97 protein-coding genes, 1 tRNA gene and 2 pseudogenes (1 of these 100 running past the window's edge) are annotated in these 115343 nt (G+C 52.3%); 45 read left to right on the top strand and 55 right to left on the bottom strand.

The annotated features are described in order from the left end of the window. Both FDW97_RS00495 and FDW97_RS00490 read right to left on the bottom strand, forming a co-directional pair. Positions 1-442, bottom strand: partial view of a protein-disulfide reductase DsbD gene (locus tag FDW97_RS00495; RefSeq protein WP_137350482.1) — the beginning only. It extends 1439 nt beyond the left edge of the window; 442 of the gene's 1881 nt are visible here — the first part of the coding sequence; it begins with the start codon at positions 440-442; its stop codon lies off the left edge, out of view. Between the two features lie 48 nt (positions 443-490). Continuing rightward, a complete protein-coding gene (locus FDW97_RS00490; protein ID WP_038639515.1) occupies positions 491-853 on the bottom strand; it encodes a hypothetical protein in 363 nt (120 codons plus the stop codon). Positions 854-1273: 420 nt separating this feature from the next. On the opposite strand from FDW97_RS00490, the gene dsbA reads away from it, so the two are divergent. From dsbA to cbpM, 3 genes are all read left to right on the top strand, one after another. After that, the gene (dsbA, locus tag FDW97_RS00485; protein WP_110498837.1) at positions 1274-1897 is read left to right on the top strand and encodes a thiol:disulfide interchange protein DsbA; all 624 of its coding nucleotides are present in this window, start codon (positions 1274-1276) and stop codon (positions 1895-1897) included. A gap of 206 nt (positions 1898-2103) precedes the next feature. Continuing rightward, positions 2104-3024 (top strand): curved DNA-binding protein, encoded by a 921-nt coding sequence (gene cbpA, locus FDW97_RS00480; RefSeq protein ID WP_137350481.1) that lies wholly within the window; start codon positions 2104-2106, stop codon positions 3022-3024. Beyond that, the gene (gene cbpM, locus FDW97_RS00475; RefSeq protein ID WP_085048560.1) at positions 3024-3317 is read left to right on the top strand and encodes a chaperone modulator CbpM; all 294 of its coding nucleotides are present in this window, start codon (positions 3024-3026) and stop codon (positions 3315-3317) included. Before cbpA ends, cbpM begins: the two co-directional genes overlap by 1 nt. Before the next feature lie 122 nt (positions 3318-3439). Here cbpM and FDW97_RS00470 read toward each other — a convergent pair whose 3' ends face one another. The 5 genes from FDW97_RS00470 to FDW97_RS00450 form a co-directional block, all read right to left on the bottom strand. Further along, on the bottom strand, positions 3440-4717 hold the full coding sequence (locus FDW97_RS00470) for a cytochrome c (protein WP_137350480.1): 1278 nt from the start codon (positions 4715-4717) through the stop codon (positions 3440-3442). A gap of 13 nt (positions 4718-4730) precedes the next feature. Further along, a complete protein-coding gene (locus FDW97_RS00465; protein ID WP_137350479.1) occupies positions 4731-6506 on the bottom strand; it encodes a GMC family oxidoreductase in 1776 nt (591 codons plus the stop codon). Positions 6507-6508: 2 nt separating this feature from the next. Next, entirely contained in the window at positions 6509-7234 is a 726-nt protein-coding gene (locus tag FDW97_RS00460) for a gluconate 2-dehydrogenase subunit 3 family protein (RefSeq protein WP_137350478.1), read from the bottom strand. A gap of 412 nt (positions 7235-7646) precedes the next feature. After that, positions 7647-7734 (bottom strand) — tRNA-Ser (locus FDW97_RS00455). Positions 7735-7876: 142 nt separating this feature from the next. Continuing rightward, entirely contained in the window at positions 7877-9505 is a 1629-nt protein-coding gene (locus FDW97_RS00450; RefSeq protein ID WP_137350477.1) for an ABC transporter substrate-binding protein, read from the bottom strand. A gap of 269 nt (positions 9506-9774) precedes the next feature. Here FDW97_RS00450 and yccA point away from each other — a divergent pair, with 269 nt between their 5' ends. Next, positions 9775-10434 carry an FtsH protease modulator YccA gene (yccA, locus tag FDW97_RS00445; RefSeq protein ID WP_003035917.1) on the top strand — a complete coding sequence of 220 codons (660 nt, stop codon included), beginning with the start codon at positions 9775-9777 and terminating at the stop codon, positions 10432-10434. A 56-nt stretch (positions 10435-10490) separates the two neighbouring features. On the opposite strand, the gene FDW97_RS00440 is transcribed toward yccA, so the two are convergent. Then, positions 10491-10967 carry a hypothetical protein gene (locus tag FDW97_RS00440; RefSeq protein ID WP_038639481.1) on the bottom strand — a complete coding sequence of 159 codons (477 nt, stop codon included), beginning with the start codon at positions 10965-10967 and terminating at the stop codon, positions 10491-10493. Further along, positions 10964-11719, bottom strand: a complete 756-nt coding sequence (locus FDW97_RS00435; RefSeq protein ID WP_069323276.1) for a winged helix-turn-helix domain-containing protein — start codon at positions 11717-11719, stop codon at positions 10964-10966. Before FDW97_RS00435 ends, FDW97_RS00440 begins: the two co-directional genes overlap by 4 nt. A gap of 308 nt (positions 11720-12027) precedes the next feature. Here FDW97_RS00435 and FDW97_RS00430 point away from each other — a divergent pair, with 308 nt between their 5' ends. From FDW97_RS00430 to tusE, 6 genes are all read left to right on the top strand, one after another. After that, positions 12028-12771 (top strand): fimbrial protein, encoded by a 744-nt coding sequence (locus tag FDW97_RS00430; RefSeq protein WP_069323275.1) that lies wholly within the window; start codon positions 12028-12030, stop codon positions 12769-12771. A 74-nt stretch (positions 12772-12845) separates the two neighbouring features. Then, positions 12846-13352 carry a CS1 type fimbrial major subunit gene (locus FDW97_RS00425; RefSeq protein ID WP_069323274.1) on the top strand — a complete coding sequence of 169 codons (507 nt, stop codon included), beginning with the start codon at positions 12846-12848 and terminating at the stop codon, positions 13350-13352. Between the two features lie 72 nt (positions 13353-13424). Continuing rightward, complete coding sequence (locus FDW97_RS00420; protein WP_137350476.1) at positions 13425-16142, top strand: TcfC E-set like domain-containing protein; 2718 nt, start codon at positions 13425-13427, stop codon at positions 16140-16142. Position 16143: 1 nt separating this feature from the next. After that, positions 16144-17301, top strand: coding sequence for a CfaE/CblD family pilus tip adhesin (locus tag FDW97_RS00415; RefSeq protein ID WP_137350475.1), 1158 nt, complete (start codon positions 16144-16146; stop codon positions 17299-17301). Positions 17302-17311: 10 nt separating this feature from the next. After that, positions 17312-17863 (top strand): LuxR C-terminal-related transcriptional regulator, encoded by a 552-nt coding sequence (locus tag FDW97_RS00410; protein WP_137350474.1) that lies wholly within the window; start codon positions 17312-17314, stop codon positions 17861-17863. Between the two features lie 69 nt (positions 17864-17932). Further along, positions 17933-18262, top strand: a complete 330-nt coding sequence (gene tusE / locus FDW97_RS00405) for a sulfurtransferase TusE (RefSeq protein ID WP_038639458.1) — start codon at positions 17933-17935, stop codon at positions 18260-18262. Here the strand turns inward: tusE and yccX are convergent. Genes yccX through FDW97_RS00390 form a run of 3 tightly spaced genes read right to left on the bottom strand, consistent with a single transcriptional unit; the run spans position 18259 to position 19939 of the window. After that, a complete protein-coding gene (gene yccX / locus FDW97_RS00400) occupies positions 18259-18540 on the bottom strand; it encodes an acylphosphatase (RefSeq protein WP_038643100.1) in 282 nt (93 codons plus the stop codon). The genes tusE and yccX overlap by 4 nt on opposite strands. 45 nt (positions 18541-18585) lie before the next feature. After that, positions 18586-19374 (bottom strand): AraC family transcriptional regulator, encoded by a 789-nt coding sequence (locus FDW97_RS00395; protein WP_038639456.1) that lies wholly within the window; start codon positions 19372-19374, stop codon positions 18586-18588. 13 nt (positions 19375-19387) lie between these two features. Beyond that, positions 19388-19939, bottom strand: coding sequence for a YbhB/YbcL family Raf kinase inhibitor-like protein (locus FDW97_RS00390; protein ID WP_085048592.1), 552 nt, complete (start codon positions 19937-19939; stop codon positions 19388-19390). Positions 19940-20153: 214 nt separating this feature from the next. Here FDW97_RS00390 and rlmI point away from each other — a divergent pair, with 214 nt between their 5' ends. Beyond that, positions 20154-21365 carry a 23S rRNA (cytosine(1962)-C(5))-methyltransferase RlmI gene (gene rlmI, locus FDW97_RS00385; protein ID WP_087857541.1) on the top strand — a complete coding sequence of 404 codons (1212 nt, stop codon included), beginning with the start codon at positions 20154-20156 and terminating at the stop codon, positions 21363-21365. A 57-nt stretch (positions 21366-21422) separates the two neighbouring features. Continuing rightward, positions 21423-21740 carry a heat shock protein HspQ gene (gene hspQ / locus FDW97_RS00380; protein ID WP_038639447.1) on the top strand — a complete coding sequence of 106 codons (318 nt, stop codon included), beginning with the start codon at positions 21423-21425 and terminating at the stop codon, positions 21738-21740. A gap of 103 nt (positions 21741-21843) precedes the next feature. Here the strand turns inward: hspQ and FDW97_RS00375 are convergent, their stop codons facing one another. Next, complete coding sequence (locus FDW97_RS00375) at positions 21844-22257, bottom strand: CoA-binding protein (RefSeq protein WP_006685217.1); 414 nt, start codon at positions 22255-22257, stop codon at positions 21844-21846. 172 nt (positions 22258-22429) lie between these two features. Here FDW97_RS00375 and FDW97_RS00370 point away from each other — a divergent pair, with 172 nt between their 5' ends. Continuing rightward, positions 22430-23092: a DUF2057 family protein gene (locus tag FDW97_RS00370; protein WP_137350473.1), complete on the top strand. Its 663-nt coding sequence runs from the start codon at positions 22430-22432 to the stop codon at positions 23090-23092. Between the two features lie 93 nt (positions 23093-23185). After that, positions 23186-23644 carry a methylglyoxal synthase gene (gene mgsA / locus FDW97_RS00365; protein ID WP_038639442.1) on the top strand — a complete coding sequence of 153 codons (459 nt, stop codon included), beginning with the start codon at positions 23186-23188 and terminating at the stop codon, positions 23642-23644. 32 nt (positions 23645-23676) lie between these two features. Here mgsA and helD read toward each other — a convergent pair whose 3' ends face one another. Then, the gene (gene helD / locus FDW97_RS00360; RefSeq protein ID WP_137350472.1) at positions 23677-25731 is read right to left on the bottom strand and encodes a DNA helicase IV; all 2055 of its coding nucleotides are present in this window, start codon (positions 25729-25731) and stop codon (positions 23677-23679) included. 125 nt (positions 25732-25856) lie between these two features. Between helD and FDW97_RS00355 the strand changes: the two genes are divergently transcribed. Continuing rightward, positions 25857-26303, top strand: coding sequence for a YccF domain-containing protein (locus FDW97_RS00355; RefSeq protein ID WP_085048594.1), 447 nt, complete (start codon positions 25857-25859; stop codon positions 26301-26303). An 18-nt stretch (positions 26304-26321) separates the two neighbouring features. Then, positions 26322-28484: a YccS family putative transporter gene (gene yccS / locus FDW97_RS00350; RefSeq protein WP_085048614.1), complete on the top strand. Its 2163-nt coding sequence runs from the start codon at positions 26322-26324 to the stop codon at positions 28482-28484. On the opposite strand, the gene FDW97_RS00345 is transcribed toward yccS, so the two are convergent. Then, positions 28453-29067 carry a TfoX/Sxy family DNA transformation protein gene (locus FDW97_RS00345; protein WP_085048595.1) on the bottom strand — a complete coding sequence of 205 codons (615 nt, stop codon included), beginning with the start codon at positions 29065-29067 and terminating at the stop codon, positions 28453-28455. The two genes, yccS and FDW97_RS00345, sit on opposite strands and share 32 nt — an antisense overlap. Before the next feature lie 216 nt (positions 29068-29283). Here FDW97_RS00345 and sulA point away from each other — a divergent pair, with 216 nt between their 5' ends. Together sulA and ompA are read left to right on the top strand one after the other, a co-directional pair. Further along, positions 29284-29793 carry an SOS-induced cell division inhibitor SulA gene (sulA, locus tag FDW97_RS00340; RefSeq protein ID WP_038639432.1) on the top strand — a complete coding sequence of 170 codons (510 nt, stop codon included), beginning with the start codon at positions 29284-29286 and terminating at the stop codon, positions 29791-29793. A gap of 357 nt (positions 29794-30150) precedes the next feature. After that, complete coding sequence (gene ompA, locus FDW97_RS00335; RefSeq protein ID WP_085048596.1) at positions 30151-31197, top strand: porin OmpA; 1047 nt, start codon at positions 30151-30153, stop codon at positions 31195-31197. Between the two features lie 98 nt (positions 31198-31295). On the opposite strand, the gene matP is transcribed toward ompA, so the two are convergent. Next, entirely contained in the window at positions 31296-31748 is a 453-nt protein-coding gene (gene matP, locus FDW97_RS00330) for a macrodomain Ter protein MatP (RefSeq protein WP_042314187.1), read from the bottom strand. A gap of 185 nt (positions 31749-31933) precedes the next feature. Here matP and FDW97_RS00325 point away from each other — a divergent pair, with 185 nt between their 5' ends. Then, positions 31934-33694, top strand: a complete 1761-nt coding sequence (locus tag FDW97_RS00325) for a Lon protease family protein (RefSeq protein WP_085048597.1) — start codon at positions 31934-31936, stop codon at positions 33692-33694. Between the two features lie 68 nt (positions 33695-33762). Next, complete coding sequence (fabA, locus tag FDW97_RS00320; protein WP_003035875.1) at positions 33763-34281, top strand: bifunctional 3-hydroxydecanoyl-ACP dehydratase/trans-2-decenoyl-ACP isomerase; 519 nt, start codon at positions 33763-33765, stop codon at positions 34279-34281. Between the two features lie 114 nt (positions 34282-34395). Here fabA and rmf read toward each other — a convergent pair whose 3' ends face one another. The 6 genes from rmf to rlmKL all read right to left on the bottom strand — a co-directional run bounded on the left by rmf (position 34396) and on the right by rlmKL (position 42321). After that, a complete protein-coding gene (gene rmf / locus FDW97_RS00315; RefSeq protein ID WP_071888121.1) occupies positions 34396-34563 on the bottom strand; it encodes a ribosome modulation factor in 168 nt (55 codons plus the stop codon). A gap of 255 nt (positions 34564-34818) precedes the next feature. Further along, a complete protein-coding gene (pqiC, locus tag FDW97_RS00310; RefSeq protein WP_085048598.1) occupies positions 34819-35382 on the bottom strand; it encodes a membrane integrity-associated transporter subunit PqiC in 564 nt (187 codons plus the stop codon). After that, positions 35379-37019, bottom strand: coding sequence for an intermembrane transport protein PqiB (gene pqiB / locus FDW97_RS00305; RefSeq protein ID WP_038639416.1), 1641 nt, complete (start codon positions 37017-37019; stop codon positions 35379-35381). The genes pqiC and pqiB overlap by 4 nt, the downstream gene beginning before the upstream one ends. 4 nt (positions 37020-37023) lie before the next feature. Further along, on the bottom strand, positions 37024-38277 hold the full coding sequence (pqiA, locus tag FDW97_RS00300; RefSeq protein WP_038639412.1) for a membrane integrity-associated transporter subunit PqiA: 1254 nt from the start codon (positions 38275-38277) through the stop codon (positions 37024-37026). 15 nt (positions 38278-38292) lie between these two features. Beyond that, a complete protein-coding gene (locus FDW97_RS00295) occupies positions 38293-40200 on the bottom strand; it encodes an ABC transporter ATP-binding protein (RefSeq protein WP_121528844.1) in 1908 nt (635 codons plus the stop codon). 12 nt (positions 40201-40212) lie between these two features. Beyond that, entirely contained in the window at positions 40213-42321 is a 2109-nt protein-coding gene (rlmKL, locus tag FDW97_RS00290) for a bifunctional 23S rRNA (guanine(2069)-N(7))-methyltransferase RlmK/23S rRNA (guanine(2445)-N(2))-methyltransferase RlmL (protein ID WP_137350471.1), read from the bottom strand. A gap of 98 nt (positions 42322-42419) precedes the next feature. Between rlmKL and FDW97_RS00285 the strand changes: the two genes are divergently transcribed. Beyond that, complete coding sequence (locus FDW97_RS00285) at positions 42420-43526, top strand: YcbX family protein (RefSeq protein ID WP_137350470.1); 1107 nt, start codon at positions 42420-42422, stop codon at positions 43524-43526. Here the strand turns inward: FDW97_RS00285 and zapC are convergent. Both zapC and pyrD read right to left on the bottom strand, forming a co-directional pair. After that, positions 43523-44065 (bottom strand): cell division protein ZapC, encoded by a 543-nt coding sequence (gene zapC / locus FDW97_RS00280; protein ID WP_038639397.1) that lies wholly within the window; start codon positions 44063-44065, stop codon positions 43523-43525. The genes FDW97_RS00285 and zapC overlap by 4 nt on opposite strands. 165 nt (positions 44066-44230) lie before the next feature. Then, the gene (pyrD, locus tag FDW97_RS00275; protein ID WP_038639394.1) at positions 44231-45241 is read right to left on the bottom strand and encodes a quinone-dependent dihydroorotate dehydrogenase; all 1011 of its coding nucleotides are present in this window, start codon (positions 45239-45241) and stop codon (positions 44231-44233) included. Positions 45242-45483: 242 nt separating this feature from the next. On the opposite strand from pyrD, the gene ssuE reads away from it, so the two are divergent. From ssuE to ssuB, 5 genes are read left to right on the top strand one after another with little or no spacing between them, the layout of a single operon-like run. After that, the gene (gene ssuE / locus FDW97_RS00270; RefSeq protein ID WP_061381850.1) at positions 45484-46059 is read left to right on the top strand and encodes an NADPH-dependent FMN reductase; all 576 of its coding nucleotides are present in this window, start codon (positions 45484-45486) and stop codon (positions 46057-46059) included. Further along, positions 46052-47026, top strand: a complete 975-nt coding sequence (locus FDW97_RS00265) for a sulfonate ABC transporter substrate-binding protein (protein WP_087857549.1) — start codon at positions 46052-46054, stop codon at positions 47024-47026. The genes ssuE and FDW97_RS00265 overlap by 8 nt, the downstream gene beginning before the upstream one ends. Beyond that, entirely contained in the window at positions 47023-48168 is a 1146-nt protein-coding gene (ssuD, locus tag FDW97_RS00260) for an FMNH2-dependent alkanesulfonate monooxygenase (protein WP_087857550.1), read from the top strand. Before FDW97_RS00265 ends, ssuD begins: the two co-directional genes overlap by 4 nt. Positions 48169-48179: 11 nt before the next feature. After that, a complete protein-coding gene (gene ssuC, locus FDW97_RS00255) occupies positions 48180-48971 on the top strand; it encodes an aliphatic sulfonate ABC transporter permease SsuC (RefSeq protein WP_038639375.1) in 792 nt (263 codons plus the stop codon). Continuing rightward, a complete protein-coding gene (gene ssuB / locus FDW97_RS00250) occupies positions 48968-49735 on the top strand; it encodes an aliphatic sulfonates ABC transporter ATP-binding protein (protein ID WP_087857551.1) in 768 nt (255 codons plus the stop codon). The genes ssuC and ssuB overlap by 4 nt, the downstream gene beginning before the upstream one ends. Before the next feature lie 96 nt (positions 49736-49831). On the opposite strand, the gene pepN is transcribed toward ssuB, so the two are convergent. Next, on the bottom strand, positions 49832-52444 hold the full coding sequence (pepN, locus tag FDW97_RS00245; RefSeq protein ID WP_137347932.1) for an aminopeptidase N: 2613 nt from the start codon (positions 52442-52444) through the stop codon (positions 49832-49834). A gap of 266 nt (positions 52445-52710) precedes the next feature. On the opposite strand from pepN, the gene pncB reads away from it, so the two are divergent. From pncB to aspC, 4 genes are all read left to right on the top strand, one after another. Then, positions 52711-53913, top strand: a complete 1203-nt coding sequence (gene pncB / locus FDW97_RS00240) for a nicotinate phosphoribosyltransferase (RefSeq protein ID WP_069323257.1) — start codon at positions 52711-52713, stop codon at positions 53911-53913. 166 nt (positions 53914-54079) lie between these two features. Then, on the top strand, positions 54080-55480 hold the full coding sequence (gene asnS / locus FDW97_RS00235; RefSeq protein WP_038639361.1) for an asparagine--tRNA ligase: 1401 nt from the start codon (positions 54080-54082) through the stop codon (positions 55478-55480). A gap of 605 nt (positions 55481-56085) precedes the next feature. Then, complete coding sequence (gene ompF / locus FDW97_RS00230) at positions 56086-57162, top strand: porin OmpF (protein WP_121528839.1); 1077 nt, start codon at positions 56086-56088, stop codon at positions 57160-57162. A 183-nt stretch (positions 57163-57345) separates the two neighbouring features. Then, a complete protein-coding gene (aspC, locus tag FDW97_RS00225) occupies positions 57346-58536 on the top strand; it encodes an aspartate transaminase (protein WP_085049199.1) in 1191 nt (396 codons plus the stop codon). Positions 58537-58590: 54 nt separating this feature from the next. Here aspC and FDW97_RS00220 read toward each other — a convergent pair whose 3' ends face one another. The 7 genes from FDW97_RS00220 to cmoM all read right to left on the bottom strand — a co-directional run bounded on the left by FDW97_RS00220 (position 58591) and on the right by cmoM (position 69268). Continuing rightward, positions 58591-59238, bottom strand: a complete 648-nt coding sequence (locus FDW97_RS00220; protein ID WP_038639351.1) for an MBL fold metallo-hydrolase — start codon at positions 59236-59238, stop codon at positions 58591-58593. Positions 59239-59266: 28 nt separating this feature from the next. Next, positions 59267-59815, bottom strand: a complete 549-nt coding sequence (locus FDW97_RS00215) for a YcbK family protein (protein WP_003831948.1) — start codon at positions 59813-59815, stop codon at positions 59267-59269. 177 nt (positions 59816-59992) lie between these two features. Next, the gene (ldtD, locus tag FDW97_RS00210; RefSeq protein WP_085049198.1) at positions 59993-61744 is read right to left on the bottom strand and encodes a L,D-transpeptidase; all 1752 of its coding nucleotides are present in this window, start codon (positions 61742-61744) and stop codon (positions 59993-59995) included. Positions 61745-62004: 260 nt separating this feature from the next. Next, positions 62005-66465, bottom strand: coding sequence for a chromosome partition protein MukB (mukB, locus tag FDW97_RS00205; RefSeq protein ID WP_038639346.1), 4461 nt, complete (start codon positions 66463-66465; stop codon positions 62005-62007). Beyond that, positions 66465-67169: a chromosome partition protein MukE gene (gene mukE / locus FDW97_RS00200; RefSeq protein WP_038639343.1), complete on the bottom strand. Its 705-nt coding sequence runs from the start codon at positions 67167-67169 to the stop codon at positions 66465-66467. The genes mukB and mukE overlap by 1 nt, the downstream gene beginning before the upstream one ends. Further along, complete coding sequence (mukF, locus tag FDW97_RS00195; protein WP_038639340.1) at positions 67150-68472, bottom strand: chromosome partition protein MukF; 1323 nt, start codon at positions 68470-68472, stop codon at positions 67150-67152. The genes mukE and mukF overlap by 20 nt, the downstream gene beginning before the upstream one ends. Continuing rightward, the gene (gene cmoM, locus FDW97_RS00190) at positions 68465-69268 is read right to left on the bottom strand and encodes a tRNA uridine 5-oxyacetic acid(34) methyltransferase CmoM (protein ID WP_069323253.1); all 804 of its coding nucleotides are present in this window, start codon (positions 69266-69268) and stop codon (positions 68465-68467) included. Before cmoM ends, mukF begins: the two co-directional genes overlap by 8 nt. 135 nt (positions 69269-69403) lie before the next feature. Between cmoM and elyC the strand changes: the two genes are divergently transcribed. Then, complete coding sequence (gene elyC / locus FDW97_RS00185; protein WP_087857557.1) at positions 69404-70168, top strand: envelope biogenesis factor ElyC; 765 nt, start codon at positions 69404-69406, stop codon at positions 70166-70168. 92 nt (positions 70169-70260) lie between these two features. Here elyC and FDW97_RS00180 read toward each other — a convergent pair whose 3' ends face one another. The 13 genes from FDW97_RS00180 to FDW97_RS00120 form a co-directional block, all read right to left on the bottom strand. Further along, on the bottom strand, positions 70261-71154 hold the full coding sequence (locus FDW97_RS00180; RefSeq protein ID WP_038639330.1) for a YcbJ family phosphotransferase: 894 nt from the start codon (positions 71152-71154) through the stop codon (positions 70261-70263). A gap of 165 nt (positions 71155-71319) precedes the next feature. Further along, the gene (gene kdsB / locus FDW97_RS00175) at positions 71320-72066 is read right to left on the bottom strand and encodes a 3-deoxy-manno-octulosonate cytidylyltransferase (RefSeq protein ID WP_137350469.1); all 747 of its coding nucleotides are present in this window, start codon (positions 72064-72066) and stop codon (positions 71320-71322) included. Further along, positions 72063-72245, bottom strand: a complete 183-nt coding sequence (gene ycaR, locus FDW97_RS00170; protein WP_038639323.1) for a protein YcaR — start codon at positions 72243-72245, stop codon at positions 72063-72065. The genes kdsB and ycaR overlap by 4 nt, the downstream gene beginning before the upstream one ends. A gap of 51 nt (positions 72246-72296) precedes the next feature. Continuing rightward, positions 72297-73529, bottom strand: coding sequence for a winged helix-turn-helix domain-containing protein (locus FDW97_RS00165; protein ID WP_085049197.1), 1233 nt, complete (start codon positions 73527-73529; stop codon positions 72297-72299). 41 nt (positions 73530-73570) lie between these two features. Beyond that, on the bottom strand, positions 73571-74548 hold the full coding sequence (gene lpxK, locus FDW97_RS00160; protein WP_137350468.1) for a tetraacyldisaccharide 4'-kinase: 978 nt from the start codon (positions 74546-74548) through the stop codon (positions 73571-73573). Then, positions 74545-76293, bottom strand: coding sequence for a lipid A ABC transporter ATP-binding protein/permease MsbA (gene msbA, locus FDW97_RS00155; RefSeq protein WP_038639312.1), 1749 nt, complete (start codon positions 76291-76293; stop codon positions 74545-74547). Before msbA ends, lpxK begins: the two co-directional genes overlap by 4 nt. Positions 76294-76329: 36 nt before the next feature. After that, positions 76330-78594 (bottom strand): ComEC family protein, encoded by a 2265-nt coding sequence (locus FDW97_RS00150; protein WP_137350467.1) that lies wholly within the window; start codon positions 78592-78594, stop codon positions 76330-76332. 205 nt (positions 78595-78799) lie between these two features. Next, a complete protein-coding gene (gene ihfB, locus FDW97_RS00145; protein ID WP_003035780.1) occupies positions 78800-79084 on the bottom strand; it encodes an integration host factor subunit beta in 285 nt (94 codons plus the stop codon). Positions 79085-79243: 159 nt separating this feature from the next. Next, on the bottom strand, positions 79244-80917 hold the full coding sequence (gene rpsA / locus FDW97_RS00140) for a 30S ribosomal protein S1 (RefSeq protein ID WP_003035776.1): 1674 nt from the start codon (positions 80915-80917) through the stop codon (positions 79244-79246). Positions 80918-81030: 113 nt separating this feature from the next. Then, a complete protein-coding gene (gene cmk / locus FDW97_RS00135) occupies positions 81031-81714 on the bottom strand; it encodes a (d)CMP kinase (RefSeq protein WP_032939922.1) in 684 nt (227 codons plus the stop codon). 171 nt (positions 81715-81885) lie between these two features. After that, the gene (gene aroA / locus FDW97_RS00130) at positions 81886-83169 is read right to left on the bottom strand and encodes a 3-phosphoshikimate 1-carboxyvinyltransferase (protein WP_085049195.1); all 1284 of its coding nucleotides are present in this window, start codon (positions 83167-83169) and stop codon (positions 81886-81888) included. A 67-nt stretch (positions 83170-83236) separates the two neighbouring features. Continuing rightward, complete coding sequence (gene serC / locus FDW97_RS00125; protein ID WP_061381866.1) at positions 83237-84325, bottom strand: 3-phosphoserine/phosphohydroxythreonine transaminase; 1089 nt, start codon at positions 84323-84325, stop codon at positions 83237-83239. A gap of 213 nt (positions 84326-84538) precedes the next feature. Beyond that, positions 84539-85231, bottom strand: a complete 693-nt coding sequence (locus FDW97_RS00120; protein ID WP_038639302.1) for a DUF421 domain-containing protein — start codon at positions 85229-85231, stop codon at positions 84539-84541. 135 nt (positions 85232-85366) lie between these two features. Between FDW97_RS00120 and ycaO the strand changes: the two genes are divergently transcribed. From ycaO to pflA, 4 genes are all read left to right on the top strand, one after another. Then, a complete protein-coding gene (gene ycaO / locus FDW97_RS00115; RefSeq protein WP_137350466.1) occupies positions 85367-87127 on the top strand; it encodes a 30S ribosomal protein S12 methylthiotransferase accessory factor YcaO in 1761 nt (586 codons plus the stop codon). Positions 87128-87531: 404 nt separating this feature from the next. Continuing rightward, on the top strand, positions 87532-88389 hold the full coding sequence (gene focA, locus FDW97_RS00110; protein WP_032939923.1) for a formate transporter FocA: 858 nt from the start codon (positions 87532-87534) through the stop codon (positions 88387-88389). Positions 88390-88448: 59 nt separating this feature from the next. After that, entirely contained in the window at positions 88449-90731 is a 2283-nt protein-coding gene (gene pflB, locus FDW97_RS00105; RefSeq protein ID WP_006685273.1) for a formate C-acetyltransferase, read from the top strand. A 185-nt stretch (positions 90732-90916) separates the two neighbouring features. Continuing rightward, complete coding sequence (gene pflA / locus FDW97_RS00100; RefSeq protein ID WP_003035751.1) at positions 90917-91657, top strand: pyruvate formate lyase 1-activating protein; 741 nt, start codon at positions 90917-90919, stop codon at positions 91655-91657. Positions 91658-91780: 123 nt separating this feature from the next. On the opposite strand, the gene FDW97_RS00095 is transcribed toward pflA, so the two are convergent. Further along, positions 91781-92929 (bottom strand): MFS transporter, encoded by a 1149-nt coding sequence (locus FDW97_RS00095; protein ID WP_085049194.1) that lies wholly within the window; start codon positions 92927-92929, stop codon positions 91781-91783. A gap of 385 nt (positions 92930-93314) precedes the next feature. On the opposite strand from FDW97_RS00095, the gene ycaC reads away from it, so the two are divergent. Beyond that, a complete protein-coding gene (ycaC, locus tag FDW97_RS00090; RefSeq protein WP_016152433.1) occupies positions 93315-93941 on the top strand; it encodes an isochorismate family cysteine hydrolase YcaC in 627 nt (208 codons plus the stop codon). 108 nt (positions 93942-94049) lie between these two features. On the opposite strand, the gene FDW97_RS00085 is transcribed toward ycaC, so the two are convergent. From FDW97_RS00085 to lrp, 8 genes are all read right to left on the bottom strand, one after another. Beyond that, positions 94050-94913 (bottom strand): dimethyl sulfoxide reductase anchor subunit family protein, encoded by an 864-nt coding sequence (locus FDW97_RS00085; RefSeq protein WP_038639293.1) that lies wholly within the window; start codon positions 94911-94913, stop codon positions 94050-94052. Between the two features lies 1 nt (position 94914). Next, on the bottom strand, positions 94915-95532 hold the full coding sequence (locus FDW97_RS00080; protein ID WP_038639290.1) for a DMSO/selenate family reductase complex B subunit: 618 nt from the start codon (positions 95530-95532) through the stop codon (positions 94915-94917). A gap of 10 nt (positions 95533-95542) precedes the next feature. Continuing rightward, on the bottom strand, positions 95543-97987 hold the full coding sequence (gene dmsA, locus FDW97_RS00075; RefSeq protein ID WP_137350465.1) for a dimethylsulfoxide reductase subunit A: 2445 nt from the start codon (positions 97985-97987) through the stop codon (positions 95543-95545). 206 nt (positions 97988-98193) lie between these two features. Then, positions 98194-99486 carry a serine--tRNA ligase gene (gene serS, locus FDW97_RS00070; protein ID WP_003836908.1) on the bottom strand — a complete coding sequence of 431 codons (1293 nt, stop codon included), beginning with the start codon at positions 99484-99486 and terminating at the stop codon, positions 98194-98196. Between the two features lie 91 nt (positions 99487-99577). After that, on the bottom strand, positions 99578-100921 hold the full coding sequence (gene rarA / locus FDW97_RS00065) for a replication-associated recombination protein RarA (RefSeq protein WP_137350464.1): 1344 nt from the start codon (positions 100919-100921) through the stop codon (positions 99578-99580). A 10-nt stretch (positions 100922-100931) separates the two neighbouring features. Further along, positions 100932-101543, bottom strand: coding sequence for an outer membrane lipoprotein chaperone LolA (gene lolA / locus FDW97_RS00060; RefSeq protein ID WP_085049191.1), 612 nt, complete (start codon positions 101541-101543; stop codon positions 100932-100934). 111 nt (positions 101544-101654) lie between these two features. After that, positions 101655-105515, bottom strand: coding sequence for a DNA translocase FtsK (locus FDW97_RS00055; protein ID WP_137350463.1), 3861 nt, complete (start codon positions 105513-105515; stop codon positions 101655-101657). 134 nt (positions 105516-105649) lie between these two features. Beyond that, complete coding sequence (gene lrp / locus FDW97_RS00050) at positions 105650-106144, bottom strand: leucine-responsive transcriptional regulator Lrp (protein ID WP_002439523.1); 495 nt, start codon at positions 106142-106144, stop codon at positions 105650-105652. Between the two features lie 547 nt (positions 106145-106691). Here lrp and trxB point away from each other — a divergent pair. The 7 genes and pseudogenes from trxB (at position 106692) to infA (ending at position 112516) form a co-directional block, all read left to right on the top strand. Next, positions 106692-107660, top strand: a complete 969-nt coding sequence (gene trxB, locus FDW97_RS00045; protein ID WP_003831889.1) for a thioredoxin-disulfide reductase — start codon at positions 106692-106694, stop codon at positions 107658-107660. 114 nt (positions 107661-107774) lie between these two features. Next, on the top strand, positions 107775-109541 hold the full coding sequence (gene cydD / locus FDW97_RS00040) for a cysteine/glutathione ABC transporter permease/ATP-binding protein CydD (RefSeq protein WP_085049189.1): 1767 nt from the start codon (positions 107775-107777) through the stop codon (positions 109539-109541). Next, positions 109542-111263, top strand: coding sequence for a cysteine/glutathione ABC transporter ATP-binding protein/permease CydC (gene cydC / locus FDW97_RS00035; protein ID WP_085049188.1), 1722 nt, complete (start codon positions 109542-109544; stop codon positions 111261-111263). A gap of 44 nt (positions 111264-111307) precedes the next feature. Beyond that, entirely contained in the window at positions 111308-112012 is a 705-nt protein-coding gene (aat, locus tag FDW97_RS00030) for a leucyl/phenylalanyl-tRNA--protein transferase (protein WP_038639268.1), read from the top strand. After that, positions 112013-112153 (top strand): annotated as a pseudogene (locus tag FDW97_RS23745) (hypothetical protein); the annotation flags it as partial. A 40-nt stretch (positions 112154-112193) separates the two neighbouring features. Continuing rightward, positions 112194-112370: pseudogene (locus FDW97_RS23740) on the top strand (hypothetical protein); the annotation flags it as partial. Continuing rightward, a complete protein-coding gene (gene infA, locus FDW97_RS00020; RefSeq protein ID WP_002211347.1) occupies positions 112298-112516 on the top strand; it encodes a translation initiation factor IF-1 in 219 nt (72 codons plus the stop codon). The pseudogene FDW97_RS23740 and the gene infA, both read left to right, overlap by 73 nt. Positions 112517-112597: 81 nt before the next feature. Here infA and FDW97_RS00015 read toward each other — a convergent pair whose 3' ends face one another. Beyond that, positions 112598-113509, bottom strand: coding sequence for a LysR family transcriptional regulator (locus FDW97_RS00015; RefSeq protein WP_069323241.1), 912 nt, complete (start codon positions 113507-113509; stop codon positions 112598-112600). Positions 113510-113617: 108 nt separating this feature from the next. Here FDW97_RS00015 and FDW97_RS00010 point away from each other — a divergent pair, with 108 nt between their 5' ends. After that, on the top strand, positions 113618-114478 hold the full coding sequence (locus tag FDW97_RS00010) for a pirin family protein (RefSeq protein ID WP_085049187.1): 861 nt from the start codon (positions 113618-113620) through the stop codon (positions 114476-114478). Positions 114479-114494: 16 nt separating this feature from the next. Then, positions 114495-115172: an isochorismatase family protein gene (locus FDW97_RS00005; RefSeq protein ID WP_032939929.1), complete on the top strand. Its 678-nt coding sequence runs from the start codon at positions 114495-114497 to the stop codon at positions 115170-115172. Positions 115173-115343 lie beyond the last annotated feature (171 nt).

Genomic DNA, 115343 nt, shown 5'->3' with positions numbered 1-115343 from the left:
TCACGGAAAAAGAAAAATCCGTCAACAGGCAAACGTTGCTACAGGTGGATAGTGTCAACACGCCGCTAAGCGTGGCGGGCGATCTGCCGCGCACCATCATCGGGAACGTCACCCGATCGTGATACCCCTGGGTGGTGATATTGGCGACCTCAAAACGCGCAGGGGTTGGCCAGAACCAGTCGACCGTCGGCATTTCGCCCTTCCAGGCGATAGACGGCGCAACGCCCCCCTCCCCCGGCGAACGCCAGTAGGTTTTCCAGCCATCTTCCAGTTTAACATCCAGCAGCAGACGGGTTTCACCGGCGGCTGAGGTATCGGCGCGTAATCGCACGCTGGCGTGATCGTTATCGGGTGAACGTAGCCAGCCGGGGTCAGCCGCCCAGGATACGGGCAGCCAGAGTAATAACAGACAGAGCAGCGCCTGCCTGAAAACAGTCATCATAGTTTTTCTCCGTGAATAATTATCTAACAGTCAGCAACGGCTGTTCTGTCATTCACGGAAGACGCAAAATCGGAGATGTACCCTGAGAGTGGGCGGCGAGATGGCTCGCGGTGGGAAAAAAGGTAAACGAAACGCCCGCACTGGCGCCAGTAGCGACAGCAGCAGACACAGCGCCAGAATAATGCCCTCAAACAGTACCGGCGGCGCAGCCAGTAACGACTTCGCGCTCAGTTCACAAGGGGTAACCGGGGCAGCCTCATCAGGTTGCGCTTGTTCGCTTGTGACAACGCTGGTGGCAACGGTGTTCATCTGCAACGCGTGCAGGCCCGCCATGCGTTGCGCGGTGCAAACCATCACCACAACACATGCCAGACAGAGGAACCACCATCCCAGCCGTTGACGTTTCGCCATTCTACCCTCACTGATTGATGCGGGTTATCTTAACCACTCGCCAGGTTTTAGCAACCTTTGCGCTGTAAAGTTATGTCCTGTTATTTGAAGGTCATACACGCCCTCGCGCAATAAAAACACTATATGTGAAATGATTATTCATCATATTTTCAGCATTACTTATTACAATATAACATTGCGGATTAAATACCCCCTTAAAATGTTACGCCAGTTATTATTCATTATTTATAAAGGGTACCCGATAATATTTAACACCAGCAGAAAAAAGACACTTCGAATGTACTGCCATGTATTGATGCGTAAATGAAAGTAAGGTTCAGCACATTTTCAATGTGAGTATCGTATTATAGCGTAACGTAATGGACACCCGTTCATTTCAAGAACAACATGTTTAATAAATGTTATTTAGAGTATATGGAAATGAAAAAATATTTATTACCCCTGATTGGATTACTTTTCACAGTTAGCGCTCAGGCGGCAACATTTACCGACGGCAAAGAATTTATTTCACTGGAAAAACCCGTCGCTACAGCACCGGCGGCGCTGAAGTTTTTCTCGTTTTACTGCCCTTCATGCTATCAATATGATGAAGTGTTTAAAGTGACTGATAACGTGAAAAAAGTTCTGCCTGCTGATGTCAAACTCACCGAGTATCACGTCGATTTTTTAGGCCCTTTGGGGCAAGACATGACGCATGCCTGGTCCGTCGCCATCCTCCTGAACGTGGAGGACAAAGTGAAACCATTGCTTTTTGATGCCGTGCAGAAAAAACAAACGATTAAGACAGCAGACGATATTCGTAACGTATTTATCAACGCCGGCGTCAGCGCCAGCGATTATGATGCTGCGTGGAATAGCTTTGCCGTGAAATCACTCACCGCCAAACAACAGGAAATGGCTAAAGCTGTGGATTTAAAAGGTGTACCTGCCATTTTTATTAACGGTAAATATATGATCAATCCGAAGGGACTGAAATCAGATGACCTTAATTCTTTCGTACAGAACTATGCAGACACGGTCCGCTTCCTGATGACCAAATCCTGATATTTCGCTAATCCGACTATTCGCACCACACAACAGACGCCACCACCTTGCAACGCGCTGTTGGTGGTGCGACGCCAGCATCGTTTATACCGATATCCTTTCTTCCCGGTTGGCATTCGCCGTTATCAGGATTACCCTAAACTTAGCGGTGACACCTTTTGTCAGGGTTCACCTTCTGCAAGTGTTGATTTACACGAGAGAACGCTATGGAATTAAAGGATTATTACGCCATTATGGGCGTGAAACCGACAGACGATCTCAAGACAATCAAGACCGCCTATCGTCGACTCGCCCGTAAATACCATCCTGATGTCAGCAAAGAGCCTGACGCAGAGGCCCGGTTCAAAGAGGTCGCTGAAGCCTGGGAAGTACTGAGTGATGAACAGCGACGCACCGAGTACGACCAGTTGTGGCAGCACCGCAACGACCCTCAGTTCAACCGTCAATTCCAGCAAGGAGAGAATCAAAACTACAGCGCCGAAGATTTCGACGATATTTTCTCCTCCATTTTTGGTCAGCATGCACACCACACGCGACAGCGCCATGCCAGCCGCGGACACGATATTGAAATTGAAGTTGCCGTATTCCTTGAAGAAACGCTCACTGAGCACAGCCGCACTATCAGTTACAACCTGCCGGTTTACAATGCCTTCGGCATGGTTGAACGGGAAATTCCCAAAACGCTCAACGTGAAAATCCCGGCAGGCGTGGGCAACGGTCAGCGTATCCGTTTGAAAGGCCAGGGTACCCCTGGTGAAAACGGAGGGCCGAATGGTGATTTGTGGTTGGTGATTCATATCGCACCGCACCCACTGTTTGATATCGTCAATCAGGATCTGGAAGTTGTCGTTCCCGTAGCACCGTGGGAAGCTGCTTTGGGCGCGAAAGTGACCGTACCTACGCTGAAAGAAAGCATCCTGTTAACCATCCCTGCGGGCAGTCAGGCCGGGCAGCGGTTACGCATTAAAGGCAAAGGTCTGGTGAGTAAAAAACATACCGGCGATTTGTACGCGGTGATCAAAATCGTGATGCCGCCGAAACCTGACGACAACACAGCCACCCTGTGGCAACAGCTGGCAGATGCACAAAAGACCTTTGATCCGCGCAAAGAGTGGGGGAAAGCATAATGGCTAACGTCACTGTCACCTTTAGCATTACCGAATTTTGTCTGTACACCGGTGTATCAGAAGAGGAACTGCATGAGATTGTCGGCTTAGGGGTGATTGAACCCCATGAAGACGAGACCTTTGACGATCATGCCCTGACCGTAATGCGACGCGCAATGCGCCTGCGCCAGGAGCTGGAGCTTGACTGGCCGGGAATCGCCGTTGCGCTGACATTGTTAGAAGAGAACGCGCAGTTGCGTCAGGAAAACCGTGTGTTGCGCCAACGCCTGTCTCGCTTTATCGCGTATTCATGATAAGACCCGGTTGACCGGGACTGCCTGAAATAGCTATCGCCGCAGGTCACAAACCACATCGGATAGTAGACGTTGACCCAGAATGCATGGCGGTTCCTGATTGCACCAGGAACCGCCATCTGTTACTGCTGTTTTGTTTCTTGCAGATCCTTACGCAATTTCTTCACGTCGTCTGCCGTTACCGCTGGCGCGTTGTTACCCCAACTGCTGCGCACAAAGGTCAGCAGTGAGGCCACCTGTTTGTCATCCAGACGCCAGGCGAAATCCGGCATGGTTAGCCCGGTGGGCGCATCCTGCGTGACCGCCATTTGCCCTCCCCGCAGCACCACGCTGATTAACGATGACGGATCGTCGCTCAGCACCGCGGAGTTATGCGCCAGCGCCGGGAAGGTTTTCGCATATCCCTGACCATCAATACGGTGACAGGCCGAACAGTTATCCATATATTCCTGCGCGCCGGGTTTACTCATGTCGCCCTTAATCAGCGCCAGTGACGTTTCAGTATCGGCTTTTGGCGCCACGGCCTGCGGATCGGAAGATTTCAGCGACTTCAGATACACGGCCACCGCGGCAAGATCGTCATCGCTCAGATGCTGAGTACTGTGCGCCACTACGTCAGTCATGGAACCAAATGCCGCGCTGTTATCGGTGCGACCGGTCTTCAGGAATTCGGTAATTTCCTGCGCCGACCAGCGACCCAGCCCGCTTTTCACGTTTCCGGTGAGATCTGGTGCATGCCAGCCCTCCAGCGTACCGCCGGTCAGATAAGCAGCCCCATTCTGATCCAGTGCTTTTTCCTGAAAACCGATCCCGCGCGGCGTATGACAGGTTCCGCAGTGCGCCAGCCCCTGCACCAGATAAGCGCCACGATTCCACTGCGCGCTCTGAGCACCATCCGGCATAAAGACCGCATCATCATGAAATATTCCATTCCAGATGGACAACGGCCAGCGCATACTTAGCGGCCAGGGAATATCGCTATCGCGATTCTGCTGTTTTACCGCGGGCACCTGCTGCATAAAAAAGTCATACAGGATATGCATGTCCCGATCGGTAATTTTGGCATAGGAGGTATACGGCATAGCGGGATAGAGATTGCGCCCATCCTTCGCCACCCCTTCACGTACCGCTTTGACAAAATCTTCGTAGCGATAGTTACCGATGCCGGTCTCTTTATCCGGCGTAATATTGGTTGAGTAGACCGCTCCGATTGGCGTACTCATTTTAAGGCCGCCAGCGTAAGCCTTGCCGCCCGCAGCGGTATGACAGGCGACGCAATCGCCAGCCGCCGCCAGCTGTTCTCCCTGGCTAAAACTCTGGCTGGTGGTTCCGGCCTGAACGGCGGAGGCCAGTAAAGCCAGCGGCAGTACCGGGAGCAACGCTTTCCATTGAATCGTCATGTTAATCCCTCCCTTATGCCTGAACCAACGGACCTGGGTTTGCCAGATACTGTGTACGAATCGCATGCGCGGCAAACAGCGCCGTCGCGCCAACGATCCCCGTCGGGTTATAGGCCAGGTTTTGCGGGAAGCAACAGGCCCCCAGGACAAAGACGTTGGGCACATCCCAGCTCTGCATGTATTTATTCACCACGCTCGTTTTAGGGTTATCACCCATGAGTGCGCCGCCGGTGGTATGGGTCGACTGATAGGGACGCACGTCATAATGCGCATCCATCTTTTTGAAGCCCATTTCATAATGTGGAGGGTTGATTTTCTTAACGATCTGTTCCGCTTTCGTACCGATAAAATGCGTCATTTTCAGCTCATTCGGCTGCCAGTCGAAGGTCATACGCAACAGCGGCTGCCCATGCAGATCTTTATAGGTTGGATCGAGATCCAGATAGCACTGTTTGTAGGGCATCACCGAACCGGATGACCCTACGTTCATCGTGTGCAGGTAGCTCTCTTTAATGGCTTTCTTCCAGCCGCTGCCCCACTTCGGCGCATCTTTTGGCGTAGACATCTGCTGGATTGGGCGTCCACCTGTGATGGTGGCGGAAATTGTCGCGCCACCGACAAATCCCAGTTTGCTGTGATCAAAGTTCTCAGCATTAAAATCATCTATAAACATTCCGGTAGTCCCGGTCGCGGCAAACGGATTAAAATCATGATCCTCATTAAAAAACAATGAGATGCCGCCATTCATCTGGTAGGCATAATTGCGCCCGACCACGCCTTCTCCGGTTACCGGATCATAAGGCTTACCGATTTTCGATAGCAGCAGTAGCCGCACGTTGTGCAATTGGAAAGCGCTCAACACAACCAGGCTGGCCGGTTGCTCCACCTCTTGTCCATTGGCGTCAATATAGGTGACCCCTGTCGCCTTCTTCCCCGTCGAGTCGGTGTTAACCCGCAATACCTGAGATTCAGTACGCAGCTCGAAGTTGTTATATTGCTTCAGCGCAGGCAACACGCAGGATTGCGGAGAGGCTTTAGAGTAGTTAAAGCAGCCAAAACGTTCGCAAAATCCACAGTAGTTACACACGCCGAGCTGGACGCCATAAGGGTTGGTAAACGGTTCGCTACAGTTGGCAGCCGGAACCGGAAACGGGTGGTACCCCAGCTCTTTAGCCGCCTTGCTGAACAGTATTCCAGAGTATTGTTGTTTCAGCGCTTTCGTCGGATAGGGGTTCCGCCGTTCAGCCTCGAAGGGGTTACCACCTTCCATAATCTGGCCTTGCACATTGCCCGCCTGTCCGGCGGTACCGCAAATTTTCTCGTACTTATCGAAGAATGGCTCCATCTCCTGATACGTAAACGGATAGTCCTGCACCGTCATATCTGCCGGAATAAAATCTGCGCCATATTTTTCGATGACCGTACTGCGCATCTTGAGATCGGCTTCCAGCGGGCGCCAGAGCATCCCGTTCCAGTGCACGCCAGCGCCGCCAACACCGTCTCCCGGCAGGAAGGAACCAAATCGACGATACGGTAAGGCGATATCTGACTGCGTATGGCGCACGGTTACCGTCTCTTTCGACGCATTCTGGAACAGCTTCAGCCGTATACCGTAGGTAAGTTCATCCGCGATACGCGGATAGGCAAAATCAGGATATGTGTCGCGCGCTTCACCGCGCTCAAGCGCCAGAATCTTCAGCCCGCTCTCCGCGAGTTCCATCGCCATTAGCGAACCGGTCCAGCCAAAGCCCACGATAACCACATCTACAGGTTCTTTTTTAATTGTCATGGTTATACGCTCCTCTTCCCTGAAATGCTTACCGGTCCCAGTGGATACGGCTTACCAGGGTTATCCATCACCTGCTGATAGTCAGCACGCGCCCCCGGGAATCCGATCAGTTTCCACGATGCCATTGTCTTATTGCCTCCGTGCAGCGGATCGGCCAGGTATCCCTCTTTGGTGTTTTCCAGCATCTGAGTGAAGAAGATTTTCCCCGGCACGTTTTCAAAAGTCAGCGTTCCGCTTTCCAGTTGGCGCAGAACCTCTTCCTGCTGGGGATGGGTCAGTTCGGCAAAGTGTTTCTGCTGCTTCTCCAGGCACCACTGATTCACGGCCTTTATGCCACGGCGCCAGGTTTCGCGAGGAACCAAATGAGACTGATAGCCAAGCTCCGGAACGGCGTCAGCAAAGGGCCCCTGCATATACCACAGATGCCCGTAGCCATAAGGCAACTCCATCTGTTTATCAATAAATACCGGTACGCCCTCGCTCACCGCCCCGGGGCCGTACTCATCTGCGGGGATCAGTCGATCGACCGCCGCCAGGACAAACATCCACTCATCGTTATTAAAAAAACGCGGAACATACTGGGCTGATACGCCTTCAGAAGATGCGGATGCTGCGGAGGTGCTCAGGGTAACCAGACTGCCGCCCATGGCAGTCAGAGGGATAATTGCCAACGTTTGCTGTAAAAAACGCCGCCTCGAGGGAACGCCCTCATTTTCGTTATTGCTCATAAAACATTCCTGTATTTGCTTTATTAATAAGTCAAATCAATCAACAGTTATCTGGCTAATAATTCCCATGTTTATCAATTAAAGTAAAAATAATCGCCTTATTTTGTTAACGCAAGGATAGGAAATGTTGCTTTTTATGAGAAAAACAGAGGGTTACTGGTAACAAAATGGAGATAGTATAATTTAATATGTTGATTTAAAGAGGGAAATGCATTCATCAAATCAATTTAACCCAGCAGAAAGGATGCTAAAGATTATCCAGATAAAATTGATATAGATCAGTTCAGAAGAATAGACAGGGCTACCAATGCAATAGGTAGCCCAAGTTGTCCGGAAAGCTACCGCTTGTATGACCGCTGATGAGGTGTTGATGTAATATGCACCCAGAATTTCGGCAACCCCTTTTCATGTTTGGCGGAAGCGTAGAGATTCGAACTCTAGAACCCTTTCGGGTCGCCGGTTTTCAAGACCGGTGCCTTCAACCGCTCGGCCACGCTTCCAATGAGGCGCACTATAAACATCCCGAACGGACCTGTAAAGTACCAATGTGTTCGTTTGCCTGAAAAACAGCCAAAATAGTGTTAATCGACTGAAATAAAAACAAATTGGCCATTTATTCAGCACAAATAGCGGCTACCACGCTTAATGTTTTTTGATGTACATATCTTTGGTGTAGTAATTTCCGCGGTTATCCGGCGCAAATCCTCCTACCCACGGCTTCACCAGATGAGTGCGAACATAGTGATAAATCGGAATAGCAGGTACATCCTCACCTAACAGATCTTCAGCCTGCTGGTAGTCTTTACCTCGCTCTTCCAGTGAACTTGCTTTCGCTGCATTATGCATCGCTTCATCAAAGGCGGGGCTACTGTACCCGGTGGTATTCTCACTGTCCCCGGTGCGGAAAATATTGAGGAAACTAGAGGCATCGTCATAGTCGGCTATCCACGCATAGCGCACAATGTCAAAATTACCGGTGTGCATAGTATCCAGCATGGTTTTCCATTCCTGATTTTGCAGCTTCACCTCAACGCCAAGATTTTTCTTCCACATTGACGATGCGGCAATCGCAATACGCTGGTGCGTTTCGAAGGTGTTGTAGAGCAGATTTAAGCTCAGCGGATGGTCAGGACCATACCCGGCCTCCGTGAGCAGTTTTTTAGCTTCAGCAATGCGTTTGTCGAGTGGCCACGACGCATACTCTGGCGCATGCAGTTGTACCCCACCTATTTCAGGCTGGCTGATAACCCACGCCGCACGTTGCCCCTGGCCCATCACCTTTTGCGCAATGATGTCTTTATCCAACGCCATATTCAGCGCCCGACGCACGCGCGGGTCATTAAAGGGCGCTCTGGTCGTATTGAACTGATAGTAATAGGTTGAAAGCTGAGGCGAGACATGGAGTTCATCGCCCATGGTCTTTTTCAACTGTGCAAACTGATTGACCGGTACGCTATACACAATGTCAATCTCACCCGCCTTATAGCGGTTCACGTCAGCAGACTCTGAACTAATGGGCAGGTAAGTGACTTTATTAATGACCGTGTGCCGATCGTCCCAGTAATGCGGGTTACGCTCGGCAACGATGCGCTCATTGACCACCCACTGCGATAATTTGTACGCTCCGCTGCTGACAATATGCTCTGGGCGGGTCCACTTATCGCCAAAACGGCCAATCAGCACTTTATCGAGCGGGACCAACGACGGGTGCGCCAGCATCGCCAAAAATGCCGCTGTCGGTTGCGTTAAGGTAATTTCCAGCGTGGTATCATCCAGGGCCTTGACCCCTAGCGTAGCGGGATCTTTGTTACCCTGAGCAATATCGACCGCGTTCGCCACGTGCATATTGCCCAGATACGAGGCATATGGTGAAGCCGTTTGCGGCGAGACCAGGCGCTGCCAGCTCCAGACGACATCCTGTGCGGTGATAGCCGATCCATCCGACCAGGTTATGCCCGGACGTAAATGAAAGGTCCAGACGGTGTTACCTTTATTCTCCCAGGAGGCGGCAAGACGGGGTTCAATAGACCCATCCGGCTTAACCGCTACCAGTCCGTCGAACATATCGCTGATTAAATTAAACTCCACGTTGCTTTCGACTTTATGCGGATCCAACGACGCCGGTTCGCTGCCGTTGTTTCTGACCAGTTCCTGTTTTTCTGCAAGTACTGTTCCTGCCGGAACATTTGCAGCCCTCGCCGCGCCGTTTACCGACATCAAACAGACAGTCAACAGCGTAAATGTAAATCTCTTCGTTTTATCTTGAGTCATTCCCTTTACCTTATTGCTCTGTTTATGATGACACCGCTGTCACTGTCAGAGAGAAACGGGAATTACGCAATATTTTTCAGTAACCTGGCCGATATCTAACAGGCATTTTTACACATACAGTGCTAACATCTGATTCGGGAGCTTTTGCTGAAATAATATGCTTAAGCCTGGCGGGTTAAACTGCGTAAAGATGGGTAAAACCGCTGTGTCATTCCCCTTGATTTCATTATCCTTCATCATTAATTACATCTGTCATAAGAGAGTGACTCATGGATCGTATTATTAGTTCTTCGCGCGATCGTACATCGCTACTCAGCACACATAAGGTGCTGCGTAACACCTATTTCCTGCTCAGCCTGACGCTGGCGTTTTCGGCGATCACCGCGACCGCCAGTACGGTGCTGATGCTGCCTTCTCCGGGACTGATCCTGACGCTGGTGGGTATGTATGGTCTGATGTTCCTGACCTATAAAACGGCGGATAAACCCGTTGGTATTCTGTCAGCTTTCGCTTTTACCGGCTTCCTGGGCTACATTCTGGGGCCAATTCTGAATACCTACCTGTCTGCAGGTATGGGTGACGTTATCGGCATGGCGCTGGGTGGTACGGCGCTGGTCTTCTTCAGTTGCTCTGCGTATGTGCTGACCACACGGAAAGATATGTCCTTCCTCGGCGGGATGCTGATGGCAGGTATCGTGGTTGTGCTGATCGGTATGGTTGCGAATATCTTCCTGCAACTGCCGGCACTGCATCTGGCGATCAGCGCGGTGTTTATTCTGATTTCTTCAGGCGCAATCCTGTTTGAAACCAGCAATATCATCCGTGGCGGTGAAACCAACTACATCCGCGCCACTGTTAGCCTGTACGTTTCGCTGTACAATATCTTCGTCAGCCTGCTGAGCATTCTGGGCTTCGCCAGCCGCGATTAAGCAGCATCACTGATACGAAAAAAGAGAATGCCAATGGCATTCTCTTTTTTTATACCTTATTCACTCCGGCAGATATAGGTAGGATAACGCCGGTCCTGAATCAGCCACACGGCGGGTGAAAGTTCAGAAATCGTCAGGTAGTAGCGAGCGGTCGGCCAGGCGAAGCTTCCCCACTGGGCATCGGGGGTATTGTCATTGTGTCGACGCCAGGTTTTGGTGTAACTCAATACAATGACGTTGTCATCGTCCCGCCGCTCCCACGTAAAGTCTACATCCCTGTCAATAATCAAATTTTGCCCCCCAGCTCTTGCCGCACCTTTGTAGGTGGTCAAGCCTGTACCGTCCCGATGAAAATAGAACTGGGCAATGGTATTGACCTTCACTTCACTTGTTTTTCCCTCATTGCGCGTAAAGTTAAATTCAGTGCTGCAGGCCAGCACATCACTTTTGCCGACCGCGCCGCAATAGTAAAACAGCGCCAGCGCGCCGCCAACCACAGCACCGCCCAATCCAAAAAGAAGCCTTATTTTCATTTTTCGGCCCCACTTTTATAGCGAATAGTCTTGCACAGGCTGGTTTTACTGACCGGGCAGGCACCAATGAACATTTCATCGGCAGTGGCGAGCGAAAAACGAGCGCTGAAATAATAAATATCGTACTCCTCGCGCTCACAAGCCACGTTATTGGCCTCCAGTCGCTCGGCTAATTTCGAGAGCACTAACGGTCGTCCATGATCGTTGATAATCCAGACACTACAACGTGCGATTTTTTCCTCGACCGGCTTTAATTTCGCCGGAACGGTTATCTCCTGCGGGCGGCTAAGGTAAATGCCCGCCCCCAACGCTGCGACGATCAATGTCGCTATAATCAACCACCTTTTCAGGTAAGTGCGCCGGGGCTGTATGTCTGGTTGCATGGAAGGGGATTGCGGCTCAGCGGTTTGAATGTTCTCATCAGGCTGAAAAATCACATCGGCATCAAAACGGAATCCATAGCGCGGGACAGTGACAATAAATTCGTGCCCCTCTCCCAGAGACTGGAAGCTTTTACGCAGTTCGCTTACCGCTTTATTAAGATTATTTCCGGATGGCGTAAAGCCAAACTCTTCCCATACGCGAGTGATCAATTCCTCCCGGCTCAGGTCGCGTCCTCGGTGTTTAATAAATTCCTGTAAAAGACGAACGGCTGGCGCCGAAAGTGTTAATACAGTCTCAGGTTGTCCAACAAGGCTTATTGCATGTGCTTCAGGATCAAATAACAACGAATTATTGCATATAAAAAACATCTTTTATTCTCGGCTGTAACCGCATGCTTTTTATTCCCTGGTACATCGACATGAAAACCACCTCCTGATCTGCTTGTTTTTTCATCAGAAGGAATTTTCTTCCCATCCTTGGTCGCGGTATTTTCGCTTAACTATACAACCTTAAAGCCAAAAAAGCAGGATAAAAAACTGTATATAACGAGTTAACTAATACAAATTTTCACAAACCGCTGTTCTGGTTAAAGTTTCCCTGCCCTGAAGCGATACGAAAGCAGACGGTGTCCTGGTGTTAACGCGCCGCCTTTAAACTCAGAGCAGGCAGACTGATTGTGAAACAGAAAAAAAGAGTGAGCATGACAACCGCCTTTTATGTCGCCGCGCTGTCATTGCCATTTTTCTCAGAAATGACAATGGCCAATATGAGCGTGTATCCCATGGAACTGAATGTAGACAGTTCCGGTGCGGCGCAAATTAAGGTGGCTTCAAAAACGGATGATATTCAGTTCATTCGGGTGAGGCAAAAGAAAATTCTTAATCCCGGCACAGCTCAGGAAAAAGAAATTGACGTGGCGTCATGGAAAGAAGATGGCGTGGTGGTTACGCCCGAAAAATTTGCCCTCGCGGCCGGCGCGATGCGCGTAGTTCGTCTGGTATCACTTATGCCTCCGAAAAAAGAGACCACCTGGCGCGTCTATTTTGAAGGGGTAAAACAACCAGACAGCATTATTCCGGGCAAGGCAGAAAGCCCTGCCGCGATGGCGACATTGGGCGTCAACGTGATTTGGGGCGCACTGGTCCATATTGCTCCAGAAGAAAACGTAATTTCACTGTCGTTCGACCCTCGCCGCGGGACGTTAAAAAACAATGGCACGCTGCGTGTACCGCTCAGAGAGATTGGTATTTGTGATGCAAATTCATCGTGTAAATGGATAAAAGAAGACGCGACGATTTATCCGGATACTGAACGGAAATTAAAAACACTCACAATGAGCCATGGCCAGAAATATAAATTCCGCTACTTCAACTGGGTAAATAAAACCGCTGAAGAAGCTGACTTACCCGTCGTGCAATAACACGACATCACAGTAAAAACCCACGTAGTTCGTTGAAAGAGCCAAGGTGCTCATTTGTAAATATGGAGATATCAATGCGTAAGTATATTAAACCTCTGATGATCGTTGCCGCGATGACCTCGTCCTTTAGCGCGCTGGCAATTCAAAAAGATATTACCGTTAACGCCAGCGTTGACTCACAGTTGGATATGACCCAGGCCGATAACACGCCGCTGCCGGCCAGCATCGACATGCAGTACCTGCCTGGTCGTGGTCTGGAAAGCTACCGTCTTAACACCAAGGTGTGGTCTAACTCCGCCACCAGCAACGTCAAAGTGCGCCTCGTTAGTGCGGCAAAACTCACCAACACGGATGGTGACCAGATTGTACCGATGACGGTCATTCTGGGTGATAAAACACTGTCTACCACCGATGCTGAATTTACCGGAACTGAACTGTTCCCTGGCAGCATTGAAAACGGTTCCGCAGTACTGCCGCTGACCATTTCGCAAACCACCAAAGGCATTCTGAAAACCGGTCAGTACAGCGGCGTTGTCAGCCTGATGCTGACGCAGGCGACAACCACGGAAGGCGGTGCGTAACACCACAGTACCTAAGGAATAACGTCAGAGGGTGCCCACCCTCTGACGTCAGGATGATGTCGAGGCTCGGTCATGGCGTTTCACAGAAATACTCTCCTCTTAGTTGCTTTGTTACCCGCATCCATCCAACTCGCCTGCGCAGAGATGGCCGTCCCGGCAGGTTTTGAAGATCTGGCGAAAACACAGCGCCTGTGGACAGAAGTCAATCTCTATGGCGAGTCGCTTGGCCTTTTTGAAACGGATATCACGCTTGAAACAGTAAGTTTTGTCGCGCCTGAAACCGTGGTCACGGCCATCAAACGGCAGTTTAATGACGATCCTGCCCTCATTGCCACCGTGTCTGCAGCCCTGGCCGTTCCACTGGCCCGTAACGGCAATCTGGCATGCAGCAGCAATGGCTCCGCAACGGGGTGCGATTACCTTGATACCCAGCGCGCGGCCATTATCTATGATGAAAATAACGCCCGCATTAATCTTTTTTTCGACAAGAAATTTCTGCCTAAACAAACCACTGAAAGCCAGTGGTATCAGCCCACGCAGGACACCGAGAATGCGTTAATCCATCAGCAGAATATCAATTTTGTTGCCGACAGGGATTACCAGTCAGCCACCGTTCAGGGCAATGGCGCGCTGGCACTCACCCAGGACGGCTACTTTAACCTCGACTGGACCTGGATGGGGCAACGTTCGAAGCACCAGCAGCAACAGGAGATAACCGTCAACAATGCCTGGTTTCGTCAGGATATCTGGCGCCAATACTATGTTCAGTTGGGCGAGATGGACACTCGCGATCTGTTCAGCAATGCCGGCGGGAATATCAATCTCAGCCAACTGCCGCTGGGTAAAATTCGCGGCTTGCGCACAGGCTCAACAAGGGCATGGATCAATCCGGTTCAGCAGTCAAAGGGTACGCCTATCACCGTATTGCTTTCTCATGATGCGCGTATCGACGCCCGCCGGGGTAATCAACTGCTGGCCAGTTTTTATCTGAATGCCGGGGCGCAAACCCTGGACACCCGTTCGTTCCCGGACGGGAGCTATACCGTGACGTTGTCCGTCTATGAAAATAACCGGCTGACGCGCACCGAGCAGGTACCGTTTACCCGAACCGGCATTACACCTTTCGATCGCGTCGAGTGGTTCCTGCAGGCAGGCGAAACTGACAATAACGATCAAAACGACGAACGCAGCGCGGTCGCGCAAGCGGGCATCCGCCTGCCTGTCACTCCGACGCTGGCGCTGACCAGCGGCGCAACAATAAAAAAAAACCAGCGTTTTCTGGAAAATGCGCTCGACTGGAGCCGTGGTTTCAACACCGGCCCGATCGATGGCGTGCTAAGTACCCGCTTTAGCTACCTATACGGCAGCAAAGGTCAACGCGGCAATATTCAGCAAATTAGCTATAACGACGGTTTTTCACTGAGCTTCTATCGCAACGCGTTATCAGCAGAAAACTGCAATACCCGAAGCGCAGGGTTTGACGCCGTGAATGGCTGTTACCGAAGCCTGTCGGTCATGTTCTCCGTCCCTGTCGGCACCTGGTACGCGAGTCTGGGGTATTCAGATAACCGCAACGAAGGACGTTACGTTGCTCGTCGGGAACTCCCGGACAGTGACGATCGCCACGATGCGGGCTTGCCATGGGAGCCGGTTTATATGACCCGCTCGCGCACGCGGGCCTGGCAGGGCGGCTTAAGTACAGCTTTTAACGCTCGCGGCCTGAACATCAACAGCAGCATTAACCTTTTCATGCGAAACGATGACTCCCGCGCAGGTAGGGATAAAGGTGGCTACCTGAGCGTAAGCCTGTCAATGGCGCATAACCGCCAGGGCGATGCGACGAGTTATACCTCTCTGGGCGCGACGTGGCAGCACCAGCAGCATGAAAAAAACCAGCTGAGCTACAACGTGGCGCACAACTGGTATGCCGATGCACGTGGTGAAAATGAGTATGGACTGAGCGCGTCAGGCATTAACAGCGATTCGCTCAATGCCTCTGCCTATACGCGCCAGGGCGGACGCTATGGCAACGGTAGTCTGACCGTCAGCGACGCCTGGGATCGTCAGGATGGGCGTCATACGTTGAGCAGCAGCGGCAATTACAGTTCAACGCTCGCGCTATCTCGCTCTGGCCTGTGGCTGGGCCGTTGGAGCGACGGACGCCCTGCTTCAGCCATCGCGGTTAACGTTGCCACGCCGGAAGATTCCCAGGATCCGCGCGTCGCTGTGTCGCTGGATAACGGCGGCAGCGCAGATATCCCAGGCAATAGCCGCGCCCTCTTCGCCGTGCCTGGCTATCAGCAGACGACGTTGACGATTAACGAATCGCTGGATGTCTCCCGAGGTGCCAGCAGTGAAATCACACAAGGTTCCGGCAGCAGAACATTGTTTATGGTGCCAGGCAAACTGCTCCGTCGGCACGTGCAAACCACCGCAAGCTACACATGGCTCGGCCAGTTAACCGACGAACAACATTCGCCGTTTATTGGCGGCGTGCCCCTGAACGTAAACGGCTGGAGCGACCTTGGCAACGGCGGGTTTAGCGCCCAAAGCGACGCTCTGCTGCATAACCTCTACCTGGTGCGTCAGCAGCAGTTTTATCAGTGCGCGCTAAACGTGAAGAGTATGCGCGACGTCGTGCGTTATGTCGGGTCGATCCCTTGCCGGGAATTAACCTTCTCTGCCCTGCCGGATACGGTCCAGCAACAGGCGCAGCTAATGCTCGCCGGACGTAGCGTGCCGACCGGCCCGACTGCCATGAACGCAGACAACCTCACTAAAGGGAAATGATGTGAACAAAAGCCTTATTATTTTACTTTTCCTGCTCCTGTGGGCTGGCCAGACGCTGGCCGGCGCCCCGGCCGGAAGAAACTCCAGCGTCGGTATAAGCTACGATCGCATGGCACCACCCGCGCGTTTCGATATCTGGCTTCATGAACCAAGTGGCTATGATGCCGCCGATCCGCAAAAGTGGGGACGCAATACCTTGACCTGCTTATCCCGTACCGATACCACCTATGGCGCCTGTATGACCGCCCCGGTGTGGTTCTCGGCGAACCCGGCCGCGCCTTATGCCATCAATTTACGTTTTACACATGCCCTTACCCGCAAAACGGTAGATATCAAGGTGTATGGCGATCACTACCTGTTTATCAGTAACAAAGTCTTTACCTTTGCCAGTTTTGTCGCGGGAGGGACAAAAGTTATTGCGGAATGGAACAGAGAGCCCTATTTCGATTTCTATATTGTGAAAAGCGAACTGGATAAGCTCACTCTACCGGGTATCTGGACCGCCACGCTGAAGCAGAACCTGCGTCAATGGGGGAGCGCCGACTGTAGCGGCGACTACAATGACGTGAATGTCGGATGTCCTGGCTATCTCACCATCGCCAACTGGCAGGCAAATATTCGCATTGAGGTGGTCGATCCGGGTAATCAGCAGATTTATCTGCCCGCATTTCCACACTCAACGCCTATCGTTAACCTCAACCTGACCAACTTCCCGGGGCGGCCCGGCGGCAGCGAGATCCAGGGGGAAAACACGCTGGATATGTGCTTGTACGACGGAAAAAACAGTACCAGCACTCGCACTTATCTGCGGTTTGAGGACAACGAGCTCAACGCTTCTGGCCGTACCGAAGGCGCGTTTTCAATCCGGCGACGTGGCGGAAGTCAGACCGATGCGCGGGATCGTCTCGACTATCAGGTCTTTGTCACCAATCCCATCACTGGCGCAACCGAAACTGTCGCTAACGGTAAAACCGTGGTCTGGCAAGGCACCAACGATCCACAGTATCTGCGTCAGGTCGTGCTGCCCGGCGGGCGCGAGGGCGTACTGTGCGTACCCGCCCCTATTATCCTGAAAACGCCTGCCTTTGCCGCCAGCAGCAAAAATGCCGGGGATTACACCGGTACGCTACGCATTATTTACACGCCCAGTACGTTATAAAGAGGCCGCCGTGAATTACGTCATTCTTGATAATAATCGTTTTTATGCCGAAGGGTTGCGCTATGCCCTTCTGCGTCGTAACGCGCCGACTCAGGTGAAGTGCGGCACGGTAAAGTGGCGTCGTTCGCTGCTGGCCTGCGACACCCTCGTTGTACGTTGCCGCTTTTCCGTCACGAGAACGCATCTGGCGCTGGTCGACATTCTGCTGCAACTGGAGGTCAGGTGCTGGGAGGGAACCGTTTATCTGGTGTGCAATGAAAAAGGCTGGGCACTGGCAACGCATTTGCGAAAGCGTTTTACCACGCTGACCTTGTATATCATTGATGACCGACTTGCCGTCGTGGATGCGGCGTATATGTTCGCAAAAGAGCCCCGTCGGGTACGCAGCCTGAACTGTTGTCTGACAGGCATGGAGTTCAATGTTCTCGACAGGCTGGTTAACGGACAATCGGTAAAACATGTTGCACATATGACGCAGATTAGCGAAAAGCAGGTATCGACGTATAAATGTAACGCGCTGAAGAAGCTTAATGCCAACAATCTGCTACAGCTTCTTCTGTAGGGCAAGGTTTCTCACGCCGCCCCTTATTTGCTAGACTAGGGACGGTTTTTACTTTATCGACAGAGCACTATGTTCATTTTTGCAGGCCAGGAAATTGAGACCGATAGCGAAGGCTATCTGAAAGATACCACGCTGTGGAGCGAGCCGCTGGCGGAGAAAATCGCCGAAAACGAAGGTATCGACCTCTCCCCTGAACACTGGGAAGTGGTGCGTTTCGTACGCGAGTTTTATCTGGAGTTTAATACTTCCCCCGCTATCCGCATGCTGGTAAAAGCGATGGCCAACAAGTTTGGCGAAGAGAAAGGCAACAGCCGTTATCTTTACCGTCTGTTCCCAAAAGGTCCGGCCAAGCAGGCGACTAAAATTGCCGGCCTGCCGAAACCGGTCAAATGTATTTAATAGCGGATACTAAATCCCTTTAGCTCGTCGCCAGGGCGGTGTGGTTCACTTAGAACCCGTTCTACCCTGGCGCTGCTCGGGCCTCCGGCTTTTAACCACTTCATTAGCTGTTCCACCCGATCGCTTTCGCCGCAGGCGACAACCTCTACGCTGCCATCATCCATATTTTTAGCGTATCCGGTCAATCCCAGTCGTTGCGCTTCATGCTGCGTGGTGTAGCGAAATCCTACCCCCTGAACCCGACCATAGACCCAGGCGATTATGCAGACTTTCGACATTGCGGTTCTCCTAATCAACATAAATGAAGGAACAGTTACAAGGCCTCAGCGCACCTGTTTCGGCAGGCATCCGTAATGCTGGCGGAATCTTGCGGTAAATCGTGAGCCTGACAGATAGCCACAGCGTAACGCAATTTCGCCAATCGGCAGCGTGGTCGATTGTAGTTGAGAGAGCGCACAGGACATGCGCACCTCTTCGACTATCTGCCGGTAACTCTGCGATTCCATCTGTAATCGTCGGCGTAATGTTGAAGTACCGATGGACAAGTGACCGGCAATCTCCTGAGCTGTCCATAGCTTAGCAGGGGATAACATAATAAGTTGTCGCACCTGTTCAGTCAGATTAAACCGTCGCTCGATAAGCAGAGGCCCCGCCACACCATCATGCAGTAGCGCCAGCAATAATCCCATCGCCTGATGCTCCTGCAATTTTGCAGGTAAGTCCTGGCGTACAGCGTCCAGCAGGCTTTCCCACATAAATGCCAGTCCGTTACTCATGGGCGTGCATAGCGACGTCAATTTTGCCGGAGGGAAATCCTTGACCCAGTTATTTTTAAACGTGCTAATGATGCTCGCCGACAGCAACAGCAAATCCGAACGAAATGCTCCCTGCTCCGGCTGATTAATAATCTCCAGAGGCGTATTCGCCGGGATGATAATCAGCTCACCCGGCCCTGCAACCAGACGATTGTCATCCTGAATAATGACCTTACTTCCCTGCGTAATATGGCAAATAGCAGCAGAAAACAGTTTAACCTGGTGCAGGCGGTGCAGATGGCCGGAACGCACCTCGGCGGTGGTAAGGTTGTTATGGCGAAAATGGACATCCTGCACCAGTGTATCCTCTTTATTTTCTTGCGTAAGTGGCGGTTAATTCCGCTTTGGCAATCACATGGCTGTTCAGCATAAAACCGACCAGCGCACCGCTGGCGTTACTGTCAATTGGCAACGCATCGGTATTTAACGCCCACACGGTAAACTGATAGCGATGAGGTTTATCGCCCGGTGGTGGACAGGCGCCGCCGAATCCAGCATAACCGAAATCATTGCGTCCCTGAACTGCTCCAGCGGGTAACTTATCCATGCTGGCTCCGCCAGGAAGCGTGTGGACCTGAGCCGGAATATTTACGATGGTCCAGTGCCACCAGCCGCTTCCCGTTGGCGCATCAGGATCAAACAGCGTAATGGCAAAGCTTTTGGCATCAACTGGCGGATTTTGCCAGCTCAGCTGCGGGGAAATATTGTCGCCACTGCAGCCAAACCCCTTAAACACTTGTTTTTGCGTTAATTGCAGGTTAGCGGGTATATCGGCGCTGCTGAGGCGAAATGTCGAGGCGGCAGAGGCATCAAAACTCAACGCGACAATAGCGGCGGTAGCCAGAGAGTAGACAGCTTTCATTACATTTCCTTTTTCTGATTAAGAAATAGCAATGTAAACGGTGGGTATAAAAGAAACTGTGCCTCTGTGATAGCGTTTTGTGCCGAAACGCCCAGCGCCATACGCTGATGATTGACCTCATCATCTGTGCTACTCTACGCGCCATTTTATTTTAATGGTTTCAGGTTGGTACTTTACTCCAGCCCGCGTCACTGTTTGTGAGAGGTTGCTCCGCATGACTGAATCTACAATTCCACATTATCCTCGTTTAGTGTTAGCCAAAGGGCGCGATAAATCATTACTGCGCCGCCATCCGTGGGTATTTTCCGGTGCTGTCGCACGTATGGAAGGTAAAGCCAACCTCGGTGAAACCATCGATATTGTTGACCATCAGGGTAAATGGTTAGCACGCGGCGCGTACTCACCTGCGTCGCAGATCCGTGCCCGCGTCTGGACATTCGACAAGTCTGAATCCATCGATATTGATTTCTTCACCCGTCGTCTGCAACAGGCGCAAACATGGCGCGACTGGCTGGCGAAAAAAGACGGGTTGAACAGCTATCGTCTGATCGCAGGAGAATCCGATGGTCTGCCGGGCATCACCATTGACCGCTTCGGCAACTTTCTGGTATTGCAACTGCTCAGCGCCGGTGCTGAATATCAACGCGCCGCGCTGATTAGCGCTCTGCAAGTTGTGTTCCCGGACTGCGCTATTTATGACCGTAGCGACGTGGCCGTGCGTAAAAAAGAAGGTATGGAGCTGACCCAAGGGCCAGTAACGGGCGAACTGCCGCCAGCCCTGCTGCCTATCGAAGAGCACGGGATGAAGCTGCTGGTTGATATTCAGCACGGTCACAAAACCGGTTATTACCTTGATCAACGCGACAGCCGTCTGGCCACGCGCCGTTATGTAGAAAATCAACGGGTTCTGAACTGTTTCTCTTATACCGGCGGCTTTGCGGTCTCGGCATTAATGGGCGGATGCCGTCAGGTGGTCAGCGTCGATACCTCTCAGGAAGCGCTTGATATTGCCCGCCAGAACGTAGAACTGAACAAGCTGGATCTGAGCAAAGCCGAATTTGTGCGTGATGACGTATTCAAACTGCTGCGCGCTTACCGCGATCGCGGTGAGAAATTTGATGTCATTGTGATGGATCCGCCGAAGTTCGTCGAAAACAAAAGCCAGTTAATGGGCGCCTGCCGCGGCTATAAGGACATCAATATGCTGGCTATTCAGTTGCTCAACCCCGGCGGCGTATTGCTGACATTCTCCTGCTCCGGACTGATGACCACCGATTTATTTCAGAAAATCATCGCTGATGCCGCAATAGATGCTGGTCGTGATGTACAATTTATAGAGCAGTTCCGTCAGGCCGCCGATCACCCGGTGATCGCTACCTACCCGGAAGGGCTGTATCTGAAAGGGTTTGCCTGTCGCATCATGTAACTTGAAAAGTGGAATATTACCCCTACATAGAGGGTATCTATTTCCCGGGAGGTGACTATGATTGCCAGCAAATTCGGTATCGGCCAGCAGGTCCGCCATTCCCTGTTAGGTTACCTCGGAGTGGTCGTGGATATCGACCCGGAATATTCGCTTGATGAACCGTCAGCCGATGAGCTGGCGGTTAACGACGAACTTCGCGCCGCTCCCTGGTATCACGTGGTGATGGAAGACGATAATGGTCTGCCGGTGCATACGTATCTGGCCGAAGCACAGCTGAGTGGCGAGCTACAGGAAGAACATCCGGAGCAACCGTCGATGGATGAACTGGCGCGAACAATCCGTAAACAGCTTCAGGCTCCGCGTCTGCGTAATTGATGCGAACACAAGCCCGATGGCAATTCGCTTATCGGGTTTATGTTGCTCATCCGGCCAGCAACACGGGCCGGATAAGCAACGTGCCTAAGGCAATAACACAACCTTACTTCGCCAGTCCCAGCCGCGGGATCTCAATCGCCGGACAGCGATCCATAACCACCGCCAGCCCCGCGTCACGTGCCAGTACGGCTGCCTGCTCGTTAATTACGCCAAGCTGCATCCATAAGGTCTTCGCACCGATGGCGATAGCCTCCTGAGCAACGCCCCACGCCGCTTCAGAATTACGAAAGACATCAACCATATCCACTTTCTCCGGCACATCCGCCAGCGTCGCGTACCCCTGCTGCCCCAACAGCGTTTTCCCGGCAACTTTTGGCGAAACGGGGATAACGTGATAGCCCTGATCGAGTAAATACTTCATTACCCGATAGCTTGGACGATCGGGTTTATCGCTTGCACCAACCAGTGCAATCGTACGGGTAGATGTCAAAATGCCAGCAATATCGGTCTCTTTCATCGTCTTCCTCCAGGCTGTTTAACAAAGTGTACGACAAACCTGGCCTTGCAACCATTCATCCCATACTGGCGCATGAGAGCTAAACTCAAAAATATGTCTATATGTTAGTAAACGTGACCAGTGAAAAAATTAGATACATCTGATGCAGATATTTTCTGGACAGGAGAAACCTATGAAAGCCGGCATTATGACAGCCTTGATTGCTCTGTGTTTGCCGGTAACTGTTTTTGCCACCTCTTTGCGTCTGTCGAGTGAAATTGATCTTCTGGTGCTGGATGGAAAAAAAGTCTCCAGCTCATTACTGCGTGGCGCCGACAGTATTGAGCTGGAAAATGGTCGGCACCAGCTTGTATTTCGCGTAGAAAAAACCCTTCGCCTGTCCAGCCACGAAGAACGTCTGTATATTTCCCCTCCGCTGGTTATCAGCTTTGATACCCAGCTCGTCAGCCAGGTTAATTTTCACCTTCCGCGTCTGAACAATGAGCGGGACGCATCACATTTCGATGATGCACCGCGTGTGGAACTGCTGGATGGGGACGCCATGCCCATCCCCGTTAAGCTGGATATTCTGTCAATCACCAACACGGCGAAAATCGTGGATTATGAAATGGAAACTGAGCGCTATAACAAAGCGGCTAAACCTGCGTCATTGCCACAATTCGCCACCATGATGGCCGACGACAGCTCGCTGCTTTCTGGGGTGTCTGAACTGGATCGGGTGCCGCCTCAGTCGCAAACGCTGACCGAGCAACGATTAAAATTTTGGTTTGAGCAGGCCGACGCCCAAACGCGAAGTAACTTTCTGCAATGGGCCCAGAAACAGCCTTCTTCATGACATTTATGTTCACAGACGCATTTTTTTTGTCTTTCTCTTGCAGCGTCAAGTGCTTCCAGTACTCTGTAACAAGGTTAACTTGGGAGCTGTACTATGGAATTAACGACTCGCACATTGCCAGCGCGTAAGCATATTGCGCTGGTGGCACACGATCACTGTAAAAATATGTTGATGAGCTGGGTGGAACGCCACCAGCCGTTACTGGAAAAACACGTTCTGTATGCCACGGGAACAACAGGAAACTTAATTCAACGCGCGACAGGAATGGACGTCAACGCAATGCTGAGCGGTCCAATGGGGGGTGACCAGCAGGTGGGCGCGCTGATTTCAGAAGGGAAAATAGATGTGCTGATCTTCTTCTGGGATCCGCTCAACGCCGTTCCCCACGATCCTGATGTCAAAGCTCTGCTGCGCCTTGCCACAGTCTGGAACATTCCGGTCGCCACCAACGTGTCGACGGCAGATTTTATTATCCAGTCGCCAAACTTCAACGATGAGACGGACATACTGATCCCGGATTACGCCCGTTATCTGGCAGAACGCCTCAAATAATGCCCAGGCAGGCGGCAACTACCGCCTGCGTTTCAGGGTTTCCTCGTCACCGGGACATCCAGTCGCTTAAGCTCATCAACAAAACACGATGGTGTTTCTTTATTGAACAGCAACCACACCCGGTGACGTGCGCGCGTTAGTGCCACATACAGCAACCTTCGCTCTTCGGCATCCGGAAAATCTTCAACCGCCGGGAGCAGCGCCTCTTCCATAATCGACTCGCGGGCTGGCGCAGGAAAGCCATCATTACCCTCATGAAGACCGGCGACAATAACGTAGTCCGCTTGCTGTCCTTTACTGGCATGGATAGTCATAAAATCCAGCTGTAGCTTAGGCCAGCGGGTAGCCGCTTTCTCCAGACTGGCCGGTTTCAGATGATGGTATCGCGCCAGGACCAGAATTCTCTCTTCTGTTTTCACAAAACCCGACAGTTTATCCAGCAACAGATCCAACTGGTTTTCATCAAGCAAGGTGACGGCTTTTTTATCCCCTGTCATCAGGCTGTTGAGCGGTTTCGTAAGCTGATGGGGATTCTGCTGAATAAACTGATTTGCGACTTCACCAATACGGCTATTGAAACGGTAAGTCGTATCCAGATTACAGCGATCGCCCTCGCCAAAGTTTTGCTGGAATGCCGTGGTCAGCGAAAGTTGCGCCCCGCTAAACCGGTAAATGGCCTGCCAGTCATCGCCTACGGCAAACAGCGTAGTCTGCGAGTTTTGCTTGCGTAGCGCGGCCAACAAGGCGGCACGCTGAGGAGAAATATCCTGAAATTCATCGACCAGAATATGCTTCCAGGGACTGATAAACCGCCCTTTTTCCAGAATAACAATGGCCTGATGGATTAACCCGGAAAAATCGACGGCATTCTCGTCCTTCAGGGCGCTCTTCCAGGCTTTGAGCAGGGGCGCCATGAGCTTTATGCGTTTACTGAACAGGTCGCGGATCTCCTGCGGAGCATTGGCAATCATCTCCGCCTGCGCTCCGCCATGCATACGCATCAGGCTAACCCAGCGATCGAGCCGGGAGGCCAAACGCCGCTGTAACTTTTCGTCGTCCCAGAAGTTACCTTCGGGTACGGGCCACTGCATCTCTTCTTCTAACCATTGTCGCCAACCTTTGGCCTGCGCTTTTTTCTCGCTGCACTGCTGACGCCAGGTAGTAATGAAGAGTTTGCTGCGCGCAACGGCGTCATTTTCCAGCTTGCTAACTGTCGGGACTTTTTTGCTGCCCTGCGAAATGATATGCAGCGCCAGTGAATGAAACGTCCGCGCGGTGACCTCATCCGTATGCAGACGTTCACGGATGCGGTCATCCATCTCCTGAGCCGCTTTACGACCGAACGCCAGCAACAGAATTTGTTCTGCCGCTGCCTCGCCTCGCGCCAACAGCCAGCCCGCACGGGCAACCAGAACCGATGTTTTGCCGCTTCCCGCCCCGGCAAGTACCAATAAGGCTTGCTCACCATTCACCACCGCGCGCGCCTGGGCAGGGTTCAGCGGCGAAGATTCAATGTGCTGGAAAAACTCGGCATGCTCTGCCAGCATCGCATCGGTATAGGCCTGATTGTGCTGTAAACGACAGGCCTCAATATCCTGCAACCATGCCTGGCATTGGCGTAACGCTTCACGACAATTTTCAAATTCTTGCAGCCGCTTCACCGGTAGCGGCAACGCCGCAAAGGCACGGAGGATCTGCTGTTGCAATCCTGAGGTTTGGCTACGTGTCAGCCATTTATTTTCACTTGTCCGGGCTGCAATCGCATCCAATTGTTGCTGTAACACTCCAGCAGCCACCTCACTCATTTCCTGGCTCCACTGCTGCCAGAGCGTATTTAAATGGTGATGGAAGCGTTGGGTTTCCGCCCATTCTGTGCCGTGAAGCCGTACCACCTTATCATCCGGAAGCACAAACTCCAGCTCTCCCCACACCAGGCCGCGTTTGCAATGAATAGCCAATAACTGGTTGAAGGGAATAAGATACTCGTGACGATCGCCGGAAACTTTAATCCCGGCATTGAGAATAACGGCCCGATCGTAAGGGTGTTGCGCCAGACGTTTTCCAAGAGAAGTTGCTTTCAGTTCCATAAGACTCAAGCGGATCCACACGAAGAGGTTTGCATATCAGTGTAACCGCCAGAGAAAACGTGCTCCAGCCCAAAAAAACGTTACAATTGCCGAATTCACAGAAAACCAGAGTTAATCGAGGGTTTATGCGTACTGTTCTGAATATTTTAAATTTTGTGCTAGGTGGGTTCGCCACCACCTTAGCCTGGTTATTGGCTACGCTGGTCAGTATTGTGCTTATTTTTACTTTACCCTTGACCCGGTCATGCTGGGAAATAACCCGACTCTCGCTATTTCCCTATGGCAACGAAGCGATTCATGTCGATGAACTTAATCCGGTAGGGAAAAATGTGCTTCTTAATACCGGTGGCACATTGCTCAATATTTTCTGGCTGATTTTCTTCGGTTGGTGGCTGTGCCTGATGCACATTGTCTCCGGCATTGCCCAGTGCATTTCGATTATTGGTATTCCGGTGGGCATTGCGAACTTTAAAATTGCCGCTATTGCGCTCTGGCCGGTGGGGCGTCGGGTGGTTTCAGTCGAAGTTGCCCGCGCTGCGCGTGAAGCCAATGCGCGCCGTCGCTTTGAATAATCAGGACTGATGGCCTTTATGTTAAGTCCGCTGCTTAAACGCTATACCTGGAACAGCACCTGGCTGTACTACGTAAGAATTTTTATCGCGCTTTGTGGCACAACAGCGCTACCCTGGTGGCTGGGCGATGTTAAGCTGACCATCCCGCTCACGCTGGGTATGGTCGCTGCCGCGCTGACCGATCTGGACGATCGCCTCGCTGGCCGACTGCGCAATTTGATCATTACGTTGATCTGCTTTTTTATTGCCTCAGCCTCCGTAGAACTGCTCTTCCCATGGCCATGGCTGTTTGCCATTGGGTTAACGCTTTCCACCAGCGGCTTCATTCTGCTGGGGGGCTTGGGCCAGCGCTATGCAACCATCGCCTTTGGTGCGTTGTTGATTGCCATTTATACCATGCTGGGAACGTCGCTTTACGATCAGTGGTATCAGCAGCCGATCCTGTTGCTCGCTGGCGCTATCTGGTACAACCTTCTGACGCTGACCGGGCATCTTCTGTTCCCCATCCGCCCACTCCAGGACAATCTGGCGCGTAGCTACGAACAGTTAGCGCACTACCTGGAACTGAAATCACGCCTTTTTGATCCCGACATTGAAGATGAAAGCCAGGCGCCGTTGTATGATTTGGCCCTCGCTAATGGGCAATTGATGGCGACGCTAAACCAGACAAAGGTATCGTTACTGACTCGCCTGCGCGGCGACCGCGGTCAGCGCGGAACGCGTCGCACGCTACATTACTATTTTGTAGCGCAGGATATTCACGAACGCGCCAGCTCCTCCCATATTCAGTATCAAACGCTACGCGACCATTTCCGTCACAGCGACGTGATGTTTCGCTTCCAGCGCTTGATGTCGATGCAGGGGCAAGCCTGCACCCAGTTGTCCCGCTGTATTTTATTACGCACGCCTTACCAGCACGATCCGCACTTTGAGCGCGTCTTCACGCATATAGATGCCGCCCTGGAGCGTATGCGTGCGAACGGTGCGCCTGCTGACCTGCTCAACACGCTGGGATTTTTACTCTCAAACCTGCGAGCTATCGACGCCCAACTGGCCACCATCGAGTCAGAACAGGCTCAGGTACTCTCGCGTAATGAGTCTGAAAATCAGCTTGCCGATGACAGTCCGCATGGGTTCAGCGATATCTGGTTACGTCTGAGCCGTAATTTTACGCCTGAGTCAGCCCTGTTTCGCCATGCAGTACGCATGTCGCTGGTGCTTTGTGTCGGCTATGCCATTATCCAGATTACCGGGATGAACCACGGATACTGGATCCTGCTGACCAGTCTGTTTGTCTGTCAGCCAAACTACAACGCTACCCGACATCGCCTGGCGCTAAGGATTATCGGTACATTGGTAGGAATCGCCATTGGTTTACCTATCCTGTGGTTCGTTCCCTCTCTGGAAGGTCAGTTGATACTTTTGGTGATCACTGGCGTACTGTTTTTTGCCTTTCGCAACGTCCAGTATGCGCACGCCACGATGTTTATCACGCTGCTGGTACTGCTGTGCTTTAATCTGCTCGGTGAAGGTTTCGAAGTTGCGCTGCCGCGCGTTATCGATACGCTGATAGGGTGTGCCATCGCATGGGCTGCCGTGAGTTTCATCTGGCCTGACTGGCGTTTTCGTAACCTGCCGCGTGTCATTGAGCGGGCCACTGACGCAAACTGTCGTTACCTCGATGCTATTCTCGAACAATATCATCAGGGTCGTGATAATCGTATGGCATACCGTATCGCCCGTCGTGACGCGCACAATCGTGATGCAGAGCTTGCCTCCGTGGTGTCGAACATGCCGAGTGAACCGGATGTCACGGCCCAAACGCGAGAAACAGCATTTCGCTTGCTGTGCCTCAATCATACGTTTACCAGTTACATTTCTGCCCTTGGCGCACACCGCGAACAGTTAACCAACCCGGAAGTTCTGGCATTACTGGATGATGCCGTCTGCTACGTTGATGACGCGCTTCACTATCAACCCGCAGACGAACAGCGCGTCTACCAGGCGCTGGAGGGGCTGAAGCATCGAATTCAGCATCTTGAGCCACGTCCGGATAGTAAAGAACCGCTTGTTATACAGCAGGTTGGGCTATTGATCGCCCTGCTACCGGAAATCCGGCGATTACAACAGCAAATTGCCGTGCTGCCTTCTAATACCCTGGCTTCGGCGTCAGTGAACTGACCCACTCCACCAGCTCCTGGCGACGGACCGCCGGGAGCGCTGCTTCATGCACGCCACCGACCGCGCCTTCAAGGGCATAAAGTATTTTTACCGTCAGGGCTGGATTATTTTGCCGCAGTTTCAGCCAGCACATTTGGGCGCCCAACGTTCGCAATGTTCCCTCATCTTTAATTCCTGCTTCATTTAGCAGGGTCTCCAGATGAAACGTCATATTTGGTAGTTCCCGCAGACGATGTTGAGCAAAGCGACTCTGTTTTTCCTTAACAGCAGCATCCAATGAGTACCGCGATAACGACACCAATTGCTGATGGTTTTGCCACAGCGCATCATTTACCTGATAGTAGTTGAGTACCACCGGACGCCCGCGCTTTATAAATGTCAGCCAGACAGGCGAATTTTTTGCACAGTACTGTACGCTCTGTTCGCAGGCCCGAAGATATAACTCACCGCTGGCGACCATAGCAAAGACCGTATCCCCAACCGTCAAACTGTAGCTGCCAAATAATGAGCGATAGTGAATTGTTCCCAGAGACGCCAGATATTCTTGTGATTTATAGATCTTTGCATAAGAAAGTTCTTTCATAAAAATCCTTTTAAATCATAACGTAAGCAAATGATTTTCAATAACAGATCCGTTAATGACGAAAATAGGCAACTTATTCGCACGGGGCAAGATGAATTTTATTTTTCCCGTAACTACGACTAAAAATTGCGAACCTGTTTCCGAAAATAAGGTTGATCTTTGTTGATAGCAGGGTTACTGTATATCCATACAGTAACTCACAGGGCTGGATTGATTATGTACACTTCAGGCTATGCAAATCGTTCTTCGTCGTTCTCTTCCACATCAAGCAACATTGCGCGCGTTTCATCAGAGAACGCAACCGCTGGGCTTATCAGTGAAGTGGTCTATCGCGAGGACCAGCCCATGATGACGCAACTACTGCTGCTTCCCCTGCTGCAGCAGTTAGGGCAGCAATCACGCTGGCAGCTGTGGCTGACGCCTCAGCAAAAATTAAGCCGGGAGTGGGTACAGTCAGCCGGGCTTCCATTAACAAAAGTGATGCAGATTCGCCAACTCTCCCCCTGCAATACGCTGGAATCGATGATCCGTGCGCTGCGCACAGGTAATTACAGCGTCGTTATCGGCTGGCTGGGAGAAGAGTTAACGGAAGACGAACACGCTGAACTGGTTAAAGCGGCTGAAGAAGGAAATGCTATGGGATTTATCATGCGTCCTGTTCGCGCACAGTCACTTGCGGGGAGACAGCATTCCGGGCTAAAAATTCACTCGAATTTGTATCATTGAGTAAAATTAGGATTTATCCTGGAATTTTTTTTCATGCTTCAATTTGCCTTTGAGCTTTAACGCGTTTTTCGTGCGAACGCCTGTCTCAAGCGGTTTTCAGGAAATCTCCAGTGCATTTAGACATCAATAAATGTTAAATATTATGTATACAAGCCTTTTTTTTTCATATGCCTGACGGACTTCACACTTGTAAGTTTTCAACTACGTTGTAGACTTTACATCGCCAGGGGTGCTCGGCGTAAGCCGCAGATATCGGTAGAGTAACTATTGAACTGGTCCCCGGGTGAAGGATTTAACCGTGTTATCTCTCTTCGGAGATATTCATGGCGAATTTTGGATGATAACGAGGCGCAAAAAATGAAAAAGACAGCTATCGCAATTGCAGTGGCACTGGCTGGTTTCGCTACCGTGGCGCAGGCCGCTCCGAAAGATAACACCTGGTACACTGGTGCTAAACTGGGCTGGTCTCAGTTCCATGATGTTGGCAACAACCAGATCAACAACAACGGACCGACTCACGAAAGCCAACTGGGTGCCGGTGCGTTCGGTGGTTACCAGGTTAACCCGTACGTTGGTTTCGAAATGGGTTATGACTGGTTAGGCCGCATGCCGTACAAAGGCAGCGAGCAGAATGGCGCTTTCAAAGCTCAGGGCGTTCAGCTGACCGCTAAACTGGGTTATCCAATCACTGACGATCTGGACGTTTATACCCGTCTGGGTGGTATGGTTTGGCGTGCAGACGCTCAAAACAACACTGGCTTCAAAGACCACGACACTGGTGTATCCCCAGTATTCGCTGGTGGCGTAGAGTATGCAATTACTCCTGAAATCGCTACCCGTCTGGAATACCAGTGGACCAACAACATCGGTGACGCGAACACCGTTGGCGGTCGTCCGGATAACGGTCTGTTAAGCGTTGGTGTTTCTTACCGTTTCGGCCAGCAGGAAGAAGCAGCTCCAGTAGTTGTTGCTCCAGCTCCGGCTCCAGAAGTACAGACCAAGCACTTCACTCTGAAGTCTGACGTTCTGTTCAACTTCAACAAAGCAACTCTGAAACCAGAAGGCCAGCAGGCTCTGGACCAGATGTACAGCCAGCTGAGCAACCTGGATCCGAAAGACGGTTCCGTAGTGGTTCTGGGCTTCACTGACCGCATCGGTTCTGACGCTTACAACCAGGGTCTGTCCGAGAAACGTGCTCAGTCCGTTGTTGATTACCTGATCTCTAAAGGTATTCCTTCTGACAAAATCTCTGCACGTGGCATGGGCGAATCTAACCCGGTTACTGGCAACACCTGTGACAACGTGAAAGCTCGCGCTGCACTGATCGACTGCCTGGCTCCGGATCGTCGTGTTGAGATCGAAGTTAAAGGTATCAAAGACGTTGTAACTCAGCCTCAGGCTTAAGTTATCGTCTTATAAAAAAACCCCGCATCGCGGGGTTTTTTTTCATCTGTGTTTTAATCAAAGCACACTACTACGTCACCCATTAAACCACCCTGCCACTACTCTTTTCCCAGCAGTGCCTGTAAATCCTGTTTTAATGTCGACATTTTATTTGCGTACTTCTCTTTATGCTCCGCATCTTCAATCAGTTGCACAATGGTTTCAGAAAGCGTTTTACCGCGCCGCTGCGCAAGGCCTGCTAAGCGTTGCCAAACCATGAATTCCAGATCGATAGATTTCTTTCGTGTATGCTGATGCTCAGCATTAAAATGCCGCTTGCGCCTCGCCCGTATGGTCTGTTTCATACGATTGAGTAGCGCAGGGTTCATGTGTTCTTCAATCCAGGTATTGACCCGAACCGGTTCATTTTCGAGGGTTAGCAATAAATCAACGGCTTCTTTGGCAGCGCTGGCCTCTACGTAACGGGTTATTAATTCCCCCTCACGATGCTTCTTCACCAGGTACTTCCACTTCCAGCCGCTTTCAAGATTTTCAAGTTGTTGATATTTCATTGCGATCTCAATGTTACCGTGTAACTCTTATCAGAATATCAGCTTTTTGAGCAACTGAAGAAAAGAATATCCAGCCTGTGAACTGCCGCGCGTCATCACTTCCGTTTCGCGGTGCTTTCCAGGTGTGTAGTGATGAGGGTTACGGTATAATCTCGTTTTTAACAACAGACTAAAAAACATCAACTTTGACCATTACGAAACTTGCATGGCGTGATCTGGTTCCTGATACCGACAGTTATCAGGAAGTATTTGCACAGCCGCACGTCACTGACGACACCGATACCTTACTTAGTGATACTCAGCCACGTTTACAATTCGCGCTAGAGCAGCTTCTGCAGCACTGGACGACGTCCTCGTTCATGCTGGTAAAAGCACCGGAAGAGCTTGAATACCTTAACCTTATTGCAACTGCTGCACATACACTGCACACGGACGCAGGACGCCTGACTGGGGGTCATTATGATATCTCTGGTCGCACTATCCGCTATCGTACAGCGGAAAAAGCAGAAGACAATTTTGCGACGTTAACTCAGGTGGTCAACGCTGACTGGGTTGAAGCCGAGCAACTGTTTGGCTGTCTGCGTCAGTTCAATGGCGATATTTCCCTGCAACCAGGTCTGGTGCATCAGGCGAATGGTGGGGTGTTGGTTATCTCATTACGCACTCTGCTGGCCCAACCGCTGTTGTGGATGCGCCTGAAAGCCATTGTCAGCCACGAGCGCTTTGACTGGGTAGCTTTTGATGAGTCTCGCCCATTGCCTGTTTCCGTTCCGCCGATGCCGCTTAAACTGAAAGTGATTTTAGTCGGGGAGCGTGAATCACTGGCAGATTTTCAGGACATGGAGCCAGAACTGGCTGAGCAGGCCATCTACAGCGAATTTGAAGACAACCTGCAGATAGTCGATGCCGAAACCATGACACAGTGGTGCCAGTGGGTAACGCATACCGCCACGCGCAACAATTTGCCCTACCCCGCGCCTGATGCCTGGCAGGTTCTAATCCGCGAAGCGGTGCGCTATACCGGCGAACAGGATACGTTGCCGCTTAACCCCTTGTGGATCATCCGACAGTTCAAAGAAGTGGCCCCGCTATGCGCGAGCGAAACCTGCACAGCGGAGCAGTTCAGCCTGATGCTGGCGCAGCGCGAATGGCGGGAAGGATTCCTGGCCGAACGTATGCAGGATGAGATTCTGCAAGAGCAAATCCTTATTGAAACGGAAGGCGAGCGAATTGGTCAGATCAACGCCCTGTCGGTCATTGAGTTTCCGGGTCATCCTCGCGCGTTTGGAGAACCATCACGTATCAGTTGCGTGGTGCATATTGGCGATGGCGAATTCACAGATATTGAGCGCAAAGCCGAGCTGGGAGGAAATATTCATGCCAAGGGGATGATGATTATGCAGGCGTTCCTGATGTCTGAACTCCAGCTTGAGCAGCAAATTCCCTTCTCGGCCTCGCTGACCTTTGAACAATCATACAGCGAAGTTGATGGTGACAGCGCGTCCATGGCGGAATTGTGCGCATTGATTAGCGCCCTCGCCGACGTCCCTGTGAATCAAAGCATCGCCATTACGGGTTCTGTCGATCAATTTGGTCGGGCGCAACCTGTCGGCGGTCTTAACGAGAAAATTGAAGGTTTCTTCGCCATCTGCCAGCAGCGTGAGCTGACAGGTACTCAGGGCGTTATCATTCCATCAGCTAATGTCAGACACCTGAGCCTGCAACCGGCACTGCTACAGGCCATAGAAGAAGAAAAATTCACTATCTGGGCGGTGGACGACGTAACCGATGCATTGCCGCTATTACTAAATCTGGTGTGGGATGGCGAAGGCCAGACAACGCTGATGCAAACCATCCAGGAACGTATTGCGACAGCAACGCAACAGGAAGGCCGTCACCGTTTTCCATGGCCGCTACGTTGGCTGAACTGGATTATTCCGAACTGATCGGACTTGTTCAGCGTACACGTGTTAGCTATCCTGCGTGCTTCAATAAAATAAGGCTTACAGAGAACATGGTAGATAAACGCGAATCCTATACAAAAGAAGACCTTCTTGCCTCTGGTCGCGGTGAGCTGTTTGGCGCAAAAGGCCCGCAACTGCCTGCACCAAGCATGCTGATGATGGACCGTGTCATTAAGATGACCGAAACCGGTGGCAACTTTGACAAAGGTTATGTTGAAGCTGAACTGGATATTAACCCGGACCTGTGGTTCTTCGGATGCCACTTCATCGGCGATCCGGTAATGCCAGGCTGCCTGGGTCTGGATGCCATGTGGCAGCTGGTTGGATTCTATCTCGGCTGGCTGGGCGGCGAAGGTAAAGGCCGCGCGCTGGGCGTAGGCGAAGTGAAATTCACCGGTCAGGTTCTGCCGACTGCGAAGAAAGTCACTTACCGCATTCACTTCAAACGCATCGTTAATCGTCGCCTGATCATGGGCCTGGCTGATGGCGAAGTGCTGGTTGATGGTCGTCTGATCTACACCGCAAACGATCTGAAAGTGGGTCTTTTCCAGGACACTTCCGCGTTCTAATCGCAGAGATCAGGCGTTGCGTCGTTGTCGGATGACAGCGTAAGCGCCTTATCCGGTCTGCAAAAAGGCGAAACCTCCGCTCTGCGGAGGTTTCTTTTATCTAAAGAGACAGAATCAGGCCATTAAAACCCTATCCCCCATGGCTTCTCGCCAGCCTCCCAGCCAGTATGATCTCTGATTCAGCGCCTGATAGGGACACATTTCTTTTGAGCGTCCGGCAATGCCGGCCTGATATCCACGTTGATGTGCCCGTTCCAGGCGATCTCGTTTTTGTCTCTTCATGCCTCGTTTCCCTCATCTTTAGTTCTGGTGGAAAAGAAAACAGTGATTACTAAGTGTGCAATCACACTAAACGAATACCCCTAAACATCAGGCTCGTCAATGCGCAAAATTCACGCCAGTGTCATATTTGTGAGCTACCCGCGAAATCATTTGTACAAAAAAAATCAGACAGAACAGTTATCTTCGCGGCTAAAAAATAAAAAAAACCGCCCCGGGCGGTGAACCAGGGGCGGCATAATTTACAATTATTTAAGCTTAAGGGATGCGTTTCAGCTCTTTAGCTATGGCCGTCGCTTCCTGACTCCAGGCGCTGGCGAGAACCTTCACCATCTCATCGTAGCCGTCCCTGGTCTGCACTGCTTCGATGTGGAACGGACGCTTGATCAACTGTCCCTGGTGATTCAGTAACCATTCTCCGCTCACGATAACCTTCCCATCGTACCTACCGTGGAAGCCGGTTACAGTGACGTTCAGCGTGTCCTGCGTGCTTCCCAGCGGCTGCGAAGCGACAACCCAGCCAGGTAATTGCATACTGAGGTTCGTCACCAGCGTATTGCGCAATTGCTGATCTAAAGGACTGGCCCAGAGATTATTATTCGCTATCACATATTGCACATCGCTGGTCTGGTAAACCACTCCATTACCCGCCAGATAGTCCGGCACCGCAATCTGCTCAACCCACAGCAGCCGGTTACCCTGGTTGGCGGAGCTTTGGACGCTCCCTTGCGCGATAGGAAGCTGGTAATAGCTTTTATTTTCTCCGCTGGAGCTGCATGACGTCAGCCAGACCGCCATCATCACCACTAGCCACTTTTTCATTGTTTCGCCCTCTTCGGCTCTGGATCTTTTTTGTCCTTCGCTTCAAATACCAGCGCATTGCTCTTATCGTTCAACGTTTTCAGTACCGGTTGCAGTTCGCGCAGTACCTGATCAAGACGCTGCATATCCGCCACCATCTTGTTGTAGGCTGCCGAGCCCGGCTGGAAGCCCTGCATGCTACGATTAAGTTCACGCAACGTATTTTGCATATCCGCCGGAAGATCCTGCATTGACTGGCTGGATGTGATCTTATTCATATTATCCAGCGTGGTTTGCAGATGCTTCATCGTACGCTGGCTTTCTGACAACGTATTGGTCGCCTGCTCAATCATCGGGTTCAACGGCAGATTATTAATCTTATCCAGCGCTTCCATCAGGCGCTGCTGGATCTGCGCTAAACCGCCACTCACCGTCGGGATAATCTGATAACCATTAAATTCTCGTACACCGCTAATCGGTGGTTCTTTCGGGTAGAAGTCGAGATCGACATACAGCGCGCCGGTCACCAGATTCCCGGTTTTCAGCGATGCGCGTAATCCGCGTTTGAGCAATTGCTCCAGATGAGCGCCAACATCAGTGTCCTCGCCCAGCTGTGCTTTCAGGCGCTCAGGCTCGATGCGTACCAACACCGGAATGCGGTAATCATTGTTAAATACCTGACGCATGTTCGGTGAGAAGAAAGGTACTTTACTCACCGTCCCCAGACGAATGCCGCGGAATTCCAGCGGCGCGCCTGGCTGCAGGCCACGAATCGAATCCTTAAAGAACATCAGGTAGTCAATATGATCGGTATACAGGGAATCCTGAATACTTTTTTGATCGTCATAAAGATTAAACGCGGACTGTTGCCCAACCGGCTCACCTTGTTCTAAACCTTCTGGCACATCAAAACTTACGCCACCGCCAAACAACGTGGAGAGCGATCCCATTTCCACACGCATACCTGCGGAGGTAAGATCCACGGCGATCCCACTGTCTTTCCAGAAACGCACATTGCTGGTCACCAGACGATCGTTAGGCGCATTAATGAAAAGCTGGTAGCTGATAGTACGCTTTTGCGCATCGAAGGTGCTGGTCTCAACCGACCCCACACGATATCCACGGAACAATACCGGATCGCCGGGGCTTAACTGCCCGGCTTTTTTACTGTCCAGTATCACGCGGATCCCTTTCGCATCTGGCGGTGCCAGCGGCGGTGAGTCCAGTAGTTGGTAATTTTCCAGCTTATTCCCTTTATTGCCGGGCTGCAGTTCAATATATGCCCCGGACAATAGCGTGCCCAGGCCGCTGATACCTTCACGACCAACCTGCGGCTTCACCACCCAAAAAACAGAGTCTTTATGCAGCAGCTTTTCCATTCCGGAGTTAAGACGAGCTTTAATCTCCACATGGGTCAAATCATCCGTCAGAGTCGCGCTCTCGACGATGCCGACATCCACGCTGCGGCTTTTAATCGTCGTTTTGCCGCCTTCAATCCCTTCGGCATTGGTGGTAATCAGCGTGACTTCCGGCCCCTGATGGCTGTAATGATAAAACAGGACCCATGCGCCAATAAGCGCAGTAACGATCGGGAATATCCACACGGGCGACCAGTTTTTCACCTTCTGCACTTTGGCTTCCCCACTTTTAGATTCCATGCTGTCAGGACTCCTCATGATCTGGTTCTGGTTCACGGTCCCACGACAGACGCGGATCAAATGTCATCGCAGAAAACATTGTCATAATGACGACTAAAGCAAACATCAAAGCACCCATTGCAGGATAAATGTTCATTAACCCTCCCATGCGCACCAGCGCAGAGAGTACCGCAATCACAAAAACGTCGATCATTGACCAGCGACCGACAAATTCCACCACTTCATAAATCAAGTGCATACGTTCACTGTCACGTTTGCCGTGCCCCTTGGCATCCCAACATAGCCAGGCAATGGCAATCATTTTCAACGTCGGCACCATAATACTGGCGATAAAGATAACCGCCGCCACCGGATAAGAGCCTTCGCTCCAAATCAAAACCACGCCTTCAAGAATCGTTGACGGCAACTTGGATCCGAGCAAATCGGTAATCATGATCGGCAGGATGTTGGCAGGAAGATAAAGCATGATTGACGTGAACAATAACGCCATCGTCCATTGCAGACTGTTTTTGCGACGCACGTAGCCTTTCGTCTCGCAGCGCGGGCACACCCGTTCGTCAGCGGGAAGAATCGCGGTGCAGCAGGAACAAGAACGCAACCCCTGCCGGATGCCGGGCACACCTGGCTTTAATTCCTGGTTAATGACAGGCATTGGCGCAATATCATCCCACAGCCAACGGCGGTCAACGCACTGAAACGCCCGTAGCTGTAGTACACAAAAGAAGCACCATGGGATGAAACTGCTGCCCACGCCGATATCACCATAAGCCATCAGCTTAACGAAACTGACCAGCACTCCGGCGAGGAAGATTTCCGCCATCCCCCAGCTTTTCAACTGGAACAGGACGCGCGCAAGCCTGGCCTTTAGCCAGCCAGGCATTTCGGCACGGTTCACCAGCAGCAGAATAGTCAGTAAACAAAACGCGGGAACCAACTGGACGAATAATAAAAAAAACGTGCCGAGGCTGGCGTAATCTTCAGAGAAGAGCACGCTGGGGATTTCCAGCAACGTCACTTCACTGCTTACCCCTGCGACGTTCATATTCACAAAAGGGAAGAGGTTTGATAAAAGCAGCATGAACAGCGCTGCTAAAACATAGGCAGTAGGACGCTGCCTCGGCGCGTCCCACTCAACCGTTAACGTAGTGCCACATCGTGGACATGCCGCTTTCTGACCATGCTCAAGGCGCGGTAACGCCACCAGCATGTCACACTGCGAACACAAAATATGCTTCGCGGCATGGTGATGTTCGCACATATGTGCTCCTTTAAATTATGCGCCATTCTTCAAAGATTCAAGATACTCCCAGCGCTCAAAGGCTTGCTCAAGTTCTTGTTCCGCTTCGTTCAGATTAGCTAAAACTTGTTGCGTTTGCTCGTGCGGCTGACTGAAAAAAGCGGCGTCAGCAACCTGAGCTTGTAATGTTTCCAGCTTAGCTTCCAGTTCTTCAAGCAATGCGGGGAGCTGCTCCAGTTCGCGCTGCAGTTTATAGCTTAGTTTGCTCGTGCCACGTTTGACAATTTCTGCTTTAGGAGCAACAGCTTCCTCTGTTTTTTTCACAACGGGCTGTTTAAACGCTACATGCTGCGATTGCTGGCTGCGCGCGTCATGGTAACCGCCGACATAACGACCAATTTTACCACCGCCTTCGAAGATCCAACATTCCGTGACGGTATTATCCACAAACTGACGGTCGTGGCTCACCAGCAGCACGGTGCCCTGATAGCTGTCAATCAGCTCTTCAAGCAGTTCCAGCGTTTCGACGTCAAGATCGTTAGTTGGTTCATCGAGAATTAAAAGATTACTGGGCTTCAGAAACAAACGCGCCAGCAACAGACGATTTCGTTCCCCACCGGAGAGCGCGCGTACTGGCGTCATCGCCCGTTTCGGGTGGAACAAGAAGTCCTGCAGGTAGCCCAGCACATGGCGGGGTTTACCGTTGACCATCACCTCTTGTTTACCTTCGGCCAGATTGTCCATCACGGTTTTATCCGGATCCAGTTCAGCCCGGTGCTGATCGAAATAAGCCACTTCCAGCTTGGTCCCAACATGAATACGTCCACTGTCAGCCTGCAGTTGGCCTAGCATCAGTTTGAGCAGCGTCGTCTTGCCGCAACCATTAGGGCCAATTAACGCAATTTTGTCGCTGCGCTGCACCTGTGCAGAGAAATCTTTTACCAGTTGCTTACCATCAACCTGATAATCCACATTCTCCATTTCGAAGACAATCTTGCCCGAACGGCTCGCCTCTTCAACCTGCATCTTCGCCGTGCCCATCACTTCGCGACGTTCACCGCGCTCGCGACGCATCGCTTTCAGGGCGCGCACACGGCCTTCGTTACGGGTACGACGCGCTTTGATACCCTGGCGGATCCAAACCTCTTCCTGCGCCAGCTTGCGATCAAACTCCGCGTTTTGTAACTCTTCTACCCGCAGCGCTTCTTCTTTCTCCAGCAGATACTGATCGTAGTTCCCCGGATAGGTCACCAGTTTGCCGCGGTCAAGATCAACAATACGCGTCGCCATGTTGCGAATAAATGAACGGTCGTGGGAAATAAAAATGATTGTCCCGTTGAAGGATTTCAGGAACCCTTCCAGCCAGTCGATTGTTTCAATGTCCAGATGGTTCGTCGGTTCATCGAGCAGCAATACGCGCGGATTACTCACCAACGCGCGGCCCAGCGCCGCTTTACGCAGCCAACCACCAGACAGCGACGAAAGCGCGGCGTTAGGATCCAGCCCCAGTTGCGCCAACACTTCATTAATGCGACTTTCGAGCTGCCACAGATTGTGGTGATCGAGCATTTCCTGAACCCGCGCCATCTCATTCAGATTTCTGTCGCTGGGATCGGTCATGACAAGGCGCGAAATATCATGATACCGCTTCAGGTATTCAGCCTGTTCCTCAATACCTTCGGCAACGAAGTCATACACGCTGCCCTCGACATTACGCGGCGGATCCTGTTGCAGACGCGCGACGACCAGATCCTGCTCATAAATAATACGTCCGTCGTCAAGACCCTGTTCACGGTTCAGGATCTTCATCAGCGTCGATTTGCCCGCGCCGTTACGGCCTACCAGACAGACGCGTTCGTTATCCTCGATATGCAGTTCCGCATTATCAAGAAGGGGCGCATCGCTGAACGACAGCCATGCACCATGCATACTGATCAATGACATTTACTTATCCTTTCAGGCTGCGGTAATCAGCCAGCAATTGTGGATCTGACGGTTACGGGCAAAGTCCTGGGAAAGCGTTTTTTGGGTAATTTCTTGTGCTTTCAATCCCAGCTCAGCCAGACCCTCGAGATCCATACGGAATCCACGTTTGTTGTTGGAGAACATGATCGTCCCATCTTTACGTAACAGACGTTTCAGATCTTTCATCAGCGCCAGATGATCGCGCTGCACATCAAACGAATCTTCCATGCGTTTAGAGTTAGAGAACGTTGGCGGATCGATGAAAATCAGATCGAACTGTTCATTGGCATCGCGCAGCCAGCCCAGACAATCAGCCTGAATTAAACGGTGAGCGCGACCACTCAGGCCATTCAGACGCAGGTTGCGTTCCGCCCATTCCAGGTAGGTACGCGACATATCAACCGTCGTGGTGCTCCGCGCGCCGCCCAGTCCGGCATGAACGCTGGCGCTACCGGTGTAGGAGAACAGATTGAGGAAATCCTTACCTTTACTCATCTGACCCAGCATGCGACGCGCAATGCGGTGATCGAGGAACAAACCGGTATCAAGATAGTCAGTCAGGTTCACCCACAGACGTGCGTTGTACTCGCTTACCTCAATGAATTCACCCTTCTCATTCATCTTCTGATACTGGTTCTTGCCTTTTTGACGTTCACGGGTTTTCAGCACCAGTTTATTCGGGGCAATCTCAAGTACCGAGAGCGTAGCGGCAATGGTGTCGAACAGGCGTTGACGCGCTTTCTGCGCATCGACCGTTTTCGGCGGCGCGTATTCCTGCACCACGACCCAGTCACCGTAGCGATCTACCGCCACGTTGTATTCCGGCAGGTCGGCATCGTACAGGCGATAGCATTCAATACCTTCCTGACGCGCCCATTTTTCCAGCTTCTTAAGATTCTTACGCAGGCGGTTGGCATAATCTTCCGCGACCGTGACAGGCTTACTGTCGGCGGTGGTTTCTGCAACGTGATAGTTCTTCTGCACGCAATCCAGCGGACCATTTTTCGCTTTAAATTGCTTATCAGCACGTAATTGCAGGCTGCTGAGCAAATCCGGCGAGGCGCTAAACAGGGACAGATTCCAGCCGCCAAACTGGTTTTTCATTGTGCGCCCCAGCAGGCTGTGCAGGGCAATCAGCGCCGGTTCACTATCCAGACGTTCGCCGTACGGCGGGTTGCTGATAACCGTCCCGTACGGTCCTTTCGGTAACGGGTTGCTCAGTTTGGCGACATCTTTAACTTCAAACGTCATCAGATCGGCAATGCCGGCGCGACGGGCGTTACTGCGTGCTTTTTCAATTACGCGAGCATCGCTGTCAGATCCATAGAAGTGCGAGGTGTAGTCTGCGAGACCCTTACGCGCACGCACCTGCGCTTCGGCTTTAACCTCTTGCCACACAGCGTCATCGTGCTGCGCCCAACCGCTAAAGCCCCAATAACCACGGTGCAGACCAGGCGCACGATCGGTTGCCCACATCGCCGCTTCAATCAGCAGTGTACCGGAGCCACACATCGGATCGAGTAACGGCGTGCCCGGTTGCCAACCTGAACGCATCACAATGGCGGCAGCCAGCGTTTCTTTAATCGGCGCCTGACCTGCGCGATCGCGATACCCACGCTGATGCAGGCCATCACCGCTCAGATCGAGCGCAATACTGGCGGTATCTTTATTCAGCCACACGTTAATACGCAGATCCGGAGATTCACGATCCACATTCGGACGCGGCAGATTTTTACGGGTAAAGGCGTCGACAATCGCATCCTTTACCTTCAGCGCCCCGTACTGACTATTACGAATGGTTTCGTTCAGGCCGCTAAAATGCACCGCAAATGTAGCGCCCGGATTAAATATCTCTGTCCAGTCGATTGCCTGAACACCGAGGTACAGATCAAGATCGCTGTAGACCTTGCACTCTCCCATCGGCAGGATAATGCGCGAGGCCAGGCGGCTCCACATCAGGCTCTGGTAAACAAGCCGCGTGTCGCCCTTAAAATGGACCCCACCCTGAACGACCTGACACTCCAGCGCGCCAAGGTTTTCCAGTTCAGTTTTTAACAGCTCTTCCAGCCCGCGGGCCGTACTGGCAAACAGAGAATTCATAATGTCACTTTTACTCCGAGAAAATTGCTGCGCATTATAGCTAATATGGGCGGTATGTCATAAAGTTGAAGGCTTATTTTCGCTCGAGGGGCTGTACAGTGGTCACGTTAACCCGACTTTTTATTCATCCGGTTAAATCAATGCGCGGTATTGGGCTTACCCACGCTCTGGCAGACGTTAGTGGTCTCGCCTTTGATCGCATATTTATGATTACCGAACCCGACGGGACGTTCATTACCGCCCGACAGTTCCCACAGATGGTGCGTTTTACCCCTTCCCCTTTCCACGATGGATTGCATCTTACGGCGCCAGACGGTAGCAGCGCGCTTGTGCGATTTGCCGACTTCGCCCTGCAGGATGCGCCGACGGAAGTGTGGGGCAACCATTTTACCGCGCGTATTGCGCCAGCGGCTATCAACCAGTGGCTGAGCGGTTTTTTCTCCCGTGACGTGCAGCTTCGCTGGGTTGGTCCGCAGCTGACGCGCCGAGTGAAGCGCCGCGATGATGTTCCGTTATCCTTTGCCGATGGTTATCCCTACCTTTTAACTAACGAAGCGTCATTGCGCGATTTGCAGCAGCGCTGCCCGGCAAGCGTAAAAATGGAGCAGTTTCGCCCCAATCTGGTGGTTTCAGGCGCTGCCGCCTGGGAAGAAGATACCTGGAAAGTGATCCGCATTGGCGAGGTTATTTTTGACGTGGCTAAACCTTGTAGCCGCTGCATTTTCACCACCGTCAGCCCTGAAAAAGGTCAGAAGCATCCGTCCGGCGAACCGCTGACCACGCTGCAAAGCTTTCGCACTGCGACGGATAACGGCGATGTCGATTTTGGTCAAAATCTCATTGCGCGTAACAGTGGCGTGATTCGCGTCGGCGACGAGGTTGAAATTCTGTCCACCGGTCCGGCCAGAGTATATGGCGCGGCAGAAACCGATGATACTGTCCCGGTGCAACAACCCGATGCCACGGTGCTTATCGAGTGGCAGGGACAGACCTTTCGCGGAAATAATCAGCAGGTATTGCTTGAACAGCTGGAAAACCAGGGTATCCGGGTTCCCTACTCATGTCGGGCGGGAATTTGCGGATGCTGTCGAATTCGGTTGGTAGAAGGCGAAGTGAGCCCGCTGAAAAAATCAGCGATTGGAGATGACGGGACAATTCTGTGCTGCAGTTGTGTGCCCAAAACGGCAATCAGGCTGGAAAGTTAAACCGCCTGCTCAAGGCTGAAACTGTCAACCATTGTCTGCGGTTTCAGTCTGTCATTCATGATTTTAATTGCGTCGCCAAGCTGCATGGTGCGTCCGGCAATCACCACACCCGGTTGCGCCAGCAGACAAAGCGCGGCGTTTTCACCCGGCTCAACCACTAACAGGTTTACCTGTTCATCGGTATCGCTTAAATCGACACAGGCAGCGTCCCCTGGCACTGGCGTCCAGTTAATGCCGTGGGCGACAAAGTGCCAACTTTTTGGCATCTGCGGCTTAAGATAACGAATAGCCACCAGCGCATTGAGCACCAGTTCCGCTTTTTGTTCTTTCGCTAAATCCAGGTAGCGGCATTTTTCTTCAAAGGAAAAATAAAGCGCGGCGTCATCAACGCAAAATCCGGAAGGAGTAAAGGCATCAGGCGTGAGCATTTTACGAGCAAAACGCGAACGGAATAACATACCATTGGCTAAATCGAGCATCATACGATCGTGCTCTTCATCATAATACCAGCGCCAGTTATCGTCGGGTTTAATTCGCATCAGTTTCTCTCCTTTCCTTAATCATCGCCGTTACGACAGTATCCTTTTGCCGCTTCGTTTATTGCCCTAATAATAAAAGCTCAGAATGTTTAAATAAGCAACAGTTAAGGAATATAAAACAACCAGGGCTAGAAATAAAGCCCTGGATTGTGATTAAGGTAGCATTCAGATATTGGTGACGATTTCTTTAATCAACGGCGGGCCTTTAAAAATAAAGCCCGAATAAATCTGTACGAGGGTTGCGCCGGCGGCTATTTTCTCGCGCGCGGCAATCACCGAGTCAATACCGCCAACGCCAATAATTGGCAACTGACCATTTAATTCCTGAGACAACTGGCGAATAATTTCTGTACTTTTTAATTGTAACGGACGACCGCTCAGTCCCCCCATTTGATCGCAATTTTTCATTCCCTGTACGAGAGAACGATCGAGAGTGGTGTTAGTTGCAATTACACCATCAATATTATGCCGAACTAAACTGTCGGCAACCTGGATCAGTTCTTCGACGGAAAGATCCGGCGCGATCTTTACGGCCACCGGAACATATTTATGGTGGATCGCTTGCAGATCGTTTTGCTTATTTTTAATTGCCGTCAGCAGATCATCCAGCGCTTCACCGTATTGCAGCGTGCGTAATCCCGGCGTATTCGGTGAAGAGATATTAATCGCGATATAACCGGCATAAGCATAGACTTTTTCCATACAAATCAGATAGTCATCTTTGCCGTTTTCTACCGGAGTATCTTTATTCTTACCAATATTAATGCCGAGAATGCCGTCAAAATGTGATTTCTTAACGTTCTCTACCAGGTTATCAACACCCAGGTTATTGAATCCCATGCGGTTGATCAAACCTTCCGCATCCACCAGACGGAACAGACGTGGTTTATCGTTCCCGGGCTGGGGGCGTGGCGTCACGGTACCAATCTCAATTGAACCGAATCCCATCGCACCGAGCGCATCAATGCACTCCCCGTCTTTATCCAGTCCGGCAGCAAGCCCGAGCGGATTTTTAAACGTCAGCCCCATACAGGTAACCGGTTTTGCGGGTACTTTCTGGCGGACAAGCGCTTCGAGCGGCGTGCCGGTAATGCGACGTAACTGCTGGAATGTCAATTCATGAGCGCGCTCAGGATCGAGCTGGAAAAGGGCTTTACGAACGAAGGGGTAGTACATGAACTCTCCTGGATTCCCGGTGTGCAAACCGGGGGCATATTATGTGCGATCGCGAGCAAAAAGGGAATTGACCTGCGGCAATAAATAGCAATCGTTTTCCTGCTTCTGCCGTTTTATTCATTTTTCAACTTTTCTATCCCGTATAAATCATTTCGATAAACAAAATCTCTCTGCCAGACTGCACGAATTGTTATCAATGTTAAATAAAAGCGAACAATTAGTTATAAGGGGAGATTGAAATTATGCGCGTCATTACTCTGGCGGGAAGTCCACGCTTCCCCTCTCGCTCCAGCGCCTTACTGGAATACGCCCGGGAAAAACTGAACGGCCAGGATGTCGAAGTCTGTCACTGGAATCTGCACAACTTTGCCCCAGAAGACCTGATCTATGCGCGCTTCGACAGCCCGGCGCTGAAAACCTTTGTCGAACAACTGCACGACGCCGACGGATTGATTGTTGCAACGCCGGTCTACAAAGCAGCTTACTCCGGAGCGTTGAAAACGTTGCTCGATCTGCTTCCCGAACGCGCACTGGAAGGAAAAGTGGTTTTGCCGCTGGCAACAGGCGGTACCGTGGCGCATTTACTGGCCGTTGATTACGCGCTTAAGCCAGTGCTGAGCGCGTTAAAAGCCCAGGAAATCCTGCACGGTGTTTTTGCTGATGATTCACAGGTCATTGATTATCAGCATAAACCGCAGTTTACGCCCAACCTGCAACTGCGTCTGGACAATGCGCTCGACACCTTCTGGCTGGCGTTGCATCGTCGTGATGTCCAACTTCCTCAATTGAATGCTCTGCGAGGTGCCGCCCATGCTTAATCTGCTCAAGCGTCACACGCCGTGGTTGGCGTTGACCGGATTGCTGTCACTTTCAACGCTCGTCCATGCCGCAGAGTCTGCACCAGACGCGCTGCGCATAGGTTACCAGAAAGGAAGCGTCAGTATGGTGCTGGCAAAAAGCCATCAGTTACTGGAGAAACGCTACCCACAGACCAAAATCTCGTGGATTGAGTTTCCGGCAGGGCCGCAAATGCTGGAAGCACTCAATATTGGCAGTATCGATCTCGGCAGTACCGGTGACATTCCACCGATTTTCGCCCAGGCCGCCGGAGCCGATCTGGTTTACGTTGGCGTCGAGCCGCCCAAACCAAAAGCCGAAGTGATTCTGGTGCCCAAAAACAGCCCGATCCAGAGCGTTGCGCAGCTCAAAGGGCATAAAGTCGCCTTCCAGAAAGGTTCCAGCGCCCACAATTTACTGCTGCGAGCCTTACAACAGGCCGGGCTGAAATTTACCGATATTCAACCAACATATCTGACACCCGCAGATGCCAGAGCAGCCTTCCAGCAAGGTAACGTTGATGCGTGGGCTATCTGGGATCCTTACTATTCCGCCGCGTTGCTGCAGGGTGATGTGCGCGTGCTAAAAGATGGCTCAGACCTCAAACAGACCGGCTCCTTTTATCTCGCCGCGCGTCCTTATGCCGAGAAAAATGGCGCGTTTGTTCTTGGCGTGCTGGATACCTTTAGCCAGGCTGATGCGTTAACCCTCAGCCAGCGCCAGCAAAGTATTACCCTGCTGGCCAAAACCATGGGACTGCCAGAGCCGGTGATTGCGTCTTATCTTGATCACCGGCCGCCAACGACCATCTCACCCGTCAGCGCCTCGGTTGCCGCCCTGCAACAACAAACCGCCGATCTGTTTTATGACAATCGTCTGGTGCCGAAAAAAATCGATATTCGCCAGCGTATCTGGCAACCCACTCAGCAGACAGGAGCAAAATTATGAGTCTGAACATGTTCTGGTTTTTACCCACCCACGGGGATGGCCACTATCTGGGGACGGAAGAAGGCTCGCGTCCGGTCGATCAAAGTTATCTGCAGCAAATCGCGCAGGCTGCCGATCGCCTGGGATTTACCGGCGTTTTGATCCCAACCGGTCGCTCCTGTGAAGATGCCTGGCTGGTAGCCGCCTCCATGATCCCTGTTACTCAGCGGCTCAAGTTTTTGGTCGCGCTGCGTCCAAGCGTAACCTCGCCAACGGTTGCCGCACGCCAGGCTGCAACGCTCGACAGACTCTCTAACGGTCGGGCGCTGTTTAACCTGGTGACCGGCAGCGATCCGCAGGAGCTGGCTGGCGACGGCGTGTTTCTTGATCATACAGAGCGCTATGAAGCTTCTGCTGAATTCACCCAGATCTGGCGTCGGCTGTTACAGGGAGAAACGGTGGATTTCAACGGCAAACATATGCACGTCCGCGGCGCGAAGCTGTTTTTTCCTCCCGTACAACAACCCTGGCCGCCGCTTTATTTCGGCGGTTCTTCCGATGTCGCGCAAGACCTGGCTGCCGAGCAGGTTGATCTCTATCTGACCTGGGGCGAACCGCCTGAACAGGTGAAAGAGAAGATTGAGCAAGTGCGAGCCAAAGCAGCAGCGCTTGGACGCAAGATCCGCTTTGGTATTCGTTTGCATGTGATCGTGCGGGAGACGACGGATGAGGCGTGGCAGGCAGCGGAGCGTCTGATTTCGCATCTTGATGACGACACGATTGCCAAAGCCCAGGCCGCCTTCTCAAGAACAGATTCGGTTGGCCAACAGCGGATGGCCGCGCTGCACAACGGTAAACGCGACAAACTGGAAATAAGCCCGAACCTGTGGGCAGGCGTTGGGCTGGTGCGTGGCGGCGCCGGAACCGCGCTGGTCGGCGACGGCCCGACCGTCGCAGCGCGCATAAACGAGTACGCCGCGCTGGGTATCGACAGCTTTGTGCTGTCGGGGTATCCGCATCTGGAAGAGGCGTACAAAGTTGGCGAGCTACTGTTCCCGCATCTGGATGTTTCGATACCTGAAATTCCACAGCCACAGCGTCTGCACCAACAAGGCGAAGCGGTGGCTAACGAATTTATTCCCCGTAAGGTCGCGCAAAGCTAAGGAGCACGCTGATGACAACACCGAAAAACAGGTGGCTATTGCGCCTCGCACCCTGGTTTTTGCCGGTAGGTCTGGTGGCGCTCTGGCAGATAGCCTCGTCAATGGGCTGGCTATCCACCCGCATCTTGCCCTCCCCGGAAGGCGTTGTCGAAGCCTTCTGGACACTTTCCGCCAGCGGCGAGCTTTGGCAGCATCTGGCGATCAGTTCCTGGCGCGCGCTGATCGGATTCTCGATCGGTGGATCGTTGGGTTTGACGCTGGGACTCATCAGCGGTCTTTCACGCTGGGGGGAACGCCTGCTGGATACGTCGATACAGATGCTGCGCAACGTACCCCATCTGGCGCTGATCCCGCTGGTGATTTTGTGGTTCGGCATTGATGAATCGGCGAAGATCTTTCTCGTCGCCTTGGGCACACTGTTCCCGATTTACATCAACACCTGGCACGGGATCCGCAATATCGATCGCGGCCTGGTGGAGATGGCGCGCAGCTATGGATTGTCCGGCTTTTCACTGTTTATCCATGTGATCCTCCCCGGCGCCCTGCCCTCGATTATGGTTGGCGTACGTTTTGCTCTCGGACTGATGTGGCTGACGTTGATCGTTGCGGAAACCATTTCCGCCAATGCCGGCATTGGTTATCTGGCGATGAATGCGCGAGAATTTCTGCAAACCGACGTGGTGGTAGTGGCCATCATTCTCTACGCCCTGCTCGGCAAACTTGCCGATGTCAGCGCCCAACTGCTGGAGCGAGTCTGGCTGCGCTGGAACCCGGCTTACCATGTGAAGGAGGCTACTGTATGAATACCGCTCGCTTGAATCAGGGTACGCCGCTTTTGCTGAGCGCCGTGACCAAACAATACGCCGCCAATACAGTGCTGAATCAATTAGATCTGCATATTCCGGCAGGGCAATTTGTTGCCGTAGTGGGCCGCAGCGGCGGTGGCAAAAGCACCTTGCTGCGCCTGCTGGCTGGGCTGGAATCGCCCACTTCAGGCGCATTACTTGCCGGAACTACCCCGCTGGCAGAGATTCAGGATGATACGCGCATGATGTTTCAGGATGCGCGTCTGCTGCCATGGAAAACGGTTATTGATAACGTTGGTCTGGGGCTGAAAGGTCAATGGCGCGATGCGGCCCGTAATGCGTTGGCCGCTGTTGGCCTCGAAAACCGGGCACAGGAGTGGCCTGCCGCCCTGTCTGGCGGCCAAAAACAGCGCGTGGCCCTGGCGCGGGCATTAATTCACCGCCCTGGCCTGCTGTTACTGGATGAACCGCTCGGCGCGCTGGATGCGTTAACCCGTCTTGAGATGCAGGATCTGATCGTCTCGCTATGGCAGGACCACGGCTTTACGGTGCTGCTGGTGACGCACGATGTCAGTGAAGCCGTCGCAATGGCAGACCGCGTGCTGTTGATCGAAGAGGGTAAAATCGGGCTGGATCTGACGGTGGATATTCAGCGCCCCCGCCGTTTGGGATCGGTGCGGTTAGCCGAACTGGAAGCGGAAGTGTTGAACCGGGTGATGAAGCGTGGCGAGACGGAACAACCGATCCGTCGGCATGGATAACCACTCAGAAAACAAGGCCCGATAGCGATTACCGGGCCTTTTGCCGGATGGCGACGTTACCGCCTTATCCGGCCTACAAAATTACAGGTCAACGTTTCAGGCTAACGCTTTGTCAATCTTCTCGAACAGATCGCCGGAGAGATTCTCGAGGCCTTTCAACTGTTCCAGCGCCGCACGCATCTTCGCCTGACGTTTGGCATCATAGCGTTTCAAACGAATCAACGGCTCAATCAGACGTGACGCCACCTGTGGATTGCGGCTGTTCAGCTCAGTCAGCATATCGACCAGGAACTGATAGCCGCTGCCATCTTCCGCATGGAAAGCCGCCGGGTTGCTGCCCGCAAAAGCACCAATCAGGGAACGAATACGGTTCGGGTTACTCATACTGAAGGAACGATGCTTCAGCAGACCGCGTACCGTTTCCAGCACGTTTCTCGCCGGGCTGGTGGATTGCAGGATAAACCATTTATCCATTACCAGACCGTCATGATGCCATTTATCGTCATACTCCTGCATCAATGCGTCACGGCATGGCAGTTGCGCCGCCACCGCAGCGGACAGCGCCGCCAGGGCGTCAGTCATATTGTTCGCTTCGCGGTACTGCTTGCTAACCAACGTGTCAGCCAGATGGGTTTCGCCAAAGGCCAGGAAGCGCAGGCAGGCATTGCGCAGCGTACGCTTACCAATATCAGCATGCTCAACGCGGTACTCGTCAAGATGATTAGCGTTATAGATAGCGAGGAATTCATCCGCCAGCTCAGCCGCCAGCGTGCGGGTCAATGCTTCGCGAACTTCCGTTATCGCGACCGGATCGATGATATCGAACAGTTCGGCGATTTCATTTACCGAAGGCAACGTCAGGATCTCTGCCGCCAGCGCCGGATCGATTTTCTCATCGAGCAAAATCGCGCGGAAAGCATCGGCCACATGTACCGGCAGCGACAACGGCTGACCCTGCTGATGACGGGCAACGTTGAGCTTAATATAGGTCGCCAGCAGACTTTGCGCCGCATCCCAACGAGAGAAATCGTTACGCGCATGACGCATCAGGAAGGTCAGTTGCTGATCGCTCCATTTGTATTCCAGTTTTACCGGTGCGGAGAATTCGCACAGCAGTGCCGGAACCGGCTGGAAGTAGACGTTATCAAAGACAAACGTCTGTTCTGCCTGGGTCACGTTGAGCACAGCATTCACCGGATGCCCGCCTTTTTGTAGCGGGATCACTTTCCCTTCGTTGTCATACAACTCGAGGGCGAAAGGAATATGCAGCGGTTGTTTCTCGGCCTGATCCGGCGTGGCTGGCGTACGCTGGCTGATAGTCAGCGTGTATTGTTCCGTTGACGGATTGTAGTCATCACGCACGGTCAGAATCGGCGTACCGGACTGACTGTACCAGCGGCGGAAATGAGAGAGATCGACATTGGACGCATCTTCCATCGCCTGCACGAAATCATCACAGGTAGCAGCGCTGCCGTCATGACGCTCAAAGTACAGCTGCATCCCTTTCTGGAAGTTAGTCTCACCCAGCAGAGTGTGGATCATACGAATGACTTCAGCGCCCTTTTCATACACGGTCAGGGTATAGAAGTTGTTCATTTCGATGACCATATCCGGGCGGATCGGGTGCGCCATCGGGCTGGCGTCTTCGGCAAACTGCAGGCCGCGCATGGTACGTACATTGCTGATACGGTTTACCGCACGTGAGCCGAGATCGGAACTGAACTCCTGATCGCGGAACACGGTTAAACCTTCTTTCAGGCTCAACTGGAACCAGTCGCGACAGGTCACACGGTTGCCGGTCCAGTTATGGAAATATTCGTGACCAATAACGCGTTCAATATCAAGATAGTCTTTGTCGGTGGCCGTATCGGTGCGGGCCAGCACATATTTGGAGTTAAAGATGTTCAGACCTTTATTCTCCATCGCACCCATATTGAAGAAGTCGACGGCGACAATCATATAGATGTCGAGGTCATACTCAAGGCCGAAACGCTCCTCATCCCATTTCATGGAGTTTTTCAGCGAGGTCATTGCCCACGGCGCACGGTCCAGATTGCCGCGATCGACATACAGTTCCAGCGCCACTTCACGTCCTGAGCGGGTGGTAAAGGTGTCACGCAGGACGTCGAAATCACCGGCTACCAGCGCAAACAGATAGCACGGTTTCGGGAACGGATCCTGCCACTGCACCCAGTGACGACCGTTTTCCAGTTCACCCTGCGCCACGCGGTTGCCGTTAGAGAGCAGGAACGGATATTGGGTTTTATCGGCGATAATTTTGGTGGTAAAACGCGCCAGAACATCGGGTCTGTCGAGATACCAGGTAATATGGCGGAACCCTTCTGCTTCACACTGGGTGCACAGCGCATCGCCAGACTTATACAGTCCTTCCAGCGCGGTATTGGCCGCCGGGCTAATTTCATTCACGATACGCAGCGTAAAACGTTCCGGCAGTTGACTGATGACCAGAGCGCCCTCTTCTTCTTTATACTCTGTCCACGGCTCGTCGTTCACGTGGATTGACACCAGGGTCAGATCTTCGCCATCCAGGCGCAGCGGCGCACTGGATGCACCATGACGGACAGCCTGGCTCACGGCGGTGACCACGGTTTTTTCAGCATCCAGGTCAAAGGTCAAGTCAATATCAGTAATCTGGTAATCCGGCGCACGATAGTCGTGACGGTATTTGGCTTGTGGCTGTTGTGTCATAAAAAAACCTTTAGCATCTTTGGTAGAGTCTCGGCTTCAGTCTATTCCTGTTGCGTAAATCGCGCTACGCAGAATGTTCATCTTTTCAGGCACAAACACCCTTTTTGCTACATTTTCATAACACGCGGCACGAATTGCCCTCGACCAGAAAGACAGCTTATGGTGTGATCGGGGTTCAATAAATCGCTAAACAGGGTATACTCCAGCGGTTTTCTTAGTTGTTTATTGTACTAAACGCTCCCGTGAGAGGATGCTACTGCGCACCTATGACACAATTCGCTTCTCCTGTTCTGCACTCGCTGCTGGATACAGACGCTTATAAGTTGCATATGCAGCAAGCCGTTTTTCACCACTACTATGATGTACAAGTAGCGGCTGAATTTCGTTGCCGTGGCGATGACCTGCTCGGTATTTATGCCGATGCTATTCGTGAGCAGGTGAATGCCATGCAGCACCTGCGACTGCAGGAGGACGAGTACCAGTGGCTCTCCGGCCTGCCTTTCTTTAAAGCTGATTACCTCGCCTGGTTACGTGATTTCCGCTATAACCCGGAACAGGTGTGCGTCACCAACGATAACGGCAAGCTGAACATCCGCTTAACCGGTCCATGGCGTGAAGTGATCATGTGGGAAGTCCCGCTGCTGGCGGTTATCAGCGAACTGGTGCACCGTTACCGTTCGCCCGAATCAGGCGTCCCACAGGCGCTCCATGAGCTGGAAAGCAAACTAGTCGAATTCTCTGCTTTAACGAAAGATGTCGATATGTCCCGCTTCCATCTGATGGATTTCGGTACGCGCCGCCGTTTTTCACGCGAAGTACAGCAGGCCATTGTGAAACGCCTGCAGCAAGAATCCTGGTTTGTCGGCACCAGCAACTACGATCTCGCCCGTCGTCTGTCATTAACCCCGATGGGTACGCAAGCGCATGAGTGGTTCCAGGCTCATCAGCAAATCAGCCCGGAGCTTGCCACCAGCCAGCGCGTTGCGCTGGCCGCATGGTTAAATGAATATCCTGACCAACTCGGGATTGCGCTGACGGACTGCATCACCATGGATGCGTTTTTACGCGACTTTGGCGTTGAATTTGCGACCCGTTACCAGGGCTTACGTCACGACTCTGGCGATCCGGTTGAATGGGGTGAAAAAGCCATTGCCCACTATGAAAAACTAGGGATTGATCCGCTGAGCAAAACGCTGGTGTTCTCCGATAACCTCGATCTGAAAAAAGCGATTGAGCTCTACCGCCACTTCTCTTCTCGCGTACAGTTGAGTTTTGGCATTGGTACACGGCTAACGTGTGATATTCCGCAGGTTAAGCCGCTCAATATTGTTATCAAGCTGGTGGAATGTAACGGCAAACCGGTAGCGAAGTTATCTGATAGCCCCGGTAAAACCATCTGCCACGATAAAGCGTTTGTTCGTGCGTTGCGCAAAGCTTTCGATTTGCCGCATATTAAAAAAGCCAGTTAATCTTCACAGGGAGCCACATCGGCTCCCTTTTCGCGTTTATTTCCGAAATCTTTCACTCCAGCAACGAATTCTGCTTGTCTGATTGCAGATGCCAGGTAACATAGGTATCCCCCCCATTACGGGTGGACATGTGTTTATATATCCGACTATTAACAGAGAGAATATTATGAGCGTTGTGCCTGTAGCCGACGTACTCCAGGGCCGCGTAGCCGTTGACAGCGAAGTCACCGTGCGCGGATGGGTACGTACCCGCCGAGATTCAAAAGCTGGCATCTCCTTCCTCGCCGTTTATGACGGTTCCTGCTTTGATCCTGTACAGGCCGTCATCAATAATTCTCTGCCCAATTACAATCAGGACGTATTGCGCCTGACAACCGGCTGTTCAGTTATCGTAACGGGTAAAGTCGTTGCGTCGCCTGGACAGGGACAGAGCTTTGAAATTCAGGCCACTGAGGTTGAAGTCGCGGGCTGGGTTGAAGATCCTGACACCTACCCGATGGCGGCCAAGCGTCACAGCATTGAGTATCTGCGTGAAGTCGCGCACATGCGTCCGCGTACCAACATGATTGGTGCGGTAGCACGTGTACGTCATACGCTGGCGCAAGCGCTGCATCGCTTCTTCCATGAGCAGGGTTTCTTTTGGGTATCCACGCCGCTGATCACCGCTTCCGACACAGAAGGTGCCGGTGAAATGTTCCGTGTTTCTACGCTGGATCTGGAAAACCTGCCGCGTAACGATCAGGGAAAAGTCGATTTCGATAAAGACTTCTTCGGTAAAGAAGCCTTCCTGACCGTTTCCGGTCAGTTGAACGGCGAAACCTACGCCTGCGCCCTGTCCAAAATTTATACCTTTGGCCCGACGTTCCGTGCAGAAAACTCTAACACCAGCCGTCACCTGGCGGAGTTCTGGATGCTGGAGCCAGAAGTGGCTTTCGCTAACCTGGACGACGTGGCTGGCCTCGCTGAAGCCATGCTGAAGTATGCTTTCAAGGCCGTACTGGCAGAGCGTGCGGATGATATGAAATTCTTCGCTGAACGCGTCGACAAAGACGCGATTTCACGCCTGGAACGTTTCATTGACGCCGACTTCGCGCAGGTGGACTACACCGACGCGGTAAGCATTCTCGAAAAATGCGGCAAACAGTTTGAAAACCCGGTTTACTGGGGTGTGGATCTCTCTTCCGAGCACGAACGTTATCTTGCTGAAGAGCACTTTAAAGCGCCGGTCGTGGTTAAAAACTACCCGAAAGATATCAAAGCGTTTTATATGCGCCTTAACGAAGACGGTAAAACCGTTGCGGCAATGGACGTACTGGCTCCGGGAATCGGTGAAATCATCGGTGGTTCTCAGCGTGAAGAGCGTCTGGACGTGCTGGATGCCCGTATGCTGGAGATGGGTCTGAATAAAGAAGATTACTGGTGGTATCGCGACCTGCGCCGCTACGGTACCGTTCCGCATTCCGGCTTCGGCTTAGGCTTCGAGCGTCTGATTGCCTACGTTACTGGCGTGCAGAACGTCCGTGATGTCATTCCGTTCCCGCGTACTCCGCGTAACGCCAGCTTCTAAAACTGAATTTTTAATCCAAAGGCCAGCATTCATTGCTGGCCTTTTTTGTAACCGCGCCACGTTACAGGGATCCCCATAACACGTTAAATACAACCCTTCGCCTCCCCTCTTCCTGTTACGTAATATTTCACAGCAACACATTCGAACAAAAAATAATCAGCAGTTTTATTGTGGATTAGCATTTTCTGATTAAATAGTACATTTTTTAACCTTTCACATGGCTGTCCAGATGTCCATAAATCACCTTCAGTTAAATCAGTTCTTTTAGTCATAGCGAAGAAAAAGCGGTCTTAGCAAAATTAAATATAAGAAAATCATATAAATAGAAATAACAGGGGTGGTTTTTAGCGCGGAGACATCTGAAGTTTGAAGTTGTTCACAAAGTTGCACAAAAATAACATATTGTTACACATTTTTTCTTTTTGAAACCAAATCTTTATATTTGTAGCACTTTGAGAGTAGCGAAACGATAGTTTGAATGGAAAGATGCCTGTCAGACACATAAAGACACCAAACTCTCATCAATAGTTCCGTAAATTTTTATTGACGGAATTTATTGGCGGCAGTGGCAGGTGTCATATAAAAACCGATGAGGGTAATAAATAATGATGAAGCGCAATATTCTGGCAGTGGTTATCCCTGCTCTGCTGGTAGCCGGGGCAGCTAACGCTGCAGAAGTTTATAACAAAGATGGCAACAAAGTAGACATTTACGGTAAAGCCGTGGGTCTGCACTATTTTTCCAAGAACAACGGTGATAACGCCTACGCGCCTAACGGCGATCAGACCTATGCCCGTCTTGGTTTCAAAGGGGAAACTCAGATTAACGACCAACTGACCGGTTACGGCCAGTGGGAATACCAGTTCAGCGGCAATAACCCAGAAGGCGGTGACGATGCCCAGAAAGGCAACAAAACCCGTCTGGCGTTCGCCGGTCTGAAATTCGGCGACGCGGGCTCCTTCGACTACGGTCGTAACTACGGCGTCGTATACGATGCGCTGGGTTACACCGATATGCTGCCAGAATTCGGTGGTGATACCGCTGCTTCTGACCAGTTCTTCTCCCAGCGTAACGGCGGTCTCGCAACCTACCGTAACTCCAACTTCTTCGGTCTGGTTGAAGGTCTGAACTTCGCCGTTCAGTACCTGGGCAAAAATGAGCGTGATGACGTTCGTCGCTCTAACGGTGATGGCGTTGGCGGTTCTATCAGCTACGAATTCGACGGCTTCGGTATCGTAGGTGCTTACGGTGCGGCTGACCGTACCGATGCTCAACAAAACCCGGCTCTGCGCGGCCATGGCGACAAAGCTGAGCAGTGGGCGACCGGCGTTAAGTACGATGCGAACAACATCTACCTGGCGGCGAACTACAGCGAAACCCACAACGCTACCCGTATCGCTAACGGTTATGCCAACAAAACTGAAGACGTGCTGTTGGTTGCCCAGTATCAGTTCGACTTCGGCCTGCGTCCGTCCCTCGCCTATACCAAATCTAAAGGTAAGGACATTGAAGGCATCGGTGACGTAGATCTGGTGAACTACTTCGAAGTGGGTGCGACTTACTACTTCAACAAAAACATGTCCACCTATGTTGATTACATCATCAACCAGATCGATTCTGACAACAAACTGGGCGTAGGCTCTGACGACACCGTCGCAGTAGGTATCGTTTACCAGTTCTAATAGCAGACCTCTTTGTTAAATGCCTAAAAAACAGGACTTCGGTCCTGTTTTTTTATCTCTGCTAGCGGATTCTTGCGTCTTAAAAAAACACCTCAGCTTTTCGTCAGTAACGGTTGGCATTTTGTAAATCTACCGTTAACCTGATAGCGGACTTCCCTTCTGTAATCACTATGGAACCTCGTCATGTTTGAGAACATTACCGCCGCTCCTGCCGACCCTATTTTGGGTCTGGCTGATTTGTTTCGTGCCGATGACCGCCCAGGAAAAATAAACCTCGGGATCGGTGTATATAAAGATGAGACAGGCAAAACGCCGGTACTGACCAGCGTTAAAAAAGCCGAGCAATATATACTGGAAAATGAAACCACCAAAAACTACCTTGGCATTGACGGTATTCCAGAGTTTGGTCGCTGCACTCAGGAATTACTGTTTGGTAAAGAGAGTTCGCTTATCAACGACAAACGCGCACGTACAGCACAGACCCCTGGTGGTACTGGCGCACTGCGTGTAGCAGCTGATTTCCTGGCAAAAAACACCTCGGCTAAACGCGTTTGGGTGAGCAATCCAAGCTGGCCGAACCATAAGAGCGTCTTTAACTCTGCCGGTCTGGAAGTTCGTGAATACAATTATTACGATGCGGCAAACCACTCTTTAGACTTTGATGCGATGCTGGCAAGCCTCAGCGAAGCGCAGGCAGGCGACGTGGTGTTATTCCACGGCTGCTGCCATAACCCAACCGGTATCGATCCAACATTGGAGCAGTGGCAAACGCTGGCTCAGCTTTCCGTCGATAAAGGTTGGTTGCCGCTGTTTGACTTCGCCTACCAGGGTTTTGCCCGTGGTCTGGAAGAAGATGCGGAAGGTCTGCGCGCATTCGCGGCGCTGCACAAAGAGCTGATCGTCGCCAGCTCCTACTCCAAGAACTTTGGTCTGTACAATGAGCGCGTAGGCGCCTGTACGCTGGTTGCAGCCGATGCTGAAACCGTTGACCGCGCGTTTAGCCAGATGAAATCAGCCATTCGTGCTAACTATTCCAACCCGCCGGCACACGGCGCATCCGTAGTCGCTACGATTCTGAGCAACGACGCGCTGCGCGCCATCTGGGAACAAGAGCTGACTGATATGCGCCAACGCATTCAGCGCATGCGTTTACTGTTCGTGAATACGCTGCAGGAGAAAGGTGCAAGCCGCGACTTCAGCTTTATCATCAAACAGAACGGCATGTTCTCATTCAGCGGCCTGTCTAAAGAGCAGGTTCTGCGTCTGCGTGAAGAGTTTGGTGTCTATGCCGTCGCTTCCGGACGTGTAAACGTAGCCGGAATGACGCCAGATAACATGGCGCCGCTGTGCGAAGCGATTGTCGCAGTACTGTAATCAATAGCGCACAAAAAAAGGCCGCAATCGCGGCCTTTTTATTTATCTGCGCTTTTACCAGACAGGCATTTCATCCTGCAGGAACGGGTTATGCAACCGTTCGTGACCCAGCGTAGAAAGTGGACCGTGGCCCGGAATAAACGTCACGTCATCGCCCAACGGCAACAGTTTACGTTTAATCGAATCAATCAATTGGCTGTGATCGCCGCGCGGGAAGTCGCTGCGTCCTACGCCGCCTTTGAAAATCACGTCACCCGAAATCAGTAATTTTGACTGCTCATCAAAGAAGACCACATGCCCCGGCGTGTGGCCCGGACAATGCAGTACGTGTAACGTCACATTGCCCACGCTTATCCGGTCGCCTTCATTTAACCAGCGATCGGGCGTCAGCGGCTCACAATCTCCCAGGCCAAACATCCTGCTCTGAGCAGGCAGCCCCTGTAGCCAGAACTCATCTTCTTTTTCCGGGCCAATAACCGGGACACCATAATGCTGTGCCAGTTCAGCCGCCGCCCCAACGTGGTCAAGATGACCATGAGTGAGCAGGATCTGCATAAGCGTCAGACCGCTGGCATCCACTTCCTGTTTGATTTTCCCGGCATCGCCGCCGGGATCGACCAGCGCGGCCAGACGAGTCTGCTCACACCAGATTAACGAGCAGTTCTGGGCAAATGCAGTGACCGGAATAATACGATAGTTCATACAGCTCCTGTTTCATTAAGCTTACGGATCACCAGTGCCGTGCAGGTCCGGTGTCAATATGCACAAAGTTACTGCTGGGGTAGTATCCTACACCACCTGCGCGCATAGATAACGCAGCTTTGCGAATATTACTTAATGCGATGCCTTCAATATGGAAATCCATAGCCTGGCCTTTCGTGTGGTAGCTTTTCTTAGCGACACCACGGCTGCGCGCACGGAGTTCATTATTGGTATCGATTGAGCGATAGCCAGAGATCAGCTGTACGGGTTTACGCGTGCCCAGCAGGCCCTGCAGACGGAAGAGTTGGTCAAACAATCCCGGGTCAATGGATTTCACTTTATTGGCCCGAAAATCACGGAAAAAGTGGTTAAGTTTTGCTAATTCGTCCTGAATATAGCCCCTGCCATCAAAAAACTCTGCTTTTATTGACTCACCGGTATGCAGGTTATTCAGAGTCAAGATACGCGGACGTGGGGTAGAGAGTGTGGCAAACGCGGGCGTAGGCAGGATGGCAGCGCCGAGGGCAATGCCACCAAGCGCCAGCAGTTTGCGGCGATTAGCGTCAAATTTGTCCATGGTATTAAGATCTACAAGGTCAATGTTATCGTATGTATGCTCTAGCGCACGCGGGAAACCTTATCTGGCTAAGTAGTCTACGTCAAGGCTCCCAACCCCAGGAAATACGGGGCTTACAGCCATTTTGCCCCGTTTCCGACATAACTTACGACAATCATTTTTCTCGAACTGCTTCATTTATCTGATTAATTGTTCGGCTTTTGACACAATTTGTGCGCTGGATCGCGCTGTCAGATCGTAATTGTAAATATCTGTACGATACTGCGTCCGACCATCCGCTCCCACAAACGCGGTCAGGTAGTAGAGATTGACCGGAATATTCTGGCGAATATTCACGTACCGTGTATCCCCTTGCTTCAGGGCGTCCGAGATGCGCGAATCATTCCATCCCGCATCCTGTAACAGCATATTCGCCAGCTCAGATGCCTTATTCACACGCACGCAGCCTGAACTAAGCGCCCGCGTATCTTTCTGGAACAGATTGTGATTCGGCGTATCGTGCAAATAAATAGCATCTGAACTCGGCATATTAAATTTATAACGTCCGAGTGAGTTACGCGCGCCCGGCGCCTGCTGGAAGCGGAACGGCAGATTGGATGCGGTGATGGTCGCCCAGTCAACCTGCCACGGATCTATCGTCTCTTTGCTATTCCAGCCGCGCATTACGGTATAGCCGTGACGCTCAAGGTATCCCGGATCATTCCACAACTTAGGCAGAATATCTTTTCGTGCCAGCGTCGGCGGGACGTTCCACGGCGGGTTCACGACCACATTATTCAGCGCACTGCTCATCATCGGCGTTTTACGATCGGGACGCCCGACGATGACACGGGAGGCCAGCACCTGATTACCGTTCTGGTAATAGACCAGCGAGTAGGCAGGAATATTGACCATGATACCGGTAGATAAGTCACTCGGCAGCAGGCGCAAACGCTGAATATTCAACGCCAGCACCCCCGCACGCTGCGCGGGCGTTACGTTCAGCCAGTCACGCGTTGCGGGTCCAATTGCGCCATCAGCCCCCAGCCCCTGCCAGGTCTGAAACCGCTTCACCGCCTCGACCAGTTCACTGCCGTAAGCGCTACGCCCTTCTTTAGCTGCCGTACTGACGACTGATTCGAGCATCCCGGTACGGCGTAAAATTTCACGCAACGCGGGGATGTCGTTACTCCACTCGCCAGGACGCAGCGTCGCGGTACTGGTTAACTGCGGCCAGGGACGCGTATCGCTCACCAGTTTTAGCAACGATTCATGCATGGCTGCATACTGCGGATGCTGAGGCGCCAGGCTGGCAATAAACGACGTCAGTTGGCCATTATCCAGCGCCACCTGCCATTGGTTGATCACGGAAATCGGCGGAGTTGCCAGCGCATAGGGCTTGTTACTGTAGAGCCAGCGATTACCTTTGACAGGAATATTCGCGATAAAGTGCAGATATCCCATCAGGGCATCAGAAAGTACGATGTCTCGCGCCTGACCGGTTACCGCCGGGTCAGTCAGCAATGCGACCCAAGTGGTAAATTGCGGCTGGAAACCAGCAATCGCCACCTCGGCTAACTGTTGCTGAAATGCTTTTACCGCATCACGATTTTCCCACATCGGTTTCATATCGCGCGCAGCGTACAGCAGCTCCAACTGACTCATGTATACCGGCGTGAAGCCCGCTGGAAGTTGAGATTGTAAGTCGGCGCGCGCCTTATCGACAGACATGCCCTCTGGCAGCGGTTGAATACCCGCCATAATAGCAGTAGCGGAAGATTGAACCTGCGGTTGCGATAACGCCGTAGGCTGTTCACTGACGGACGCTGAGCTATCGCCAGGAATCATTTCAGGCTCGTCGGCCTGCGCATTGAACAGTGGAGCGAATGTTACGGCCAGGCACAAACTGATTGCCGAGAGCCGACGACCACACATTTTATTAAGCAACATCCCTTGCCCCCTGTTTTCTTTATCATACTTTGGATAGCCAGGCCGTATGCATTCCCCCTAAGTTAGTTGGGGTCGGACCTGTAAAACGCCAATACACGCTGAAGTATGACGAGCAAGCCTGCGATGCGTTAGGCTTACCTTTAGTATATAAACATCAAATAGTTTTTGCCTAACCTAATGTAAAGAAGTCTAAAGAAATCACACCAGGCATTACGTGCTTTTCAGAAAAGCAGAAGGCGGCTATTTAGCCGCCTTCTTCGTTAGCTTGCCTGTGAGGAAGCGTCTTCAGTTCCCGGCAGTGGTTCAGGTAACTGCGGGGCAAACCCGCGTAGCCCCACCACGTGAACGTGCTCGGTGTTCTGGAAGACTTTACGCACCAGTTTGTAGGTGGTGCCTTTCTCCGGGCTGATGTTTTCCGGTGCCGCGATAATCAGTTGCATCTGCAAACGCTCGCACAGTTCAAACAGGGTCGCGATGGAGCGGGCATCCAGTCGTGCGGCTTCATCAAGGAACAACAGTCGGCATGGCGAGATATCTTTCCCACGCAGTCTGCGACCTTCGTCTTCCCAGCTTTGCACAACCATCACCAGAATAGACATCCCGGTCCCGATCGCTTCACCGGTGGACAGTGCGCCAGATTCAGCACGCAGCCAACCGTCAGATCCACGGTTAACCTCGACTTCCATTTCCAGATAGTTACGGTAGTCCAGCAGCTCTTCACCAATGGTTTGCGGCGTGCGTTGCCCCATATCAATCTGCGGATTCAGTCGCTGATACAGCTTCGCCAGTGCTTCAGAGAAGGTCAGACGGTTGCTGTTAAACAGATCCTGGTGCTGTTCATGCTGCTCGGAAAGTACGTCCAGCAAGGTGGCATGCGTTTCACGCACGTTGACGTTCAGACGTACGCTGTTGACCTGACCAAACGACACGTTTTGCAGCCCCTGGTTCAGCATACGAATACGGTTTTGTTCGCGCTGAATCGTCTTACGAATGATGTTCGCCACGCTGCGGGAGCTGATCGCCAGCTTCTGTTCACGCGAGGTTAATTCTTCCGTCAGACGGCTCAGTTCGATCTCCATCTGTTCAATCGCTTCCACCGGATCGTCGGTACGAATAATATCCTGACGAATACGTTCACGCAGATGCTGATAAACCGCGACAAAGAACTGAATTTTACGCTCCGGGCGCTTCGGATCTTCAGACATGCGCAACACATCACGCAGGTGTTCGTTATCCGCCACCGCCAGACGCAGCGCACCGAGCGCCTTATCCGACATCGAACGCAGTTCATCACCAGAAAGATATGCCAGCTCGCGACGGTGCAGACGGCGTTCAACGCCGTTGTCTTTCACCATGCGCATCACGGCACACCAGCCGGCTTTCGCCATCACTACCTGTTCGCGCATCTCAAAATAATCGCGTTCCAGTTTGCGCAGTTTGCGGGTCAGGTTGTCCATCTCCGCTTCGCAGAAGGTCAGCGCTTTTTCCAGCTGGTTACGGCGCGCACGGTTGTTACTGAGCTGCGCGTGCAGTTCATCCCGACGAATACGGGCACGCTCTTCCGCACCGCTGTCAGCACGAACGCCGATATCCTGCAGTTCACGTTGTAAATCGTTGAGCAGTTCTTTTTTAGTGTCATAGGAGCTTTTCAGCGACGCCATGACCTGGTTGTACTGGCTTAACTGCGCGGCGTGGCTGCGCAGCGCTTCACGAGCGCGGGTACGTTCAGCTTCCGCCTGTTCCAGGCGTTGGCGCAGTTTTTCGTTCAGATCGCTGTTGCCGCTCAGCATTTCGGCTGAATCGGAATAGCTAAAGTGCGCCCGACGTTGTACGACCTCTGTCAGCGCAAACGCCTGCTGACGCGCATCACGCTGCATCTGCTGGGAATAGGCGTAATCTTCCTTCAGTTGTTCAAACTGCTCAGGGTCATTTTGCAGAACCGAAACCATCGGTTCCAGTTTGGCTAACTGATTGCCGTGCTGCTGCACAAAACGCGCCGCTTCCTGAGCTTCATCCAGACGCTCACGAATTTCGTCCACGCGATCGGCAAGCGTTTCATCGGCCAGCAGATTTAAACGCGGCAGCAGGCGGTTCAGCGCAGAAACCCCCTCTTTCGCCTGTTCAAACTGCATACGGCTTTGCTGATTATCATTTTCATGATTGGTCAGCGCACGCTCCAGCTCAACGCGGCGGCTGTTCAACTGACGAATTTCCGCTTCTGGATCAGCTTCAAACGCCACCGATAAATGGCTGCCGATAAAGCGGCTGAACGCCTGATGCAGACGCTGGGTTTTCTGGACGTCAAAAGAGAGCGTGGCGAAACGTTCAGACAGCCCTTCACGCTCGGCATGCAGGGTTTCGATACGGCTTTCGCGCGCGGCGCGGCCAAAAATCGGCACCGTTGGGAAGCGGGAATAACGCCACTGACGTTCGGCTGTTTTCACCACCACCGCTTTTTCCAGCTCATCAACGCTGAAAACGCTGTCATCAAACGACTGCGGATCCCCTTCGATAAAATAGAGATCTTCCGGACAATCCGTCAGCCCTTCAAGCTGTTCGGTAATCAGCGACAGATCCGGCACCACGATAGCATGGCGCGACGGACCGTACAGCGCGGAGAAATACGGCGCATCTTCAAGGCTAACGTCGTCATAAATTTCAGACAGCAGCACGCCGCCGAAGCGTTCCGCCAGCGCGTTCAGACGCTGATCTTCCGCCCCGCCCGGCTGACTTAAACGTTCAATTTCTTCATCAACCGCGTTTTTGCGCGCGCCAACTTCATCGCGCTCAACAATGGCTTCACGCTCGCGCTCCAGCAATTGCTGCAGATACTCGGTCACGTCCTGGCTGGAGGTAAACTCTTCGCCGCACTGTTCGCTAAGTTGATTCAGGCTATTTTGCGCGGCCAGCCAGACCGGCGCGCGTTTCATCAAATGCTGGATACGCGACTGCAGTTGTTCCTGTTCCTGACGCAGCGTCATTCGCTGTTCACTGGCTGAGGATACGCTGTCCGACAAGGCGGCGATGCGCGCTTCCAGCTCCTGATGCAGCGCTTCCAGTTCATCGATATCGAACTGTTTGCCCTGGCGTTTGCAGAATTCAGCCAACAGCCGCTCGGCGTCCTGCTGCTCGCGCAGACGCTGCTCCAGTTCGCTAAGACGCATACGCAACGGCTGAACCTGTTCCGCCAGGTGACGCTGCTCAACGCCTTCCCGCAGCAGTTCACGCGCCACGCTCCAGGCCTCACCACGCGCCAGTGGGCCGTTAATCGCCGCCACCAACTGATAAGCCTGTTCGAACTGGCTGTGCGCGGTTTGCGCCACGCTCATTTTTTGTTCCAGCGTCAACAGTTTTTCTGTGGCTTCCTGCTCTTTGGCCTGGAAGGTTTCCAGCCATTCGGCAGCGCTGTCGGCTGTCAGATCCGGTAAGTGGCACAACTCTTTGGCCCGGCTTAACGCCTGAATCGCCTGGGTATACTGGATAGCTCGCGTTTGCTGGACATCCAGCGCCTGCTGATAATCGGCAAGCTGACTTTTCAGCTCATCCACTTCCAGCTCAGCGGCTTCCGCGCGGGCTTCGTTTTCATCCTGGCGGTCAACGGCTTCCGCGACGACCTCATTTTGTTCTTCGAGACGGATCTGTAATTCCTCGAGATCCGCTTCATATCGTTCAATTTTTTCCTGCTGACGCAGCGCGGTTTGCACCAGATTGAGGTGATCGCTCGCCGCCTGGTAATCAGCTTCCAGATCGCCTTCCGCGCCGTTGTGCTCGCCCAGTTCGCGCGCCATATCCACGTGCTTATACTGCTCAGCAGCCAACTGCTTGCGTGAGGTATGCAGTTCACGACGATATTCCAGCGCTTTATCCAGATGAATACGGCGCTCGTTGGCATGGCGCATATAATCCGCTGCCACGTAGTTGGTCGCTTCGCTGATCAAATGCTTAAACAGATCGCGGTCAGACTGGGTTACGCGAATGGCTTCCAGGGTCATGCGGTTTTCACGCAGTGCGGCTTCCATATCCTGGAACGCTTTGCGTACGCCGCTGTTTTCTGGCAGCAGGTAATCACGCAGCGAGCGAGTAATAGCGCTGGAGATACCGCCATACAGCGAGGCTTCAATCAGACGATAGAATTTACTACGATCGGACGCAGAGCGCAGACGACGGGCAATGATGCCCAGATCGAACATCAGCGAGTGATAATCCGTTATCGAGTTGAACTGCTTAAACTGCACGCCTTCCATCTCATCAAGCTTCTCTTTCAGCTCAGGGAGAGACAGGACGCGCGCCTGGCGTTCGTTCAGCGTTTCCGTAACCAACTGAGTGGGCTGCACCGACATCGGCAGCCCCTGAATGGCAAACGGCTTGATATCCACTTTACGATCGCGACCGGCAACCTGTTGCAGACGAACGCCGACAACCACGCGCTGATGGCGGGAGTTGAGGACGTCAAGCATTGAGTAACAGACCCCCGCCTTCAGCTTACCGTGCAGACCTTTGTCACGTGAACCGCTGGTCGCACCGGCTTCGGTGGTATTACGGAAATGCAGCAGGGTTAAATCCGGGATGAGCGCCGTAACAAATGCCGCCATGGTCGTGGATTTTCCCGCACCGTTACCACCGGACAGCGTGGTGACCAATTCATCCAGGTCGAACGTACGGGCAAAAAAGCCATTCCAGTTAATCAGCGTAAGTGAGCGAAATTTACCGCGTTCAATCATTATTCTTCTTCTCCACTGTCCGGCTGATTCTCTTCGGGCTCATCGTTGAGCTGCAGGCGGTTCTCGACCGGCATCGCTTCGCCATCACGAATTAAGCGACGCTGTGCTTCGCGCGGATCGTCACCGGTGCGTACGTCCGCGCCAAAGCGGAAGACCGATTCCGTAATACGGAATTTGCTGCTGTCGTGACCCAGAAACCACACCATGCCTAAGCGACGCAGACGGTTTAGCGAAGAACGTACCTTTTCCTGTAGCTTTTGACGGTCAACGTCCGAACCGGTTGAACGATTGTTCACCAGCTTCAGCAGTTTCGCTTCATCCGCCAGCGTCAACAACTCGTCGTATAACTCTTGCTGGGTAAAAATCCCTTCATTCGCCAGGCGTTCCGGGCTGAGATAGAGATAGCAAAGAATTTTACCCACCATCATGTCCAGTTCGGACAGAACCGAACGCGGAATGAGCGTCGTTGAACGCGGACGAAGGTAGAAGAATCCTTCCGGCGCGCGGATCAGTTCCACGTTATAGCGGCTATAAAATTCTTCAAAATATTCCTGAAAATCCATCAGGAAGGCATGATTATCCAGTTCATCCAGGCCGATATGTCGGCCCGAACGTAAGGCGCTATCCAGCGCCGGAAATAACGGATTCGCCAGCGCCTGCGCCAGCTTTACCGGCATCACTTGTTCAATATTTGTCAATGACATGCGCCTGTACCTTGGCTCCGTAATCATTAATCGGCTGCCATTTGGCTGGCAGTCCGGTGAAATCTGCTTGCGCTACGCCAAGACGTACCGCCTGATCGATAACAATACGCGCGACGTCGAAGTGACGCGCACGTGGATATTGCGCCAGATACTCGCGCACTACCAAACCGAGATCCAGTGGCGTTTGTCTGGATTTGTAGATAGCCAACTGTTCTTCGATGATCGCCGCCAGTTGCTCACGGATCTCGTTAAATTCTTCATATTCCAGATCTGTCGGAAGCTCACCGGTGACCTCTTCGTCACGCAGGACCATCTCTTCATCACGCATATCCAGCAGACGGTCGGCGTTGGCATAAGTCAGCGCCCATGGATCGTCAAAATAAGTCTGCACGGACTGGCGCAAACGCTGGGCAAAGACGCGGTTTTTATCCATATCAATCGCGGTACGGATAAACTTATGCACATGGCGATCGTAACCGATCCACAAATCAATAGACTGCTGGCCCCAACTGATAATACGGTCGAGCTTACTTTGTAAGTCAAACACCAGTCTGTCGACAAAATGCAAATCGTCATGCGCCATCGTGGCATCCTGGATTCGTAGCAGGTTTGCCTGTAGCTTATCCCCCGCCGCTTCCAACGTATCCTGCAGTTCGCGCAGCGTCCCGGAAGTTTCAGAAAGCAGCAGTTCACAGCTGGAAATCGCCGCCCGCCAGTCTTTGTTTAGCAACTGCGCGATATCGTCTTTCACCTGCTGCTGCTGTTCATCCATGATGCGCTGGGTGAGATCGATACTGTCGAAAATCTCCGCCACCGAATATTTCAATGGCGCGTAAACATTGCGATGCCAGTGGAACTCATCGCCGCCTTCCGCTGCCGCATCCGCCGCGCGCTTCAGTTCGCCTGCAACAATCGACAGTTGCATTGAAAGACGCAGCGTAGAGAATTCGCGCTGACGTATGTAGTAATCCGTGATGCCAATCCCGAGCGGCGTTAAACGATATATGGCATTGCCTTCCGCCTGCTCGCTGGTAAAGCGGTTCAGCAGACGTTGACGCACCATATCGTTAATCGCGTTGTTAGCACGTACGCCAATGGTTTCGCTGGTTTGCTCAAACGCATCACTCACATGGCGGAACGCATCCACCAGCTCACCTTCACTCATCTCGCCGTCAAGTCGCTCGCCGTTCAGAGTGGCGACCGCCAGCAGGAACGAAAGTCTGTCTACCGGCAGAGAGATGGAGAAGTCATTTTTTCTGGCCCAGGCAACCAGTTCGGGGACTGTCTGGGAAAATTCACTCATAGGTTATCCTTGCATCTGCGGCTCGGGCCGGACTTTTAATCGCGGTGACATGAATATAGCGCCCAAGGCTGATATACGGTTCCTGGCGGCAATAGCGCGTTTCTAACTCAAGTAACATTTCATAGTCGTCATGTTGTTTATGCTTATCCCGCAGATAGTCATGAAACACTCGGACGCCCGTTTTACTTGTTATCTGCCAACCGATCTGTTCCAGCCACTGGTAAACCTGCCCCGGATCGCGTGGGTAGTCCGGTGAAAGCGTACGCTTTTTACGTTTCGGCATCCCCACCTGCACATAGTCAAAGTTCCCTGCGACCATGTTATGCATCAACAGACCGTTAGCATTGTAGAACATTAACGACAGCGCGCCGCCGGGACGCAATACTGACCACAACGTCTGCAACACGCTGACGGGATCCGTCACCCATTCCAGCACAGCATGAAACAATATCAGATCAACCGGGGTTTCCAAATGCGCAGTAACGTCCTGAGCGGCGCATTGTATGAAATGCATGTTTCCGCTCACACCTTTTGCCTCTGCCGCCTGTCGCGCACGGGCGATCATTTCGCCTGACAGATCGCATAATGTCACGAAGTGCCCACGTTCCGCCATCTTGATGGCCGTTTGCCCTTCACCGCCGCCGGCATCCAGAATATGCAATTGCTGCTCGCCGAATGTCGCCAATAATCGATCCAAATCCTGCCAAAGAATAGCCTGTCTTAATTGGCCTTTGGTGGTGCCGTAAATGTTACGGGAAAACTTCTCTGCAATGTCATCAAAATTGCGATCCCGCATCGGGCTCTCCACATACTGGCTTTAGGGTGACTAAGTAAAACCGCTATTTTGTCACACCCGCGCCGAGAATGAACCTTCCTGGTGTAATATCCCTGCAGATCCCCTGCTGTATGGTTAAAAAAGGAACCAAAAAGGATGCTTTTTACGCTGAAGAAAGTGATTGGCGGTATGATGCTGCCGCTTCCGCTGATGCTAACAATGATGGGTATTGGCCTGGCGCTGGTCTGGTTTAGCCGCTTTCAAAAAACAGGGAAAGTGTGTATCAGCCTGAGTTGGCTGGCGCTATTACTCCTGAGTTTACAACCCGTCGCCGACAGTCTGCTCAAGCCCATTGAGGACAGCTATCCCACCTGGCAGGATACGCAAAAAGTGGAATACATTGTGGTGCTGGGCGGGGGATATACCTGGAACCCTCAGTGGGCGCCGAGTTCAAACCTGATTAACAATAGCCTTCCACGCCTGAATGAAGGTATTCGCCTATGGCGCGCGAATCCAGGATCGAAGCTTATCTTTACCGGTGCCGCCGCAAAAACGAATAACGTTAGTACCGCGGAAGCTGGCGCCCGCGTAGCAAAGTCGCTGGGGGTGCCGGCGGGTGACATCATCACGCTGGATCAACCCAAAGATACTGAAGAAGAAGCAGCGGCAGTAAAACAGGCCATCGGCAACGCGCCGTTTCTGCTGGTGACCTCCGCGTCGCACTTACCGCGTGCCATGATTTTCTTCCAGCAGGCCGGGCTACATCCGCTGCCAGCACCTGCCAATCAGTTAGCGATTGATTCCCCGCTTAATCCATGGGAGCGGGCAATTCCCTCGCCGGTCTGGCTGATGCACAGCGATCGTGCCGGATACGAAACGCTGGGGCGCATCTGGCAGTGGCTGAAGGGAGCGGGACATTGACCGAAATATTGCCTGATGGCGACGCTATCGCGTCTTATCAGGCCTACGGGTCAGCGCAGAATTCCAGGCCGGATACGGTGTGCACGTGTTGATCAGGCGAGCCACGGCAGCAGGGATTTTGTCGCCAGATCAAAGTTGGAACGATTAAAGCGTCCGGTATTGACCAGTTGCGCCACCTCATCCCATAACACATACAACCAGCGCCGCCAGATGAATGACTCCGCCACTGGCGCGCGTTGCAGATATTGCCAAAGCAGGCTTTCCGCCAGCGCATTATCCATTAAGCGGAACAATTCATATTCTCTTGGCGCCCATAGCATCAAGCCCGGTCCCACCATCGCCAGGAGCTGATCGCTACGAGCATCTTTGAGCATGCTGCGTAAACTGAAATTGCCGTGGATCAGCACGCAGTTATCATTAAATCCGGCAAATAAGTCGGGTAAACATTCACGGGTGCGGAACAGAATCCGCTTGTCCTGCATCGTCAGCCCAGTATTGTTGAACTGATTCAACGTGCTCCACAATACCTCGACACGCTGGCGATACCAGGACGGCCAGATGTTCTCTTGCGTGTTATCCACCGCTCCCACGCAGCCGCGGCTGTCCTGCCGATGCCATGACAGCAAACCTTCTACGATTTGATCTTTTAAATGTTCCCAGCGCTCGGGCGTTCGGGCAGGCGCTTCCACCGGCACGCCGCGTAGACGCTCAAGCAGGAGCACATCAGGACCGGGATGCTCCTCATGCGTTAAGACGCCATAAATGACCGGCATACGTACCGTGCCACTGCGCGCCAGCATGGAGGTTTTCCATGCCAGCTGCTGCGCCATCCCCGGCGTGGTGAAACTTCTCGCCATCAGCGGCATCGGATTACCCTGACTGTCGTACAGTGACCACAGGGCGGTATCCACTTTCTCATTCACGCATTCAATACGACTGAGTTTTTCACCCAGCAGATGGCTGAGTTCGGCACGCAACTGTTCCATTTCAGATTGCCCTCATAAAAGCTACTGCTTTCATAATGAGCGTCGCGCAGACAGATGTCACCCGGATGAGATCAATTGATGAAAAGAAAAGCACAGGGAAAACGTAACGATACGACACTCCTCCCAAAAATAGGCGGTATTATGGGTGGAGTGCCATGAGAAAAACTAACGCATTTCAGCGCGAACGCGTTCAAGATCCTCAGCAGTGTCTACGCCAGTACCCGGTACTTCTTTAGCGACGGCCACGTGAATTTTTTCGCCGTACCACAGCACACGCAGTTGCTCCAGCATTTCAATATGCTCAAGCGGGCTGGGCTGCCAGTTAACATAGCGGCGAATAAAACCGGCGCGATAACCGTAAATACCGAGGTGACGCAGGAAGGTATCGCCTACCGTTTCCAGGCTTTTGGCAAAACGGTCGCGATCCCAGGGAATCGTTGCGCGCGAAAAATAGAGCGCATAGCCTTCGCTGTCCAGAACGACTTTAACCGCATTCGGATTGAATGCTTCTTCCGCATTATGAATGGGAGCCGCAAGGGTCGCCATGCCAACCTGGCGTTGCGCCAGATTTTCGGCCACCTGACGAATAATGACCGCTGGGATCATCGGCTCATCACCCTGAACGTTCACAATAACGGTATCATCGCTAAAGCCACATTTCTCGACGACTTCCGCCAGACGCTCGGTACCAGACTGGTGATCGGCCCGGGTCATGCAAACTTCCCCTCCCACCGCTTCTACCGCACGAGCGACATCTTCATGATCGGTGGCAACGATAATGCGCTCAGCGCCAGATTCACGCGCACGCTCCAGCACATGCACGATCATCGGCTTGCCGTTGATATCCAAAAGCGGCTTGCCCGGCAAACGGGTGGACGCATAACGCGCAGGAATAATGACCACAAAACTCATGATTTACTCTCATCCGCAGTCAGAACGCGAGCTTCGGTTTCCAGTAAAACGGGAATGCCATCACGCAGTGGGAAAGCAAGGTTATCCGGTTTACAAATTAGTTCCTGTTTTTCCTGGTTAAACCAGAGTTTGCCATTGCATACCGGGCAGGCAATGATTTCAAGCAGACGATGATCCATAGTTCCTCCAGATGGACCGGATTGTGAATCCGTAAATATTAACATAATCGCTTAACGGGCTGGGGCTATTTCCCAGCCATGACGTACACCAGCAAATATACCTTCAGGACAGCGCCCCAGCGTCACGCGCGTTGCCTGCTGCCAGCGGGCAAAATCATCAATCGCCTGGAACAACCCTTTTTGCAGAGTAATGCCAGGTTTGACCCCATCCTGTAACCATAGCGAAATCACCTCCAGTACACCTGTTTTACGGTGCATTTTGGCATCCATCCGCCCCACTAACTGCCCATGATGCAGTAAAGGCAGGACAAAATAACCGTATTGTCGTTTCGCTGCTGGCGTATAACATTCCAGCCGATAGCTAAAATCAAATAGCTGCTCTGCCCGTTTGCGATCCCAGACCACCGGATCAAACGGCGATAAAACCGTGCTATGCGTTGCTGTTAATTTACCCGCCAATGCCTGCTCAAGCAGCGGTTGAAGATCGCTATGCAACCACAGGGTTCCCAGCCCTTCAACGTCGACCGGAATAATTTGTTGCTGTTCCTTGCGCACATCACACCAGTTTTTTAATCCCGGACGCTTCAAACGATAGTAGTCTGCCAACCACTGTTCGCGAAAAATCCCCAGACTACGGGCGCTGTTGTCCAGCATGACAATTTCGGCTTCCTCTTGTGAAAGCCTGTCACGTTCATCATCCCAATGCGGCATGACGCGATGGGTTAAATCATAGACTCGCTGGAAATTACGCCGCTCCACCACCATGACTTTCCCGGCAGTAAACAGTCCTTCAAGGTGTCGCTTATGCGGCTTCCATTCCCACCAACCGTTAGCCCCCTTACGGGGATGTTCAAAATCGGCTGAGCGTACCGGCCCATTATGATGGATATGCTGGAGTAACTGCTCAATCTCATGGGCATGTTCTGCCATCCACGCCGCTTTATATTTCCAGCCCATTTTCTCCGGCGCCAGCATGCGGTGGCGTATCAGCATAAAGTCACTGCGCGGCATAAAGCAGGCCTCGTGCGCCCAGTACTCCATCAGTTCACCCTGCCGTAGCGAGTCATCCAGCCATTGCGGGGAATAATCACCTAAACGACTGAACAGCACCAGGTAAGGACTGCGCGCCACAATATTGATGGTATCGATTTGCAATAAAGATATGCGCGAAATGGTGGCAAGAATATCGGCAGGAGATGCCCGGCGGCGTGTTTTTTTCAGCAGACCTTGAGCGGCAAGGTGAAGATGACGAGCATCCGTCAGAGAAAGGTGCGGCAACGACATTTATGACCTCATAAATGATTCGCTGCCGCAGCTTGAATCCGTTAGCGAGTCAGCGAGATTAAGCTATCCAGCAACACATCAGGCCGTTCGCCTGACAAATGTGCGTCCACAGGTAAATACCACCAGTTATCATCAGCAAATGCGCGGCATTTAACCGCATCTTTTTCCGTCATCACCAGCGTTTGCCCTGCGTCTGAAAACGCACTGACGTCACTGTAGGTCAGAGATTGATGATCTGCCAGCGCAATACATTTTTGTGGTTTGGCTCCGCACGCTTCAAGCGTGGCAAAAAAACGTGGCGGATGACCAATACCCGCCATGGCGACAATATTGGTTAGCTGTGCCACATCACGGCGTTCACCCGTGCGTAAATTAACGGCCCGCCCTGGTTCAAGTCGCATGGGGATCTCCCCCGGCTGTGGACTGCCGCCGTTAACGATTGTCGCATCCACCGATTTAAGCCGGCCTGCGCGTTCCCGCATTGGACCGGCAGGAAGCCACCAGCCATTGCCAAACCGACGCTCGCCGTCAATCACCACGATTTCAACATCTCGCGCCAGACGATAGTGCTGCAGACCATCGTCCGTCACAATAATCTGCACATCATGATGCGCCAAAATAGCTTTTACCGCATCCGCTCTGTTCGGAGAGACCGCTACAGGCACGCCGGTACGCTGGTAGATGAGCACCGGTTCATCGCCCGCTTCTGCAGTCGTGGTATCCGTTGTCAGCAACAGCGGGTAAGCTGCGGCTTTTCCGCCATAACCACGAGAAACCACGCCTACGCGGATACCACGTTGCTGTAGTCGTTCAACCAGCCAAATCACCACCGGCGTTTTACCGTTCCCGCCTGCGGTAAGGTTTCCCACTACGACCACTGGTACCGGCGCGCGCCATGTGCGCTTGAGCCCAAGTTTGTAGCATAAGCGGATCCCCCCACTCACCAGGCCATACAGCCAGGAGAGTGGAAGTAATAAGCGCCACAGCGGCGATTCACCAGACCAGATACGTGCGATCATTGACCAAATTGCATTTTGTGTAATTGCGCATACACGCCGCGTTGCTCAATCAGCTCGTTATGGGTTCCGCGCTCAACAATCACCCCGTCTTCCACCACGATGATTTCATCCGCCTGCTCAATGGTAGAAAGACGGTGTGCAATGACCAGAGAAGTACGGTTTTTCTGTAGCTCATCCAGTGCCGCCTGAATCGCGCGTTCGGATTCAGTATCGAGAGCCGACGTAGCTTCATCAAGGATCAGGATCGGACTGTCACGCAGTAAGGCACGGGCGATAGCGATACGTTGGCGCTGTCCACCGGAAAGCAGTACGCCGTTTTCGCCAATCACCGTATCCAGACCATTATCCATCTTATTGATGAAATCCATGGCATAGGCCATCTGCGCCGCTTTTTCAATCTGTTCGCGACTGTATAAATCGGTACGCGCGTAGGCGATGTTATTGGCTACCGTATCGTTAAACAGGTGCACATTCTGCGAAACCAAAGCAACCTGATCGCGCAGGGATGCGAGGGTATATTCGCGCAGATCGTGTCCGTCCATCAGAATCTGCCCTTCATCGATATCGTAGAAGCGCGTGATCAGGCTGGCGATGGTGGATTTACCTGAACCCGAACGCCCCACCAGAGCGACAGTTTTGCCCGCCGGAATATTCAGGTTGATGTTACGCAGCGCAGGGGCTTCACGTCCTGGATAAGTAAAGGTCACATTGCGGAATTCCAGATCGCCGGTAGCGCGTTCGATAACGCGTTTACCTTCGTCTTTCTCCTGTTCGCTATCCAGAATCGTAAATAAGGTCTGGCATGCCGCCATACCACGCTGGAACTGCGCGTTGACGTTAGTCAGCGATTTCAACGGACGCATCAGCGCGATCATTGACGAGAAAACAACGGTAATGGTCCCTGCCGTCAGGTTTTCCATGACGCTTGGGAAACTGGCTGCATATAACACAAAGGCCAGAGCCAGAGACGCAATCAACTGGATGATAGGATCGGAGATAGAAGAGGCGGAAACCATCTTCATCCCCTGTAAGCGCATCTTGTTGCTGACTTTATCAAAGCGTTTGGTTTCGACTTCCTGACCACCAAAAATCAGAACTTCCTTGTGGCCTTTCAGCATCTGCTCCGCACTGGTCGTAACCTGCCCCATGGTGTTTTGCATATTTTTACTGATGCTACGAAAGCGCTTAGAAACCACACGAATCGCCACTGACACAATTGGCGCCAGTACTATCAGGATCAATGACAGCTGCCAGCTGTAATAGAACATCATGATGAACAGGCCAATAATTGACGCCCCTTCACGTACCACGGTGATCAGCGCACCGGAAGACGATGACGCAACCTGTTCTGAATCATAGGTAATACGTGACAGCAACGTACCTGTAGACTGTTTATCAAAAAAGGAGACTGGCATGCCCATCATGTGACCAAACAGGCGGCGGCGCATGGTCATAACCACTTTGCCTGACACCCATGAGATACAGTAGCTGGAGACATAGCTGGTTAAGCCACGAACTATCATCAGCCCAATGACCACCAGCGGCATCCACAACAGCACCGAGCGGTCAGTTTTACCAAAACCATCATCCAGTAATGGCTTAAGGAGCGATAACATGAAGGTATCGCTGGCCGCGTTAAGGATTAACGCTATACCCGCCACGATCAGACCCGATTTAAAAGGCGCTATGGTTGGCCATAGTCGGCGAAACGTCTGCCACGTAGAGAGATCTTTATCGTTATGCATTCAAAAAACCAGCATTTGTTAGAATAGCCGCATATTCTACCCGTTATCCTCCGACACGCCAAACCACTGATGATACCAACGGGGTAAAATCTGATCCCGCATGCTGCGTATTTGCCAGGTTTTCGGGTAAAAATCCAGCGTAATCTGCCCCTGATGTGGCGTATCCAGCCATTGATAATCTTGTTGCCGATAGCGCCGCTTCACCTTCCAGGAAGGCAGTCGCCATGCATTATAACGGGATGCCGAGGCTAATGCCGCCTGTCCGCCAACTCGCTGAATCAGCGCCAGTGATGATGATGTATTGCTGCCATGGTGTGGAACCTGCATAACAGTAGCCTGCAGATGCGACCAGTAGTGACTTAGCATTTTTTGTTCAGCGGGAGACTCAATATCCCCGGTCAGAAGAATACTCTGATGTCCGTCATCGACTTTAACCACGCAGGATTGGTTATTCCCTTGCGCTGTATTTCCGCGCACCGGCCAATGCGCACTGAACGTTAATCCTTGCCATTGCCAGCGTTCCCCGCGAAAACACGGGAGATGACCTTTCCAGCCTAGTGGGCTTCTTATCCATAAGAATGGCCATGCTTGTTGCAGCGAGCGCAACCCTCCCCGATGATCCATATGCTCGTGACTTAAAATAACCCCTTCAGGCTCGAGGTTGTGCCAGCGTAACCAGGGAATGATCAGTTGCTGCGCGCTATCGCCCTCAGGCCATGCCAGACCCGTATCATAAAGAATCGCTTTTCCATTGCGGGCGATCACCATCGCCAGTCCCTGCCCGACGTCCAGCATATGCACTTGCCATGCGTCCGTGCGTGGCGCTCGCCAGAGCGGTTCACTCAGCAAAAATAGCGCCGTGAAACAAAGCATCGGTAGAGTACGCCAGGCATTCAGTCGCCATGCGATGAGCATCAGCCCAGGTGCCAATGCAAGCCATTGCCAGCGGGCATCTATGTTAATCCAGCCTTGAGGCAAAGCATTAAGTCCCCCAAATAACAGCGCCAGAGACCGATCGGCTAAATACCACAGTCCCGACTCCAGCCCTCCCAGACCGGTTAAATGTACGAGCATGCCGGCTAGTATCAGCGGTACGGAAATAAACGTGACCAGCGGTACGGCAAATATATTAGCCACCAATGAAGTCAGGCTTATGCCGTGAAACATCGAAATTTGCACAGGCAAAAGCAGAATCGTGATACCCAGTTGCAGATGAGCGAGCGCCAGCAGTATGCGTCCAATGCGAGAGAGCGACCAGGCAGGTAAAGGTACCCACTGATACCAGAATATCAGCGCCGCGACGGCAAAAGCAGACAACCACAGACTTTGTGACAGAATAGCGAGAGGATCAGCCACCACGATGGCTGCGAGACAACAGACCCAGACCGACCATCCGCTCCACTGCCTGCCGCTTAGCTTCAGCGCCCCCCAGACCATCAGCGCGACAATCGTGCGCAATGCAGGCGGCTGAAGCCCCGTTAACCAGGCATAAAATGTCGCGCAGATAATCCCGCCAATCAATGGAACCTGCCAGCAAATCCATCTGGTTGGCATAAAAAATTGTCCACCGCGAATCAGTCCTCCCGCCAAAAGTGCGGCAAACGCAATATGCAGCCCGGAGATAGCCATCAAATGCGCCGTGCCGGTATCACGCATAATGGCTTTTACCTCTTGTGACACGGACAAGCGCTCTCCCATTCCCAGCCCCAGTATGACCTGCTGCCAGGGATAGTCGGCGAGTGCCATTTTCAGCGAGGCAAGATATCGCGAACGTAAACTACAGTGTGGCGCGATGACCGAAGCCTGTAAGAACCGTCCCGTCAGCGGCCGATGCTGTGCTAACGCGTGACGTTGACTGTCAAATCCTCCCTCATTTAATTGACCGTGTACGGCGCGAACTTTCAGCGTCATCGCCCATGTCTGGCCCGCGCAAACGTCGCCGGGCAGGTACTGCCCATACAGCACAATTCCTTGCGCAGGAAAGATTCGCCGCCCCTGCAGGTGCGTGATCTGACCATAGTGCGTGGTCATATTGTCGGTTCCGGTTATGCGCACAATTGCCTGCTGGTTTTTAGCAGGAAGCGTATTACCCGCCCAAAGTGCATCTTTCGCCGCCATTATTCCCCAAAGAAAAAACAGCAGGGTCAACCCGGCGAAACGCATATGTTTGTGGGGAAAAAGGCAGAGCAGACATGCCAGACAAAATACAACGCTGATGCTCAGCATCTCAGGTAGCGCGGGTAATAGCATCAGAGGAAGAATGCCGCACAATGCACACGTACTCACCGTTGTTATTTTCATCAATACCTCCCTGTTGCGGGGAGTGTGTAGTAATACTCAACAGTTGTCTGGCGACAATTTACTGTTATACGGCACGCGTTCCGCTGATCTTTGGCGGCGGATGTAACATGCGAATTAATTGGGATGGGGATTCCAGTATGGGCCTGCAGAAATGAAAAAAGCACCCATGCAGGTGCTTTCCTCGGCGTTAAGTCTCGCTAAAAACTTAACCGTAAATATTGGCGCGATCGCGCAGTTCTTTACCTGGTTTAAAGTGCGGAACGTATTTCCCTTCCAGATCCACTTTATCGCCGGTCTTCGGATTACGTCCGGTGCGAGGTGCGCGGTAATGCAAAGAGAAGCTGCCGAAACCGCGGATTTCAATACGCTCGCCCTGCGCAAGAGTCGAGGCCATATGTTCCAGCATCTCTTTTACTGCATCTTCAACCGCTTTCGCGGGAATATGAGGTTGCTGGGTTGCAAGTCTTTCAATCAATTCTGACTTGGTCATGATTCCTCCGGTTCCTTAAAGGCATAATTAGCTGCTGCATTGATTAAGGGCGGCCGTAGCCGCCCTTTGTCATTGATTACAGGACGAATCCTGTAATCTGTCAAGCTACTCGTCACCCTTTGTGCTGTTAACGGCACAAAGGATTTAGAGAACTTGATATTACTCGCCTTTAGCTGCTTTGAAAGCTTCAGCCATTGCGTTGTTAGAGAAGTTTGCATCTTCCTGTTTGTTAACAGTTGCGATTGCATCTTTCTCATCAGCTTCGTCTTTAGCACGAACAGACAGGCTGATTGCACGGTTCTTACGATCAACGCCGGTGAATTTAGCTTCAACGTCGTCGCCTACGCTCAGAACCAGAGTTGCATCTTCAACGCGGTCACGGGAAGCTTCAGAAGCGCGCAGGTAACCTTCAACGCCGTCAGCCAGTTCTACGGTTGCGCCTTTAGCGTCAACTGCAGTGACTTTACCGTTTACGATTGCGCCTTTCTTGTTCAGTGCAACCCAGTTGTTGAACGGATCTTCTGCGAGCTGTTTAACGCCCAGAGAGATACGCTCACGCTCTGCGTCAACCTGCAGAACAACTGCTGCGATTTCGTCGCCTTTTTTGTATTCACGAACTGCTTCTTCGCCTGCAACGTTCCAGGAGATGTCAGACAGGTGAACCAGGCCGTCGATGCCGCCGTCCAGGCCGATGAAGATACCGAAGTCAGTGATAGACTTGATTTTACCTTCAACACGGTCGCCCTTGTTGTGGGTTTCCGCGAACTGCTGCCATGGGTTGTTTTTGCACTGCTTCAGACCCAGGGAGATACGACGACGTTCTTCGTCGATATCCAGAACCATAACTTCCACTACATCGCCAACGTTAACAACTTTGGACGGGTGGATGTTTTTGTTGGTCCAATCCATTTCGGAAACGTGAACCAGGCCTTCAACGCCTTCTTCGATTTCAACGAAGCAGCCGTAGTCGGTCAGGTTGGTCACGCGACCAGTCAGTTTGGTACCTTCCGGATAACGCTTAGCGATAGCTACCCATGGATCTTCGCCCAGCTGTTTCAGGCCCAGAGATACACGAGTACGCTCGCGGTCGAACTTCAGCACTTTAACAGTGATTTCGTCGCCAACGTTTACGATTTCGCTCGGATGCTTAACGCGTTTCCATGCCATGTCGGTGATGTGCAGCAGGCCGTCAACGCCACCCAGATCAACGAATGCACCGTAGTCAGTGAGGTTCTTAACGATACCTTTAACTTCCATGCCTTCCTGCAGGTTTTCCAGCAGCTGATCGCGTTCTGCGCTGTTTTCGGATTCGATAACGGCACGACGGGAAACAACAACGTTGTTACGCTTCTGATCCAGCTTGATGACTTTGAACTCAAGCTCTTTGCCTTCCAGGTGCAGCGTGTCGCGGACCGGACGAACGTCTACCAGGGAACCCGGCAGGAACGCGCGAATACCATTCAGCTCAACAGTGAAGCCACCCTTGACTTTGCCATTGATAACACCAGTAACGGTTGCAGCTTCTTCGTAAGCTTTTTCCAGCGTGATCCAAGCTTCGTGACGTTTAGCTTTCTCACGGGACAGCAGGGTTTCACCGAAGCCGTCTTCTACTGCATCCAGAGCAACGTCAACTTCGTCACCAACCTGGATTTCCAGCTCGCCCTGGGCGTTTTTGAACTGCTCTGCCGGAATGGCGGACTCAGATTTCAGACCAGCGTCAACCAGTACTACGTCTTTGTCGATAGCAACAACAACACCACGAACGATGGAACCCGGACGGGTTTCGATTTCTTTTAAGGATTCTTCAAACAGTTGAGCAAAAGATTCAGTCATGTTTAATCTTCAGGTTTCATATTTAACGTCCACCTGGCTCCATGCCGGATGGGGTTGTTTAACATACCCGCTGTCAGTCCATTGCAACGGGGGTACTGCAAATTCGGTCGCACTTAAGCGAGTGCCAGTTTTTGGCGCGCATATTGTAACGCTTTTTCAATCACTTGCTCAATGCTTAATCGGGTTGAATCCAAAACTAAAGCATCAGCAGCGGGAACCAGCGGCGCTACAGCACGGTTACGATCGCGGTAATCGCGTTCCTCGATCTCGGCCAAAAGGCGTTCAAAGTTAACACTAAAGCCCTTCTCCTGCAACTGTAGCATACGTCTATGCGCACGTTCGTGCGAGGAGGCGTCCAGAAAAATTTTCACCGGCGCATCCGGGAACACGACGGTTCCCATATCGCGTCCGTCGGCAATCAGTCCAGGCGCTTCGCGAAACGCGCGTTGACGACGTAAAAGCGCTTCGCGCACGCGGGGAAAAGCAGCCACCTGGGATGCGGCATTCGCCACTTCCTGAGTGCGGATTTCGCCACTAACATCTTCACCTTCCAGAATGACTTCCAGGTTGCCGTCCGTTGAGATAAAACGCACATCCAGGTGTGAGGCAAGCGGTACCAGAGCATCTTCAGAGGTGACATCGACATGGTGATGTAACGCTGCGAGCGCCAGTACGCGATAGATCGCGCCTGAATCTAACAGATGCCACTGCAATGCTTCCGCCATTGCCTTGCACAAGGTGCCTTTACCTGCACCGCTTGGGCCATCAATGGTAATAACCGGGGCAATTGCCGTCATCTTTTTCTCCTTAAACGGGCATACGTTAACGTGAACGCCGCGCATTATACGCGCCAACGACAACGATCGTTATCTTTGTGTGAAAAATGCAGAATCATTGAAGCTGAGTGTAGAAGAAATAGACAATCGGAGATGGCAGAATGTGCCGCACCGGGTAGTGCGGCAATAAAATCAGGCAGGTGTACTAATACGCGCCAACTGTTCGAAATAATCCGGGAAAGTTTTGGCGGTACATTTGGGGTCAAGAATGGTCACAGGGGTATCAGACAGCGCCACCAGCGAGAAACACATCGCCATACGGTGATCGTTATAGGTTGCGATATCCGCAAACTTCAGCGTCGCTGGTGGTGTGATGCGGATGAAATCATGCCCCTCTTCAACTTCCGCGCCCACTTTGCGTAATTCCGTCGCCATCGCAAACAGACGGTCGGTCTCTTTGACGCGCCAGTTGTAGATGTTGCGTAGGGTGGTGGTGCCTTTAGCAAACAGCGCGGCCGTGGCAATAGTCATCGCCGCGTCGGGAATATGGTTCATATCCATATCCACTGCGTTCAGTTCGCCGTGAGTACAGGCAATAAAATCATCCCCCCAGGTAATGGTCGCGCCCATTTTCTCCAGTACATCAGCAAAGCGAATATCGCCCTGCATACTGTTGCGGCCAATCCCGGTGACTTTAACCGTGCCGCCTTTAATGGCGCCCGCCGCGAGGAAGTATGAAGCAGAAGAAGCATCGCCCTCAACCAGATAGGCGCCCGGAGACTGATACTGCTGCTGCCCCTGCACGACAAAGCGCTGGTAGTTCTGATTCTCAATTTCAACACCAAACGTCTTCATCAGATTCAGGGTGATATCAATATAAGGTTTAGATACCAGCTCGCCTTTAATCGCGATCGTCGTATCCTGCGGCGCCAGCGGTGCAGTCATCAGTAGCGCAGTGAGGAACTGGCTGGATACGCTGCCGTCCACCTCAACCTGACCGCCGCTAAAACCACCGCGCAAACGAAGTGGCGGATAGTTTTCCTGCTCCAGGTACTCAATGTTGGCTCCCCCCTGGCGCAGCGCATCAACCAGATGGCCAATCGGGCGCTCCTTCATGCGCGGTTCGCCTGTCAACACGATGTCATTGCTGCCAAGGCACAGCGCAGCGGCCAGCGGACGCATTGCGGTTCCGGCATTGCCAAGAAACAGTTCCACTGCCCTTTCGGCATGTAATGCGCCGCCGTTGCCGATAATCTCGCAGCGGGTGCGATCGGCGGAAAGGGTATAGCTAATCCCTAACGCATTGAGTGCATTGAGCATATGGCGGACATCATCGCTGTCCAGCAGGTTGGTCAGGACAGTGGTGCCATTTGCTAATGCGGCCAGCAGCAAAGCGCGGTTAGAAACACTTTTGGATCCAGGCAGATTGATGGTGCCATCCACCCGCGCAATGGGTTGTAACGTCAGGGATTCCATGAAACTCAACTCTCAAAACAGATATAAAAACCCCACAGGCGGACTGTGGGGATGAAAGTACAGCAGATTAACCGCGGCGGCGTTCGAAATCGACCATGAAATCGGTCAGTGCTTTTACGCCTTCGAGCGGCATCGCATTATAGATAGACGCACGCATACCGCCGACCACACGGTGCCCTTTTAGCGCATGCAGACCCGCAGCGAAAGACTCCTCCAGGAAGAGTTTATCCAGGGCGCTGTCAGCCAGTTGGAACGGGACGTTCATACGTGAACGGTTCGACTTCGCGACATCGTTACGATAGAAGTCGCTGTTGTCGATCACGCCATACAACAGCTCTGCTTTTTGCTGGTTAATTTTATTCATCGCATTAACACCGCCCTGCTCTTTGAGCCACTTAAAGACCAGGCCAGACAGATACCAGGCAAAGGTTGGCGGCGTGTTGAACATGGAGTCGTTGTCATTTAGCACGGTATAGTCAAGGATTGACGGGCATGAAACATGCGCTTTACCCAGCAGATCTTCGCGTACAATGACAATCGTCAGTCCCGCAGGACCAATGTTTTTCTGCGCCCCGGCATAGATTACGCCATAGCGGCTAACATCAAGCGGCGCGGAGAGGATAGTAGAAGAGAGATCCGCCGTAACCACCACATTGCTGGCAAAGTTCGGCGTTTCATCAATCGCAATGCCATCGATGGTTTCATTCGGGCAATAGTGCAGGTACGCGGCGTTGTCAGAAAGCTGCCATTCGCTCATTGGCTTAACAGCGCGCAGACCGTCAACGGTGACTTTGGCATCGATAACGTTTGGCGTGCAGTACTTTTTCGCTTCTTTAATCGCACTGGCAGCCCAGTAACCGGCATCGACGTAATCCGCTGTCGTTTTATCACCGAGAATATTTAACGGGATACCGGCGAATTGCCCACGGCCACCGCCATGACAGAACAACACTTTATAGTTAGAGGGGATGCTGAGGAGATCGCGAAAATCCTGCTCTGCTTCCTCTGCCACCTGGATAAACTCTTTGCCCCGGTGGCTAATTTCCATGACCGACGTGCCAAGACCGTTCCAGTCGCGAAGATCCTGTTGAGCCAGTTTAAGTACTTCCGCCGGTAGCATTGCCGGACCTGAACTAAAATTGAAGACCTGAGCCATTTCCCCTCACCACGTTGTGTTGTTATCCAATCAACATCCTGTCATTGACGATAATCCTGTGACAGACATTGGGTATAAGTTATTCCTGTGGATATCGGTTTTATCATTCAGTGACACGCGCCGCAATGGGTAAAACTGAGCGGGGTAAAAATGAGTCATAGGTCACACAACAGAATCTATCGGATTGACGGGTAAAAACCGAGATTTTCGCTGTCAGGTGACCCGTTTTGCCCGACTGGCCTTCGACCATTCTGGATTTGCGCAGCGCGGACATAATTGATGATCCCCCGCGCTCATTTGCACCACTTCACTACACCGTACACATGCATAGTCGCCTGTTTCAGGCACCACCTTAAATCGCTGTGTACAATGTTTAGGCAGAATGCTGAGTCCCGGTTTTACGTCTTCATCGGCAAAGAAGTAAACGCTGATCTGCCCATTCGTCTCCAGAATAGCGAGTTTCACCTGCCCCAGTTGCTCTACGCCGTTCAAACGCAGCTCCATAAAGAATTCGAATTCCGTCATATTGGCGCGATTAAGCTTTGACCATGACAATTCACCGTCTTCAATGATGACCACTGGCTTACCTTCCAGTAGATCTTCCAGCTTTTCGCTGTGTGACATCAGCCACATGACAAGACGATAAAGCAGCGCCAGGGTAATAAAAACCACCAGCACCGGAATCATCGGCACATCGTCATAAAACGCCACATCGCCCGCCGCTGAGCCCAGCGTAAGAATAATCAGCACTTCAAAAAGCGACATCTGCCGTACGCCACGCCGCCCCGTTAGCTTTAAAAACAGAAAAACCAATATAAAGGTATAGAGACTACGCAGCGCAACCTCGCCAAGAAACTCCATTGGCACCTTATCCAGTGCCATACGCTGTAAATCGAATGCTTTCATTTTGTGCTCTTAACATTGTTGACTGTGTGAAAGCATAGCCAATAGTTTTATTTACGCCTGGGCTCCGGCGGCGATAGCGCCGTTCATTGAAAACCCGTATCATTGCGCGCTTTCCGTACGACAAAAGTGATTTTCATGACGCAAACATTTATTCCCGGCAAAGATGCCGCTCTGGAAGACTCCATCGCTCGCTTCCAGCAAAAATTACTCGACCTTGGTTTTCAGATTGAAGAAGCCTCCTGGTTGAACCCTGTGCCTAACGTTTGGTCTGTGCATATTCGCGACAAAGAATGCGCGCTGTGCTTTACCAACGGTAAAGGCGCGACGAAAAAAGCGGCGCTGGCCTCCGCGCTGGGCGAATATTTTGAGCGTCTGTCTACGAACTACTTCTTTGCGGATTTCTGGCTGGGCGAAACCATCGCCAACGGCCCGTTCGTGCATTATCCGAACGAAAAATGGTTCCCGCTGACGGAAGATGATGACGTGCCGGAAGGTCTGCTGGATGCGCGTCTGCGCGCGTTTTACGATCCAGAAAACGAATTGACCGGAAGCATGCTTATCGACCTGCAATCCGGAAATGAAGATCGTGGCGTCTGCGGCCTGCCGTTTACCCGTCAGTCTGATAACCAGACTGTCTATATTCCGATGAATATTATCGGCAATCTGTACGTTTCTAACGGTATGTCTGCGGGTAACACACCTAACGAAGCGCGCGTTCAGGGCCTGTCTGAAGTCTTTGAACGTTATGTGAAGAACCGCATTATCGCGGAAAGCATCAGCCTGCCGGAAATCCCGGCCGAGGTGATGGCGCGTTACCCGGCGGTAGTGGAGTCCATCGCCACACTAGAAGCGGAAGGTTTCCCGATTTTCGCCTACGATGGCTCGCTGGGCGGCAAATACCCGGTGATTTGCGTTGTCCTGTTCAACCCGGCCAACGGTACCTGCTTTGCGTCCTTCGGCGCGCACCCGGATTTCGGCGTTGCGCTGGAGCGTACCGTTACCGAACTGCTGCAGGGTCGTGGTCTGAAAGATCTTGATGTCTTCACCCCGCCAACCTTCGACGATGAAGAAGTGGCTGAACACACTAACCTTGAAACCCACTTCATTGATTCCAGCGGTCTGATCTCCTGGGATCTGTTCAAACAGGATGCTGATTATCCGTTCGTTGACTGGAATTTCTCCGGCACTACGGAAGAAGAGTTCGCCACCCTGATGACCATCTTCAACGCAGAAGATAAAGAAGTGTATATCGCCGACTACGAACATCTGGGGGTATACGCCTGCCGCATTATCGTTCCGGGGATGTCTGACATCTACCCGGCTGAAGATCTGTGGTTAGCCAACAACGCAATGGGTACGCATCTGCGCGAAACGATCCTCTCTCTGCCAGGCAGTGAGTGGGATAAAGAAGACTATCTCAATCTGCTCGAACAACTGGATGAAGAAGGTTTTGACGACTTCACCCGCGTACGCGAACTGCTTGGTCTGGCGACCGGCGCAGATAACGGTTGGTATACCCTGCGCATTGGCGAGCTCAAAGTAATGCTGGCGCTGGCCGGTGGTGACCTGGAGCAAGCGCTGGTATGGACAGAATGGACGATGGAATTCAACGCCTCCGTGTTTAGCGCTGAACGTGCAAACTACTACCGTTGCCTGCAAACGCTGCTGCTATTGTCGCAGGAAGAGGAGCGTCAGCCGCTGCAATATCTGAACGCGTTTGTCCGCATGTACGGCGCCGATGCGGTTGAAGCGGCAAGTGCGGCATTGAGTGGTGAAGCCGCATTTTATGGTCTTCAGCCAGTAGACAGCGATCTGCACGCGTTCCCGGCGCATCAGTCTCTGCTGAAAGCCTATGAAAAACTGCAGCGCGCGAAAGCGGCGCACTGGTCAAAATAGTACCAAACAGCCTGCGTTAAGTAGGCTAAATGTATTGTCTGGGCTATATTACGGGGCGCTTTAAGCGCCCTGTTTTTTATTTTGGTCAAATCAAAAAATAAATGTAAAAGCAAGGTTAAATATTAGTAGTTGATATTAAAAAAATTAGCTTATTAATGTGGCTTTTTATCTCAATTACTCCATATTAATTAACTGTCCAGCAGGAGGCTGAAAGAAAAAATTCAACTCACTTTATAATTTTTAAAATTTATTTTTACATGGGTAATCAATAAGTTACTCCGCATTTGCATAAAAACCATGCGTCTTGCGGGCCTATAAGCCAGGCGAGATATGATCTATATCAAATTCTCATCTATAATGCTTTGTTAGTATCTCGTCGCCGACTTAATAAAGAGAGAGTTAGTGTGAAAGCTGACAACCCTTTTGATCTTTTACTTCCTGCTGCAATGGCCAAAGTTGCCGAAGAAGCAGGCGTCTATAAAGCAACGAAACATCCGCTTAAGACGTTCTATCTGGCAATTACTGCCGGTGTATTCATTTCAATTGCCTTTGTTTTCTATATCACCGCCACAACCGGTACCGGCACCATGCCTTTTGGCATGGCAAAATTAATAGGTGGTATCTGCTTTTCCCTGGGGCTGATCCTTTGTGTTATCTGCGGTGCAGACCTCTTCACCTCAACCGTACTGATTGTTGTTGCTAAAGCCAGTGGTCGTATTACCTGGGGACAGTTGGCTAAAAACTGGCTTAACGTTTATGTCGGCAACCTGATTGGCGCCCTGATCTTCGTGTTACTTATGTGGCTTTCCGGCGAGTATATGACCGCCAACGGCGCGTGGGGACTCAACGTCCTGCAAACAGCCGACCACAAAGTACACCATACTTTTGTTGAAGCGGTGAGCCTCGGTATCCTGGCTAACCTGATGGTGTGTCTGGCCGTATGGATGAGCTACTCAGGTCGCAGCCTGATGGACAAAGCGTTTATCATGGTATTACCGGTCGCAATGTTTGTTGCCAGCGGTTTTGAGCACAGTATCGCAAACATGTTTATGATCCCTATGGGTATTGTAATACGCGATTTCGCCACCCCGGAATTCTGGACCGCTGTCGGTTCTTCTCCGGAGAATTTTTCTCACCTGACCGTGATGAATTTCATCACCGATAACCTGATTCCGGTTACGATCGGTAATATTATCGGCGGCGGTTTGTTGGTCGGGTTGACATACTGGGTCATTTACCTGCGTGGTAACGATCATCATTAATCTGTTGATGCCCATTACACGCAGTAAATAAAAAATCCACTTAAGAAGGTAGGTGTTACATGTCCGAGCTTAATGAAAAGTTAGCCACAGCCTGGGAAGGTTTTACCAAAGGTGACTGGCAGAATGAAGTAAACGTACGTGACTTCATTCAGAAAAACTACACTCCGTATGAGGGTGACGAGTCCTTCCTGGCTGGCGCTACTGACGCGACCACCAAGCTGTGGGACAGCGTAATGGAAGGCGTTAAACAGGAAAACCGCACTCACGCGCCTGTTGACTTTGACACCTCCGTTGCTTCTACCATCACTTCTCACGACGCTGGTTACATCAACAAAGCGCTGGAGAAAATTGTTGGTCTGCAGACTGAAGCTCCGCTGAAACGTGCGATCATTCCGTTCGGCGGCATCAAAATGGTTGAAGGTTCCTGCAAAGCGTACAATCGCGAACTGGATCCGATGCTGAAAAAAATCTTCACCGAATACCGTAAAACCCACAACCAGGGCGTATTCGATGTTTATACCAAAGACATTCTGAACTGCCGTAAATCCGGTGTTCTGACTGGTCTGCCAGATGCGTATGGCCGTGGCCGTATCATCGGTGACTACCGTCGCGTTGCGCTGTACGGTATCGACTTCCTGATGAAAGACAAATACGCGCAGTTTGTTTCCCTGCAGTCTGACCTGGAAAACGGCGTAAACCTGGAAGCGACTATCCGTCTGCGTGAAGAAATCGCTGAACAGCACCGCGCGCTGGGTCAGATCAAAGAAATGGCAGCGAAATATGGCTGCGATATCTCTGGTCCGGCTACCAACGCTCAGGAAGCTATCCAGTGGACTTACTTCGGCTACCTGGCCGCGGTTAAATCTCAGAACGGCGCAGCAATGTCCTTCGGTCGCGTATCCACCTTCCTGGATGCATACATCGAACGTGATATCAAAGCAGGCAAAATCACTGAACAAGACGCTCAGGAAATGATTGACCACCTGGTCATGAAACTGCGTATGGTTCGCTTCCTGCGTACTCCGGAATATGATGAACTGTTCTCCGGTGACCCGATTTGGGCAACTGAATCTATCGGTGGTATGGGCGTTGATGGCCGTACTCTGGTTACCAAAAACAGCTTCCGCTTCCTGAACACCCTGTACACCATGGGTCCTTCTCCGGAGCCGAACATCACCGTTCTGTGGTCTGAAAAACTGCCTCTGAACTTCAAGAAATTCGCCGCTAAAGTGTCCATCGACACCTCTTCTCTGCAGTACGAGAACGATGACCTGATGCGTCCGGACTTCAACAACGACGACTACGCTATCGCTTGCTGCGTAAGCCCGATGGTTGTTGGTAAACAAATGCAGTTCTTCGGTGCGCGTGCAAACCTGGCGAAAACCATGCTGTACGCAATCAACGGCGGCGTTGATGAAAAACTGAAAATGCAGGTTGGTCCTAAATCTGAACCGATCAAAGGCGACGTTCTGAACTTCGACGAAGTGATGGACCGCATGGATCACTTCATGGACTGGCTGGCGAAGCAGTACGTCACCGCACTGAACGTTATCCACTACATGCACGACAAGTACAGCTACGAAGCCTCTCTGATGGCGCTGCACGACCGTGACGTTATCCGCACCATGGCGTGTGGTATCGCTGGTCTGTCCGTTGCTGCTGACTCCCTGTCTGCAATCAAATATGCGAAAGTTAAACCGATTCGTGACGAAGACGGTCTGGCTATCGACTTCGAAATCGAAGGCGAATACCCGCAGTTTGGTAACAACGACTCTCGTGTAGATGACATGGCGGTTGACCTGGTAGAACGTTTCATGAAGAAAATTCAGAAACTGACTACTTATCGTAACGCTATCCCGACTCAGTCTGTTCTGACCATCACCTCTAACGTGGTTTATGGTAAGAAAACGGGTAATACCCCAGACGGTCGTCGTGCTGGCGCGCCGTTCGGACCGGGTGCTAACCCAATGCACGGTCGTGACCAGAAAGGTGCTGTTGCCTCTCTGACCTCCGTAGCTAAACTGCCGTTTGCTTACGCTAAAGATGGTATCTCTTATACCTTCTCTATCGTTCCGAACGCACTGGGTAAAGACGACGAAGTTCGTAAGACTAACCTGGCTGGTCTGATGGATGGTTACTTCCACCACGAAGCGTCCATCGAAGGTGGTCAGCACCTGAACGTGAACGTCATGAACCGTGAAATGCTGCTGGATGCGATGGAACATCCGGAAAAATATCCGCAGCTGACCATCCGCGTTTCTGGCTACGCAGTACGTTTTAACTCCCTGACTAAAGAACAGCAGCAGGACGTTATTACTCGTACCTTCACTCAGACCATGTAATTGGTTTTGACTGAAATCGTACTTTAAAAAGCGTACAATAAAGGCTCCACGTAAGTGGGGCCTTTTTAATAGCCTGCTTTGTCAGCTATCTATACTTATGGATAGCAGCCAAAACAGACTCGACACAGTTAATAACTGTGCACTAACACAGGCCCCGGATGGGCCACATCTGGAGAAACACCGCAATGTCAGTTATTGGTCGCATTCACTCCTTTGAATCCTGTGGCACTGTAGACGGCCCGGGCATCCGTTTTATTACCTTCTTCCAGGGCTGCCTGATGCGCTGCCTGTATTGCCATAACCGTGACACATGGGATACGCACGGCGGTAAAGAAGTCACTGTCGACGAATTAATGAAAGAGGTGGTGACTTATCGCCACTTTATGAACGCCTCCGGTGGCGGCGTGACGGCATCCGGCGGTGAAGCCATCCTGCAGGCTGAGTTCGTACGTGACTGGTTCCGCGCCTGTAAAAAAGAAGGCATTCACACCTGCCTGGACACCAACGGTTTTGTTCGCCGCTACGATCCGGTAATTGATGAACTGCTGGAAGTCACCGACCTGGTGATGCTCGATCTCAAACAGATGAACGACGAAATCCACCAGAATCTGGTCGGCGTGTCTAACCATCGCACGCTGGAATTTGCTCGTTACCTGTCGAACAAAGACATTAAAGTGTGGATCCGTTACGTCGTCGTACCTGGCTGGTCTGACGATGACGACTCCGCGCACCGTCTGGGCGAATTTACCCGCGATATGGGCAACGTTGAAAAAATCGAGCTGCTACCTTACCACGAACTGGGCAAACACAAATGGGTAGCGATGGGCGAAGAGTACAAACTCGATGGCGTGAAGCCGCCGAAGAAAGAGACCATGGAGCGAGTGAAAGGCATCCTTGAGCAGTATGGTCATAAAGTGATGTATTAAGTCTTAAGGTGGGTAACAAACCAGTTACCCACCTCATGCCTTCTTAACGCCCTCTTCTCGCCAGCAGCGGGAAAATCAATCCCAGCCCAACAAGTACACCTGTTCGCATTCTGTTAAAACAGGTCAAATATGCGCGATAGAATTGGGCGTATGGCCCGTCTTGCGCAGCAGCATCAGTAGATAAATAAACGATACGCTGGCAATCATGATAAACAGCAAGCTATCTGAGTAATTCTGCATCAGCATTGCGGTAAACGAAGGGCCAAGCAGACTGCCAACGGTATAGCTTAATAGCAAAGCCTGATTCATGGCAACCAGTTGATGATGTTCCACCTTTTCACAGGCCCAGGCCATCGCGACCGGATAGAGAGTAAAACCTGCCGCACCCAACATAAATAATGCGGGGGCCATCGCCGCCTGATTCAGCATAGCAATACTTCCGACGATCACCACAAACACCTGGACGCGTAAGACCAGCAGGCGTCCCAGCTTGTCCGCCAGGCGGCCAATCGGCCATTGCCCCAGAATACCGGCGCTAACCAGAACCGCCATCCAGAAACCAATGCTGGCATTGCTTACTCCCTGATGGTTCAGATACAGCGGCATCAGGCCGTACAAAGAGCCCAGCACAATCCCGGAAATAATGCAGCCATTAACGCCCAGACGCGCCTGTCGCAGCTTCAGCATCGATACAATAGGGGTTGAGTGCTGTTCATCACCCTGCTGATTGGCGATGCGCGCAAAGAGCAGCGGTAGAACGCCAGCCAGGATGGTTCCCGTCACCCACGGCAGCACATTCATCAATTCTGTTGATACCTTACTGACCAGCAATTGTCCTAAAAACGTCCCCACGTAATAGATCATCATATAGGCGGCAAGCAAACGTCCGCGATTGCGCGAAGTCCCGCTGCACATCAGCGCACTTTCCACTACCACCCAAATCATGGCGCAGCCAACGCCGGCAATAAAGCGCCAGCTCATCCAGCTCCAGAATCCAACCATAACCCCCAGCCCAACACAGCCCGCGGCAAAAATAAACGAGGCGATGTAATAGCTGCGGTTAAATCCAAGGCGTTTAATTAAATACCCGGTCAGCAACGTCCCTACCAAATTACCGGTAAAGTAGGACGAACTCACCATACCGACCTGCCAGGTTGGCAGATTTTCATGGGCGAGCCAAAGCGGGACGAGCGTGTTTAACACGGCGATCGCCAGAGTCAACAGAAGCAGCCCGCACAGCAGAAGCATGACGGGACGGGTATAGATGGACATGAATAAAAACCGTGAGGAAGTTCAAATTTCATGCGCATCATGCCACTGCCAAAAACATTGTCAATCGGCGTAATCAAAGGGCTGAGGCGCTTTTCTGACGATCGATTTGCATTACTGATTCTTAATGTGAATAGATAAAAAATACAAAAACACATCTGCTTGTTTTTATTGATCTAAAACAAAAATCTCACGTTACGTTCAGTCGAAAAATTTCATGGACTCCCCTTACTTTTATTTCTTACTAAACTCTATGCGAGATGCAGAGCGGTATTGTCTTCGAAATAGAACAGTCAGTTCTTATTTATATTTCCAGTCCGGATACCGTTCTTTCTCCAGACTTAAACTCATCAAATTTCCCGCACCGATGCCGAACAGGAGAAATATCATGACGAAACCTTACGTAAGACTTGATAAAGATAATGCGGCAGTATTGCTGGTCGATCATCAGGCTGGCTTGCTCTCTCTGGTTCGGGATATCGATCCCGATAAATTCAAGAATAACGTGCTTGCCCTGGGTGATCTGGCAAAATACTTCAAGCTCCCGACTATTCTGACCACCAGTTTTGAAACAGGACCGAACGGACCGCTGGTACCGGAACTAAAAGCTCAATTCCCCGATGCGCCTTATATTGCTCGCCCGGGAAACATCAACGCGTGGGATAACGAAGATTTTGTGAAGGCGGTGAAAGCGACTGGTAAAAAGCAGTTGATCATTGCTGGGGTCGTGACGGAAGTTTGTGTCGCCTTCCCTGCGCTCTCCGCGATAGAAGAAGGATTTGACGTTTTTGTCGTCACTGATGCTTCAGGTACATTTAACGAAATCACCCGCCATTCAGCATGGGATCGGATGTCGCAGGCTGGCGCGCAATTGATGACATGGTTCGGCGTCGCGTGTGAACTACACCGTGACTGGCGTAACGATATCGAAGGGCTGGCGACGTTGTTCTCTAATCACATTCCGGATTATCGCAATCTGATGACCAGCTACGATACGTTAACGAAACAGAAATAAAAAACCGGGGAAAAACCTGGCGTAACATAATGCCTGATGGCGCGCGCGTTAAGGCCTACGGATCTGTAGGCCGGAGAAGGCACGAGCCGCCATCCGGCATATTATGAATTAGCTTGCAACCGCCATACCGACAGTCATATGCAGGCCATAGAACACGCCACGACCAATCAGCTCGCCGACTATCAACAGAATAAACGCGACGGAAAGCAGTGGTATTGCGGGTTGGTAACCTTTGACTTGCGGTACAATCCAGCAGCACAACGCTAACGCCAGTGCCACGATCCGCCAGGCCATCAGTGAGCCATAATCCGGAACCAGCGCAGACGCCTGTTGAATCGAACTGTGGATCGTCGCCAGTTCGGCCCCCTGCATTACAGACATAATGGCGCTTATGACCAGAGCAAGAACCGAAATGGCAGGCAGCAGACGCATCGCCCAACCGTCAATACCGGCAATTCTCAATAGCAGATATCCCAACAGCGGACCGCCCATAAACAGCGTCAGGAAGAAACCCAGCGGCGTCCAGACGCTGTACCAGGTCGGCACGGTATCAATGGTGTTATACACACGTACCATCATCCAGACAAAAACGACGCCCAGCACCATGGTGACAACTAACCACAGATTGCGTAGTGCGGGCGGCATTTTTTTCAACATCGCCAGCAGCCAGCCGATGCCGCCAATGGCAAAGAACACTGAACCACTGGCGATTTCATTGCTCAGCGCAGAAGCGCCTACGCGATTGAGCGAGTTAAAGGCACGCATCGGCGAGCCCAGATGGAGCATAGAAGCAATAAAGCCAATACCCATCAGTACCCACAGCCCGAACATGCAGGCGATTACCCGCTGCTGTGATTCAGGACGTAAGTCCCCTTTCATTAACGCCAACGCCAGAACGATAAAGCCACCAACCACACACTGTCCGAAGACCGTGAAGATCATCAGCGGCCATTCATGCCATCCACTTCCCATCTTACACCTCCTTCGGATTGGCCAGATAACCCGTGGTATCCCCGGTCGGGCGGCTATTGGCGTTAGGTTTGATAACAATGCTCGGTTTGGTGAAGTGCGCGCCCGGTAGTGGTGCAACCGCGGCCAGAGTACCGTGTTTTTTGCGCAGTTCGTCAATCGGACCGAAATCCAGCGCACGCAGTGGGCAGGACTCAACGCAGATAGGTTTCTTACCTTCAGCGACGCGCTCATGGCAGCCATCGCATTTGGTCATATGTCCTTTTTCAGCATTGTACTGGGGCGCACCGTAAGGACAGGCCATGTGGCAATACCGACAGCCAATGCACACATCTTCATCCACGACGACAAAGCCATCTTCACGTTTGTGCATCGCGCCGCTCGGACACACCTTGGTGCAGGCCGGGTCTTCACAGTGGTTACAGGCAATAGAGAGGTAATAGGCAAAGACGTTTTGATGCCAGACGCCATTGTCTTCTTGCCAGTCGCCACCCGCGTACTCGTAAATGCGGCGGAAACTGACATCCGGGGTTAAATTTTTGAAGTCTTTGCAAGCCAGTTCGCAGGTTTTGCAACCGGTGCAACGGCTGGAATCAATAAAAAATCCATACTGGGTTGTCATCGGTTACTCCTTACACCTTTTCAACCTGAACAAGGTTCGTATGTGACGGATTCCCCTTCGCGAGAGGAGAAGGACGCTGAGTCGTCAGGACGTTAATACAGCCGCCCTGATCCACACGCTTCGTGTCCGGGTCGTACCAGGCCCCTTCGCCTAATGCCACCACGCCGGGCATCATTCGCGGGGTCACTTTCGCTTCGATATGCACCTCGCCACGATCGTTAAAGATGCGTACTTTGTCGCCGTTGTTAATGCCACGTCGCTGCGCATCCAACGGATTGATCCACATTTCCTGGCGGCAGGATGCTTTCAGAACATCTACGTTGCCATAGGTCGAGTGGACGCGAGATTTGTAGTGGAAGCCGGTCAGTTGCAGCGGGAATTTCTCCACCAGCGGATCGTCTAAACTTTCAAAGCCAGGGGTATAAATCGGCAATGGATCGATCACATCCCCTTCCGGCAGTTCCCAGGTTGCCGCGATCTCGGCAAGCTGCTGCGAATAAATTTCGATCTTACCCGACGGCGTGGTGAGCGGATTGGCTTTGGGATCCTCACGGAAAGCTTTGTACGCCACGTGGTGCCCTTCAGGATCTCGCTGCTTAAAGATGCCTTGTTTGCGGAACTCTTCAAACCCAGGCAGTTCAGGAATGGCTTTACGCGACTGCTCATACAGATGACGCATCCACTCTTCCTGAGTACGACCTTCGGTAAACTGCTGCTCGACGCCAAGGCGTTTCGCCAGCTCGCTGGTCATCTGGTAGATAGTCTTGCATTCGAAACGTGGTTTGATCGCCTGATCGGTGAAAATCACATAGGACATGTTTCCGCAGGACGCATCCAGCGCGAAGTCCATCTGTTCGGAAGCAGTACAGTCTGGCAGCAAAATATCCGCATATTTCGCCGAGGAGGTCATATGGCAGTCGATGACCACGATCATCTCGCACTTTTTCTCATCCTGCAGGATTTCGTGCGTACGGTTAATATCAGAGTGCTGGTTAATCAGGCAGTTACCAGCATAGTTCCAGATCATTTTAATCGGAACATCAAGCTTATCTTTGCCGCGAACGCCGTCACGCAGCGCCGTCATCTCCGGGCCACGCTCTATAGCGTCCGTCCACATAAACATTGAGATGCTGGTTTCAACAGGATTTTCCAGCGTAGGCATACGCTCAAACGGCAGACTGTATGAACCCTCACGCGCACCGCTGTTGCCGCCGTTGATACCAACATTACCGGTCAGAATGGCCAGCATAGAAATAGCGCGGGTCGCTATTTCACCGTTAGCATGACGCTGCGGCCCCCAACCCTGGCTGATGTATGCCGGTTTAGCGCTGCCAATTTCACGCGCCAGTTTGATGATACGGTCAGCGGGAATACCGGTAATCTGCGCCGCCCATTCCGGGGTCTTGGCAATACCGTCTGTCCCCTGCCCAAGAATATACGCCTTATAGTGGCCATTCTTCGGCGCGTCGGCCGGTAAGGTTTTTTCGTCGTAACCCACGCAGTATTTGTCGAGGAACGCCTGGTCCACCAGGTTTTCGGTGATCAGAACATACGCCAGACCATTCACCAGCGCCGCATCTGTACCAGGACGGATCGGGATCCATTCATCTTCACGCCCCGCGCCGGTGTCGGTATATCGGGGATCGATAATAATCATCCGGGCATTGGATTTCTGGCGCGCCTGTTCAAGGTAGTAGGTTACCCCGCCCCCGCTCATACGGGTTTCACCAGGGTTATTACCGAACAGCACCACCAGCTTGCTGTTTTCTATATCGGACGGGCTGTTACCGTCGGCCCAGCCGCCGTAGGTGTAGTTCAACCCGGCAGCGATTTGTGCCGAAGAGTAGTCCCCGTAGTGATTCAGGTACCCACCACAGCAGTTCATCAGACGTGCAACCAGGGTTTTACCCGGCGGCCAGGAGCGTGTCAGGGTGCCACCCAGCGTGCCGGTGCCGTAGTTCAGATAGATAGATTCGTTACCATAGTCTTTAATCAGACGCTGCATGTTGCTGGCAATAATCTCGTACGCCTCATCCCAACTGATGCGCTCAAATTTACCTTCGCCGCGCTTACCGACACGTTTCATCGGGTATTTCAGACGATCGGGATTATAAACGCGACGACGCATGGAGCGACCACGCAGACAAGCACGCACCTGGTGCAGGCCGTCATAGTTATCATCACCTGTGTTGTCGGTTTCGACATATTTTATTTCACCGTCTACCACATGCATCCGCAGTGGACAGCGGCTACCGCAGTTCACCGTACACGCGCTCCAGATGACTTTCTCATTACGCTGCGTGGGATTAATGGCTTCTGCAGCGTTTGCAATACGGGTAAATGGCAGGGTAAACGCGCTACTGGCCACCGCCAGCCCGCCTATCGCCGTCGTTTTTACCAAACCGCGGCGACTAACCTCAGCGGCCAGCACGGCATCGGGGATCTTAGTTTTCATAGGGGCTCACTCTGCTGCTCACAATAAACAAAAAATAAATACTCGTTGTATATATTTTTATATATCGCTAGTATCACTATACAGACTGGTAGATACTGACTTTCATTCGAAGGCAGTATTACTCCTATGTAGGTAAGGGTTATTGTCCGACGTCAAACGGGCATAAAAAAAGCGCCCTGAGGCGCTTTTTAGCATAGAAAGATAGGTTAGCCGATGAACTCCAGGCCATTCATGTACGGACGTAGTACTTCCGGAACCTGAATGCGGCCATCTGCCTGCTGATAGTTTTCCATTACCGCCACCAGCGTACGTCCAACTGCCAGACCGGAACCGTTCAGGGTATGCACCAGACGGGTCTTTTTGTCGGATTTGCTGCGGCAACGCGCTTGCATGCGACGCGCCTGGAAATCCCACACGTTGGAGCAGGATGAGATTTCGCGATAGGTATTCTGCGCTGGGATCCACACTTCCAGATCGTAGGTTTTGCATGCGCCGAAGCCCATGTCACCTGTGCACAAAATGATCTTACGGTACGGCAGACCCAGCAGTTGAAGAACCTTCTCGGCGTGGCCGGTCATCTCTTCCAGTGCGTCCATTGAATCTTCAGGACGAACAATCTGCACCATCTCAACTTTATCGAACTGGTGCATACGGATCAGACCACGGGTATCACGACCGTAAGAGCCTGCTTCAGAACGGAAGCACGGCGTATGCGCGGTCATTTTGATCGGCAGCGCATCTTCGTCAATGATTTCGTCACGCACCAGGTTAGTCAGCGGAACTTCGGCCGTTGGGATCAGCGCGTAGTTGCTGCTGTCAGCTTCTTCGTCCAGCGGACGGGTATGGAACAGATCGCCAGCGAATTTCGGCAGTTGCCCGGTACCGTACAGCGTGTCATGGTTAACCAGATACGGAACATAGTTTTCGCTGTAACCATGCTGTTCGGTATGCAGATCCAGCATGAACTGAGACAGCGCACGATGCATACGTGCGATCTGCCCTTTCATGACCACGAAACGAGAGCCGGTAAGCTTCACCGCAGCGGCGAAATCAAGACCCGTGTGCATTTCACCCAGGGTAACATGATCGCGCACTTCGAAATCAAACTCACGCGGTGTACCCCAGCGGCTGACTTCGACGTTGTCATTTTCATCTTTACCCACCGGAACTTCATCCGCTGGCAGGTTAGGAATGGTCAGCGCAATGTCGCGGATCTCGGCCTGTAAGGTATCAAGTTCAGCTTTCGCGGCATCCAGCTCTTCGCCCAGTTTGTTCACTTCCAGACGTAAAGACTCGATATCTTCCCCGCGCGCTTTTGCCTGGCCAATGGATTTCGATCGAGAGTTACGCTCTGCCTGCAGGTTTTCAGTTTGTACCTGCAGAACTTTACGACGCTCTTCAAGAGCGCGCAGCTTATCTACATCCAGCTTAAAGCCCCGGCTTGCCAGTTTTTCTGCGACTGCGTCTGGCTCATTACGCAGCAGATTGGGATCGAGCATGCTTATCCTGTGCTTATCGAATTAAAATAGGAAAAGTGACCACAGCCTGCGGTCACAGGGATACAGAGACAACATTACCGCAACGATAACACTAACGGTAGCGTTTTATAGGGCTATTTTGATCCTGTCCGGCGAGCCAGGCGAGCTTTTCGCCAATCTTGCCTTCAAGACCTCTGTTTGTGGGGCGATAATAGCGCGTTTGTGCCATTTCCTGGGGGAAGTACTCTTCTCCGGCGGCATAGGCATTTGGTTCATCATGCGCGTAACGATACTCCTGACCGTAGCCCATCTCTTTCATCAGCTTAGTCGGCGCATTGCGCAGGTGAACGGGAACGTCGTAATCCGGACGTTCACGGGCGTCGGCCAGCGCGGCTTTAAAGGCGGTGTAAACCGCGTTACTCTTCGGCGCACAGGCCAGATAGACGATCGCCTGAGCGATTGCCCGCTCGCCTTCCGCGGGTCCCACGCGAGTGAAACAATCCCACGCGGAAATCGCCACCTGCATAGCGCGAGGATCTGCGTTGCCCACATCTTCAGAGGCAATCGCCAGGCAGCGACGGGCAACGTACAGCGGATCGCCACCAGCGGAAATGATTCGCGCATACCAGTAGAGCGCCGCATCCGGCGCGCTACCACGTACCGACTTGTGTAAGGCGGAGATGAGATCGTAAAAGCGATCGCCTTTATTATCAAAGCGCGCGCTGCGTTCACCGGCAATTTCGGTCAGCAATTCCGCTTTCAATACGCGCTTGCCGGAATCATCAACTTCGGCCATATCGGCCATCATTTCCAGCGTATTCAGCGCCCGCCGCGCATCACCATTAACCAGTTCAGCAATCGCCCGACGCGTCTCTTGTGGCAGAACAATATCCTGATCGCCGTAGCCACGCGCTTTGTCAGACATCGCCTGGTCAAGCACCTGTTCAATATCATCGGTGGTTAACGATTTCAGCAAATAAACGCGTGCCCGCGACAGCAGCGCCGAATTCAATTCAAACGAGGGGTTTTCGGTGGTAGCGCCAATAAACGTAATTGTACCGTCTTCAATATGCGGTAAAAACGCATCCTGCTGGCTTTTATTAAATCGATGGACTTCGTCCACAAACAGTATTGTGCGTCGGCCAGCGTTACGGTTCTGACGCGCACGCTCAATCGCTTCACGAATTTCTTTTACGCCAGAGGTGACCGCCGAAATTCGTTCAACATCGGCGTTAGCGTAACGGGCAATAACTTCGGCAAGGGTGGTTTTACCCGTTCCCGGCGGTCCCCATAAAATCATAGAGTGCAGGTGCCCGGCCTCAATGGCGCGGGGCAAAGGCTTACCGGTAGCCAGCAGATGCTGCTGGCCGATATACTGCGCTAAATTTTCTGGCCGCATACGCGCGGCCAGTGGCTGAAAGGTATTATCAGAAAAGTCGAGCGACAGATTGCTCACTCACACGCCTCTACTTACGTTGATCGTCAACCGTTACACCTTGTGGCGGGGTAAAGGTGAATTTAGATGGTTCAATCGCGCCATTCTGCTGCGATTTCAGCTGATAGCTGCTGCGCTGATCGTCTTGCTCAACGGCGCTAAACTGATGGATCGTCCCGTCACGCCCAACATTGATCGTAAACTGTTTCAGGTTTCCGTTGCTGGTTTTCGGCGTCAGCACGAAATCATCGCCGTTTTGCTTAATGTTGTACTGCTGCCAGTCGCTGGCCTGGTTACGCGCAATCAACATGAACGGCGTGTTGCCGGTGGCGTCTTTCAGCCAGGTTGCAGTAGCTTGTTCAACAAACGGGTTAAAGAACCACAGCGTTTTACCATCAGAGACCAGGATGCTCTCGTCAGGCTGCGTCATGTGCCAGTTAAACAGATTAGGACGTTTAACCCATAAATCACCCTGACCCTCCTGCACTGCCGCACCGCTACCGTCCGTAACCTTTTGCGTAAAGCTGGCATGGAAGCTACTGACTTTATCCAGGCGGCTTTTCAGGTCGCTGGCAGCATCAGCCCAGACGCTGCTCACTACAAAGCTCGACAGTAATGCACAGGTGATTGCGATTCTTTTCATCGTTATTCCTCAAAATACGTCACTCCCAACGGGGAGATCCCTCTGCTATCCATTTCAGGCCAAAAAACAGCATGAGGAAAGTAGATAATACTGAATTACTTAACTTTGCAATCAATCGAAGGGCGGCGGAGCCAACACTTCACGATTACCATTATGCCCTTGCTCACTGACAATTCCCTGCGCTTCCATCTGTTCGATGATGCGCGCCGCTCGGTTGTAGCCGATACGGAACTGTCGTTGAACACCGGAGATGGAAGCTTTGCGTTTTTGGGTAACAAAGTTCACCGCCTGATCGAACAACGGATCTAACTCTTCGCCACCATCAAAGCCGCCAGCGCCACCTTCGCTTTCGCTGTCTGAGGTAATGCCATCAACATATTGTGGACGACCGCGCGCTTTCCAGTCCTGAACCACCGCATGAACTTCTTCGTCACGAACAAAGGCACCGTGTACACGCACAGGAATCGTCGAGTTCGGCGCCGAATAGAGCATATCGCCCATCCCCAGCAGCGATTCCGCGCCGCCCTGATCAAGGATAGTACGCGAGTCAATTTTGCTGGACACGGTAAAGGCAATACGCGTTGGGATATTCGCTTTAATCAGACCGGTAATGACGTCAACGGATGGTCGCTGGGTTGCCAGCACCAGGTGGATCCCCGCCGCACGCGCTTTTTGCGCCAGACGTGCAATCAGTTCTTCCACTTTCTTACCTACGGTCATCATTAGATCGGCGAATTCATCCACCAGAACAACGATATACGGCAGTTTTTCCAGCACTGGATGCTGAACGTCCATGCTGTCGCCCGGCTTCCAGTACGGGTCCGGGATTGGACGTCCCATACGAGCTGCTTCGGCGATTTTCTCGTTATAACCGGCAAGGTTACGTACGCCGAGCGCCGACATCAGTTTGTAGCGACGTTCCATTTCATTGACGCTCCAGCGCAAAGCGTTGGCAGCATCTTTCATGTCGGTCACAACTTCAGTCAGCAGATGCGGAATGCCTTCATAAACCGACAGCTCCAGCATTTTAGGGTCAATCATGATAAAGCGAACGTCTTCTGGCTGCGCCTTATACAACATGCTGAGGATCATGGCATTCACCCCAACAGACTTACCGGAACCGGTAGTCCCTGCCACCAGCAGGTGCGGCATTTTCGCCAGATCGGCAACAACCGGTTCGCCCGCAATATCTTTACCCAGCACCACAGTCAACGGAGACGAGTTATCACGGAATTTAGCGTTATCTAACACTTCGCGCAGATAAACGGTTTGACGTTTTTTATTCGGTAATTCCAGTCCGACATACGGTTTGCCAGGAATGACTTCGACCACGCGGACCGCAGCGGTCGACAACGAACGCGCCAGATCTCGTGACAGGTTGGAAATGCGCGCCGCTTTAACCCCTGGTGCCAGGTTTAGTTCAAAACGGGTAATGACCGGCCCTGGAGAGTAGTTCACTACATCAGCTTTAATACGGAAGTCCGCCAGACGCGCTTCCACCAGACGCGCCATTTGTTCCAGTGCAAAAGTATCAATCGGCTCAACTTCACTCGGCGGCGGTGTGAGCAGATCTAACGATGGCAGCGGCGTACTCGGACGCTGAACCGGACGACTGTCGCCGTTACGCATCAAGAGTGGATGGATCAGGCTATACTGCGGCGGCGGTGTAACAGGCTGTGCTGGCTGCTGGTAATGCTGCTGCGGTGCGACAGGCTGTGCCGGCTGCTGGTAATGCTGCTGCGGTGCGACTGGTTCCTGGTGCAGCGGCGCAGGCTCCGGCATCACGCCTGGCGTAAACAGCGGCTCATGCGGACCGTCATCCACCAGCGTTTTCATTGGCGAAAATTCAAAGTCATCAAGCGAGAACGGATTGGCCCCGGCAGGCTGTTCGCCGGAATAGCGCTGCTGCTGGGACGAGGCAAACTGGCGAGCCAGTTCCGCTTCTGCGGCCAAATCTTCGTCATCAGTCTGATGGGTATCGTCCTGATAATCATCGCCATAACGGTGCTGCTGAGACTGGGCAAACTGACGTGCCAGCTCATCCTGCTGCATTGCATCAATTTCATCGTCGCTGTACGCATTGGTATCAAGCTGCTCTTCGCGAGCTTTCTCTTCAGCCATACGCTGTGACGGCAGTTTTATGCCATACGATGCTAACTCCCGACGAGTAGGCACGCGCACACGATTCGGGCGCGGCAGTTGCGGGCCAATTCCTTCTTTCACCTGCGGACGCGGCGCACCGCTACCCGCAAGGCTAAACACAGGTGCTGCGGCAGCGGCACTTGCCCCAGAAGCGGCGCTTTTCACCCCGGCAGCCAGCGGCGCAACGGCAGCAACAGACTCAACGGGCGGAATGGAGGCAGCCGTCGGCATAGATGGCATAGACGGCTTAACACGCTCAGGCTCCTGAGCGGGTTCTGGAATAGGCTGATACCAGGCGGCCAACTGCTCACGCTCGCGCGCTCGTTTCTCTTCGACTTCTTCAAAATAGTAGAGCGGTGGACGAGAGGGTTTCGTCTCCTCAACAACTGGCTCAGGTTCCACTACAGAAGGTTGTTCAACCACCGGTTGCTGGAACGCGGAAGGTTGTTGGAAGCCAGGCTCCTGCTGATAGACCGGTTGCGGCTCAGGCTCCGGCTGATAAACAGGTTCCGGCTGCCAGTTTTGCTGCGCGGTGAATTCCTGCGGCTGCGGCGCGGCGGGTTGCGCATACACCGGTTCAGACGTTTGCGGTGCGTAATATTCCGGCTGAGGATTCTCCTGTGCAACCGGCTGTTGCCATGGCTCATACGGCTGCTGCACCGCAGGCTGAGCATATTCGGCTGACTGCGGATAACCTTCAGGCGCAGGCGCAATCACCGCATCACCGGTTTGCGGGCCAGGCGCGGATTGCCAGGCAACGGCTGGCGTCGATTGTTCCATAACGGTGCTGGTAACTGGCGACGTTTGCAACAGCGGATCAACCGGCGCGCTCCAGGCCTGAGATGCCGTTGTGGCTGCTGCTGCGGCAGCTACCGGCTCTGTCACCGAATGACCGTTCAGCAGTGGATCGAGTTCGTCGTATTCAGGCAATGTTGCCCGATTACCGGAAAACAGCACATCGTTCGGATCGGCGACCACGCCACGGGCGCTGTATTCAATGTCGTCTTCATCATCCATGCGTTTGCCGGAGAACAGCGCAGCATCAGTATGACGGCCCAGCGGATTGGTAAATTTCTCAGCCAGGCGTTTACGGCGCGCTAACGCACCGCGCAGAATTCGAGCCCGACGCGATTCATGGGGTTTACCATCAGCGGCGTCGACAAACTCTTCTTCATCTTCATATTCTTCGTCATCGACCCAGGTATCGTCGCGGCGGGTACGGTTGCTGGCAAATGTCAGGATATTAAGTAACCAGCCACCCAGTTTTTCCGCAATGCTCACCCATGACCAGCCGGTAAACAGCGTTAATCCCGCAGCCCAGATGCACAAAAGCGTAAGCGTACCGCCGCTACTGTGCAGTAATGGCTGCAGCGTAGTGCTGAGCAGGCTGCCAATCACCCCGCCAGAGGCGAAATACCAGATGTCATCGGCGTTAATAGCGGCCAGCCCGCAGGAGGTGAGGATCAGGGCCAGAACGCCAATAATGCGCAATGAAACAGCAAAATAATCGACGTATTCGTCGCTGGCCTGGTGTCGCCAGGCAAACCAGCAGCCGCCGACAATAATGACCGGAATGGTGTAGGCCATGACGCCAAAAATAAAGAACAGCGTGTCCGCCAGCCATGCACCGGGAATGCCTCCCAGGTTATGGATAGGTTCATGCCATGCGGTTTGCGACCAACTGGGATCCGAAGGGTTAAAGCTGAGTAAGGCAGCCATCAACCAGACGGCAAAAAGGGCAATAAGGATCAGTAGCGCTTCCAGAAGTCGGCGCCCGCTGCTTAACTTCGTCAATGTGACGTCTTTGTCTTCAGTGTATTCCTGGCTCAAAAACGGCTCTCCAGGTTTCAGGCTTTTCCTGCCCGATGCTAAAACGGACAACAGCACCGGGTTGCCCCGGCACTGTTGCTGTATGGATTAACAGGAGTGTAATCAAACTGCGTCGATTTTGCACCTGTTCCGTGTTAGCGCGTCTTAATTACCAGACGATTGCTCTGTTTGACTTCTTCCATTACTACATAAGTACGTGTGTCATTTACGCCAGGCAGACGCAGCAGGGTTTCCCCCAGCAGCTTACGGTATGCTGACATATCCGGTACGCGTGTTTTCAGCAAATAGTCGAAATCACCGGAAACTAAATGACACTCTTGAATTTCTTCAAGTTTTTGTACTGCAGAGTTAAATTGTTCAAACACATCCGGGGCGCCACGATTCAGAGTTATCTCAACAAAAACCAGAAGTGATGCATCCAGATAATGTGGGTTTAACAGCGCTGTATAGCCCTGAATGAAACCCTGCCTTTCCAACCGACGCACACGCTCAAGGCAGGGCGTCGGTGAAAGTCCCACACGTTTAGAAAGCTCGACGTTAGAAATACGCCCATCCTTTTGCAGCTCATTAAGAATGTTACGATCAATACGGTCGAGATCTTTGCCAGGGCGCTTCTTACTATCTACCATTATTATTGTCTCTCTGTATTCCTTCCCTACTCCTGCCTGACTCTACTAACATCACTGTTCAGAGTCGCTCCCCATCAAAATAAACCGCAGCCCAGAGGGATTTACGGCTTGCAATGTCTGGGTTTATGGTGAGAAGACCGTTGCCTGTCGGCGGCTATCGACATCACGAATGGCATCTGTCCACACCATGCGTAGATTTCGCTAACACGGTAAACATGGTATCTACATGCATGATTATGCAGCACATACATGACACAGTTTTTTTCTTCCTTGAATGTTTTCGCAAAACAGCAGGGGATTGTCAAAGCAAAACATCGATTTTTAGTACAACATGCCAGTTATTCAGTCGCAGTGATGGAAATTCGTCATTTTATCACCTTATAACTGACCGATTTTAAGTAGAAATCGTTATAGTATTACGACTCAATCTGTCGTTCATCGGTCTCCGCTATTACACATATTGTTAACAAAATCGCCATACTCTTTTTTTACGCCTGTAAATTCCCTACAATCCTGCTCATTGCCTGCCAACAACTATGGGGATCTCATGGGCGCAACCAAACACAGTAAACTTCTTATTCTGGGCTCAGGCCCTGCGGGATATACCGCTGCGGTCTACGCTGCGCGCGCTAACCTGCAACCGGTACTGATTACCGGTATGGAAAAAGGTGGTCAGCTGACCACAACAACAGAAGTGGAAAACTGGCCTGGCGATCCGCACGATCTTACTGGCCCATTGCTGATGGAACGTATGCACGAACATGCGACCAAATTTGAGACAGAAATCATTTTTGATCACATCAGCAAAGTTGATCTGCAAAACCGCCCTTTCCGTCTGACCGGCGACAGCGGTGAATACACCTGTGACGCATTGATCATCGCCACTGGCGCGTCCGCACGCTACCTGGGCTTGCCTTCAGAGGAAGCATTTAAAGGCCGCGGCGTTTCCGCTTGCGCCACCTGCGACGGTTTCTTCTACCGTAACCAAAAAGTTGCGGTGATCGGCGGTGGCAATACCGCTGTTGAAGAAGCGTTGTATCTGGCAAATATCGCGTCTGAAGTACATTTGATTCACCGTCGCGACAGCTTCCGTGCTGAGAAAATTCTTATCAAGCGGTTGATGGATAAAGTGGAAAACGGCAACATCGTGCTGCATACGCACCGTACGCTGGAAGAAGTGACTGGCGATCAAATGGGCGTAACCGGACTGCGTCTGCGCGATACGCAAAATACTGACAACGTTGAATCACTTGACGTTGCGGGATTGTTTGTCGCCATCGGTCACAGCCCGAATACCGCCATTTTCGACGGTCAGCTCGAACTGGAAAACGGCTACATCAAAGTTCAGTCCGGTATTCACGGCAATGCGACGCAAACCAGCATTCCAGGCGTCTTCGCAGCGGGTGACGTGATGGACCATATTTATCGCCAGGCGATCACTTCTGCTGGCACGGGTTGTATGGCTGCGCTTGACGCAGAACGTTATCTCGACGGTCTGGCAGACGCTTGCAAATAAGTTTTACAAATCAGTAACAAAAGTAAAAAAGGCGACTATAAGTCGCCTTTATTTTTGCCTCGTTGTAACATTGTCCTGCCCAAAAATTCCAATAACTCACCTGCTAAGCGTGCAATGAATAAAACCCGTCAAAAAGAGCTGACCCGCTGGTTAAAACAGCAAAGTGTAATATCCCAACGATGGCTGAACATTTCACGCCTGCTGGGATTCGTGAGCGGCCTGTTAATTGTCGCTCAGGCCTGGCTCATGGCCCGAATTCTGGACCATATGATCATGGGCAATATCCCCCGGGAAGCGCTTCTGCTCCCTTTCATCGTGCTGATTTTGGTTTTCATCCTGCGCGCATGGGTCGTCTGGTTGCGCGAACGCGTCGGGTTTCACGCCGGGCAACATATTCGCTTTGAGATTCGTCGCCAGGTTCTCGATCGCCTGCAACAGGCGGGTCCGGCCTGGATACAGGGTAAACCAGCCGGGAGCTGGGCGACCCTGATCCTCGAGCAGATTGACGATATGCATGACTACTATGCGCGTTATCTGCCGCAAATGGCGCTGGCCGTATGCGTTCCCCTGTTGATTGTGGCGGCCGTTTTTCCGTCAAACTGGGTAGCCGCTCTTATTCTGCTCGGAACCGCCCCGCTAATCCCTCTGTTTATGGCGATGGTCGGTATGGGCGCAGCCGACGCTAACCGCCGCAACTTTCAGGCGCTTGCTCGACTAAGCGGTCATTTTCTCGATCGCCTCCGGGGTATGGAAACGCTGAGAATATTTGGCCGCGGTGAAGCCGAAACAGAAAGTATTCGCGCAGCATCACAGGATTTCCGCCAGCGTACGATGGAAGTCCTGCGCCTGGCATTCCTGTCATCCGGGGTCCTCGAGTTCTTTACGTCGTTGTCTATCGCTCTGGTCGCGGTTTACTTCGGTTTTTCCTACCTCGGCGAGCTCGACTTCGGCCACTACGGTATGGGCGTCACGCTGGCGTCCGGTTTTCTGGCGCTCATTCTGGCACCGGAGTTTTTCCAACCCCTGCGCGATCTCGGGACGTTTTATCACGCCAAAGCGCAAGCCGTTGGAGCCGCAGACAGTCTGAAAACCTTTATGGAAACCCCGCTGGCGCACCCTGAGCGTGGTGAGATTGAGCTGGCGACGAAAGATGCCGTTTCAATTGAGGCTGCAGGTCTGGTCATTACCTCACCGGAAGGAAAAGTGCTTGCGGGACCGCTCAACTTTACCCTGGCAGCAGGCCAGCGTGCGGTGGTGGTGGGACGTAGCGGCTCGGGAAAAAGTTCGCTGCTGAATGTTCTGTCCGGCTTTCTTTCTTATCAAGGGTCGCTGCGGATTAACGGTTTTGAACTACGCGACCTGTCGCCTGATTCCTGGCGCAAACAGCTATCGTGGGTTGGGCAAAACCCGCAGCTTCCTGCCGCCACGTTACGCGAAAACGTACTGCTGGCACGGCCCGATGCCAGTGAAGAACAGCTTCAGGCCGCACTCGACAGCGCCTGGGTGAGCGAGTTTTTACCGCTGCTGCCGCAGGGCGTAGATACGCCAGTCGGCGATCAGGCGGCCCGACTTTCTGTTGGTCAAGCGCAGCGCGTGGCCGTGGCGCGCGCGTTACTTAATCCGTGTCAGTTGCTTCTGCTGGACGAACCCGCAGCCAGCCTTGATGCCCACAGTGAACAACGCGTGATGCAGGCATTGAACGCAGCATCGCGCCGCCAGACCACGCTGATGGTGACGCACCAGCTTGAAGATCTTGCCGACTGGGACGCTATCTGGGTCATGCAGGATGGTCAGATCGTTGAACAAGGTAGCTGGGCTGAACTTAGCGCTGCCGACGGTGCTTTTGCAACACTACTGGCTCATCGTCAGGAGGATATCTAAATGCGCGCTTTGCTACCCTATCTGACGCTGTATAAACGTCACAAATGGATGTTAACGCTGGGCATCGTTCTGGCGATCGTTACGCTGCTGGCCAGTATTGGCTTGCTGACGCTCTCAGGTTGGTTCCTGTCTGCTTCTGCGGTGGTGGGCGTCACTGGAATTTACAGTTTTAACTATATGCTCCCCGCCGCGGGCGTACGTGGTGCGGCAATCACCCGAACCGCAGGCCGTTATTTCGAGCGCCTGGTCAGTCACGACGCCACGTTCCGAGTGCTGCAACACCTGCGTATTTATACCTTCAGCAAGCTGCTACCGCTCTCCCCTGCTGGCCTGTCCCGCTATAGACAAGGTGAATTACTTAACCGCGTCGTCGCTGATGTCGACACGCTCGATCATCTTTATTTACGCGTTCTGTCTCCGCTGGTGGGAGCGTTTGTCGTCATCATGGTGGTCACGCTGGGACTGAGCGTTCTCGATTTCACGCTGGCTGTCACCCTCGGCGGCATTATGCTGCTGACCTTATTCATTCTGCCCCCACTCTTTTATCAGGCCGGTAAAAGTACCGGGCAAAACCTGACGCATTTGCGTGGGCAATATCGTCAGCAAGTAACCTCCTGGCTGCAGGGCCAGGCTGAATTAACTATCTTCGGCGCCAGTGAACGCTACCGGGCTCAAATGGAAGCCACCGAATTGCAGTGGCATGAAGCGCAGCGACGTCAGTCCGAATTAACGGCACTGTCGCAGGCGATCATGCTGTTAATCGGCGCGCTGGCGGTGATTATGATGTTATGGATGGCCTCAGGCGACGTGGGCGGAAATACCCAGCCAGGCGCGCTAATCGCGCTGTTTGTCTTCTGTGCGCTGGCTGCGTTTGAGGCATTAGCGCCTGTCACCGGCGCGTTTCAGCATCTCGGCCAGGTTATCGCCTCTGCATTACGCATCACCGAACTGACCGAACAGCAGCCAGAAGTCACCTTCCCGGATACCGAATCTCCGGTTTCTGAGCAGCTCACTCTTACCCTGCGTGAGGTCTCATTCAGCTATCCGGGGCAGACACAAAAAGCACTCGACACCCTTTCTTTACTGGCAAAACCCGGTGAGCACATCGCTATTTTAGGTCGCACCGGCTGCGGAAAGTCAACGTTGCTGCAATTGCTGACCCGCGCATGGGATCCACAGAGTGGCGAAATCCTGATTAACGATCGACCGCTTTCAGCCCTGAATGAAGCCACGTTGCGCCAAATCATCAGCGTCGTGCCACAGCGCGTACATCTGTTTAGCGCTACGCTTCGCGATAACCTGCTGCTGGCAGCTCCGCACGCCAGCGATGAAGCATTATCCGCGATCCTGCGCCGCGTCGGTCTGGAAAAACTACTTGAAGACGATGGGCTCAACGCCTGGTTGGGCGAAGGCGGTCGTCAGCTTTCCGGCGGCGAGCTCCGCCGTCTGGCTATCGCCCGCGCCTTGCTGCATGATGCCCCGCTGATGCTGCTGGATGAGCCTACCGAAGGTCTTGATGCCACAACAGAAAGCCAAATGCTTGAATTAATTGGCGATGTGATGCGGGATAAAACCGTGCTGATGGTCACACATCGGCTGCGCGGATTGTCGCGTTTCGATCAAATAATAGTGATGGACAACGGACAAATTATTGAGCAAGGTAATCACGCAGATCTGTTAGCCAGGCAGGGGCGTTATTACCAGTTTAAGCAACGTCTGTAAGCTATTATTGAACGATCAAACTCGCGTAGTGGAGTTTCACTGTCATGCGCCTGGTGCAACTGTCCCGCCATTCTATAGCCTTCCCATCACCGGAAGGCGCTTTACGCGAGCCTAACGGTTTACTGGCGCTGGGAGGCGATCTTAGCCCTGCCCGCCTGTTGATGGCCTACCAGCGCGGTATTTTCCCGTGGTTTTCTCCCGGTGACCCTATTCTCTGGTGGTCACCCGATCCGCGCGCCATTCTTTGGCCTGAGAACTTTCACCTCAGTCGCAGCATGAAACGCTTTCATAAAAATTCGCCTTATCGTGTGACGCTCAACTACGCGTTCGGTCAGGTGATTGAAGGCTGTGCGAACGATCGGGAAGAAGGCACCTGGATCACACACGATGTGGTGGACGCTTACCATCGGCTGCACGAACTGGGACATGCGCACTCAATTGAAGTATGGCGACAAAATGAATTAGTCGGCGGCATGTACGGCGTAGCGCAAGGTACGCTGTTTTGTGGCGAATCAATGTTCAGTCGTCAGGAAAATGCGTCCAAGACCGCACTACTTGTTTTTTGCGCGGAATTTATCCGTCAGGGCGGAAAATTAATCGACTGCCAGGTGTTAAATAGCCACACAGCATCCCTGGGCGCCATCGAAACCCCGCGACGGGAGTACCTTGAGCAGCTGAGCAGACTGCGTCAGCAGCGGCTACCGAGCCATTTCTGGATACCAAGGACGTTATTTTCGCCTCAGGGGTGAATGTTTTCGGCACATTTTTTGTCGGGGTGTTATAATTGTGCCGCAGAGTTGGTTTAGCCCATTACCCCGCCGCCGTTAAGGAACAGTTCGCGCCAGGCAACGCCTATCGTTTATCTCCTCGTTCCCTTATACGTTGCGCTTTACGTGCAGCTTTGCCGTGGGTGGTCAGAGTAATGCGCCAAACCCGATTTGCTGTGTTTTAAACGCACAAATCTTTACTTATTAAAAGAACTTCGGCATTATCTTGCCGGTTCAAATTACGGTAGTGATACCCCAGAGGATTAGATGGCCAAAGAAGACAATATTGAAATGCAGGGTACCGTTCTCGATACGTTACCTAATACCATGTTCCGCGTAGAGTTAGAAAACGGTCACGTGGTTACTGCACACATCTCCGGTAAAATGCGCAAAAACTATATCCGCATCCTGACGGGCGACAAAGTGACTGTTGAGCTGACCCCGTACGACCTGAGCAAAGGCCGCATTGTCTTCCGTAGTCGCTGATTGTTTTCACGCCACCATGATGGCGTCCAGATAATAAAAGGTCGGTTTAACCGGCCTTTTTTATAGGCTGAGGATCTGTATTTAATCCTCAATCATCCGCGCATATTCTTCTGTTAAAAAATCCACCAGGGCGCGTACCGAGGGCAGTAATCCCCGACGAGACGGAAAGACTGCGTGAATAATTTCCCGCTTGGGCTCCCAACCGTCGAGCAATGCCACCAGTTCACCCGCCGCTAATTGCTCTTTCACCATCAGTTGCGGAAGTTGTACAACCCCCACGCCGGCAATCGCGGCTTCACGTAACGCCAGCATATCAGTGGTGATCATTCGCGGCGTGAAATGCACCTCCGCCCGTGCGCCCTGTGGGCCGAATAGCTCCCAGCGATGCACATGTTTACCCGATGCCAGACTCAGGCCCGGCCAACGGGTCAATTCCGCCGGGGAGTTAACCGCGCCCATTTGTTCAATTAATCGCGGGCTGGCATATAACCGGTGTCCCCTGTCTGCAAGTACCCGCATCACCAGGTCGCTATCCTCAAATGGACGAGGTCTGACGCGAATCGCCACGTCCAGACCTTCACCGATAACATCAACGCGACGGTTCGTCGCCTCAAGCTGCACGGATACATCGGGATAACGCGCCATAAATCGGGCAAGCATTGGCCCAATATGCACATGCAACAAGGTGACCGGACAAGTCAGCTTCACAACGCCACGCGGCTCAACCTGTAAAGCCGCAATGGCATCCTGCGCCGCCTGCGCTTCCACCAGCATCGCCTTACAGTGTTCGTAAAAGGTTTGTCCGACTTCAGTCACGTTAAACTGGCGGGTGGTTCGCTGAATAAGTCGAACCCCCAACCTCTCTTCAAGTTGCGCAATACGTCGGCTCAGTTTTGATTTCGGTTCATCAAGCGCACGCCCCGCCGCGGCGAATCCGCCTTCCTCTACGACATGTACAAACCAGGCAAAATCATTGAGATCCGGCTTTGTCATTTTATTGTCCTATTAATGAGACAGTGAAGACCATTTTAGCGACTACTCAATTCGCTGTCATGAATATAAGCTTATTCACATCAAGATAACGCCACTGAGGAGACACAAATGAAACAAGTAACAGGCGTCTACACCGCACCTCGCCCGCACTGGGTTGGCGATGGATTTCCGGTTCGCTCAATGTTCTCTTACCAGTCTCATGCAGAGCAGTTAAGTCCATTCCTGCTGCTGGATTACGCCGGTCCGCATACGTTCACACCGGGTAACGAAAAGCGCGGCGTCGGCGAACACCCTCACCGTGGTTTTGAAACGGTGACCATCGTTTACAGCGGTGAAGTTGAACATCGTGATTCAACCGGTCGCGGCGGCATTATCGGTCCCGGCGACGTGCAGTGGATGACCGCAGGTGCAGGAATTTTGCACGAAGAGTTCCATTCACCGGAATTTACCCGTCGGGGCGGCGAACTGGAAATGGTACAGCTGTGGGTCAACCTGCCGGCAAAAGACAAAATGGCCACGCCGGGTTATCAGAGCATCACCAGCGATGTTATCCCAACGGTTGCTCTGCCTGATGAAGCAGGAAGCGTTCGCGTTATTGCGGGTAGCTACGAGGAAACCAAAGGGCCTGCACATACTTTTTCGCCGCTGAACGTCTGGGATATGCGACTGCAACGTAATCATCAGCTCACGTTGTCTCAGCCTGAAGGATGGAGCACCGCGCTGGTGGTATTGAAAGGCAATATCACCGTAAACGGCGCCACGCCAGCCAGCGAAGCGCAACTGGTGGTGCTAAGCCAGCAGGGGAAAACGCTGCACATTGAAGCCACCAGCGATGCCATCGTGCTGCTGCTGTCTGGCGAACCGTTGAACGAGCCAATTGTAGGTTACGGCCCGTTTGTCATGAACACGAAACAAGAAATCGCTGAAGCCGTACGCGATTTTAACTCCGGCCGTTTTGGCCAAATCTGAATCGAAGGAGAAGAATATGTCCAGTCCTGCAAACTTTAATGGTTCACGTCCGGTCATCGATGTGAATGATTCCGTCATGCTGCTTATCGACCATCAGAGCGGGCTTTTCCAGACCGTCGGCGATATGCCAATGCCAGAGCTGCGTGCGCGTGCTGCTGCGCTGGCTAAAATGGCCACCCTGGCAAAAATGCCGGTGATTACCACGGCGTCTGTACCGCAGGGACCTAATGGCCCGCTGATCCCTGAGATCCATGCCAATGCGCCCCACGCACAATACGTGGCGCGTAAAGGCGAAATCAACGCTTGGGATAACGAAGACTTCGTTAAAGCGGTAAAAGCAACAGGTCGTAAGACGCTGATTATCGCCGGTACGATCACCAGCGTCTGCATGGCTTTCCCGGCCATCAGCGCAGTGGCTGAAGGTTATAAGGTCTTCGCGGTAATCGACGCCTCCGGCACCTACAGCAAAATGGCGCAGGAAATTACCCTGGCACGCGTGGTTCAGGCTGGCGTCGTGCCGATGGATACCGCTGCCGTCGCTTCTGAAATTCAGGGGACATGGAACCGTGAAGACGCCGCTGAATGGGCTGAAGTGTATACCAAAGTCTTCCCGGCGTATCAGTTGCTGATAGAAAGCTACAGCAAAGCCCAGGAAGTCGTGACCAACGGCGAAAAACTGGACTCTCAGCGTTAATTATATCCTCCGCGCCAGTCCGGGCGGAGGAATATGTACACTGCGTAACCAAACAACAGTGAACATGTAAATTCTGCTTGACCGTTTTAGCGCAACTCCCTATAGTAGCGCCCCGTTGCCCCCCAAGCGGTCAGGCAGCAATACAATATGGTGAGGTGTCCGAGTGGCTGA

The organism is Citrobacter sp. wls708 (assembly GCF_005281255.1).
GTDB classification, from domain to species: domain Bacteria; phylum Pseudomonadota; class Gammaproteobacteria; order Enterobacterales; family Enterobacteriaceae; genus Citrobacter; species Citrobacter werkmanii.
This window is presented reverse-complemented; position numbering and strand designations above follow the sequence as displayed.

What these genes read in the sequence shown, in the direction of transcription:
- FDW97_RS00490 (WP_038639515.1), bottom strand. Translation starts at nt 853, where the DNA reads ATGGCGAAACGTCAACGGCTGGGATGGTGGTTCCTCTGTCTGGCATGT.
- dsbA (WP_110498837.1), top strand. Translation starts at nt 1,274, where the DNA reads ATGAAAAAATATTTATTACCCCTGATTGGATTACTTTTCACAGTTAGC.
- cbpA (WP_137350481.1), top strand. Translation starts at nt 2,104, where the DNA reads ATGGAATTAAAGGATTATTACGCCATTATGGGCGTGAAACCGACAGAC.
- cbpM (WP_085048560.1), top strand. Translation starts at nt 3,024, where the DNA reads ATGGCTAACGTCACTGTCACCTTTAGCATTACCGAATTTTGTCTGTAC.
- FDW97_RS00470 (WP_137350480.1), bottom strand. Translation starts at nt 4,717, where the DNA reads ATGACGATTCAATGGAAAGCGTTGCTCCCGGTACTGCCGCTGGCTTTA.
- FDW97_RS00465 (WP_137350479.1), bottom strand. Translation starts at nt 6,506, where the DNA reads ATGACAATTAAAAAAGAACCTGTAGATGTGGTTATCGTGGGCTTTGGC.
- FDW97_RS00460 (WP_137350478.1), bottom strand. Translation starts at nt 7,234, where the DNA reads ATGAGCAATAACGAAAATGAGGGCGTTCCCTCGAGGCGGCGTTTTTTA.
- FDW97_RS00450 (WP_137350477.1), bottom strand. Translation starts at nt 9,505, where the DNA reads ATGACTCAAGATAAAACGAAGAGATTTACATTTACGCTGTTGACTGTC.
- yccA (WP_003035917.1), top strand. Translation starts at nt 9,775, where the DNA reads ATGGATCGTATTATTAGTTCTTCGCGCGATCGTACATCGCTACTCAGC.
- FDW97_RS00440 (WP_038639481.1), bottom strand. Translation starts at nt 10,967, where the DNA reads ATGAAAATAAGGCTTCTTTTTGGATTGGGCGGTGCTGTGGTTGGCGGC.
- FDW97_RS00435 (WP_069323276.1), bottom strand. Translation starts at nt 11,719, where the DNA reads ATGTTTTTTATATGCAATAATTCGTTGTTATTTGATCCTGAAGCACAT.
- FDW97_RS00425 (WP_069323274.1), top strand. Translation starts at nt 12,846, where the DNA reads ATGCGTAAGTATATTAAACCTCTGATGATCGTTGCCGCGATGACCTCG.
- FDW97_RS00420 (WP_137350476.1), top strand. Translation starts at nt 13,425, where the DNA reads ATGGCGTTTCACAGAAATACTCTCCTCTTAGTTGCTTTGTTACCCGCA.
- tusE (WP_038639458.1), top strand. Translation starts at nt 17,933, where the DNA reads ATGTTCATTTTTGCAGGCCAGGAAATTGAGACCGATAGCGAAGGCTAT.
- yccX (WP_038643100.1), bottom strand. Translation starts at nt 18,540, where the DNA reads ATGTCGAAAGTCTGCATAATCGCCTGGGTCTATGGTCGGGTTCAGGGG.
- FDW97_RS00390 (WP_085048592.1), bottom strand. Translation starts at nt 19,939, where the DNA reads ATGAAAGCTGTCTACTCTCTGGCTACCGCCGCTATTGTCGCGTTGAGT.
- rlmI (WP_087857541.1), top strand. Translation starts at nt 20,154, where the DNA reads ATGACTGAATCTACAATTCCACATTATCCTCGTTTAGTGTTAGCCAAA.
- hspQ (WP_038639447.1), top strand. Translation starts at nt 21,423, where the DNA reads ATGATTGCCAGCAAATTCGGTATCGGCCAGCAGGTCCGCCATTCCCTG.
- FDW97_RS00375 (WP_006685217.1), bottom strand. Translation starts at nt 22,257, where the DNA reads ATGAAAGAGACCGATATTGCTGGCATTTTGACATCTACCCGTACGATT.
- FDW97_RS00370 (WP_137350473.1), top strand. Translation starts at nt 22,430, where the DNA reads ATGAAAGCCGGCATTATGACAGCCTTGATTGCTCTGTGTTTGCCGGTA.
- mgsA (WP_038639442.1), top strand. Translation starts at nt 23,186, where the DNA reads ATGGAATTAACGACTCGCACATTGCCAGCGCGTAAGCATATTGCGCTG.
- helD (WP_137350472.1), bottom strand. Translation starts at nt 25,731, where the DNA reads ATGGAACTGAAAGCAACTTCTCTTGGAAAACGTCTGGCGCAACACCCT.
- FDW97_RS00355 (WP_085048594.1), top strand. Translation starts at nt 25,857, where the DNA reads ATGCGTACTGTTCTGAATATTTTAAATTTTGTGCTAGGTGGGTTCGCC.
- yccS (WP_085048614.1), top strand. Translation starts at nt 26,322, where the DNA reads ATGTTAAGTCCGCTGCTTAAACGCTATACCTGGAACAGCACCTGGCTG.
- FDW97_RS00345 (WP_085048595.1), bottom strand. Translation starts at nt 29,067, where the DNA reads ATGAAAGAACTTTCTTATGCAAAGATCTATAAATCACAAGAATATCTG.
- sulA (WP_038639432.1), top strand. Translation starts at nt 29,284, where the DNA reads ATGTACACTTCAGGCTATGCAAATCGTTCTTCGTCGTTCTCTTCCACA.
- ompA (WP_085048596.1), top strand. Translation starts at nt 30,151, where the DNA reads ATGAAAAAGACAGCTATCGCAATTGCAGTGGCACTGGCTGGTTTCGCT.
- matP (WP_042314187.1), bottom strand. Translation starts at nt 31,748, where the DNA reads ATGAAATATCAACAACTTGAAAATCTTGAAAGCGGCTGGAAGTGGAAG.
- fabA (WP_003035875.1), top strand. Translation starts at nt 33,763, where the DNA reads ATGGTAGATAAACGCGAATCCTATACAAAAGAAGACCTTCTTGCCTCT.
- rmf (WP_071888121.1), bottom strand. Translation starts at nt 34,563, where the DNA reads ATGAAGAGACAAAAACGAGATCGCCTGGAACGGGCACATCAACGTGGA.
- pqiC (WP_085048598.1), bottom strand. Translation starts at nt 35,382, where the DNA reads ATGAAAAAGTGGCTAGTGGTGATGATGGCGGTCTGGCTGACGTCATGC.
- pqiB (WP_038639416.1), bottom strand. Translation starts at nt 37,019, where the DNA reads ATGGAATCTAAAAGTGGGGAAGCCAAAGTGCAGAAGGTGAAAAACTGG.
- pqiA (WP_038639412.1), bottom strand. Translation starts at nt 38,277, where the DNA reads ATGTGCGAACATCACCATGCCGCGAAGCATATTTTGTGTTCGCAGTGT.
- FDW97_RS00295 (WP_121528844.1), bottom strand. Translation starts at nt 40,200, where the DNA reads ATGTCATTGATCAGTATGCATGGTGCATGGCTGTCGTTCAGCGATGCG.
- rlmKL (WP_137350471.1), bottom strand. Translation starts at nt 42,321, where the DNA reads ATGAATTCTCTGTTTGCCAGTACGGCCCGCGGGCTGGAAGAGCTGTTA.
- zapC (WP_038639397.1), bottom strand. Translation starts at nt 44,065, where the DNA reads ATGCGAATTAAACCCGACGATAACTGGCGCTGGTATTATGATGAAGAG.
- pyrD (WP_038639394.1), bottom strand. Translation starts at nt 45,241, where the DNA reads ATGTACTACCCCTTCGTTCGTAAAGCCCTTTTCCAGCTCGATCCTGAG.
- ssuE (WP_061381850.1), top strand. Translation starts at nt 45,484, where the DNA reads ATGCGCGTCATTACTCTGGCGGGAAGTCCACGCTTCCCCTCTCGCTCC.
- FDW97_RS00265 (WP_087857549.1), top strand. Translation starts at nt 46,052, where the DNA reads ATGCTTAATCTGCTCAAGCGTCACACGCCGTGGTTGGCGTTGACCGGA.
- ssuD (WP_087857550.1), top strand. Translation starts at nt 47,023, where the DNA reads ATGAGTCTGAACATGTTCTGGTTTTTACCCACCCACGGGGATGGCCAC.
- ssuC (WP_038639375.1), top strand. Translation starts at nt 48,180, where the DNA reads ATGACAACACCGAAAAACAGGTGGCTATTGCGCCTCGCACCCTGGTTT.
- ssuB (WP_087857551.1), top strand. Translation starts at nt 48,968, where the DNA reads ATGAATACCGCTCGCTTGAATCAGGGTACGCCGCTTTTGCTGAGCGCC.
- pepN (WP_137347932.1), bottom strand. Translation starts at nt 52,444, where the DNA reads ATGACACAACAGCCACAAGCCAAATACCGTCACGACTATCGTGCGCCG.
- pncB (WP_069323257.1), top strand. Translation starts at nt 52,711, where the DNA reads ATGACACAATTCGCTTCTCCTGTTCTGCACTCGCTGCTGGATACAGAC.
- asnS (WP_038639361.1), top strand. Translation starts at nt 54,080, where the DNA reads ATGAGCGTTGTGCCTGTAGCCGACGTACTCCAGGGCCGCGTAGCCGTT.
- ompF (WP_121528839.1), top strand. Translation starts at nt 56,086, where the DNA reads ATGATGAAGCGCAATATTCTGGCAGTGGTTATCCCTGCTCTGCTGGTA.
- aspC (WP_085049199.1), top strand. Translation starts at nt 57,346, where the DNA reads ATGTTTGAGAACATTACCGCCGCTCCTGCCGACCCTATTTTGGGTCTG.
- FDW97_RS00220 (WP_038639351.1), bottom strand. Translation starts at nt 59,238, where the DNA reads ATGAACTATCGTATTATTCCGGTCACTGCATTTGCCCAGAACTGCTCG.
- FDW97_RS00215 (WP_003831948.1), bottom strand. Translation starts at nt 59,815, where the DNA reads ATGGACAAATTTGACGCTAATCGCCGCAAACTGCTGGCGCTTGGTGGC.
- ldtD (WP_085049198.1), bottom strand. Translation starts at nt 61,744, where the DNA reads ATGTTGCTTAATAAAATGTGTGGTCGTCGGCTCTCGGCAATCAGTTTG.
- mukB (WP_038639346.1), bottom strand. Translation starts at nt 66,465, where the DNA reads ATGATTGAACGCGGTAAATTTCGCTCACTTACGCTGATTAACTGGAAT.
- mukE (WP_038639343.1), bottom strand. Translation starts at nt 67,169, where the DNA reads ATGTCATTGACAAATATTGAACAAGTGATGCCGGTAAAGCTGGCGCAG.
- mukF (WP_038639340.1), bottom strand. Translation starts at nt 68,472, where the DNA reads ATGAGTGAATTTTCCCAGACAGTCCCCGAACTGGTTGCCTGGGCCAGA.
- cmoM (WP_069323253.1), bottom strand. Translation starts at nt 69,268, where the DNA reads ATGCGGGATCGCAATTTTGATGACATTGCAGAGAAGTTTTCCCGTAAC.
- elyC (WP_087857557.1), top strand. Translation starts at nt 69,404, where the DNA reads ATGCTTTTTACGCTGAAGAAAGTGATTGGCGGTATGATGCTGCCGCTT.
- FDW97_RS00180 (WP_038639330.1), bottom strand. Translation starts at nt 71,154, where the DNA reads ATGGAACAGTTGCGTGCCGAACTCAGCCATCTGCTGGGTGAAAAACTC.
- kdsB (WP_137350469.1), bottom strand. Translation starts at nt 72,066, where the DNA reads ATGAGTTTTGTGGTCATTATTCCTGCGCGTTATGCGTCCACCCGTTTG.
- ycaR (WP_038639323.1), bottom strand. Translation starts at nt 72,245, where the DNA reads ATGGATCATCGTCTGCTTGAAATCATTGCCTGCCCGGTATGCAATGGC.
- FDW97_RS00165 (WP_085049197.1), bottom strand. Translation starts at nt 73,529, where the DNA reads ATGTCGTTGCCGCACCTTTCTCTGACGGATGCTCGTCATCTTCACCTT.
- lpxK (WP_137350468.1), bottom strand. Translation starts at nt 74,548, where the DNA reads ATGATCGCACGTATCTGGTCTGGTGAATCGCCGCTGTGGCGCTTATTA.
- msbA (WP_038639312.1), bottom strand. Translation starts at nt 76,293, where the DNA reads ATGCATAACGATAAAGATCTCTCTACGTGGCAGACGTTTCGCCGACTA.
- FDW97_RS00150 (WP_137350467.1), bottom strand. Translation starts at nt 78,594, where the DNA reads ATGAAAATAACAACGGTGAGTACGTGTGCATTGTGCGGCATTCTTCCT.
- ihfB (WP_003035780.1), bottom strand. Translation starts at nt 79,084, where the DNA reads ATGACCAAGTCAGAATTGATTGAAAGACTTGCAACCCAGCAACCTCAT.
- rpsA (WP_003035776.1), bottom strand. Translation starts at nt 80,917, where the DNA reads ATGACTGAATCTTTTGCTCAACTGTTTGAAGAATCCTTAAAAGAAATC.
- cmk (WP_032939922.1), bottom strand. Translation starts at nt 81,714, where the DNA reads ATGACGGCAATTGCCCCGGTTATTACCATTGATGGCCCAAGCGGTGCA.
- aroA (WP_085049195.1), bottom strand. Translation starts at nt 83,169, where the DNA reads ATGGAATCCCTGACGTTACAACCCATTGCGCGGGTGGATGGCACCATC.
- serC (WP_061381866.1), bottom strand. Translation starts at nt 84,325, where the DNA reads ATGGCTCAGGTCTTCAATTTTAGTTCAGGTCCGGCAATGCTACCGGCG.
- FDW97_RS00120 (WP_038639302.1), bottom strand. Translation starts at nt 85,231, where the DNA reads ATGAAAGCATTCGATTTACAGCGTATGGCACTGGATAAGGTGCCAATG.
- ycaO (WP_137350466.1), top strand. Translation starts at nt 85,367, where the DNA reads ATGACGCAAACATTTATTCCCGGCAAAGATGCCGCTCTGGAAGACTCC.
- pflB (WP_006685273.1), top strand. Translation starts at nt 88,449, where the DNA reads ATGTCCGAGCTTAATGAAAAGTTAGCCACAGCCTGGGAAGGTTTTACC.
- pflA (WP_003035751.1), top strand. Translation starts at nt 90,917, where the DNA reads ATGTCAGTTATTGGTCGCATTCACTCCTTTGAATCCTGTGGCACTGTA.
- FDW97_RS00095 (WP_085049194.1), bottom strand. Translation starts at nt 92,929, where the DNA reads ATGTCCATCTATACCCGTCCCGTCATGCTTCTGCTGTGCGGGCTGCTT.
- ycaC (WP_016152433.1), top strand. Translation starts at nt 93,315, where the DNA reads ATGACGAAACCTTACGTAAGACTTGATAAAGATAATGCGGCAGTATTG.
- FDW97_RS00085 (WP_038639293.1), bottom strand. Translation starts at nt 94,913, where the DNA reads ATGGGAAGTGGATGGCATGAATGGCCGCTGATGATCTTCACGGTCTTC.
- FDW97_RS00080 (WP_038639290.1), bottom strand. Translation starts at nt 95,532, where the DNA reads ATGACAACCCAGTATGGATTTTTTATTGATTCCAGCCGTTGCACCGGT.
- dmsA (WP_137350465.1), bottom strand. Translation starts at nt 97,987, where the DNA reads ATGAAAACTAAGATCCCCGATGCCGTGCTGGCCGCTGAGGTTAGTCGC.
- serS (WP_003836908.1), bottom strand. Translation starts at nt 99,486, where the DNA reads ATGCTCGATCCCAATCTGCTGCGTAATGAGCCAGACGCAGTCGCAGAA.
- lolA (WP_085049191.1), bottom strand. Translation starts at nt 101,543, where the DNA reads ATGAAAAGAATCGCAATCACCTGTGCATTACTGTCGAGCTTTGTAGTG.
- lrp (WP_002439523.1), bottom strand. Translation starts at nt 106,144, where the DNA reads ATGGTAGATAGTAAGAAGCGCCCTGGCAAAGATCTCGACCGTATTGAT.
- trxB (WP_003831889.1), top strand. Translation starts at nt 106,692, where the DNA reads ATGGGCGCAACCAAACACAGTAAACTTCTTATTCTGGGCTCAGGCCCT.
- cydD (WP_085049189.1), top strand. Translation starts at nt 107,775, where the DNA reads ATGAATAAAACCCGTCAAAAAGAGCTGACCCGCTGGTTAAAACAGCAA.
- cydC (WP_085049188.1), top strand. Translation starts at nt 109,542, where the DNA reads ATGCGCGCTTTGCTACCCTATCTGACGCTGTATAAACGTCACAAATGG.
- aat (WP_038639268.1), top strand. Translation starts at nt 111,308, where the DNA reads ATGCGCCTGGTGCAACTGTCCCGCCATTCTATAGCCTTCCCATCACCG.
- infA (WP_002211347.1), top strand. Translation starts at nt 112,298, where the DNA reads ATGGCCAAAGAAGACAATATTGAAATGCAGGGTACCGTTCTCGATACG.
- FDW97_RS00015 (WP_069323241.1), bottom strand. Translation starts at nt 113,509, where the DNA reads ATGACAAAGCCGGATCTCAATGATTTTGCCTGGTTTGTACATGTCGTA.
- FDW97_RS00010 (WP_085049187.1), top strand. Translation starts at nt 113,618, where the DNA reads ATGAAACAAGTAACAGGCGTCTACACCGCACCTCGCCCGCACTGGGTT.
- FDW97_RS00005 (WP_032939929.1), top strand. Translation starts at nt 114,495, where the DNA reads ATGTCCAGTCCTGCAAACTTTAATGGTTCACGTCCGGTCATCGATGTG.